We start from the raw sequence: 115,343 nt of genomic DNA, 5'->3' as shown, positions 1-115,343 counted from the left end.
GGTGCAAATCTTGTTCTTACCTTGTTCATTTATATCTTCCTTTCAAAATTAGAGTCTTATTTCATATCCTGCTCATCAAATGCAATTTTTACATATTTCGCAGGATTATTTGCAATATACTGCCTTATTTCTGCGTGTTGCTTTCTGTTTTTGATTATCGTATCATAAAAAGATTTTTGCCATATGGAATAACCTAGTTCTTTTGTGACAGCCTCTTTGAAATGTTTTATGACCCTTGAAAGTGTCGGTGTTTCACTTGTAGGGGCGAACAGTGTTCGCCCGTTTTTCGGCTGTTTTTCAATTTTGATTATAATATGCACATGGTCAGGCATGATACAAGACATCTCTACAAAAACGTCGGGATAGTGCTCAGATATCTCTGTGAGTTTTCTCTTTACAAGTTTTCCTGTAACAGAAAGTTTTGGGTGCAGCATTTCATTTGCAGTCAGCGGGCGAACACTGTTCGCCCCTACATTCTCCCACAGGACTTGGTATTTTTCAGTAACACATATCGTCACAAAATACAAGCCGTTCGCAGAATAATCATAACCCTCAAGACGTATTTTCTTCCGTCTTGGCAAATCTTCACTTGTCATATTTTATTTTCCTCAAAATATCTGACCGCCTGCTCTTTGTTTTTTGCTATCTCCTCACGGAGGCTGTCAAAGCTGTCAAACATTTTTTCGGGGCGGAGAAATTCATGCAGTTCAAGTTTTAGCTTTCTGCCGTAAAGATCCCCATGATAATCCATGATGAAGGTTTCTGCAAGGGGAGCTGTTTCAACATGGACGGTAGGCTTTACGCCTATATTTGTCACGCCTGCATACTTATTTCCGTCTATTTCAACAGCGGAGCAATAAACGCCGAATTTCGGCATTACCCTGCCCTTTGGTATCTGCTGATTTATCGTGGGGAAATCCCACGTTCTGCCACGTTGAAAGCCGTGTTCCACTTGAAGGCAGAATCCAAAATGATAACCCAGCATTTCATTTGCTTTGGCTATCTCGCCCTCACGGACGCATCGTCTTATCTCAGTGGAACTTATGACCTCGCCGCCCATGAGCAACGGACTTACTATTTCCACATCTATATCATATTTTTCACCGAGCCTTTTAAGGTCAACAGCCTTGCCCTGTGCGCCTTTGCCGAATGTAAAATCGTTTCCGCACACTGCGCCGCTGCAATTGAGCCTTTCTTTCAGCACCTTTTTCACAAAATCCTCCGGTGACATTCCTTTGAACTCTGCAAAATCAGGTGAGAAAAGCACCTCGACCCCAAGCTCTGCCATTTTTTTATGCTTTTCCTCGTCGCTCATAAGCATTTCTATCCTGCCGTCATGACCTTTTGAGGTCACTGTGTCGGTCTTGAAACAGAAAACTGCCGAATGTCCGTCAAGGCTCTTAGCCTTTTTCACAGCCGTTGTTATTATGAGCTGATGTCCTCTGTGGACTCCGTCAAAAAGTCCAAGAGCGCAAACTGTCCTTTTTTCGGGGATAAACCCGCTGTTTGTTATATCCGTCAAAATATCCCTCCGAATAAAACAAATTATCAGAAATTTTTGAAGCTTCTGAAGCTGCCCTCATGAAAAGTGCCGATACCGAGAAAGCTGTTATCACTGCCGTAGACACGGTAGAGTTTGTCCTCTGACAGATCTTTTATCCCTGTCTGCTCAGGTCTGAGCTTTACTCCGTTTCTATAAAGCTTTGTTTCCCACTGTCCAAGGGTAGTTTTTTCGTAGCTTACAAAGGCTCTGTCAAGGGGGATAAGCATTTGTGACAGCTTATCCTGCTCACAAATTTCGGCTATCTCCTCTATGGTATAGCAATCTTTTATATCAATGCCCCCTGAATAGGAACGCTCAAGAGAAGTCATCATTCCGCCGCAGCCAAGCTTTTCACCTATATCGCTGATAACGGAGCGTATATAAGTACCTTTTTCGCAATCAACTTTCATTACGCCCCTGCGTGAAGCTTCGTCATATTCTATTATATCAATGCTGTCGATATGGACAGCTCTCGGCTCACGCTCTATTTCTTTGCCTGCTCTTGCAAGCTCATAGAGCTTTTTGCCGTTCACTTTTATTGCAGAATACATAGGCGGCACCTGCATGATATCGCCTACAAAACTGCTTTTTGCACATTCAAGGTCGTTTCTGGCAACTGCCTTGTCGCTTGTTTTTAACGTCTTTCCTGTGCTGTCTAAGGTATCGGTGCTTACCCCAAGCTGAAAGCCTGCGGTATAGACCTTTCGTCTGTCGGGGATAATATCGCAGGCTTTTGTGGCTCTGCCCACGAAAACAGGCAGGACGCCTGTTGCCATAGGGTCAAGGGTCCCTGAATGACCCAATCTTTTTATCCTTAGAACTCCTCTGAGCTTTGCGATAACGTCAAAAGAAGTCCAGCCCTCGGGCTTTTTTACAGGCAAAATGCCGCAGATATTATCCTTGCTGTTATCCAAGCTCATCAGCCCAAGACCTTTTCCGCTTGCTTGAGAAGCTTAGCCTTGACTTCTTCAAGGCTTCCTGTTATCTCACAGCCTGCGGCTCTTATGTGTCCTCCGCCGCCAAACTCACGGCAGAATGCAGAAGCGTCTATCTCATCGTCGCTTCTTACTGATATTTTAAAGACGTTCTCGTGTCTTTGCTTAACTGTTATGCCTATTTTCACGCCCTCAACGGACAATGGTATAGAAGCAAGTCCCTCGAACTCGGCAGCGTCAACGCCGCTTTTCTCCATAAGCTCTTTTGTAAGCACTATCATAGAGCATTTGCCACCGCAGTAATACTCCATATTCGCTGTAACGGACTGCTCCACCATAAGTCTGCCCTTGCTTTTTACATCAAACATTTTTCTGTTGATATAAGCAAAATCTATGCCATATGACATAAGCTCTGCACAGGCGATGTGAGCCTGCGGAGTTGTGTTTTCATACTTGAAGCAGCCTGTATCCGTTGCAATGCCTGTATAAAGGCATCTCGCTATCTGACGTGATATCTTTCTGCCTGAAGCTTTGAATATCTTATACATTATAAGTGCTGCGGCAGAAGCGTCTGCTTCTACATATGACTGCTTTGCAAAATACTTGTTTGAGATGTGGTGGTCGATGCAAAGGTCGATTGCACCCTCCTCGGCATACTTTGAAAGGTTGCTGCCAAGAAGATTTGTGTCTGCGATATCCACTGCGATAACGTACTTCACATCAAATTCCTGAGGGTAATAGCTCTCATAGATAAGATCATATCTTTCGGGAAAGCTGTCTGAATTTACAACGTTAGCCTTTTTCCCCATATCTCTCAGAAAAGCGCACAGGGCAAAGCCTGAACCAAGCGTATCGCCGTCGGGGCTTTTATGAGTTAAAATAAGAAAATTGTCATTTTCCTCAAAAATTTTAAGAATATCCTGAAATGTCATAATATCCTTTCTCCTCTATTGTTCTTCGCCGTCTTTCTCTTCTTTTTCTTCTTCGGGCAGAACTTCTTTAAGAAGCTTGTTTATCTTTGCTGAATGCTCGATAGAATTATCTGCGATAAATTTAAGCTCAGGGCATTTTTTCAGCTTCAGCACGTTTGATATCTCCCTTTTGAGAAATCCTGTTGCCGACTCAAAGCCCTTAACGGCTTCCTTTGCCTTTTCATAGCCCTCAAAGCTTGAAACATACACTTTACAGAATGAGCCGTCGCCTGCCACGTCGCAGCGGACGATAGTGAGCATATCTCCTCCGTGTATCCTTGGGTCTTTAAGGTCTCTCATTTTGCCCGATATTATTCTTCTTATATCTTCGGACATACGTCCTGCTCTGTAACCTGCCATAATATCTTTATCTCCTGCTTAAATATGCTCTTACGGGGCGGCTGTCCGTCCCGTAAGCATCATTATCAATCTCTGTATTCTTCCATATAGAACGCCTCGAAAATGTCGCCCTCCTTGATATCGGTGAACTTTTCAAGAGTGATACCGCACTCAAAGCCTGCGGCAACTTCCTTGGCGTCGTCCTTAAATCTCTTAAGGCTTGACATCTTATCCTCGGCGATAACGATACCGTCTCTTACGACTCTTATCTCGTTATTTCTGCCCACCTTACCGTCAAGAACGTAGGAACCTGCTACAGTACCAACATTGGATATCTTGTATACCTGTCTTACCTCGATACGAGCTGTTTCCACCTCTCTGTACTTAGGAGCGAGCATACCCTTCATAGCGTCTGTTATTTCTTCTATTGCATCATAGATTATTCTGTAAAGTCTGATATCAACGCCGCTCTGCTCTGCATTCTGCTTTGCAACTGGGTCAGGACGAACGTTAAATCCAACGATGATAGCGTTTGAAGCGTTTGCGAGCATAACGTCGCTTTCAGATACAGCGCCTACGCCGCCGTGGATGACCTTAACTCTGACCTCGTCATTTGAAAGCTTTTCAAGTGACTGCTTAACGGCTTCAACTGAGCCTTGAACGTCAGCCTTGACGATGATAGGAAGCTCTTTCATTTCTCCCTCAGCTATCTGGCTGAACAGGTTGTCGAGAGTTACCTTCTGATGCTGCTGGAACAGTTCTTCCTTAGCTTCATGCTTTCTCTGCTCAACAAGCTCTCTTGCAAGCTTTTCGTCTGCAACTGCGTTGAAAACGTCGCCTGCACTTGGAACTTCGCCCAGACCTGTTATCTCAACAGGTGTTGACGGGCCGGCTTCCTTAATGCTTCTGCCCTTATCGTTTGTCATCGTTCTTATACGTCCGACAGAAGTGCCTGCGATTATAACGTCGCCTGACTTCAAAGTACCATTCTGCACAAGAAGTGTAGCAACAGGACCTTTACCCTTATCAAGTCTGGCCTCGACAACAGTACCTCTTGCAAGTCTGTCAGGGTTAGCTTTAAGCTCCTTGACCTCTGCAACGAGGAGAATGTTTTCAAGAAGCTCGTCGATACCCATACCGGTCTTTGCAGAAACAGGAACTGCGATAACATCGCCGCCCCATTCCTCGACGACGAGGGACTGCTCTGTGAGCTGCTGCTTAACTCTGTCAGGGTCTGCGCCTTCTTTATCCATTTTATTGATAGCAACGATTATTGAAACGCCCGCTGCCTTTGCGTGGTTGATAGATTCGATAGTCTGCGGCATGATACCGTCATCAGCGGCAACAACGAGGATAGCGATATCTGTAACGTTCGCACCTCTTGCTCTCATGGCTGTGAAAGCTTCATGACCAGGAGTATCCAGGAACGTTATCTTCTTGCCCTGATACTCCACCTGATAAGCACCGATATGCTGTGTGATACCGCCTGCCTCAGTGTCAGTAACGTGAGCGTTTCTTATTCTGTCGAGGATAGATGTCTTACCATGGTCAACGTGACCCATAACGACAACGACAGGGCATCTTTCCTGCAGGCTCTCCTCTGGATCTTCGTCAGTTTCGATAAGTCTTTCTTCTATTGTAACGTGTACTTCCTTTTCAACCTTTGCGCCAAGCTCTTCTGCAACAAGTGCGGCGGTATCAAAGTCGACCACCTCATTGATAGAAGCCATTACGCCAAGACCCATAAGCTTTTTGATGACCTCGGTAGCTGTTACTTTAAGTCTGCTTGCAAGCTCTGAAACAACGATCTCGTCAGGTATCATGACCTTGAGCTGCTGCTTTCTTGCTCTTTCAAGCTCCAGTCTGCGGAGCTTTTCGCTCTCAGTTTCCTTCTTATGTGAGAACTGCTGTTTCTTTCTCTGCTGAGATTTCTGGGTGAGCTTCTGCTTCTTTGTGAAGTTATCCTTGCTCTTGTTCTGCTTTGAGTTTGCAAGGTTATCATACTTCTCGTTATACTTATCAAGCTCTATATAGCTTCCTCTTGTGTCGATAGTTCTCTGTGTGCCGAACGAATCGTTATCCTCAGAGATAGTATATCCGCCTGAAGCTTCTTTCTTATCAGAAAAACCGCCAAGCTGCTGACGAACGCCATGCTCTTTCTTCTTTGCAGGCTTCTGTGGAGCTGGCTGCTTTTTCTTCTGTTCAGGTGCAGGCTGTTTTGTTTCGACTTTGACCTCCGGCTTCTTTTCCACCTTTGGCTCTGCCTTAGGCTCAGGCTTTGCTTCCGCCTTTGGAGCCGGCTTAGGCTCAGGCTTCTTTTCAGCCTTTTTCTCCTTTTTCTCAGCCTTTACAGGCTTCTTATCTGCCTTCTTTTCTTCCTTGACAGGCTTTACGTTATTTGCATAGAAAGCATCAAAGCTGTCCACCTGATTGTTCTGTGTATAATACTCCAGAACATAAGAGATTTCCTCAGGGGTAAGCACTGACTGTGTTTTCTTTGGCTCTCCGCCGAGCTTGCCAAGACACTCGATAAGGTCGTTATTTGTAACTTTCAGATCCTTAGCCATATCGCTAAGCTTATATTTAGTTGTTTTCATACTCATAGGCTGTAAAATACCTCCTCAATAAATGCTAAATGCTATAAAACTCATTTTCGTCAATAGGGATCTCCTCAAGCCCTTTGGCGCAAGCCTTTGCGAAGCCTCCCTCGCAAATAGCGATAACGCCTGTTCTTTTGCCAAGGCCAAAATGGATATCGTCCATTGTCATGCCAAGACTGTAAAGCTTTATCCCGTTTTTGTAGCAGTTGAACTTTATCTCTTTAAGAGATTTAGGTGAAAAATCCGTTGCCGCAAACACTGCGCAGGCTTTGCCTGTATTGCAGGCGTCCTTCACCATATCCATACCCATTACAAGCTTTCCTGCTTTTCTGCACATTGTAACAAGCCCTATTTTATTATTCATTTTCCCTAAGCTCGCCCTCCATGCTGTTATATATATCCTCGCTTATCATGCAGGAAAAGCTTCTTTCAAACTTCCTTGCTTTTCTTGCTTTTTCAAAGCACTCGACGCTTTTGCATATATAAGCGCCTCTGCCTGATTTTTTGCCTGTGAGGTCAAGGGAGATATCCCCCTCTTTTGACTTCACCACTCTGATAAGCTCTCTCTTGGGTTTCATTTCACCGCACCCAAGACACATTCTCATTGGTATCTTCTTAGTTTTCATCATCAGCAGCCTCAGCCTTTGCAGAGCTTTCGGATACGATATCTATTTTATAGCCTGTCAGACCTGCGGCAAGCTTTGCGTTCTGACCCTTATTACCGATAGCAAGTGAGAGCTGGTTGTCAGGAACAGTAACACGGCACTCTCTTACGCCCTCCTCTTCGCTGAGAACAACGTTTATTACCTCAGCCGGAGCAAGAGCCTTTGCGATAAACTGTGCAGGGTCTTCGCACCAATTGATGACGTCTATCTTCTCGCCCTTGAGCTCGTTCACTACAGAAGTAATTCTTGACTTTCTTGGACCTATGCAAGCGCCTACAGCGTCAACGTTAGGGTCTTTTGAATAAACGGCTATCTTGCTTCTTGCGCCTGCAACTCTTGAGATAGCCTTTACTTCAACAGTGCCGTCTGCTATCTCAGGAACTTCAAGCTCGAAAAGTCTTTTAACAAGCTCTCTGTGAGTTCTTGATATCTTGATAGAAGGCTTTCTGTCAGGGTTTGCGATACCTACAACATAGACCTTGATGATATCGCCAGCCTTAAGAGTTTCGCCAGGTATCTGCTCGTTTCTTACAAGATAAACCTCGTTCTTGTCGATAGTAAGTATAGCGTTCTGAGTAGCAGGCTCTACCTTCTGAACTGTGGCAGAAACGCACTCATGCTCCTTATCGTGATACTGCTCGATAAGTCTTGCTCTTTCAAAATCCTTGATATCGTGCTTGATAGACTGCTTTGCATTCTGAGCGGCAACTCTACCGAACTTTGCAGGGTCAAGAGGTATCTCTACCATATCGCCCACCTTGATGTTAGGGTCATATACTCTTGCTTCGTCAAGGAATATCTCGTTGTCAGGGTCGTCAACATACATAACGTCCATAACTTCCTTGAGTATCCTCATATCCAGCTTTCCTGTAACAGGGTCGATATCAACTCTGATATTCTCGCAGTAAGGATAATCCTTCTTGATAGCCTTTTCGATACCTGATTTTATTTTCTCGATAAGTATATCACTGCCGATATTATTTTCCTTTTCCAAATCCGTCAGAGCTTTAAAAAAATTGCTAGTCATTTCCTTATTCATTTTCTGATCAATCCTTTCATACTTGATTCGGGCTTTGCCCATGTTTATTAAATTTCTTCATTCAGAACAGGTCTGCGTCATCATTGAGCTTTACATATGCACAGTCTGCAAGCTTAAATTCCACATTCTCAACGCCGTTCATATCCTCGTCAAGCTTCTGACAAAGTATCTTATCCTTGTCATATCCCACAAGACCCACAACGAACTCTTTCTCGCCGTTTTCGTCAGGTCTTATGAGCCTTACTCTTACAACGTCGCCAATGCAGACTTCAAAATGCTCGGGTCTTCTAAGCTCTCTGCCAAGTCCGGGGCTTCCGCACTCAAGCACATAGCTTTGAGAGATAGGGTCTGCCTCGTCAAGAGCCTTGTTCATAGGTCTTGTGAAAGCCTCGCAATCGTCCATATCTATGCCGCCGTCCTTGTCGATAAGCACCCTGAGGTACCACGTTGCTCCCTCCTTTTCAAACCTTACGTCCCAAAGGAAAAAGCCAAGCTCGTCTGCGATAGGCTGTGCAAGCTCTCTTACCTTTTCTACCGTAGTTTTCTTTACTTCCATACAGCACCTCCGTTAATGCTTCTCAAAGCAATGCCTATTAGCTTTGCCCTGAAAAAAGCCCCATACAAAACCAAAAGACCGGAAGTCAAGTTCCAGTCTTTCATTAAAAGCCTATTGTAATTATTATACCACACAAAACATTTTTTTGCAAGGACATTCAAAAGTTTTTAATGAAAAGAATTAAATATTATGTTAATAGTCTGTAAACATTCCGTCAACTGACGTTCTTTTCATTTTCCTCAGGAGTATCCTTTGGTTTTGCTTTTGTTTTATCAATGTGTTTCTTCACTGTTCCCTCAACAAAATCAAGGGGGACAGTGAACATTATGCCCGTATTTGGCTGAGATAAGTCGCCCACTGTGTTATATACTATTTTTCGTGCGGTATCGAGCTGATTGTTTTTTATTACCGACAGGATAGTTCTGTTATCCTCGTCGCCGCTGAAAAGACCTCTGATAGAGGCGCTGAGAAAGCTACTGTCAAGTCTTGAAAGGGTCATTGCCATACCTGATGACTCGATTATAGTCGCACCCTTTATGCCTGCTGCTGAAAGTCCCTCCAGCAGATAGTCAAGGACATCTGTTTTATTAAGGATTATGACCAGAAGTTTCACCTTTTTCGCCCCCTGTTAAAATTTCAGCCTTTGTTTTTTTACTTCTCCGCTGCTGACGGCGCAGTGTCTTTGAGCATTGTCTGAACGCTCTCCTTGAACTTATCAGACACCTTGAAGTGAGAATCGTCCGTCCACTCGCCCTCAGGGATAAGCGCTTCGGCAGGAGTAAGGTTCTGATCCAGCATATCCTTTAGATATGTTTTTTCTTCCTTATACTGCGCACTTGTCCAATCGGTATCGCTGTTTGCGGTAAAGATATTATAGAAGTTATCAAGGTTATCCTTGGTGATATTCGTCTGCTGGAAAGCGTTGTTCATAAGCATTGTAACTGCTGTTCCAAGGAACTTCATGTTGCCGTTCCTGCCCTCTTTGAAAACAGGATACTGACAGATAAGTCTTATCTGATGACCGCTGAGGTTAGTCAGATCGCCGCTTGGGATAGCGATATCGTTCTCGTCATTATCCTGAGAGAGATAGTAAAGCTCCTCATCAGGAGTATATGTAATTCCGCCCACAATATCCGCCGCATTCTCGAATGCGTCATTTGTGAGAGAAACGTAATTGTCTATAGTGATACCGAAAGTGTCTGCAACGGCTGCTTCCAGCTTCACCATGCCGCCCTCTTCGTGTATCTCACGCATTGTCTGGCTTCCGCTCACTGTGAACGCTGAAACAGGCATTATGATTATCTTCTTTGCGTCCGGTGCAACTCTTATGACTGTTGCGTCTGCAAGAACGCCCTTGCTGTTCACTCTTGCAAAAAGGGTATTATAAACCGGGCTTTTTATGCCTGCGTCGCTGTCGCTGTCATCATTGCCGATAACACCAAACTCTCTGAGGGCATACAGTGCAAGCATGCCGATAACAAAGAGGAATATTATCATCGTTATGAAGTAGACCAGAGCGATAGGAGCCTGAGATCTTCTTTTTTTCTTGTGAGCTTTCGTCTGAGCCATGTTATTGATCTCCTTACTTTCAAATATATACAGGCAGGCATACTGTCCGCCATATTTTCATATATAAACTTTTTCGGAAAAATTCTCGAAAACTATTGAACAATTTGCAATTTAGGTGTAAACTAAATAGGACGGCTGTCTGAGTCTGAGTCGATATAAAAAACAGGATTATCGTCAAGGCATATGATGTTCAGCGTAAGACCTGCACGCTTTGCCATGTTTATGGTCTGCAAAGTGCCTGAGCCTTTGGCTTTCTCTTTTATGACCCCGATCAGTCGAGAGGAATGTTCCACCATAAAGCTGTTTCGCTTTTTATAACAGCCGTTTTCATACTTGGGGCTTGTTATCACGACCGCACTGCAAGAGTTCAGAATAAGCGAATATGTATAGCTGTCCAAGGGTGTTTTCATCTCTGTACGCTGGCCTGCATAGGGCAGAACGCACACGAGCTTCATATCCTTATATTCGGGCTGAGCCGAAAGGCTGTGGACTATCTCAGCACAGCGCAGGTCGATACCTTTTGACATACCTGATATAAAAGTACGGCAGCCTTCGCTATATGCTTCCTTTATCATAAGGACGAGCATACTCAGGAGATTTTTCATACCCTGCTTATGGACATCGCCGCCGAAAGGCAGATCCCTGTCCCTATGACCTGTAAAGCAGCAAGAGGTATCTCGATTGCAGAAAAATTGTTCTGCGGGGACGATATTACTCACATCAAAGCCTCCTGAAAGATTTGGCGACACAATGCCCATGATAAGAACATTATAACACATTGATTTATCTTTTTCAATAGAAAATGACAAATATTTTGTGCAAAGGCACAATTATAAAACCGAAAGGGAAGAAAAATAAAATGGATTTTTTGAAGAGAGCATGGGCTGAGGTAGATCTTGACAGCATTGAATACAATCTGAAAGAATACCGCAGGCTCATAGGGGAAAAAACAGAGATAATGTGCGTTGTAAAGGCGAGCTGCTACGGACATTTTGACAACGGGGTAGTTCCGTTTCTTGAAAACGAGATGGACATTCGCTGGTTTGCAGTATCGAACATACACGAAGCCCACAGGCTCAGGGATATGGGCATAAAGGGCGAGATACTCATTTTGGGCTACACACCTCCTGAGAATGCGAAGTGGCTCACAAGGCTTGACATCATTCAGGCTTGCACAGAGCTTTCATATGCTAAAGCACTTTCAGAAAACGCTGACGGCAAGGTACGCATACACGCCGCTATCGACACGGGCATGACGAGGATAGGTCTTCACGGGGAAACCGACAAGATATACGGTGAGCTTAAAGAGATATCGAAGCTTGAAAACATTTCGCTGGAGGGCATTTTCACCCACTATGCGGTGGCTGACAGCCTGAGAGAACAGGATGAGAAATACACAAAGGCGCAGACGGAGAAGATACTTGCCGTTGCTGACAAGTGCGAAGCAGAGGGGCTTCACCTTGAAAAAGTGCATTTTCTCAACTCAGCCGGCGGAGTATACTATTATAATGAGAGAAGCTCTCTTGCAAGGCTTGGAATAATACTTTACGGACTTTATCCTGACCCTGCAAAGGCTCTGCCTTTTGAGCCAAAGCCTGCTATGGAATTTAAGGCGGCTGTTGCGCAGGTAAAATACATAGACAATGGCACTGACGTAAGCTACGGCAGGACTTACACTGCAAATGGCAAAGTAAAGCTCGCAACTGTTACGGCAGGCTATGCAGACGGCTATCCAAGGGCGCTTTCAAACAAGGGATATGTGCTTATCAACGGAAAGAAATGTCCTATCACAGGCAGGATATGTATGGATCAGTTCATGTGTGATGTAACTGAGGTAGAGAACGTAAAGGCAGGGGACGAGGCTGTCCTCATAGGCGCACAGGGGGACGAGAGGATAACTGCTGACGATATCGGCAAAATGACAGGAACGATAGGCTACGAGATAGTTTGCGGAATATCTGCAAGAGTGCCGAGAGTTATCTCACGCCACGGAGAGCAGACGGCTGTTCTTGAAATAGAGTAAGGGAGGATAAAGAGCCATGATAAGATTTTTCGGTGGCAGGGTAATGACCCTTGCCAACGGCATAGAAACGCAGGATATAGAGGTCTGGACGGAAGGCTCAAAGATAGTTTTCGTTGGCAAGCCTAAGGCTGAGGAGCTTGACGGAAAGGTTTTTGAACGTGAATATGACCTCAAGGGAAATCTCCTTATGCCGTCATTCAAAAATGCGCACACTCACTCGGCAATGACTTTTCTGCGATCATATGCTGACGATATGCCTTTGCAGGACTGGCTTTTTAAGCAGATCTTTCCAATGGAAGCAAAGCTTGACGGAGAGAAAGTTTACTGGCTCACGAAGCTTGCTATACTTGAATATCTCACAACAGGCTGTACGGCGGCATTTGATATGTACTTTGAGCTTGACGATTATGTAAAAGCCTGCATAGAAAGCGGTTTCCGCTCTGTACTTTGCGGTGCGGTAAGCGGTGACAAGTCTAATCTTGAAAGGCTTGAAAACAACTATCTGAAATACAACAATGTTGACCCTCTTATAAGCTTTATGCTTGGCTTCCATGCAGAATACACCTGCGAAAAGGAGCTTATGGAGGGCGTTGGCAAGCTTGCGGCAAAATACAAAGCGCCTGTTGCAATGCACAACTCGGAAACTGCAAAAGAAGTTAGAGAGTGCATAGAGAAATACGGCATGACGCCAACTGAGCTTTTTGACAGCTTCGGAATTTTCGACTTTGGCGGTGCAGGCTTCCACTGCGTTCACATGAGCGACAAGGATCTTGAGATATTCAAAAACAAGGGCGTATGGGCTGTTCACTGTGCAGGCTCTAACGTAAAGCTTGCGAGCGGCATTGCGCCTATCGTAAAAATGCAGGATATGGGCATAAACATTGCTATAGGTACTGACGGTCCTGCAAGCAACAACTGTCTTGATATGTTCAGAGAAATGTTCCTTATGACAGGCTTGCAGAAGATAGCTTGCGATGATGCTTCCGCCTGCCCTGCTGACTCGGTGCTGAAAGCGGCAACTGTAGGCTCTGCAAGGGCAATGGGGCTTTCTGACTGCGACATTATTGCAGAGGGCAAGCAGGCTGACCTTATCGTTATCGACCTTTTTCAGCCTAATATGCAGCCTCTTAACAACATAGGCAAAAACCTTGTTTACAGCGGCTCAAAGCAGAATGTCAAGCTCACGATGTGTGCCGGCAAGGTGCTTTACGAGGACGGGGAGTTCAGGATAGGCGAAGAACCTGCGGTCATTTACAAGAAAGCTAACGAGATAATCGAGAGCATGAAAGATTAAATGTAGGGGCGGTCTTGTGCCGCCTTTATCTTTTACGCAGTACAGTATTGACACACAAAAAAGGGACGCTTTGAAACGTCCCTTTTTACATTATATTCTATTCTTCAAAGAAAAATGCTTCGTTTGCAGGATAGTCAGTTTCGTCCGTGAGAGTTATCACTGCACAGTCATTTGAGCTTTCGTCCTTTTTGCCGAATATCTGATCTCTGAAAAGCCAGAAAACGTCAACGCAGATAACAGCAAGTATAAGAATGATAAGTATTATCGGCACAAGTGCGCCTGCACCCTTTCCAGGTGTAACGCCGTTCATTTGATTCATCTGATTTGGCTGGATAGGCTGTCCACCCTGATTCATCTGTGGCATTGCATTGTTCACAGGCTGAGCAGGCTGCTGATAGCCCTCTGGTGTAAGAACTCTTTCAGGCTGCTGAGGCTGTGGGGCAACGTTCGGTGTTTCCGCAACTGTTGGCGTCTGAGGTATTTCCACAGTTCTTGAAGCCATTGCAACTTCCTCGGCTGTCGGCTGTGCAGGCTGAACAGGCTTTGCAGGCTCTTGTCCAGGCAGATAAACGCTGTCCATAGTCGGCATATCAGGAGTCGTTGGCGGAATAGTCTGATTTTGCACAGGAGTGTCGTCAAAATGCAGCTCAGGCACTTCGATAGACTCCATTTCAGGATTTCTCTCGTCCACTACAGGCTCGTCGGCAGGCGTTTCGTCCTGCGGCACAGCTGTTCCGCAGACGTTACAGAACTTAGCCCCTGCGTTAAGTGTGTTTCCGCACACTGAGCAGATCTTGCTCTTTATAAGCTTCTGCGGCATTCTTGTTCCGCAGGCAGCACAGAACTTTGCGCCGTCGGCAACAGGCAGACCGCATTTTGGACAATTTTCCATATTAATACCCTCTTTTCATATTATTATTGATCCCCTCAGCCCTTTTGGCTGAGATCAAATTTTTCGATAACTTTCCCGAAAATATACCAGTTGTTTTCTATTTTGACCACTGTTATCTCACGGATGGCAGACAGCTCGCCGCTGTCTGTGGTCTCTGTGAGCTTTGCTGTCATTGTAACAGCTTTTTTGATAGTCACATTTTTGTGATAGCTTTCCTTATAGCTTTTTTCAAGGTCTTTCAAGCCGTCGCTGTCAAGCTCTTTTTTATTACTGAGCTTATAAGAAAGCTCCGTTTTTTCCTCGCCCCTTGTGAGAAGCGTTTCCGCAAGGGCTTCGTTATAGCTGTCGCTGTTTTTATACTCCGCCTCCGCTTCTGGGGTAAAGCAGGAAAGATATGACTGCGTATCGCTATACTGCGCCGCTGTGACAAGTGTCGCCACGGGCTGTTCATATCCCAGGACCGCTCTTTCTTCCTTTCCGCAGGAGCAAAAGAGCATTGCCACACACAAAAGCATACACAGCACTGATAATTTTTTCATTGTGCAAACACCGCATTTTCAAAAACGGGCGGAAATTTCTCCGCCCGTTACTGATCGTTTATATATCTTAGAAACCTGTGCTTATTGGAAGGTCGCCCTCGTCGAGAAGTACCCATGTGCCGTCCATCTTGCCAACAATAACAGTTGTCTTGTCGGTCTTATCAGCGTCTTCGCCTTCGATAGTATACTTGATCTTTACCTTATAAGCCTTTGTAAGCTTATACTTCTTAGCCTTTTTAACACTAAGTACAGAGGCAAGATCTGACATATCGTTGTAGCTGTCGATATCGTCTGAGTCTACCTTAGTCTTTTTAACGACCTCATAGCTTATCTCAGCGTCATCGCCGTATTTCTTTGTAAGTCTATCTCTCTGCTTTTCAGCCTCTTCATCAAAATCCTCGTCGCTTATCTCAATGATACCGTCCAGAGCGTCTGCCATATCTTTATAATAAGGAGGCATAAGCTCTTCATAAGCCTTACCGTCACCGTCATTGAGAACGTCCATAACGTTATTGATAGGAGTTTTCCAGCTTCCACCGCCGAATATCATGCAAAGGATAACAACTACCAGAATAACAAGCACGAGCAGAACTGCCAGAACTGCGATAGTGAGCTTATTAGGCTTGTTTTTCAGATTTTTGATGTTTTCAACAGAAACAGCGTCCTTTATAGCATTCATGTCGATATTCTTGGCTGCCTGCTGAAGATTTGCCATTGGTGAAGCGGTCTGCTGTGCAGGCTGCTGAGGTGCTATTGTTGCACCGCACTGAGTGCAGAAAGTCGCATTGTCGTTAAGCTGAGCTCCGCACTGTCCACAAAATTTTGCCATATAATTCTCTCTCCATATTCATTATAAATTTTTTTGAAGACATTTACTTCATAATAATATATTAAACTAAAGCGTTTGATTTGTCAATAGTTTTTCACAAAGTTTAGCAAAAAAGTACACATCATCAGCCCTTTTCGCACATTTGTTACATATTATTTTGAAAAAGCTGTTACAAAACCTTAAAGCTGTTTACCTATTCTTATGATGCTTTCAGTGATAAGCTTTTTGAAAAGGGGAGCAGCCTTGTCTGCACATTCCTGAACTTCAGCATGAGTGAGAGGATTATCCGTCATGCCTGCTGCAAGGTTTGCAACGCAGGATATTCCGCAGACTTTCATGCCTGCATGATTTGCGGCGATAGCCTCGCAGGCTGTTGACATTCCCACTGCGTCAGCACCGATAGTTCTTGACATTCTTATTTCCGCAGGGGACTCGAAAGACGGTCCGGTGAGCTGGAGATAAACGCCATGGCGGAGGGTTATATTAAGATCCTCCGCTGCACCTGAGATGATATCCCTGAGCTTTTTGTTATATATCTCGCTCATATCAGGAAATCTTGTTCCAAGCTCGTCGATATTCTTGCCAATAAGAGGATTAGGAACAAAGCTTGAGATATGGTCAGTTATAAGCATGAAGTCGCCTGCCTTGAAGCCTGCGTTCACTCCGCCCGATGCGTTTGTAAGGAAAAGCACCTTTGCGCCCAACATTCTCATAAGTCTTGCAGGCAGCACAACGTCCTCCATTGCATATCCCTCATAATAATGCACTCTGCCCTGCATTATAACAACAGGCACTTCGCCAACATATCCGAAAACGAACTGACCCTTATGACCCTCTACGGTAGAGGTCGGGAAACCCTCTATATCCTTATAGCTGAGGGTGTATTTCACGTCTATGGAATTTGCATAATCGCCAAGACCTGAGCCAAGCACAAGGGCTACCTTTGGCTCAAAGTCTATTTTGCTTTTTACGCACTCATAACATTTTGTAAGCTTTTCATAAGCTGTCATAAAATTTCCTCCTATCAATCCTCACCAAGCTTCAGCGCCTGACTTATCTTTATCTTCTTTATAAGTCTGCCAAGCACCACAAAGGCTGTGAGCAGCATTACTCCTATAACTGCATAAAGCTTCAGATAGTCGCTGCGTTCAGGTATCACTGCAAACGGCGGCACTGACTGGCTTGCGTCGAATATGCTCTGGAACAGCGGTACGAAAAGGTCGCTCGTTACGCCGCCGATAAAGATAGCGGCAAATATTGCAACGCCTGACACCAAAAGCTGTTCATAGACTATCATCATTATTATCTCTCTGAACTTCATTCCCATTGCTCTTAGGATACCAAACTGCAAAGTCCTGCTCTTTATGGAGAGTATCCAATAGATAAGGAAACCTATTATGCACATCACCATGATGATGATAAAGCCGAGAGTGAGAGCGCCGTTCATGCCCTGGAGCATAGGGTCGTTTTTCTTTTCTATGGTCTGCTGGCTTGCAGATTCAAGGGTGAGGGGTTTAATGCCTGCTTTGTCTATTGAGTCATAAAACTCCTGAACGGAAGCTCCGTCTTTGAGCTTGAACCATACCTCATAAGGCTCCATACTGGTCTGAACGTTCACATAATCGTAGTTCATAACGGCAAAGTCCATATAACCGCCGTTTTTCGCCTCTTTATAAGGGCTTAGTCCCGGCCAGTAGTCAACAAAGGCAAGGACGGTCACTTCAAAGGACTCGTTTCCGCCCCACTTACACTCTACAGTATCACCAAGCTCCAGACCGTAGCTCTTGAAGCTTGAAGAGAGGATAACTCCCGGGGTGTACTCTGCGAGGGCATTCAGGTAGTTATTTAACTGAACCGGCAGAAGTCTGTCCTCAAATTTGCAGACCTTTGAGAAATCGCTAGGCACTATGGTCATAAGCTGGACATTGCTTGTTGAGCTTTTGCCTGAGCTTGTGTCAGCGCTTTGGTCAAGGAAATCGTCACGGGTCTTTTCCTCATCGTCAGACTTTGTCTGCTGTCTTGGAACGTTCATTTTGTTTGAAGATATGGTCACGCCGTCTTTTCTGAAAACCTTTGTGACATTTTCCACTCCTGCGAGCTTTTCAAATCGCTCAAAAACAGGCTCTACATACTGTATGGTAGTTTCTGTATCTTCTTCGTCGCTTTCCTCGGAAGTCTGCTTTGTGCCTGATTGAGCTGCCTGAGATGCGCTTTGAGGAGTGGTCTGCTGTGCAGATTCTATTTTACTGCTATACCACTGCTCTGTAAGAACAGCGTCGCAGCCAACCCCATAGGCAACGCTTTCCTCGGCATTTCTGTTCAAGGCTCTTGCGGTATTTGCAAAGAACACGCCCAATGATACAGTAAGAACAAGGAACAGCATCAAAAATCTTTCCCTGCCCGTTGAGGAGCGACCGATATTAGTCAGTGAAACATACTGTGCAGGCGACCACACTCTTCTGCCTATTCTTGCGAGAAGCCTTATTATATAAGGATATATCCTTATAAGAAACAGGCCAAGGCCTAGTATAAAGGCAGTGGAAGCCACGAACATTATAGGGTTTACTGTTGCGGTGGTGTCTGTTACACCCTCTGCAACAAGCTTTTCCTGAGTTTTGTTGTAATAATAAAGCCAGCCAACTGAACCGCCCACAAGGATAAAATCAAGGCAGACCTTTTCCCACAGAGCGTGCTTTTTCTTTTTGGCTTTTGACTGCTTATGCTCAACGATAGTTGTTTTTGTGGCAGGAAAGATCGGTATCATAGTTGTGACAAAGAACACTGCCACGGCTATTGCCGCATAGACGACAGCTTCTATTGTCATATGAACAGGGAGCGAACGCCTGTTGACAAACTCCAAGAATCCGTTTGACGCACCAAGTACCTTGCAAAGTCCAAGACCTGCGAATGGTCCTATTATAACAGTCAGAACGCCCAGTACGAGAGATTCCAGAGCATAAATGCCCATTATCTGCAAGCGGCTTGCTCCACGGCTTTTGAACACCGCTATCTCGTTACGTTCCTGCTCAACGTTGAGCTGCGACACCATAAAGAGATAGAATATTATCATAAGTATGACAGGTATCTGCAAAAGCCACAAAACAAGCTGGAGCTGTGATGAACGGCTCTCATAGTCCTTGAGGATATCTGCGGCAGGCATCGAAAAGCCTATGGAATTTTCACCAAAATAGGTCTTTTGCTTTGCTATCATTTCGTTTGTGCTTGCAAGGTCAGTCATATCCATGGAAGCATAATCCACCGCATAGTTATGGACAGCCTTTGTGATATTCACAACGCCAGTATCAACGCAATCCCCGAGCATTGTGTCATAATCTGTAAAGACAACGGCTGTATACTGAGAATCAAGACCCTCTGCCCAATATGCGTCATTTTCGTCCTTAACGTCAAAAACGCCCACGATCTCTATTTTTATTGACTTGTTATCATCAAACACGTCGGCTATCTCATATACTGTGTTTATAGCAAGCTCTGTGCTTTTCATGGCTTTTTCTGTGGCAACGCACTCGTAAACGCCGTCTGAACGCTTGCCTGCAGTGAACATTCTGCCCTGCTTTATGCTGATATGGTCGGAAATATCCGTCATACCGCCGAGAGTGAATCTTGCCTGCGAATTGCCATCTGAAACGGCAAGTGAACGCACATAGAGATACTCGTCACTTATATACTTCTTATCAAGCTTTTCAGGCAGACCAAGCTCCTTGAACTTAACCTCCACTTTGTTATTATAATTCTCAACAGCTTTCTGCTGCTCGCTGCCTGAGATATCCATTTTCAATCCATAGCTGGTATTATACGCACCTGGATAGATCTCATATTCTGTCTGGAACGACTCAAGATCCTTTACAAGCATTCTTTGCAGAGAAGCGTTCATATAAATAGGGATAGTGCTCATCATGGCAGACGCCATAACAAAGCCTACCAGCAGGCAAAGCACCATCCATTTGGTGTTTCGCATTTTACGGAACAATAAGGTGAACATAAGCTTATCCTTTCAAACCTATCTGATAACAATTTCGTCGCCCTCTTTAAGACCCGATCTTATCTCGGTCTGAGAGCCTGTAGAAAGTCCTGTTTCCACTTCAACGGCAGTTTTTTCACCGTTTTTCAGCACATAAACTACCTTTGTGCCGTCAACCTTTTTTATCAGATTATTTGAGATAACGATAGCGTCCTTTACGCTGTCAAGGACAAGTATCGTATCTGCAAGCTGACCCACTGTTTCCGCAGGGGCGGTATCCTTGAAACGAACATAGATAGTATCCGCCTGATAATCTATACCTGTATCGTCAACATTATTGTGATCCTCATTCTGCTCAGCCTGATAATCAGCAAGCTTTTTAGGAGTCATAAAAACAACACCGTCATAATAATCCTCGCCTATCCTTATCTGCACTTCTGTGTCGATATCATACTGGGTGAGGTCGTCAGGCTGTATTGCGATATAAAGAGCCGAAGTATCTATAACAGTTGCGATAGTCTGACCCGGATTTACGTTGTCGCCTGCTCTTACGTCAGAGAGTGACGAAACAACGCCGTCTATAGGTGATTTCAGGCTTGAATCCTCCTTCTGAGCCTGCAATTTTTCAAGCTCTTTTTCAAGGAGCTGCACGTCAACATAAGCAGAGTCTATCTCTGCCTGAGTGCCGCCGCCCTCATAAATTATATCAACTTTAAGCTTTGCTTTTTCGAGGTAAAGCTGTTTTTCTTCTATCTGATAGTCAAGGTCATATGTATCAAGGTCACAGATAACATCACCCTTTTTGACCTTATCGCCTGCTTTTACATAAAATTTTGACACTGTGCCGCTCTGCTTTTCATAAGAAAGAGTATACTGATTTTCCGCTGTGACAGTGCCCGTTGCGACTATCTTCTTTTCAAGGTCTTTTTTCTTTGCCGTAACTGTGGAATATGTAACATCGCTTGCCTTCACGGTCGGCGCATCGAGGACTTCCTCCTCGTCAGGAAGCAGATAGCAACCCCCTGCGGAGAGGCACATTATCGCTGATATTGCGGCAGCAAAAAGCTTTTTTAAATCAACTTTTATATTCATGTTCAGACTCCTAACTGAATATTTTTATAAACAACTTACCATGGGCAATAATACCCAAAGTAATTATATCAAAAAAAAGATGTTTTTTCTATACACGATTGTACTAAATTAACCTGACATTTCAAAGCAATATGCACAATTGCGTTGCTTTATATATGTACAAATTTAATAAGTCTTAAATATATGAACATAAAAAGGCTTCACGCAAAAAAAGTCCCGCACCGAAGTGCAGGACTTTTGATAAGCATATTTGCAAATTAGTTTGCAAGACCTGATCTTTCAACACCCTCGATAAAGTATCTCTGAAGGAATACATACATGATAAGGATAGGTGTGATAGAAAGCAGACAACCTGCTTCAAGCCATACGATTATCTGTCTTACAGATACCGCCTGACCGTCGAAGAGCTGCTGAGTCAGGTTTGTATTCAGGTTCTTCAGCATAAGAGCAACAGTGTCGTTCTGTGTGAAGAATGATGATGATACATAGTAGTCGTTCCAATACCAAACGATAGAGAACAGGAATACTGTCAGGAACGATGACTTTGCGTTAGGACACATGATAACAAGGAATGTTTTCAGTGGGCTGCAGCCGTCGAGGTATGCAGCGTCTTCAAGCTCCTTAGGAAGTCCTCTGAAGAACTGACGGAAGATGAAGATAAACAGACCTGCACGGAGTCCGTTTGCAAACAATGCAGGAAGATACATTGTCCAACCGCTGTTGATAAGCGATGTTGATTTGCCAAGTGTGAATACCTTAGCGAGCCACTCTGGCTTGAAGTAAGCATACTGGAGGTAAAGTGGGATAGTTGTGATCTGTGGAGGTACGATGATCATAAGAACAACGATACCGAACAGGATTCCCTTACCTTTAAACTTAAATCTAGCGAAGCCGTAGCCTGTGATAGAGCAGGTGATAACCTGAAGGACAGAGGCCACGAGGTTAAGGATAACTGTGTTTACAACAGTATCTTCAAACTTCATTACTCCCCAAACGTCCTTGATGTTATCAAGTGTGAAGCTCTTAGGGATCCAAACTACTGATGGGTCGTTCATCTGCTCATTTGGTCTGAACGCAGTTGAAAGCATGAATATCAGTGGATAGAGGATTACGAAGCACAGACCAAACAGGATAAGGAATCTGAAGAACGGCCAAACCATTCCGATAGCTCTTCTTCTTCTGTTATAGCTGATCTGCTCAGGGGTGAGATATTTCTCAAGACCCTCCTCTTTCATCTTCTTATAACGGGCTTTAATAGCAGCCTTTCGTTCTTTTTCGAACTCTTTTTCTTCTTTTTTAGTTGCCACTTAAATCCCCCCTTATTCTACTTCATAGTAAACGAACTTATTAACAAGTGCTACGACAAGTGCAAGGAATACTGCTACGATAAGGAAGTATGCCCAAGCCATTGCCGCTGAGTAGCCATGCTCCCAGTTGCTTGCCTTGTTAAGAACGATCGTCATAACTTCGTTCTGTGGATCAACGAATGAGTCAACGATTGTATAAACCACGCTTGAAAGTATCATTGGGCTGATATAAGGAATTGTGACTTTCCAGAAGAACTCCCATGAAGTTGCACCCTCGATCTGGGCTGCTTCCTTAGCTGAGAGCGGGATACCCTGAAGTGCTGAAAGCACCAGAAGTATCTGGATACCTGAATTCCATACAAGGTTCAGGATGTCGGTGGTCAGCGAGTTTATCATCATAGTGAGCTTATCACTGATGTTGTAGATACCGAGGAAGTTCAGCAACTGGTCAACGAGGTCAGCCTCGAACATTGAGCTGAACTGCTCAGATCCGCCTGCGTATCCGCCTGTGCTCATGTTACCGTTGATGATGTCGATAACAGGACCTGTAGCGATGATAACAGGGAGGAAGAATACTGATCTTGCGAATGTTCTTCCCTTGAATTTCTGATTAAGGATAACTGCGATAAAGATAGAGAATATGAGGATAAGAGGAGTTCTCAAAACCGTATTCTCGATCATTGCTACCAGAGCCTTGGAATAATCCTGATCCTTACGGAAAGCATTTACATAGTTTTTCCAACCGATAAAGGACATTTTCATTCCGCCCTGAGTTACCTCAGTTTTGTTGAATGAGTAAATGAGAGATTCTATAAGAGGCAGGATAAAGAAGTAGATAGTACCCAGCGCCCAGATCGCTATAAATCCGTAGCCGTAAAGTCCTTTTCTTTTTTCATAAGAAAGTCTGTGCTTCTTTTCCTTCATCACAGGTGCAGGAGCGACTGCCTCAGCGGCAGGCTCTTCTGCGATTATCTCCTCTGTTGAAATTTCTTCTATAACAGCCTCAGCGTCATTTTCCTTTTCGACTGTATCTTCAAGATCCTCAGCCTTAACAGCCTCGATCTCTTCAGGAGTGTTTTTGATCTCTTCGCTCATTATTCTGTCAAACCTCCTTCTATACAATCTGCAAGGTCATAGACCTCTGTGCCTACGGTAGCTGTTGCGTTCTTCTTATCAACACTGATAACAACGTCTGAAGCTCCGTCCTTTGAATAAGTTGTGGTAAGAACGTTCTTGTCATCGCTCAGCTCATACTTTGTGATCGTATAATCTGAAACGCCTGAAAGTATGCTGCTTACCTTTTTGTACTGATTAGCCGCAAGATCTGTCCAGCCTGCATAGTTTGAATAATACAGGTCGTCATATTCTGTATCCTGAAGCGTATCAGCGTCAGCGTATGTCATATCATAGTGTATCTGCGAGCCTGAAGCCAGTGAAAGCAGGAATGTTTCATCTGAATTTGAGCTCTTATTGATAGGTGTTGAAGCGTAATCAACATATCCGTGAATGACCATCTGATAGAACGGGATATCGAAATCTGTTACGTTGAATCCACTGGAGTAAACAGGAACGTTTGAAACGTTTGTTACATATGGGAGAACGTAAGAGTTCGCACCGTCTGCGAATACTGTACTGATCTTCTCGCTCGCACTCTTATAGCCGTCAACGATAGTATTCATGGTCTTGCTTCTGCTTGAAGGCTCCTTCTTTGAATAGTCAGAAACAAGCTTTGTTGAATAATCACCGAAGCCGATAGAAGTGAGCTTTTCATCAGTATAGCTCTCGAGCATTTCTGTGAACACATTCGAGTACTTGTTTGGTGTGAGCAGAGCAGGTGAAACTCCCTTTTCTGCAACACCGAAGGCTGGGCTGTATGATGACTGTCTTGAATAAGCATTTGAAACTCTGATAGCTGTGCTTGTAAGAGTCATATATCCCCATGAACCGCTGTCCATCTGGAAGTTGTTCATTGAAGGAACGATCTTCATATTATCGTCCTTTGAGATAAGCTTATCAAATGCGCTTGAACCACCAAGCTTGCCGGACGGAGATACCTCTGTGGATATCTTGTTCTTGATAGAGTCATTTGTCCAATCGTTATAGTTGACAGTTATGTTGTCAACTCCGCCGTCCTTGAGGATATCAAGTATGTCGGAAGCCTGATCGAAGCCAGTGATCTCTGTTTTAAGATTGAATGGGATACCGAGAATAGAAGTATCCTTCATAACGCCGCCATAAAGGTCAACGTAAAGATCGCTCTTATTTGCCTGAGCCTTAGCTGTAAGACCCTTATTATTGATAAGGTAGTTTCTGTAGACCTCAGCGCAGTCGGCGTAGTTAAGATCCTCGCCGTTGTCTGAATCAACAGGATAATAACGAACTCCAAATCTCTCAGTCTTTATTCCGTTCTTCTCGAACACTGTGATCTTGTTTGAGTTATCACCGCTCATGAAGAATGAGTCAGAGCTTCTTGTTTCAAACTCGAAGTAACAAGTGTTGTAAGCCTGCTTTTCCTGTCCGCATACCTGAGCGTGAGCATAAACGTTTGACTCACCGTCAGAAGCAACGCAAACAAGTCCGGATGAACCGCTTACTGTTGCAAGGACCGGCATATAAGCCTGCTGAGTGGTTCTTGGAGCTGTTATTGGAACGGCTGTATAATCTCTGCCGAATACCTGCTGATTATAGTCAGCGTACTCGGTCTTGCCGTTGTTATAGTTTATTACAGCACCGCTTCCGTCAGGAACTATCATATAGCCTGTCGCAGTTGAATCAGCAGCGCCGAAGTTAGGGCAGAACTCGATCTTTGTAAGCACCTTTCCGTCTACCTGAGAAGTGTTTTTCTCCTCGATCTCATCTGAATCGCAGTAAACATAAAGGTTATCGTCCTCAAGAACATAGTGTATCTTGAGCTTCACACCATCAGAAACGTAGTTATATGTAGCAACAACGCCGTCTGAATTTTTCTCCCATTTTACTTTTGCCTTGTTGGAGTAAACCGGAGCAGGGGACTCTGTTCTCTTTTCCTGTCTGAGGTCACCGACTCTGATAGCGGCACTTGCAGCGATCTGCTTTCTCTGGGCATTTTTCATTGCTGTGCCCTTAACTGTGTCGATAATTGTCTGGTCAGCCTGAACATTTATAGGCGAAGTCCACCAATACTTACCTGAAGCCTTTACATAAAGACAAAGTCTTTCGTTTTCTTCGTCAAGATAAAGAGCTATCTTGTCGTTCTCTGTTATCTTTTCGCACATTGCAAGAGCTTCTTCGTCAGTTATAGGCTGAACCTCGTCGTCCTTGCTTGCTGTAGTAGTTGTTTTCTCATCGGCTGCTGAGTCTTCAGCAGCTTCATCGCTGCTTTCATCGGCAGTAGCTGCTGCGTCGGAAGCGTCAGCTGAGCTTGTATCATCAGCCGCTGAATCGACACTGCTGTCAGTATCCTTTACTGCGGCGCTTGAATCAGCCTGGCTTGAACTCTCGTCAGTGGAAGAAACCACCATTGACCCCAGAGGCATCAGCATTGTAAGGCAGATAGCAAAGACAACTGCTTTCTTGTAACTTTTGTTATGCATTTATTATTTACACCACCGTTTCTGTTTTAGCCTCTGATCCTGTACATGATCTCAGTATAAACTGAGTAACCGAATACATATACCTGCTGGAACAATGAAAGGAGAAGTATCGCAAGGAACAATATAAGAAGCATTGCGACGATCGTACCAATAATTGAAGCAAGTGTTTTTCCGAATGAATACTGGTGAACGGCTCTCATTGCCTGCACCATAAGGATAACAGACCAGCCGATGCCAAGATACTGGATTGCTGTGATCCAGATCGACTCGTCCTGTACCAGAACGTTTGAGAAGATCACTGCGATAAATGTGCAAACGATGTAAGGAACAAGAGAATATGCAGAATAGATGCAGATCTTTTTAAGTGTACCTTCACCGTCGAGAAGTGTGCATATTGCCCAGTTGCCGAGTACCCATGTGAAGAAGTAAACTACAGACTGAACGATAAGCGGAACAACATTGAATACTTTAACGTAGCTGTCATTGAACTGGAAGCCTGTGAGCTGTCTGTCAACGACCATTGCAATAAAGAGGAAGAGAACTATTATCATAGAGATCTTTATAGAACCCTGCTTTTTCCACCTAAGGTCTTCAAAGCCCTCAACAGGGTGGAAAACGCAATGCTTGAGCCAACCTACTGGAGTAAATTCATACATATCAGTTTCCCTCCTTCTTTTTGCGCTTGATGAGCTTTATGCCCTTTTTCTTAAGAACTGCTTTTACGATGAGCAGAGCGATCAAAACGATAATAACTATCATTATCACTGTGAAGTTATCTCTGAGCCATTCTTCTCTTGCATATTTGAATGCCTTATCGTAGTCGTCCTGATCGTAAGCTGTTTTGAAGTAATCCAGAGCCTTCATATACTCGCCGTCGTTAAGGCAAGCCTTACCAAGTCCGACATAAGCCATTGCATAGCCGCCGTCTCTCTTTATAACTTCTTCCCAGTCAGCTCTTGCGTCTGAGTATCTACCCTCGTCATAGAGGAGAACTGCTCTGTGAACGACATTACCGAAAGTTGTTTCGGTATAAACTGTGATATCGTTCTTTGTTCCGTCAAGGATATAGACCTCGTTGCCTCTTGCCTCGATAGCGTTTGGTCCAAGGAAGCTTCCTGCCTGATCGGAGGTGGAGTTCTTTGTACCAAAGATGCAAAGGAGGTTGCAAAGCTTGTCATACTGGAACACTCTGCCGTTTTCATAGTCAAGAACATTTATTGTTCCGTTGTCAGAAACGCAGATATCTGTAAGTCTGCACTTATAAGTTTTGTTTGTTGTTGAATCGTACTCAGATGAAACGTCACCGAATGAATACTTGTCGCCGACTGCGTTATCCCAGATGTTATAACCTGCTGGGTTAAGCTTTTTAACAGCGTCGGTCGTAGTATTTGCAGCCTCAGTTACAGTATAGATAAATCCGTCTGCGTCGATATCGAAGTTTGCATACTCGACCGGAACGTTTCTTGTCATTGCTGAGATCTGCTCGTTTGAAGCGATCTTTCTCCACAGCTTCTGAGCAATGACAGCGGCGGTTACTTCAACACGGTTAGCACCGTAGAAGCCCTGAAATTCGCCGTCCTTATTGAACTGAACAGAACCTGTGTTTACTGACTTACAAACAACGTAGATGTTCTCTGCCTTATCTGCAAGTATCTTTGAAGGGTTGAATGTTTCGGAATCATAAAGCTTTGTGTCAGGCTTTGTGTATTCCTGCACCAGAGTCATTTCTGTGCCTGACTCAACAGTGCATTTAACAGCCCTTGAATTGTCTGTATCTGCGATGTAAACATAAAGCTTATCATCAAAGATGCTCTTTTTGACATATATGCCGTTAGGATTAAGGAAGGTCGATCTTCCGTCCTCGCCTACAGATATTTCTGTAGAGCCTGTGAATCCGGTATAACAGCCTGTTACCTTAAGATCAGTATCAAGACGGAGTATTCTGTTGTTGCCTGAATCGCACACCCAGAAAGTATCGTTGTCCTGATCGTAAAAGAGGTCTTTTGCATCTGAGAGCTTTGCAGGAGCGTCATCGCTTATATAAAGCGGGTCGCTCGGATTTGAAAGCCTGTCAAGACCCATATCTGCACCTGTTACAGTCTTTTCTACACGGTAGGCACTCTGCGATGGGATCGCATCGTCCCAATAGTCGTAGTTATAGGCTGTATAAGGCTCATCTGCGAAAGCAGTCACGGTCATGGTCAGCGCCAGACCTGCTGCAAGTGCCGCAGAGATCATTCGTTTTAGAGAGATTTTATTTCTCGACACTACTTATCACCTTTTTTCCTTTTCTATAATCTAAGTTCAAATTAATCCTTCATACCTGAGTTAGCCATTGTTTCCATGACGTTGCCCTGAGCTACAAGGAATACGATCAGTGGTGGTATCAGAAGTACAACTGCTGCGGCAAATGTAACGCCCTGACGAGCAAGACCTGCTGCTGTGATCTGCTGTACAACTGTAGGTAGTGTTTTGAGCTGCTCGGAGTAGATAAGTGCTCCGCCCTGAATGTTCCATGCTCCCTGGAAAGCGAAGATGATAAGTGTCATCAAGGCTGGCTTTGAGTTTGGAACGACGATCTGCCAACAGATCCTGAACAGACCTGCGCCGTCCACCTTAGCCGCTTCCACCATGGAGTCGTGGATGGTTGTCATGCTCTGACGCATGAGGTAAAGACCCATTGATGTTGAAATGCTTGGGAGGATCAATGCCCAGTATGTATCGATCATATGGAGCTTAGCCATTACGAGGAACTGCATGATCCATGTTGCATTTGAGGAGAACAGGAGGGCAATAACGATGATCTGGTTAATGACCTTGTTTCCTGGGAATTTACACTTTGCAAGAACGAATGCTGCGCAGCAGCAAACGAAAAGGTTGCAGATACAAATTACTATTGTAATAAAGAAGCTGTTGAAGATATATCTTGACAGCGGTACCTGCCATGAGCTTGCGGCTACCTTGAACATATCTGAGAAGTTGTTGGTAGTCGGATTCAGTACATAAAGCTTTGGAGGGAACACGAACAGCTCCTCAACAGGCTTCATAGACTGGATAACTGAGTAATACAGCGGGAACACCATGAATGCACCAAGGAGACAGAGGAATACGAAAATAACTATATCTCCGCCAAGAGAACCATTGACTCTCGCCTTTTTCTCTTTGACCTTCAGCTTTTCAATAGACTGCTGCTTTTTTCTTTTTCTAGCCATTTTATATACTCCCCTCCTTTAGTCAAGATACTTGCCTAAGAGCCAGTTGATACCCTTATTGGCAAGGAGCATTGCAGCGAACAATACGAAACATATTGCTGACGCATAACCCATTTCGTAACGGATGTTACCATAGTCTGTTGCGTGGTTCATGATCGTGTGAGCTGCATAGTCTGTTGAAGGCAGACCTACGAGGTTCTGACCAACAACGCCGACTGTGAACGATGCTGAGATCTGAATAACGGCAGCGAACAGAAGCTGTGGTCCCATTGAAGGGATAGTGATGTAGAAAAGCTCCTGCCATCTGTTCTTGATACCCTCGATAGCACCTGCTTCGTACATTGACTTATCAATGTTCTGGAAGCCTGCACGGATAGCAAGGAAGCCTGCACCCATTGACATCCAAAGCTGAACGATGATAACAACTGTAAGGATATAGTTTGTATCTGTGAGCCACTGTGCAGGTTCGTTCAGGATACCCAGATCGATAAGCACAGCGTTCAGGTAACCGTAGGAGTCACCTGACAGGATAAGCTGCCAGGTAACATATACGGAAGTTGTCATAGAAGGTGCATAGAACACGAATGTGAAGAATGTTTTGAGGAATGCGTTCATCTCGTTTATCAGCCAAGCGATGATAAAGCTGAGGATATAAGAGAACGGTCCTGTGAATATCGCAAAGATAAGAGTGTTTCTTACTGCGATAAGGAATACGTCGTCGTTAAGGAACAGCGTATAGAAATTTGAAAGTCCTACGAACTTAGGAGTTTCGATCATGTTAAAGTTTGTAAAGCCCATTGGCAGCGACATTACGACAGGCACTACCGTGAAGATAATGAACAAAGACATGAAAGGCAGGAGCATTGCATAGCAAGCCTTGTTGGTTTTCATCATGTGCCATGTGTACTTCCACTTGCCCTGTTTTATCATAGGCGCTTCAGGATTGGTTTTGGCCATTAGTTACTCCCCTTTCATTAATTGTCGTACAGACCAAGATCTTCAAGCTTACGAGTGATCTCGTCGTTGATATCCTTATTGTACCAGAACAGTGTATCACGAGCGTTGTCGTAGTCATTAACTACAGCTCTGAATGCGTTCATAACGTTTCTTGTTACACCGTAAGATGCAGGAATGATCGGGATCTCTACCTGTGAATTAAGCTGGTCAAGAAGAAGATTTACTTCTGAAGTTGTCCAAGACAACTGCTGAAGAGCTTCTTCGTTAGCTGTTGCATATCTACCCATTGTACCAAGGATAGACTCGATGTTGTTACCGTACTTGACCTGAGCGTCAGTTGAGGTGAACCACTTGATGAAGTCCCAAGCGCCCTCCTGATCTGCTGCCTTTGTGAAGATAATAGCACCTGAACCATTGGAGTTTGCTGCGTGGTTGATAGTTCCGTCTTCCTGAACAGTACCAGGAACCGGCTGGAATCCCCAGCAGCCCTTGATCTCAGGAGCGGCTACAGAAAGCTGGTTGTAGAATGTGTAGTTCTGGATAACTACCGGCATATCACCTGTTCTGAAACGTGTGAATGCGTCATAAGTCTGCTGGAAGCTGTATGTTGTATAGAACTTTGTCCAAGTATCGAAAGCGTTTACAGCCTCCTGAGTATCAAATGTTGTCTTTGTCTGCTCTTCGTTATAGTAGTTAAGTCCCTGCTGGAGAAGGAGCATAGCGAATGTGTTACCAGGCTCTGTGATAGCAGATACCTGAGTTGTTCCGCCTGTACTTGTCATTACAGGGAGGATAAGACCAACTTCAAGGTAGTTTCTCTGAAGTGTTGGCAGACAGTTAAGAAGTCCGTCCCAAGTATTAAGATCTGTTGCTGGGTCGATATCGTACTCGCTGAGGATATCAGAACGATAGAACAGCATCGGGAAGGACTGGTCACATGGAAGACCGTATGTACCTCCGTTGTACTGATAAAGAACAGTAGCGTCGTCTGCAAAACGTGTCTTTACCTCGTCAAAGTCGCTGAATGTGGTGAGATCTGTAAGAACGCCACGGGCTGCAAGCTGGATAGGGAAGTCGCCGCCCATGAAGAGAGCGAGGTCAGGACCCTTGCCTGCGAATGTAGCCTCAACGATACCACCCTGAACGAGCTTAAGATTGATCTTTGTTTTAGCTGTTGGATTGTATTCACTTGAAATGAGCTGCTGAAGAGCCTCGGCGTTATCACGACCGAGCATTACCCAGCACTCCATAGCACTTTCGTCTTCTTCAGACAATGCGTTATAATCCTCGAAGAAAGAACCGATAAAACCCTTGAAGCCGAAGCCAAGTGATCCAAAGAATGACTTGTCACATGAAGTGAAATCCTGATCGGAAGTAACTACCTCGATCATATCAACTTCAAGAGGCTGCTCACGATACTGGTTTACGAAAGAAGAAACCGATGTGATGTTATCCTTGATCTGTGACATCATCTCAGGGATAAGGTCAGGCTTCTTTATACACTTATCAAGAACGATAGCCATTTTCTCAAGAGTTTCAGCCTCAGTTCCGCCTGAACCTGAAAGCTTCTCGATCTCAGCCTTCTTATCTCTCAATGTCTGAGCATATTCCTTGAAATCAGGAACGATAGAAGGGATAGCTGTGTCGATCATGTAGTTGTTGTATTCATCAGGATCAGGACCTGTGATCTGTCTGATCTGTCTGTAGTAGCTGTTTATGTTATAAACAAGCTCGTCCAGATTGCCCATGATCTCACCGATCTCACCAGGAACTGCTTCCAGAGAAATAGTGTTTGTGCCTGCCTGGAGGTAGAAATAAAGATCGTCGCCATTTTCAGACTTTGGCGTTGTGATGCTCCAGTCTGTATCGTAGTAGAACTTTATCTGATTAGCTTCAAGGCAAGGTACTTCGCCATTGACATAAAGACGTCTGTTGGAGTACATACCTCTCATCTGATCCTGTCTGCCTCTTATACCTATCTTATAGTAGCCAGCCTTGTCAACATTGAACTCCCATGTTACTGTCTGAGTTGACTGCGACCAGCTTCCTGAACCAATAGTATTATATCTTGTTTTAGTAGGGCTTGAGCCGTTTGCGCTAGATGTGAGATAAGAGCTCTTATCTGATGTAGGATAAAGAGTTCTTGATGACTTGTAGGCAGCAGTTTCACCCTCAAGAGTGATCTTCTGTCCCTGAGCCTGTGTCAGATCGCTGTCTGATGGTGCTGTGTAGGCAGCAGGTGCTTCATACTGATAGAAAGTAAAGCTCTTGACAGCAAACTCAGCCTTTTCAGATTCAAATGTTATCGTATGTTCGCCCGCCTCCATATAGAACTCCAACGGCTCGTTAAAAAGTCCGTCGATGTCCTCCAGAGGAGTTTCCTGCCAGCATGGAGTCGATATCTGTCCAGGACGGATATCGTTCTGTCTTGAATCCTGTTTGATCTCAGATTCGTTGATCCATCTCTTGCTCAGCGTGATTCTTGACGCTGTTGCATATGGGCTTTCGCCGTCGATAAGCAGCGAAAACTCAACGTCGTTTGTGTTGCTTTCAAGTGCCTCATATATCATCTTGATATTGTAGACGCCTGTTTCAGGAATGTTCACCGTCCAGGAAACTGAACCCTCCTGATTTGCCCACTGCATAACGTCGTTCTCTCCATCTACTGTAGTTACAGTGATCTGAGCGTCTGTTACTGAAGCAGGATCGTAATCCTTTCCCAAGACCTCGACTGTCTGGTCAGGTCTTGCAGCGTCGGCATACTTCTTTACATAGTTAGTATAAGAAGTCTGACGGATCGAATCGGTACCCGTCGTGGCAGCGGAGCTTCCGTCGCCTGTTGCAGAATCATCAGCAGTTGCCTGCGTGCCTAGAGTGCTGTCGTCCGCCGCTTCACTGTCTGCAAATGCTGGAACTGATGCGCTTGCACACAGAGCAAGTGCCAATGCGGAAGCAATAACACGCCTAAACATTGTGTCTTTCACTATGAATCCACCTTTCTAAATAAATTGCTTTTGGTTTTGCGAGAATCAAGCCTACTTAATTACATTCTAATATAAATAGTATAGAACCTCTTCATTATGTGATCCCCCACGGGAAATAAAGAAAATAAAGCTTACGTCCCCCCCGATCTGAACAGCACAAGCTTTTCGCCGTTCTCATCAAGTTCGACCTTGACCTTATCGCCGCCTTTTATCTCAAGAGCGTCCATAAAGTCCTTCGGGAGCTGCAGCCGTCCGGATCTGTCGAGGACGATAAGCTCTTCATGAGCCGTTTCCTCGCTGTTCTCAACCAGCACGATATCTCCCATTTCATTAAGCTCCTCCACATAAGAACGCTTTCTTACGATCTCAGAGCTTGTTCTTCCGTCTCTGATAGCCACCACTCTGTCGATATGATTGGCAAGCTTAAGGTCATGGGTAACGATCACTATAGTGATCTTCTCATCTTTATTAAGCTCCTTGAATATATCAAGTATCATATTGGAAGTCTTTGTATCCACCGAGCCTGTAGGTTCATCAGCCAACAGTAATCTCGGATCGTTTGCCAATGCAATAGCTATTGCAACTCTTTGCTGTTCGCCTCCCGACATCTGGTCGAGCCTGCTGTTTTTTCTTTTCAGCAGTCCCACTCTGTCAAGCAGCTCCAGTGCTTTCTGCCGTCTTTTATGCTCGCCGTTAAGCAGCATAGGAAGCTCGACATTCTGCACAGCCGTAAGATACGGCACAAGATTTCTTGCATTATTCTGCCACACAAAGCCTACGGTGTTCCTTTTATACTCCATATAATCCTTATCAGTAAACTTCAGAAGGTCCTTACCGTCCACATAAAGGTTTCCCGCCGAAGGCTTATCAAGTCCTCCAAGCATATTGAGCAGCGTCGATTTACCACTTCCTGAGTTTCCGACGATTGCCATGAGTTCTCCACGCTCCACATCCAGGTCAAGTCCTTGGAGCGCCACCACCTCAACATCAGAAGTTTTGTAGATCTTCACCAGATTTTCACACCGTATCATATATTTATCATTGTCGGCAGCTACAATAGTATCAAGTTCATCACTCAACTATCTCACCGTCCTCTAATGTATATACCTTATCGGCTATATCTATCATGCTGGGGTCGTGAGTGGTCATTATAATTGTCATCTCATCTCTCGCCACCAGCTCTTTAAAAAGCTTTACAACGTGGAGCGCAGTTGCCGTATCAAGCTCGGCAGTAGGCTCGTCCGCAAAAATTATGTCAGGCTTATGTGCGATAGCTCTTGCTATAGCAACTCGCTGCTGTTCACCACCGGACATTTCCCCAGGTCGGTGGAACATTCGCTTTTCAAGTCCCACGCTTCGCAGACATTCCCTTGTGCGCTTATCCCTTTCTTCATATGGATATTTCGCAAGTCTTAGACCAAAGTCAACGTTTTCATAAGCGGTCATTCCCGACATGAGTGCCACAGATTGGAACACGAACGCCATTTTATACCGCCGTATATCATCTCTGGCTCTTTCAGAAAGCCTTGTAATATCCCGTCCGCCAAACATGACCTTGCCCTTTGTTGGCTTGTCAAGCGCTCCAAGAATATTGATAAGAGTAGTCTTTCCGCTTCCTGAACGTCCTCTAAGGATCGTCAGCTTGCCCTTTTCTATTTCAATGTTGATATTTTTCAGCGCATTCACAACGCTTCCGTCGCCGATCTTAAAGTCACGGCACAGATCTTCAGTTGAAAGTATAGTGTCCATACCGCATGGCTCCTTTATCACATCAAACAGGATCATCGCCCTCATCTCATCCACTGTATTGGTCATTTTGACCTATGTAATATACTCAAACAAAGGTTAAAATATTTGTGCATTATTCACATATCGTGTCAGAAGCACACAACGACCACAACATATTGTATTTCTTGTACAATATGTTCAAATTTCGGGCAATAAATTATGCAAATCAGCCCACAATTTTATGTAAAATGCCAAAATGGGCTTATTTAGCTAATCTTAATTATATCAATTTCTCTGTATTTTGTCAAGGATATTAAACGTTTAAGATAACATAAAAACGAGGCTTGCGGAGGATTTAGTCACCTTAAACAAACTATAAAATCATTTTTTGTGCATTTCGCAATAAATCTTGTCAAAAAAGGTTGAAAACTCTGTAACCGTCAAGATTTCAGTTTTCAATTAATAATAATTTTACATTTTAAAGAATAAAATCCGAAAATTTTCTACCGATATGCACAAAAAACATTTGATATATTTATTTAAAATATGCAAAAGCAAAACTGTTCTTAACATTATGTAAAAGGAGGCAAAAAAAACTATACAAAAAGGCATTTGTGCAATTTGAACCTATAAAAAAAGCCAAATGTGAAAGAAATAAGCCTGCAATATGACGCAATATTCCCGTAAAAAACATTAAACATTGTCCTATTTATCATACAGTTTTCACATAAACAAGTATAATATTAGATAACGAAACAAGAAAGCCCCACAAGGGGCGGTTAAAATTGATTACCACGGCTCACGCCGCTGACATACCAGGAGGTTTTCATCATGAATGAATACAGAAACAACAACTTCAATGATAACAATAATAGCAATTTTGAGAATAGCTATACACAGCAAAGCGGATATAATCAATATCAAGCTCAGGCAGGCAGCGTGAATGAGTTCACATACAATCCTAATAAGAAAAAGTCAAAGGGCAAGAAGGTGCTTTCAGGCATTATTGCAGTGCTTTGCGTTGCAGCTATCGGAACTACTTCCATTGTAGGCTACAATCTTGTTACAGGAAAGAACGCTGTAGGTTCTTCAAACAACGGCACCGTTGTTTCAAAGGACGACAGCTCATCAAACAGTGCAAAAAGCACTGTTGACCGTTCAAATCTGCCAACTATCCAGCAGCTCTCAACTCCGTCCGACGCACTGACTATCCCTGAGATAGTAAAGAAGGTGTCACCTTCTGTTGTAGGCATCTCCTGTATCCTTTCAAACGGCACTGCAACAGGTTCAGGTATCGTAATGAGCGAGGACGGCTACATCGTAACCAACGCACACGTTGTTGACGGTGCACAGTCTATTTCAGTTGTGCTTCCTGACAGCTACAACGATACTTCAAGCAAATCAGATGACAGCAAATCAAGCTCTGACAGCAGCTCTGATGACGATGAGGACAACCTCACATACACAGCTACCCTTGTAGGCAAAGACACTCAGACTGATATTGCAGTTTTGAAGATAGACGCAAAGGGACTTACAGCCGCTGAATTCGGCACATCTGCAGATCTTCAGGTAGGTGAAGCTTCTATCGTAATAGGCAACCCACTTGGCTTCTCACTTGCAAACTCTGTAACAGCAGGTATAATCTCCGCAACAGACAGAACGCTCACTGTTGAGGACAGGACAATGAATCTTATCCAGACAGACGCTTCTATCAACAGCGGTAACTCAGGCGGACCGCTCATCAACGCATATGGTCAGGTAATAGGCATCACCTCTGCAAAGGTATCATCATCTGTGGGCGAAGGACTTGGTTTCGCTATCCCTATCGACGAGGCGCTCCCTATTGTTGAGGATCTTATGAAGAACGGTTACGTTACAGGCAGACCTAGCCTTGGAATTTCAGGCACAGACATCACAAGCGCATATTCATCATACTACGGTATCCCACAGGGCTTCCTTGTAAAGAGCGTTACTGAGGGAAGCGGCTCTGAAAAGGCTGGTATTCAGGAAAATGATATCGTTATAGGCATAAATGGAACTGTTATATCAAACATCAGCGAGCTGAATGAGATAAAGAACAAGTGCAAAGTCGGTGACACTGTTCAGCTTACTATATACAGAAACAAGAAAATGATAAATGTTGACGTTGTTCTCGGCGAGTCCACAGAGGACACTTCTGAGTCAAATGACAATGACCAGAACAACAATAACAATAACAACGACGGCTACAACGGCTACTATGGAAACGGTCTTGGCGGATACGACTACGGCTATGGTTTCTAAATAACAAAGCTTTCTTCATATTTTTCATATTCTTTTACTTCAGGGAAAGAGCTGTTCCGAGAGATCGGGACAGCTTTTTTCTTGACTTTCTTCTTGACAGAGGGTCAAAGCAGTGTTATTATAATAAGGTATACTATTAAGGCAACACCGCACAAGGCCTGCCTGACGGTATTGCCTTAAACGAGTACACTTCTTTATTTTGCAAAGGTCGGTGATTTTATGACAAAAGAAGAATATCTTGACTTTTGCGGCTCTATTGCAGGTGCGACATATGACCAGCCTTTCAACGAGGACTTTCAGACCACTGCACTGCGCCACTGGGACACGAAAAAGTGGTTCGGGCTTTTGATGCTCCACAATGACAGGTGGATAGTAAACTTAAAGCTAAAACCCGAAGAAGTGCTGTTTTACAGGGATATCTACAAGGGCGTGACGGAAGCTTATCACATGAACAAGGTCCACTGGATAACATTGTATCTCGACAGCGACGTGCCAACAGAGGAGATAGAAGATCTTACCCTCAGAAGCTTTGAGCTTACAAAGAGTAAAGATAAAAAGAAAACCAAAAAGCGAAAGGAAGCTTTATAAAATGAGAACTTTTTCAAAATCAAGCAAGCTTGATAACGTGTGTTATGATATAAGAGGTCCTGTTATGGACGAAGCAAATGAAATGATAGCAAAGGGAGAGAAGATATTCAAGCTCAATATCGGAAACCCTGCTCCGTTTGCATTCAATGCCCCTGATGAGATAATACAGGCAATGACAGACAATCTGAGAAACGCTCAGGGCTATTCCGACTCAAAGGGCATAACAGAAGCAAGACAGGCTATTTATGATTATGCACACTTTAAGGGCATACCTGTTGAAAGTCTTAACGATATCTACACCGGAAACGGTGTTTCCGAGCTTATCACAATGGTAATGCAGGGTCTTCTCAACAACGGCGACGAGGTCCTTGTTCCTGCCCCTGACTATCCGCTGTGGACAGCTTCCGTTACTCTTGCAGGCGGTACTGCCGTTCACTATATTTGTGATGAAAGCTCCGAATGGTATCCTGACCTTGAGGACATGGAAAAGAAGATAACAGACAAGACAAAGGCTATCGTTATCATCAACCCTAACAACCCGACAGGTGCGGTATATCCAAAAGAGATACTTGAAAAGATAGCAGACATGGCAAGACGTCATGAGCTTATCATATTCTCAGACGAGATATATGACAGACTTCTTATGGACGGCATTGAGCATACTTCTATCGCTTCACTTTGCCCTGACGTTTTCTGCATCACTCTTAACGGACTTTCAAAGTCACATCGTATTGCAGGCTTCCGTGTAGGCTGGATGACCCTTAGCGGTGATAAGAGCAGAGTAAAAGGCTACATAGAGGGTCTTAATATGCTTTCAAGCATGAGGCTTTGTTCAAATGTACCGAGCCAGTATATAATCAAATATGCTCTTGGTGATTACACAAAAACTGACGATCTGCTCCTGCCGGGAGGACGTATCTACGATCAGAGAGAGTATATCTACAACGCACTTAACAGCATTGACGGTCTGTCGGCTGTAAAGCCTAAGGCGGCATTCTATATCTTCCCAAAGATAGACGCAAAGCGTTTCAACATCACAAATGACGAGCAGTTCGTGCTTGATTTTCTCCGTGAGAAGAAGATACTCCTTGTTCATGGCGGTGGCTTCCACTGGGAACAGCCTGACCATTTCAGGATAGTTTATCTTCCTAAGCTTGAGGATCTTGAATACTCCATGAATGAAATGAGAGATTTCCTCAAAGACTACAAGCAGAAGTAAAACTGTAGAGCGGACAGTGTTCGTCCAATATGCTTTTATGCTCATACCATACATCTACAAACACAGACACGAGGTACAAAAATGTCAAAACTTTGCAAATCATGTGGAAACTATTATGAGGGAGATCACTGCGACAAGTGCGGCTATGGCGACCCAAACTTAAAGACCCACGCCGCTGACAAATACAAAAAGCCCACAAAGCCTGAACGTTTCAGGACGGAGGAGGAAAAAGAGCTTTACGCCGAGTGGGAAAAGGAGAAAAAAGAAGACACTGAGATAAAGCGTCATTATGATCCCAACGCAGGCAAAAAGACCCTTGCCATTGTGGCGGTAGTTGTTATAGGCGTTATTGTGGCTGTGCTTTACAAAAGCGGAGTTATTTTCAGCTCCACAAAGACAGAGGTAATAGAAAAATACTTCAAGTCCATACAGACAAGCGATTTCGACTCCTTCGTGGAGTGCTTTCCGAAAGAGATGAAGAACGAATACGAACAGCAGCGAACCGAAGGCGGATATGGCAAAGAGCAGGTCATGAAAGAAGTCCTTTACGGTGATTTCATTGAAAGCTATGGTTCTGATTACACTATCGACGTATCTTTTGGCAGAGAAACAAAGCTTAAAGAGTCTGAATATGACCTGAGCGAATACAAAAGCTTTTACGGCTCTGCACCGAATGTTTCAGAGGCTTATGAGATAGTAACGAACGTGACTTTCAAAGGCTCAAAGGGCAGTGAGGACGCAAAGCTTTACATCTACGTTGGAAAATGCAGCGGAAAGTGGTGCATTTTCAATATCACGCAGGATAACGGCATTGTTGACGAGGACACGGGGCTTAAAACTTCAAAAAATTAAATAGCACAAAGCAAAACCGCCACGGAGAAAAATCCGCAGCGGTTTTTTGTTTTGCGATAAAACCTATATGGTGGGACGTCGTATTTCTGTTAAACAGAAATTGAGTCGCTCACCTACATATAAGTGACGTAATTATACGCTTTTATGTGATATTATTTCTTCATAAAAGCAAATGACTTTCTTGTTCTCTGCTTTCCGCCTATTGACATTGTGAATATCTTGTCGCTCATGAAGATTTTCAGTGCGACAGTCATGCACACTACAAGAAGCACTATCTGATAGATAAGTCCCCCTGCATAAAGGCTGTAGTTGCCAAACATTACGTTCTCGCTTGCCATAAAGGTATGGGTGAACGGTATAGCATAGACGATATACTTTATAACAGGTGAAAGCGTTCTGATATCAACTACCATTGCAAGAATATATGGTATCATTGCGGAGAAGGTTATAGGCAGAAGCATTGTCTGGGCTGATTTTGCGTCTTTTGCAAGTGCTCCTAATACCATTGAGAGTGACAATGAGATAAGGATAGACACAAACATCTGTATTCCCACAAGAGCATACTGTCCGACGCTCATAGTAAGACCAAGGTTTTCCATTGCAGATTCATATGCTGAGGTATCTCCCATGCCCTCAGTAAGACCGCCTGTCATTTTGCTCATGCCGAACATATAGACCACAGCCTGCAAAGCCGCAACAACACCTGCGGCAAGCATTTTTGACGCAAGGACTGAAAGTCTTGAAACAGGTGCGGAAAGAAGCGTTTCAAGGGTCTTGTCTATTTTCTCGGTAGAGATCGCGCTAAGTATCATCTGAGCCGAGAACATTATAAGAACGAACATTATTATAGGCACTACCATGCTCTGTGCCGAGCAAAGGGACATCACTACAGAACTGCTCACTTTATCTGCCTTGTCGCCAACAACCGTTGTTTCAGAAAGCAGTACAGGGTCTTCAAGCTGATTCATTTCGTCCTCTGTCATTGCGCCGCTTGAAAGCTTATCCTGATAGATAGTTGATTTTACTGCCTGCTGTATAACTGCAAGGGCAGTGTCTGAGCCTGTGTTTATATTTGACATGGTTGCAAGAGAGGTCATTCTCTGAACATATCCAACGTCTGCCTTTTTATGCTGTTTTACCTGCTCTGTAAAGCCTTTTGGTATTATCACAACGCTGTCCTGATCGAGCCTTTTAAGCTCTGCGGCATAGTCGTCAGACTTTATATCCACAACTGTTATCTTGCCGTCACCAGCCTTTGCGGTAGCTTTCAGAGAGTTTAAAACGTTTTCTGTGAACTCTGTTTTGTCAAGGTCGCAGATAGTAAGGTCGGAGGCTTTTTCGGCACTGTCGCTTATTGCCCCTGACATTGCCTGACCTGCCATAACAAGCACCACTACTGTGACTATCATTGTTATAATAGTTTGCAGGCTGAGCATTTCCTTTAATTCCTTGCGGAAAAGACTATAAAACTTCACGGTCAAGCACCACCCTTTCAAAGACTTCTTCAAGGTTCTGAGCGCCATATTTTTCAATAAGCTCCGCAGGCTTGCCTACTTCCAGCAACTCGCCCTTTGCAATTATACCCACTCTGTCTGAAACATACTCTATTTCAAGCATATTGTGGGAAGAAAGCAGAAAGCTCATGCCCTCAGAAGCAAGCTTTCTTATCATTCTTCTTATTTCAAGGGCGTTTATAATATCAAGTCCCGAAGTCGGCTCGTCAAGGATAGCCAGCGCAGGGAGCGGCATTATCGCCCTTGCAAGAAGAAGCTTTCTTGCCATACCACGGGAATAATTTGATATCTTATCGTTAAGCCTGTCACCAAGCTCACATATCTCACAGCCACGCTTAACAAACTCGTAAGCCTGTTCTCCGTTGTCGGCATAGATAGAAGCCATGAACTCCAGATATTCTCTGCCTGTCATGGTCTTATACGCACCAGCCTCGTCAGGGAGGTATGTAATGCTTTTTCTTACCATATCAGGTTCAGTGAGAATACTATGACCTGCCACGATAGCGTCGCCCTCTGTTGCCTGCAAAAGTGTTGATATCATTCTTATGGTCGTGGTCTTTCCTGCACCGTTTGGACCTATCAGCGCAAATATCTCGCCCTTTCCAACATCAAAAGTGACGTTATGGGAGGCGTAAATGCCTTTTTTGTACTGCTTTGAAAGCCCTTTGACCTGTAAAACGGTTTCCATCGTTTTCCCATTCCTTTCTTTGTCTGTATCATTGTATTTTTTGTGAATAAATCAAGTATAGCACACCACGTTCCAACTGTCAATTGACATTTGTCATGCACCGCTATGTAAATATGATTTACTAATAGTATACACTGTCTATGGCACGATGTCAATAGCGGTTTTCACCAAAACAGTCATGATTTTTATTATTTATGCGTTAGAATGTAAAAGTCACTTACTTTGTGAGATAAAGTAAACCACGTTACACAATGATTACAAATCAAATAATATTCTGTACATTTTCAACTCTTTCAAGTACGTTTTTTTGGATATCACAATGTAATGATTTGATTACATTTTGGTTACAGACAAGGGTAAAAAAACGGACGATTGTTGAAAACTTTATAATTTTCAACACCAAATTGCTGTTATAGCATGAGTTTTAAACATTTTCAACATAGTTTTCAACATTTTCAAAAGTTTTCAACTGTAGTTTTCAACTGTCCAAAAAAGCTCTTGTTACCGTTTTTTAATCATTTGTAATTTATTCATTTTTCGTACTTCTATAGTAAATAGAGAGGATTTATTACATTTTCACCAATGAACGAATTTAAAATTTGTGAAGTATTTGAGCTTTAAAATTGGCTTTTGTGGTTTACAAAAGAACGAAAATATGTTAAACTTATAATAAGTATGAATGAATCGTTACAATGTTCATTATAGGAGGAAAAATTATGGGAAACTTAACCAGTCTGAAGAAAGCCGCCGCTGTGCTGCTGACTTCGGTAACGCTCATGTCGGCTGCGGCGGCACTGCCTGCTGTGGACGAAACGCCGTTTCTTTCGCAGACGGCGATAACTGTTGAGGCGGCAAGCGTCGGAAAAGTCACAGGGCTTACTTCAAAAACACTTAGCAACAGCGAGATAAAGCTTAGCTGGAAAAAGGTCAGCGGAGCTTCGGGATACTCGGTTTGTATGAGAAAAAACGGTAAATATCCGCAGATCGCAGACGTAAAAAGCGGCTCGACCCTCACATATACTGTGAAAAATCTGCCAAATGCTACCCGTGAAAACTTCAAGGTAAGAGCCTACAAGACCGTGAAAGGAAAAAAGGTATACGGCGCATATTCAAACAACTGGAACACCGCCACGAACCCACAGCCTGCAAAGGGTCTTAAAGTATCAAGCGTTTCTTATGACAGCGTAAAGCTTTCATGGACAAAGATAGGATGCACAAATTACAGAGTATTTCAGCTTAAAAATGGTCAGTGGAAAGAGATCGCAAAGACCACAGGCACAAGCTACACTGTAAAAAATCTCAGCCAGAAGACCACATACAAGTTCAAGATAAGAGCCTGCAAGACAGACGACAAGAAAGCCAACCACTATGGAAAATATTCTGCAGAGGTATCGGCTACCACATCTAGAGCTCCTGCTGTTGTGACACCAGTTTCACAGCATGGTCAGCTTTCTGTAAAGGGTGCGAATATTGTTGACAAGAACGGCAAGGTATTCAAGATAAAGGGTATGTCAACTCACGGCATCATGTGGGAAGATTTTTCCGATATCCTTACAAAGGACTCTCTTAAAGTGCTGAGAGATGACTGGAAGGTCAACACTATAAGAATTGCAATGTACACAGAAGAATGGGGTGGCTACTGCACCGAGAACGGCAAGTATCAGGCACAGGCAAAGCAGAAAGTCAAGACAGGCGTTGAGAACGCAAAGTCTCTTGGAATGTATGCTATAATCGACTGGCACGTTCTCAATGACAAAAACCCTAACAACCACAAAAATGACGCTGTCAAGTTCTTCACAGAAATGGCTAAGACCTACAAGGACTACAATAACGTTATTTATGAGATCTGCAACGAGCCTAACGGCGGTGTAACATGGACAGGCGGCATAAAAAGTTACTGCCAGAGCGTTGTAAGCGCTATCAGAAAATACGACAGTGACGCTATCATAATTTGCGGTACAGGCACATGGAGTCAGGACATAGATCAGGTGCTTGGCAACAAGCTTTCAGACAAAAACTGCGTTTATGCTCTTCACTTCTATGCAAACACTCACAGAGATTGGCTGAGAAACAGACTTCAGAACTGCTACAACAAGGGACTTCCTGTTCTTGTATCTGAGTTCGGAACTTGCGACGCAAGCGGAAACGGCGGATATAACTCAACAGAAAGCACAAAATGGCTCAAGCTTCTCGACTCACTAAAAGTAGGCTACATAAACTGGTCAGCCTGCGGAAAGAGCGAAACGGCTTCCGCATTTAAGAGCGGCACGAACCTCAAAGCTATAAAGAGCGGCACTTCACAGCTCACAGCAAGCGGCAAGTTCATTCGTGATTGGTACAGAAACCACTGATAACACAAAAGACCTCTCTTGGCGGGAGGTCTTTTTTTTGCACAGAAACTAAAGATAAGCGGGCGGCCCAAGGTCGCCTCTACACTATAAAAACATAGCTGAGGGGCATTTACCTCTCGGCTATTGTTATTTTATATCATATCACAAAGAACAGTGCTGTTCTTATAACTGCTGTAAAAAGCATAGCATAGAACGATGTGCCAAGCAAAAGCTGATTTGCCCAGAATATATCGTTAGGCTCGCATGGCTTTAGATTTCTGCCTATAACAGGCTTTCTTACAAGCTGTCCGCCGTAATACTCATCACTGCCAAGCTGGATACCCAATGCACCTGCACACACCGACTGAGTTTGCGCTGAATTAGGACTAGGGGATTTTCTTCTGTCTTTTTTGTATACCTGAGAAGCGTTCTTGCTGTCAAGGTGAAGATAAGAAACGTTCATTTTCATAAGCAGGGCGGCTATTCTTGCAGGTATAAAGCTGAGAACGTCGTCCAGCTTTGCAGGGAATTTGCCGAAGTTTATGTATGTGTCTGTTTTATAGCCCACTGTGTTGTCGATAATATTCACTGTTCTGTAGAGTATTCCGCCCAGACCGCCGAATATCGCAGACCAAAAAATAGGTGCGACCGCCCAATCTGTGGTGTTCTCTGCAACCGACTCCACCGTACTTTTTATAACAGAATCAATGTTCATATCGTCAGTGTCACGGAAGGTCACTTTTTTTACCTTGCGCTGTGCAGAAGAAAGATTGCCTGCCCTTGCAGCACGCATCACTCCCCCTGCCGCAGTTTTAAGGGACTTTACAGAAAGTGCTGACCAGCACATTATGCCCTCGAGGAAGATGCCAAGTGCGGCATTTAGCTTATAGCCCACGAATAGAAGAAGCAATGCCACAGCGGCAACTATAAGAAGCACTATCACAGTCATCATAAGACCTGCCATGCGCTGTGCTTCAGGAGTATTTTTATAGCTGTTTCTGAAAGACTTATCAAGCTTTGCCACAAGTTTTTTTATAAAATACTGAGGATAGACCACTACTTCAGGGTCGCCAAGGAGCATATCCAGCGCAAAGCCAAGCGCAAGCGCCGCCAGTGAATTTATCAACATATATACATATCCTTTCTTCAGGCAATAATTACTTATGATAATTATATCACAACATTTTCTGATTTTCAATACCTTTATGCTCTGATTTTAAGGGATAAGGCACAAAAAAGGGCGGTCAGAGCCGCCCAAATAAAAGTCTTTCAAAAAAATCAGAAACTAAGGTGCGAACACTGTTTGCCCCTACACTGAATAGATATATCCATAAGCTTTTGTAATAACTATATTATTTGCATATCTCCGAAAGCTTTTCAAGCATAAGATCCATTTCCTCGTCTGTGCCGATAGTGATTCTCAGGAAGTTATCTATTCTCGGCTTGTTGAAATATCTCACGAAGATACCATTTTCACGGAGGTATGTGAAGATCTCCTTTGCAGAGAGCTTTTCATGCTGTGCAAAGAGAAAATTCGTTTCGCTGTCAAGGACGTTGAAGCCCATTTCACGCATTTTTTCCGCTGTTCTATCCCTTGTTGCCTTGACCTTTTCAACTGTCGCCTTGAAATAATCCTCGTCAGAAAGGCTTGCAACGGCAGTTTCTATGGCTATCTGGTCGAGAGGATAGGAATTGTATGAGTCTTTCACAGCCTGCATATAGCTGATAAGCTCGGCACTGGCAAAAGCCATGCCAACTCTCATGCCTGCAAGGGAACGTGACTTTGAAAAGGTCTGCGTGACAACGAGATTATCATACTCTTTCACAAGCTCCACGCAGGAATACCTGCCGAAATCCACATATGCCTCGTCGATTATAACAATGCTGTCCTGATTGTTTTCAAGAAGTTCTCTTATAAATTTCTCACCTACACCAAGGCTTGTCGGAGCATTAGGGTTAGGAATAACAACGCCGCCGTTAGGCTCTTTGAAATCCTCGATATTTATTACAAAATCATCGTCAACGCTCTTAGTCTTGTATGGTATTTTCAAAAGCTCACACCACACAGGATAGAAAGAGTAAGTTATATCAGGATAAAGTATAGGCTTATCAGAGTTGAAAAACGCTCTGAAAGCTGTGGCAAGCACATCGTCTGAGCCGTTTCCACAGAAAACATTCTCGCTTTTCAGTCCCACACGCTCTGCAAGTGCCGCTCTAAGTACAGAAGCGTCAGCACTAGGGTATTTTCTAAGCTCTGCAATAGTTTTCCCCTCCAATATCGCCTTTACCTTTGATGACGGCGGATAAGGGTTTTCATTTGCATTGAGCTTTATTATCTTATCGTTTTTAGGCTGTTCCCCTGCAACGTATGGCTCTATATTTATAAGGTTTTTTCTCCAAAGCTTTTCGCTCATTTTACATTATCCCTTTCTATATTTTATCATAGTAAAGCATTAATATAAAATATTATAGCACATACAAGAGCCAATGTCAAATCAAGAACGAAAAAACTCTCCCTTTCGGGAGAGCCTTTTTCTTAGATGTTATCAAAATCTGCGGTAACTATCTTTTTAATTTGCTTTTTCTATATCCACGCCTATGCTGTCAAGTTTGCCCCACCTAAATTCCACAGTAACTTTGTAATTTACATCACCCTTTGGAATAGTCCAGTACATATGCTGTATTGGGTCTTTGTTTATGATATCATGACCTGAAACAACTCTAGGTGTTCCCATTATCGCAGCTATTTCCTGCGGAGTTGAACTCATCGAGATACCAAACAACGAATAGTCATTCTGAGTTTCAAAAGAAAGTCTGACCTTTGTAAGCTTGATATCAGAGTTTTCACTCTTTGAGAAATCAACATCAAGTATATGCTCATAAAGCGGGAATGTTTCGCCATAACCAAGAGAGCCTAACTCATTTTCGACAGGTTCTTCGGAAATAGCGGCGGCAACTTCGCTTTGTGTCGTATCCTTTGTAAGAGAGAGGGTAGAACCGCCATATGTGAGTATCATATCCTCCGGAGGGGTCGCATCAGAAGTAAGGTCGAGTTTTTCAAGGTCGTAAGTTTCTTCCTCCTCTGTATTCTGTGTGCTGGAATCTGTTATGCCTGTAAATTCCGTTGTGAAAATAGCCTCGCCGTCTGTTTCGTGTATCTTGTCCTGCGGATATCCCTTTGCAAAGTAATCAAAATCAGATGTGTGATAATAATATGTCACATCACCGTCGCCAAGGTCAAGCTTGTTTTCAATTATACCCGTTGACAAAGTATATTCAGGGTTTTCCCAATACATATTTGTAACTCTCATATCGCCTGTGTTATCATATAGATTATTATAATAAATACTTGTCGGCATTCCGAGAACGTCAAATATCTGGTTTATATCATCTTTATTTGTCCACACTTGATAACTGCTATGTTCCCAATTTTCCGTGTCAACAATACCACTGAACGTTATTACAGTTTTCCACATTCCTGCAGTCATAAGCTGACCTATGCTTGCCTGTCGGTTATAGAAATTTTCTATATGGAAAGACCTAGTGCTGCCATTAGGGTTTTCAATTTTGATGTCCTGAGAAAAGCCCTCATTTATCATTTCACTGCAACTGAAAATATCCTGTGCAAGACAAAGTTCTTTTTTGCCTGCACCAATTACCTTTCCGTCTACGCAGGTTTTTGAATAATCCATAGGCAAAGTCCAGCCTATGCTGCTAAGGGTATCTTCTGCAAGAAGTGAGGTAGGTGCTGTGGGTTCAAAGTTATCTATCCAGAAAATATCGTCTTTTTGCTTTTCTGTATTGCCTGATGTACTTGAGTCCGCCTCACTCTGTTTAGTGCTTTCTGATTTGCTGACTGATGAGGCTGAAAATACAGTATCAGTTTCAATATCATCACTATTTCTGTTTGCCATTACTACCGCTGTAATACCTCCGCCCACAACTGCTGCGGCACAAACGCCTGCTATAACCTTTGCTTTTACTGTTGAAAACATTCCTTTTCCTCCCGATATAGTTTTTGTTGATGTTACGCTATCGGGAACTGCATTAACGGCTGAGCCTGTGAAAACGGTAAGTTTCGGAAGAACGGTGTTTGAAGCCTCTTTATTAAGAAGCTTTGAAAGAATAAATACAGGCACGACAGCATGAAGTCTGTCGTTGTTGTTTTCCTCGTATATAAGCACCGCCTCCTTTATCTTTTTTCTTGCGGCACTAAGGCGGGAAGTTACTGTACCTGTGGTGCAGTTCATTACCTCTGCTATCTCAGGCACTGTGAGCATATCGAAATAATACAGTATCACCGAACGCCTTTGCTCTTCTGTGAGAACAGTGTCGATAATATCCATTATTATCTTTCTTTTAGCGTCATTGCTCACATATTCCTCTGGGATAAACCCCTCATCAGGTATATCCTCTATTATCTCCTCTGAATTGTCCTCAGGGGCGGCATTGTTTCTAAAGTGCATTTTGCAGAGATTTATCCCTATCCTGTTTACCCATGCCGGAAAATTCTCAGGCTGTGCAAGAGTGTCAAGCTTTTGAAGGGCTGTAAGATAAGTTTCCTGAGTGATATCCTCTGCAAGCTGTGGATCGCCAAGAAGCTTCAGACAGCTAAAATACACTGTTCTGCCCGTTTCTTCATAAAGCGCACCGAACGCCGCCTTGTTTCCCTGTGCCGCCTGCAATACAAGCTTTTTGATATCTTCTTTTTCCATGTTTTTTTGACCTGCTCTTTCTTTCCGAATTGCCGTTTTCTCGTCCGCTGTTTTATCAGTCCCGACATTAGTTAGATGCAAAACGCAGACGATTTGTTGAGTAAATTCAGAATTTTCATATATAATTTACATATAATTAATATTTATTATTATAATAGTGCGAAAATAATTATATCACATAGCAAAATGCCTGTCAACGAGCAAAAAAAATATCCCCCACAGATGTGAGGGATAGGTTTTTCAGAACATACCTGCAAAATACATTCTGCTTTCATAAAGCGTTTTTGAGTTTGTGTCAAAAGTGAAATGATATCTGTAGAGAGGTGTAAGCCCTGCGGCATTTTTCTCACCTGCAACATATGCAACGAAAACATCAGGGTCAGTGTCGCTGTTCACACAGTATGTTCCGCTCATTGACATATCGCCCTGTGAGTAAACATAGGAAAGATAGTTGCCTGAAATGCTGTTCTCGCCCTTTGAGATGCCCTGAGAAGCAAGCATATCCTGCACTGATTGTGCTGAATAATCGTCTATGTTGTCATATATCTCATCGAGCTTTTTGGTACTCAACACATCACTGCTCAATCTTGCAGGCATACCGGTCGGTATCCACGCAGGGGTGTAGATATGCTTTGACATAGGCTTTTCCTCAGCCCATACCACATAGCTGTCTGCCAGAGATACCTGACCGTCTGGGGCTGTTAGATTTGTCACATAGACAGTTATCTGGTCGCCCTTCGGCTCATTTTTTGGGATAAGAGTAAGGGAATATATATCCCACCACTCGCCAGTTAAAAGACCATCTTTGCCCACAAAATAATTAAGCATCTCGTCCTTTTTCTCTTTGTATGTGCCGTCGCTGTACATAATGTCATATTCATCGGCATATTTTGCACAGAAGTCAGAGGTCTTTTCATATCCGCCAACCTGCATGATGTCACCGTTGAGCTGAACAAGACCCGACGAAAGATCAGCATTTTTTATCTCATCAGAAACAGTGTAAACAGCCATTTCAAGCTCTCCGTCAGAATCTACACCGCTTGCATCATCGTCAGTAACATTATCCTCATTATCAGCATTTTCATCAAGTTCGTTTAGCTTATTCTCTATCTCCTGCTCATTCACGTCACCTTGTGCGTCTGTCTGAACGGCTGTGTTTGGCTTATCAGTATCTGCCGTCCTATCTCTGTTTGCAAGCACTGCCGCTGTGATACCTCCACCAACTACTGCCAATACAACTACTCCTGCTATCACTTTTACTTTTACTGTTGAAAACATACCTTTTCCTCCCGATTTACTTATTGTAGTATTTTTATCGGGAACAACTTCCGTGGCTGACGCCTTGCTGAAAACGGATAATTCAGGCAGCTTCAAATGCTGACATTCCTGCATAAATATCTTTGACAGAACAGGTATAGGCATAACAGCATGAAGCCTGTCATTGTTTTTCTTTTCGTAAATAAGCACCGCCTCCCTTATCTTCTTTCTTGCAGCGCTAAGACGGGAAGTGACAGTGCCAACAGAACAATCCATTATCTCTGCTATCTCAGCCACGCTCATCATATCAAAATAGAAAAGTATTATTGTCTGACGCTGTTCGTCAGTGAGAGCGGTGTCGATAATGTTCATTATTATCCTGCGTTTTTCTTCGCTGTCGGCATAATCGTCAGGGATAAGCTCTCTGTCAGGCGTATCATCGATTATCTTTTCCGACTCCTCCTCCGCAGTGCGGGGATTTTTCCTGAAATACATTTTGCAGTTGTTTATGGCAATGCGGTTTACCCATGCTGAGAAATTCTCAGGCTCTTTAAGGCTGTCAAGCTTTTCAAGAGCTTTCATGAAAGTGTCCTGAGTTATATCCTCTGCCTGCTGAGCATTTCCAAGAAGCTTCAGGCAGTTGAAATATACGCTCCTGCCCGTTTCTTCATAAAGCTCACCGAAAGCTGCTCTGTCACCCTGTACTGCCTGCAAAACAAGACGTCTTATCTTTTCCTTTTCCATTTTTTCTACCCAGCTTTCTTTTTATTATCGAACAAAAATATTCCGTTTTCAGCACTCGGTTATTGTTCCGACATCACTTAGATGTTTGCTGAAAACGGAATATTGAGCAAATATAAAACTTAATATATTGTTTACAAAATATTAATCAACATATTCTCTGACTCTGAGATGTATACCCACGCTGTCAGCAACCGCCTGAGATTTTTTTATCTCCTCTTCGCCGATTATATCAACCACAGTGAGCATTACCTCCGGCACGAACTCTTTCACTCTTTTTGCAAAAGAGAGCATTTCTTCAAAGCAGTTCACGCCCTTGAATGACGGTCTTGTTACCTCGTCATAAGCCTTTGCGTCAGAAGCGTTAAGGCTTATTGAGATTATATCAACAAGTCCCTTGAACTCAGCAGGAGTTTCACGCTTGTTGATAAGATCGCTAAGACCATTTGTGTTGAGCCTTACAGGTGTCTTTGTAACAGACTTTATATATTTTGCAGTTTCTTTGAGTATTTCAAGCTCACAGGTAGGCTCGCCATAGCCACAGAAAATAATTTCCTTGTAGCTGTCAAGGTCACGCTTTTTGATGTTGTCTATTACCTCTTCGGCAGTAGGCTGATGTTCAAGCCACAGTGGGTCAGAGCCATAAGCACCGTCACCGTTGTGACGAATACAGAAAGTGCAGTTGCATGGGCACTTGTTTGTGATGTTGAGATAAAGCTTATCGCCTATCTCATAAGAAATATTCATAGCTTTTATCATTATAATTACCTCTTTTTTTGTAATATATCAAAGTATCAGAGCAGACAGGCGACCAAAGGTCGCCCATACAGAGAAATCATCGCCGCAGGCGATACCTTCATTCCTCATTCCTCACTCCTCATTCCTCACTAATATCTATTCTCTTATCTGTCCGTTGCCTGAGATAAGATACTTTGTGGTGGTCATTTCTCTAAGACCCATAGGACCTCTTGCATGAAGCTTCTGAGTGGAAATTCCTATCTCAGCACCAAGACCGAACATTCCGCCGTCTGTAAATCTTGTTGAGCAGTTTACATATACTGCCGCAGAATCTACTCTCTTCTGAAATTCCTGTGCGGCAAAAAGGCTTTCCGTAACGATACACTCAGAATGTCCTGTAGAAAATCTGTCGATATGTTCAAGGGCTTCCGCCATGTCGTCAACGACCTTGATAGAGATTATATAGTCAAGAAACTCTGTTGCATAATCGTCATCATCAGCAGGAGTAACGTTCTCAGGACCAAGTATCTGCCTTGTAAGCTCACAGCCTCTTATCTCAACGTGGTGCTTGTCAAGTCTTTCTTTAAGCTTCGGGAGAAAATCCTCCGCAATATCCCTGTGAACAAGACAGCTTTCAACTGCATTGCATACAGACGGACGTGAGGTCTTGCCGTTATCAACAATGTTCACAGCCATTTTTATATCCGCACTTGCGTCAACATAAACGTGACAGTTTCCTGTGCCGGTCTCGATAACAGGCACAGTGGCAGACTGTACAACAGCCTTTATAAGCTGTGCGCCTCCCCTTGGGATAAGGACATCAATATAATCATTGGCTTTCATCATATCAAGAGCGATGCCTCTGTCAGTATCCTCCACAAGCTGAATGATATCAGGGCTGAAGCCTGCCCTTTCGACAGCCTTTCTCATTAGGTCAGCAAGCATTTTGTTCGAGTTTATTGCTTCTTTTCCGCCCCTGAGTATAACAGCGTTTCCGCTTTTTAGACAAAGTATAGCGCCGTCTACAGTAACGTTAGGTCTGGCTTCAAAAATAATGCCTATAACGCCCATTGGCACTCTTACCTTTTCGATCTTCATGCCGTTAGGTCTTGTTGAGCCTGAAACTACCTCGCCAACAGGGTCGTCAAGCTGTGCAAGCTCCTCGCAAGCCTTTGCCATGCCCTCTATACGGCTGTCATTAAGTGCAAGTCTGTCAAGCATTGCTTCCGACATTTTTCTCATTCTGCCGTTTTCAAGGTCCACCTTGTTTGCTTCGATAATATCGTCCTTGCAAACTCTCAGGATATGTGCGATCTCAAGAAGTGCGTCATTTTTCTGTGTTGTTGAAGCGAAGGCGATATCCTTTTTGCAAGCTTTTGCTTTCTGTCCCAAAATATCGATATAACTCATTTTTACTATACCTCCCCGTTAGCTGTAAAAAGTGTTCCTATAGGTTTATTTTCAAATACCTTATACAAATGTCTTGGATCTCTGCCATTCATTATTATAAGATCTATTCCGCCATTTTTGCATATCTCAGCGGCTTTTATCTTTGTCGCCATTCCGCCTGTGCCAAGTGAAGAACCTGCACCACCTGCAATAGCCTTTATCTCCTCCGTTATCTCAGGCACAACAGGGATAAGCTCAGCGTCATCATACTTATGAGGGTCTTTGTCAAAAAGTCCCTCGATATCAGACATTATTATAAGAAGGTCTGCATTAGCAAGCACCGCAACATTTGCCGCAAGAGAATCGTTCTCGCCCATTTCAAGCTCCAGCTCATCAATAGACACCGTATCGTTCTCGTTCACAATAGGGATAGAACCAAGCTCTATGATGCGGTTAAGGGCGTTCTGTACATTTATGCGTCTGTCCTCAAGAAGAATATACTTTGTAAGCAGAAGCTGAGCCACATTAAGACTGTATTCAGAGAAAAGATTATCGTAAAGATACATAAGCTCACACTGACCCACCGCCGCACAAGCCTGTCTTGTGGGAGTGTCCTTGGGTCTTTCCTTTATGCCAAGCTTTGCTCTGCCAAGACCCACCGCACCGCTTGATACAAGGATTATCTCATGTCCTGCATTTTGCAGATCGGCAAGAGTTTTAACGAGCTGTTCCACACGGCGTATATTAAGAAGCCCCGTGCTGTGAGTAAGAGTAGAAGTTCCTACCTTTACCACAACTCTTTTCTTTTTTGTCATATCTATCATTTTTATCATGTCCTTATTGTTATTTTCCGTTGACAATATTCTGTGGCGTACCCTCTATCCACATTTTCAAGTTCTGCGCAACAGTTTCAAGAAGCCTTTCTCTCGTCTGCTTTGGCGCCCACGCTATATGTGGGGTAACAGTGCAGTTCTTTGCGTTTCTGAGAGGGCAGTTCTCACTCATTGGCTCGTTTGTGAGAACGTCAATTCCTGCCCCTGCAATGACTTCATTTTCAAGAGCCTGTGCAAGAGCCTTTTCGTCTACAAGACCGCCCCTTGCAGTGTTGACGAAAAATGCTGATCTTTTCATCATGCCAAGGCTTTCGGCATTTATCATTTTCTCATTATCCTTTGTAAGAGGACAATGGAGCGTCACTATATCAGAGGTCTTTAGAAGTTCTTCAAGGCTTACCGCAGGCGTGCCGTCAATAATTTTCTGGGGTGAGCGTGTAAAGGTGATGACCTTCATGCCGAACGCTCTTGCTATCTCAGCAACTTTCTTTCCTATGTCGCCATAGCCTACTATACCAATGGTTTTTCCTGCAAGCTCATAGGTAGGAATACCAAAATATGAAAACAGCTTATAATTCACCCAGCCGCCCTCGTCAACTTTCTCGGCATATTCTCTTATCTTGCTGAAATAGTTGAGGATAAGTGCAAAAGTATGCTGTGCCACCGCATTTGTTGAATAGGAAGGCACATTGCAGACCACCGCACCATGCCTGTCTGCGGCGGAGAGGTCAACATTATTATATCCCGTTGCAAAAAGACCGACGTATTTCAGGTTTTTGCACTTTGAGAATACCTCCTCTGTTATAAGGCACTTGTTACATATAACAGCGTCAGCGTCGCCTATCTTTTCTGCGACCTGTTCATTTGGTGTAAAACCATAAACAATGCTTTCACCAAGGACTGTTACACCCTCCAGCGACACATCGTTTCTTGAAACTGTTTCAGAGTCAAGTATAACTATTTTCATTCTTCATCTTCCTTTTGAGCAGTTTCCGACTTTTCCTCGGCATTCTCCAAAGCTTTCTGCTTTTTAGCAAACCTATGGGAAATAAAAGCTGTTGCCGCAAGAAGCGCTGCCTCTGCGCCGAAAAGCACACCGATAACAAAGCTTTTTGTGGTAAACTGAGTAACTATAGTAAGGTCGATAGCTATCATTAATGTAAGATAATGATAAGAGCCTTTCCTTATGAACTGAGTTATATATAAAAGCGTAGCGATAACGCAGAATATCATATGCACCTTGAAAGGCAAGGGGGCATAAACGTTCTGCAAGGTCGCAGTTTCCGCCGCCAGTGTTTCTATCACACTATCATCTCCTAAAGCATTATTTTATCATACTAAAATATTATACCACAGTTTTACGTCATTTGCAATAGATTTGAGCCTTTATAACGGCTTTATAAAACAAAAAGACAGAAGTATTTTTTCAAATACCTCCGCCTTTTTCGGGAAAAATTCGTCGTAATCTTTAATTTATACTATTTTAAGATAAATTACTTGTTAGCGAAATATCTGTCAAGCAGACCCTTGAAGCCGCAGCCATGTCTTGCTTCGTCCTTAGCCATTTCATGAACAGTGTCATGGATAGCGTCATAGCCAAGCTCCTTTGCTCTCTTAGCAAGCTTCATCTTGCCCTCACAAGCACCATTCTCAGCCATATATCTCATCTCGAGATTTTTCTTTGTAGAAGGTGTTACTACCTCGCCCAGAAGCTCTGCGAACTTAGCAGCGTGCTCAGCCTCTTCATAAGCAGCCTTCTCATAGTACATACCTACCTCAGGATAGCCTTCTCTGTAAGCAACTCTTGCCATTGCAAGATACATACCTACCTCAGAGCACTCGCCGTTGAAGTTCTCTCTAAGACCTGCAACAACTTCCTCATCAAGACCCTCTGCAACGCCTACCTTATGCTCGTCAGCCCATGTGATAGCTGTTTCTTCTACTTTATTGAACTTTTCTGCTGGTGCGTGGCAGATAGGACACTCCTTTGGAGCAGCCTCGCCCTCATAAACGTAACCGCATACTGAACATACAAACTTTGACATAATCTTTGTCCTCCTTATTTAGATATCATTTTTTTACTTTTCCACAGACCAGCGTTTTCGCTTTATCTGCGTTATTCTTTGCAGCTTTTCCCTTGCTGTGATTAAAGTATACCACATTAGTGTACATTTGTCAATAGGTTAGGCTTGTCTAACAATATAAAAATATTGCAAAATTTTATGGCAAAATTTTATGCAATTTGACGTAGACAATACTAACCAATAATACGTCTTGAAAAAAACTTAAAGCTGTGCTATAATGAAAATCAATATATGACAAAAAAGGAGTTTTTTTAAATGAATAAGGAAAAAGCAGCGGCAGCAAAGGCTCTTTTCATGGAGGGCTACAACTGTTCACAGGCGGTAGTAGGCGCATGGGCTGAGGATATCGGCCTTGACAGTGAAACTGCATACAAGATAGCCTCGGGCTTTGGCGGCGGAATAGGCAGAATGAGAGAGGTCTGCGGAGCATTTACAGGTGCAGTCATGGTGCTTGGATTGAAATTTGGCAACACCATAGGCAGTGACAGGGCGGCAAAGGGCAAGGATTATGAGCGTGTTCAGCTTTTTGCAAAGCGTTTCAAGGAAGAGCTTGGCTCTGACACTATCATCTGCCGTGAGCTTCTCGGTCTGAGCGGACCTAGTGACCCTGACCCTGCAAAGCGCACAAAAGAATACTATCAGAAGCGTCCATGTCCTGAAACTGTAGCAATTGCAAGTGGTCTTTTGGGAGAATTTATGGAGTAGTTTTTTTCAGAAAAAACTTTGAAACTGTGGGTGAACGCTGTTCTCCCCTACAAAATAATGCAAAAAAAGCAGAGAAACGAGATCTCTGCTCTTTTTTTTGTATATAAATTCTATTAGATACCTGCGGAATAGTTTGGAGCTTCCTTTGTGATATAAATATCGTGTGGGTGTGACTCCTTAAGACCTGCGCCTGTTATCCTGATGAACTTAGCCTTTTCACCAAGCTCTGCAATAGTATGACAACCGCAATAGCCCATACCTGAACGGATACCGCCAACGAGCTGGAAGATAGTATCTGAAACCGGACCCTTATAAGCCACACGACCCTCAACGCCCTCTGGAACGAGCTTCTTTGAGTTTGTCTGGAAATATCTGTCCTTTGAGCCTTTATTCATAGCGGCAAGAGAACCCATGCCTCTGTATACCTTGAACTGTCTGCCCTGATAGATCTCAGTTTCGCCTGGAGCTTCGTCACAGCCTGCGAGGAGTGAACCAAGCATTACAACGTTCGCACCGGCAGCAAGAGCCTTAACGATATCGCCTGAATACTTGATACCACCGTCAGCAATAACAGGAATGCCATACTCAGCAGCAGCGCAAGCAGCGTCATAAACTGCAGTGACCTGAGGAACACCTATACCAGCGACTACACGGGTAGTACAGATAGAACCAGGGCCGATACCGACCTTTATAGCGTCAGCACCTGCTTCGCAGAGCGCTCTGGCAGCTTCGGCAGTAGCGATATTACCTGCAATAACCGGTGTATCAGGGAAAGCAGCCTTAACTTTTTTAAGACAATTTATAACGTTCATAGAATGACCGTGAGCAGAGTCAAGAACGAGGACGTCTACCTGAGCTTCAACGAGAGCGGCAACTCTTTCAAGAATATCGTTAGTCATGCCGATAGTAGCACCGCAAAGAAGTCTGCCCTTTTTATCTCTTGCGGAATTTGGATACTGAACAGCCTTTTCAATATCCTTGATAGTGATAAGGCCCTTAAGAACGCCGTTTGCATCAACAAGAGGAAGCTTCTCGATCTTATGCTTCATAAGTATCTTCTGAGCGCCTTCAAGATCCGTATCAACAGGAGCAGTAACGAGGTTTTCCTTAGTCATAACGTCACCGATCTTGATATTTTCAAAATCAGTGATAAATCTAAGATCTCTGTTAGTGAGGATACCCTCGAGCTTGCCATCCTCATCGACTATAGGCACGCCGGAGATCTTATACTTGCCCATGAGCTTATCAGCTTCAGCAACAGTTTTATCGGCTGTAAGAGAGAAAGGATTAACGATAACGCCGTTTTCAGAACGCTTTACCTTATCCACCTCTTCTGCCTGCTGAGCGATAGTCATATTCTTATGGATAATACCGATACCGCCCTCTCTTGCGATAGCGATAGCCATTTTTGACTCTGTGACTGTATCCATAGCAGATGTCATTATAGGTGTATTGAGGACTATATCCTTAGTAAGGTGTGTATGGATATCCACCATATCAGGTGTACAATCCGACTCGCCTGGGATAAGGAGAACGTCATCAAAGGTAAGACCCTCTTTACCAAACTTATTGTTTACATTAGTATCCAGCATAAATTAACCTCCCGCAAACATTTTGAATTCTTAATTTATTATTCTTATAATCATACAACATTTAATTAAACTTGTCAACATCATTATTGAGAACTTTTTTTTAATTTAGTCTTTGCTAATCGGAGTTACGTTGTTTTATCCAAGGTTTACGCCATGGTTTGTTATGCCGCAAAATCGCTGTGCTCTTTGCGGATTTTACTTTGTATTGGTGCTTAGCTCAGTTTGGCTTTGCCATTCCTCATTCCTCACTCCTCATTCCTCATTCAATTCGTTTTTCATCACTTTCACTCTCGCAAACACCACTGACAGCACTGTTGACACAAGCCAACCTATCGGCCATGACAGCCATATTCCCGTTGACCCATATGGTCTTGCCAACACGAATGCAAGCACTACTCTGAGTATCAAGTCCGTAAAAGTTGATATCATAAAATACTGCATTGCACCTTTACCACGGAGTGCTCCGTCTGACATTATTTTTATGCCCACAAACACATAGAAAGGCGATATTATTCTCAAAAATGTTGTACCTATCTCAACGGCTTTTGTTCCGCCGTCGTCAAGAAACAGATTTATCATAGTTTTTGGCATACAGAAAAAGCAGAGTATAAAAGGCACTGCCACGATAGCCGAGATAACAAGTCCTGCTTTATATCCGCTTTTTATCCTATCGTTCCTGCCTGCACCGTAATTCTGTGCAACAAAGCTTGAAAGCCCGTTAGAAAGCGTTGTAAAGCTTGTTATAGCAAAGGTATTTAGCTTTATTGCAGAAGAATATCCTGCGATACAAGACGAGCCAAAGCTGTTTACAAGATACTGCACAAAGATATTTCCCACTGAGATAAAACTCTGCTGTAAAATACTAGGTATAGAATAAAGGGTTATCTTTTTAAGTATTTTTCCTGAAAACAGCGGTGGTTTATCCTCTGTTTTAATTTCTGCGGTTTTCTTCACCAAAATAAGCAGTGAGAACACGCAAGCCACTCCCTGAGCGATAAAAGTAGCCCATGCAACGCCTGCCACACCCCATTTAAAGAACTTCACGAACACATAGTCGAGAACAACGTTTCCAACTGATGAGCCGATAAGGAGATACAATGGTGTTTTTGAGTCGCCCATTGCGTTATAAATACCTGTACCCACGTTATAAAGAAACAGAAAGATAAGACCTGCGATATAGATCTTCAGATAAAGCTCACCGTCACGGAAGATGTTATCGGGCGTGTTTATCATTCTCATAAGAGGAGTAGAGAACGCAAGTCCAAAAACTGTCAGCACTGTTGCAAGTATCGTACATGAAATTATGGTAGTAGTTGACGCAGTTTTTACCTTTGAGAACTCTTTTCCACCAAAGAATTGAGATATGACCACACAACAGCCAACATTGCTTCCCACTGCAAACGCCATAAATATCATTGTTATAGGATAAGACGCACCAACTGCCGCAAGAGCGTCCTCGCCTGCAAATTTTCCTGCTATGATACTGTCGAAAATGGAATACATCTGCTGAAATATCACGCTCACGAACATAGGCAGGGAAAATTTCCACAGCACTGTCCACGGTTTTCCCACCGTCAGGTCTGTCATAAAAACATCTCCATAATATAATAGTTACCATTTCATTATATCATAAAAAAACAACCTTTTTCAACGTCATTTCGCACAGACACTTTTGATATTTCTGAAGGTTTTTTTAGCATTTTACGCTATTTGTGATCTATTAATAAAATTTTCTAAATATTATTAGCTTACCCTCTTGCTGAAATTATCTGTAAAGAATAAAGTCACAATGGTTTTTTATTGACAAAAAAGTGCGGATATTTTATACTTGTATAAGAGGTGATAAAATGAGCAGTCAAGCAGACCACGGCGGTCACAGAGAGAGAATGAGGAAGCGTTTCAAAGAATCGGGAAATTTCAAGGGCTTTTCCGAGCATGAGATACTTGAAATGCTTTTATTTTACATTGTGCCGAGAAAGAACACCAATGATATTGCGCACGAGCTTATAAAAAAGTTCGGAAGCTTAAACAGCGTTCTTAATGCTTCTGTGGAGGAGCTTTCTTCGGTAAAGGACATGGGCGAAAGCTCTGCAAACTCACTTTTATTTTTCAGAGAGCTTATAAACTACTGCTCCACTGTCACAGACAGCAGGATAGACATTAGAAACATATCTGCGGCGCTGAGTTTTGTAAATAATTGTTTCAGAAACGAAAAGCAGGAGAAATTCAAGGTAATTTGTATCGACTCTGGCTTTCACATAAAGAGCGTAACAGACATATCCTCAGGCGGTGCGAGATTTACCCCTGTTGATTTTCGTGAGCTTACAAAAGCCGTTCTCAACAGCGGCACTGATATTGTTATCCTTGCCCACAATCATCCTGACTCACCCAACACCCCCTCTCAGGAGGACGTTACTCTCACCCGTGAGGTCATGAGATATATGAGATGTTTAGGCGTGACAGTTCTTGACCATTATATAACAGGCAATAACGGAACTATCTCCATGCGAAACTGCGGACTTATCCATGATATGGAGTGTTAAAAATAGAATATCACATAAAAAAATGGACGATATGTTTAACATACCGTCCATAAAATTTTATCTTCTTGAAGCCTTTTTCTTTGCGCTGCCTGTTTTTGAACCTGAATGTGACTTCTTTGCCTGATGTTTTTTCCAATGTACCCACAGTGTAGGTGCGATACAGTTAGAAGAATAAACACCTGATATCATACCGATGATAAGTGGGAAAGCAAAGCTCAGAATAGATGTTACACCGCAGATTATGCAGACGATACAAACTGTAGCCATAGCAAGAACTGTTGTAACAGTTGTATGGATAGAACGTCCCATTGTCTGTGTAATAGAGAGGTTTACAAGGTCCTCAAGCTCCATTTTGTTGCCAAGAAGATTTTCATTCTCTCTGATTCTATCGTAAATGATGATAGTAGCGTTGATAGAATATCCAAGGATAGTCAGCAAAACTGCCATGAAGTTTGCGTTGATGTCAAATCTGCATATTACAAAGCAGCCATAAACCATGCACATATCGTGTGCAAGGGCAACTACTGAGAACACACCAGCTGAGATACCGCCTATCTTTTTAAATCTGAAGCCGATATAGATGATAGTGATGACCATTGCAAGGGCACAAGCAGCAAGGCACTTGAAGAAGAAGTTCATACCGCTTGAAGCTGCAACGTCGTTTGACTCGTAAACTTCTATGTTATTATCAGGAAAGTCCTTTTCAAGAGCTGTTTTCAGGGTATTTTGCTTATCATCGCTTATACCCTTTGTTGATGAGAATTTTATCTCTACTGTCTTTCCTGCGTTTCCTGTGTTTTCGCCAAGAGTTACTGTACATTTATCTCCGATACTGTCAGAAACGGTATTTGAAACGTCAGAAGTCTTTATATCGCCCTCATATGTATAAGTCAAAACTGTACCGCCCTTGAACTCGATAGCCACGTTAAGACCTATAACGAATGTAAGAATGATAAAAATTGCGATAAGTGCGCATGATATGGAATAAAATATTTTGCTGTGACCCACAACATTCAGGGTCTTTCTTTCTTTACTCATTTATTTCAGCACCTCCGTAAAGCTTGCGTTTCTTAAAGCACTTGAACTTTGAGAGGGACGAAAGCATAAGTCTTGAACAGAAAATACCGAATACAAAGTTCAGGAGGATACCTACAAGGAGAGTATATCCAAGTGAATAGATAGTACCTGCTGTGCTTGCGCCGAATACTGAGAATACAGGGCTGAGAAGTGTTCCGAAAACGCTGTCTGTAGGTCCGAATGCACCCATAAGGATTATTGCAACGAATACTACTGTGATGTTTCCGTCGAATACTGCGCTCCATGCTCTCTTATAGCCAAGCTCGATAGCTCCGTTAAGGGTCTTGCCGTTGTTAAGCTCTTCCTTTATTCTCTCGGCTGTGATAACGTTAGCGTCAACGCCCATACCGATAGAAAGGATAATACCTGCGATACCAGGGATAGTCAATGTAAAGCTGTCAATATTTCCGAAGAAACCTGTGATGCAGGCGATAGAACCTATTACCTGACCTATAAGTGCGATAGAAGCAACAAAGCCCGGCAGCTTATAGATAACGATGATATATGCAGCGATAACGATAAATGCGATAAGTCCTGCAAGCACCATTGCATTTTTTGCACCCTCGCCAAGTGTAGGTGAGATGATGTTCGTGCTTGTTGTTTTAAGGTCGAATGGGATAGAACCTGCATTTATCTTATCTGAAAGAGCTTTTGCAGAATCATATGTGAAGTTGCCCTCGATAACGCACTCGCCGTCAGTGATAGCTGAATTTACGCTTGGGGCAGAAATGCACTTATCGTCCATCCAGATAGAGATAGAGCCTTTTCCGGCAAGCTCAGTTGTAGCGTCAGCAAAAGCTTTTTTACCGCTGTTATTGAGTGTCAGGCTTACTACATACTTGATATTTCCTGTAGTTTCGTCCTGAGTTTGTCTTACCTCAGCCTTTTTAACGTCATTTCCTGTAAGCACCTGCTCGCCTTTTTCTTCTTTGCCCTTTCTGAATACAAGCTTTGCAGTTTCGCCAAGCTCAGAAACGGCAGCCTCAGGGTCAAAGCTTTCTTCGTTAGCCTGCCATGGGAATGAAACCATTACCTTATTTTTCTTATAGTCTACATAGACCTCGCTGTCTGTGATATTAAGGCTTACAAGTCTTTGCTCGATAACAGCCTTTGCAGCGTCCATTTCTTCCTTTGTAGCGTCGTAATTATCGGCAGGTTCAAACGTAGCATTTACGCCGCCCTGAATATCGATACCCCAGCGGATATCTTCAACGCCCTTGATATAGCTTGTTTTTATATCTCCGTACTGAGTATGTATTCCTGCATAAGTGAGATATCCAAATGCAATTATACACAAAAGCACGATAAAAAACACGGGTTTTTTAACTTTTCGCACCTTTAATCCTCCTGATAAATTTATTAAGCCCAGAGGCTTTTTTGCCGTCAGGGCACAATACACCCATAACGAACACATTCACCTTATAATTATAAAACGTTTGATACAAAATGTCAATAGTTTTTATGAAATTCGCACTGTTACTTATATCATGATAGTATTTTATCTATGAAATAATTTCTCTCAAAACCTGTTTCAAAAGCCTGTTTTAAAGGGGCTTTGTCTTGACAAAATCTCCTTTTAGTGATATTATTAAAAGGATAAATATTGCGACGTAAGGAAATTTTTTTGCGTCAGCTAAAAGGAGTATGTAAAATGATAGATATTAAGCTTATCCGTACAAATCCTGAGCTTGTCAAGGAAAACATCAAAAAGAAGTTTCAGGACGAAAAGCTCGTTCTTGTTGACGAGGTAGCTCAGTTTGACGAGGAATACAGAGCAGCCAAAACAAAGGCTGACGAGCTTAGAAATAAAAGAAAGGTAATGAGCAAGCAGATAGGCGGTCTTATGGCTAAGGGTCAGAAGGACGAAGCTGAGAAGGTAAAGGCCGAGGTTTCCGCTATCGGTGCTGAACTTGACGCTATGGCTGAAAAGGAAAAGGAGCTTGAAGCTAAGATACGTGAGAGAATGCTCGTTATCCCTAACATAATCGACCCAAGCGTTCCTATAGGCAAGGACGACAGCGAGAACGTAGAAATCGAAAAATTCGGAGAGCCTGTTGTTCCTGATTATGAGATACCATATCACGTTGACATTATGGAAAGCTTTAACGGCATCGATCTTGACAGTGCAAGAAGAACATCAGGAAACGGCTTCTATTATCTTATGGGCGACATTGCAAGACTTCATTCTGCAATTCTTTCATATGCCAGAGATTTCATGATAGACAGAGGTTTCACATATTTCATTCCTCCTTACATGATACGTTCAGACGTTGTTACAGGTGTTATGAGCTTTTCTGAAATGGAAGGCATGATGTACAAGATAGAGGGTGAAGACCTTTATCTCATCGGTACTTCTGAGCATTCAATGATAGGCAGATTTATTGACACTATCATTCCAGAGGGTGAGCTTCCAAAGACTCTCACAAGCTATTCACCATGCTTCAGAAAAGAAGTTGGCGCACACGGTATCGAAGAGAGAGGCGTTTACAGAATACACCAGTTTGAAAAGCAGGAAATGATAGTTGTCTGCAAGCCTGAAGATAGCATGGCATGGTATGACAAGCTGTGGCAGAATTCTGTTGATTTCTTCCGTTCACTTGATATCCCTGTAAGAACACTTGAGTGCTGCTCAGGCGACCTTGCAGACCTCAAGGTAAAGAGCTGTGACGTTGAGGCATGGAGCCCAAGACAGAAGAAGTATTTTGAAGTTGGTTCATGCTCAAATCTTGGCGACGCACAGGCAAGACGTCTTGGCATAAGAATAAAGGCAGAGGACGGCACAAAGTATTTTGCTCATACTCTTAACAACACAGTTGTTGCACCTCCAAGAATGCTTATCGCATTCCTCGAGAACAATCTCAATGCTGACGGAACAGTTAATATCCCTGAGCCACTGAGAATGTACATGGGCGGCAAGGACAAGATAACAAAGTAATTTTGATATGCAAAAAGGTGAACGGTCATGTGCCGCTCACTTTTTTTTTGTTGCCTTAAATACAAAAACGGACGGTTTTTAGCCGTCCGTTAATTTTTTTAGTCAATGTAGGTGCGAACAGTGTTCGCCCGTTTATATTGTCTTTACTTGATTTTTATATTATTCTTCCGTGTTCTCAGAATCCTCATTCTCAACGCTTTCAGTATTCTCCTCGATAATCTCAGCATTTTCCTCAGCCTGAGCCTCTGCTATCTCCTCGGCAGTAGCCTTTTCCACCTCTGCCGTTTCAGCTTCGTCGTCATGCTCAGTTCTTGTGAATGAAACCACTCTGCCGTCCTCGCCGACTCTCATAAGTCTTACGCCACGGGAGTATCTGCTCATCATGCTGATATCGCAGGCTCTTATTCTGATAACAATGCCGTCTGTGGATATCATGATGATATCATCTTCATCATCAACGACCTTTATTCCGCATACTCCGCCGCTCTTATAGTTCATAAGACCGTAGCCGCCTCTGTTCTGTACCTTATAAGACTCCAGCGGAACACGTCTGCCAAGACCATTTTCAGCAACAGTGAGAACGCTTGCACCCTCTCTTACTCTTGCCATTGATACAACATAGTCGCTGCCCCTGAGTTTAATAGCCTTTACGCCGTGTGCAACTCTTGACATCTCTCTTATATCTGTTTCTCTTATCCTGATAGCATAACCATTATGCGTTGCAACGATGACCTCATTGTCACCAAAGGTCATTCTTACTCCTGCAATCTCGTCGCCCTCATCAAGACCGATTGCAATAAGACCATTCTTTCTTACATTTCTGTAGGAAGTCAGCGGAGTTCTCTTTATCTTGCCGTTCTTTGTTACCATGACTATATACTTGCCCTCGTCAAAATCGGCAGTTTTTATCATTGCGGCTATCTTCTCGCCCTCTCCCAGTTCAAGAAGATTTACTATATTTGTGCCTCTTGAAGCCTTTGAACCTTCCGGAAGCTCATAGCATTTTAGCTTATACATTATGCCCTTATTGGAGATAAAGAGTATATTGTCATGTGAAGAACAGGTCTGAAGCTCGTCGATATAATCATCCTCACGCTGTTTCATACCCGTTACGCCACGTCCGCCACGCTTCTGAGCCTTATACTCTGAAACAGGCATTCTCTTTATATATCCTGCATTTGTATAAGTAACAACGCTTTCCTCAACAGGGATAAGGTCTTCGATATCAACTTCACCGCTGACATTTTCTATCTGAGTTCTTCTCTCGTCACCGAACTTATCCTGAATAGCCTCGACCTCTTCAATGATTATATCAAGTATTCTCTGATGATTTGCAAGGATATCTTCAAGGTCAGCTATCTTGACTTCGATCTCAGCCAACTCGTCGATTATCTTCTGTCTTTCCATACCGGTCAGACGTCCGAGAGTCATATTTGCGATATGGTCAGCCTGAATATCTGTAAGACCAAAACGCTGATTAAGTCTTTGCTTAGCCTCAGGGATATTCTTAGAAGTTTTCATTATCTCGATAACTTCGTCGATATTGTCAAGTGCGATAACAAGACCCTTTAAGATATGCTCTCTTTCCTTAGCCTTGTTAAGGTCGAACTTAGTTCTTCTTGTGATAACATCCACCTGAAAGTCTATATACTGCTCAAGCATTTCCTTGAGGGTCAGCACCTTAGGTATACCGTTCACAAGAGCAAGCATTATAACGCCCACAGTATCCTGAAGCTGTGTATAGCTGAACAGCTTGTTGAGAACTACCTGCGGATTAGCGTCCTTTTTCAGTTCGATAACGATCCTCATTCCGTCCTTGCCGGATTCATCGTTGATATAATGTATTCCGTCGATACGCTTTTCCTTAACAAGGTCAGCGATAGACTCAACAAGTCTTGCCTTGTTTACCATGTAAGGTATCTCAGTGACAATAATGCAGTTTCTGCCCTTTATCTCCTCGATAGAGGTCTTTGAACGCAGTGTTATCTTGCCTCGGCCAGTGCCGTAAGCCGCTCTGATACCGGACCTGCCCATGATGATACCGCCTGTAGGGAAGTCAGGACCCTTTATGCTCTGCATAAGCTCATCAAGTGTGCAGTCAGGGTTTTTCATGACAGTTTTCATGCCCTCGATAACTTCATGGAGGTTATGAGGAGGGATATTCGTTGCCATGCCCACAGCGATACCTACTGAGCCGTTACAGAGAAGATTTGGAAATCTTGACGGCAGCACAACAGGCTCTTTAAGTCTGTCATCATAGTTTGACTGAAAATCAACAGTTGTTTTGTTTATATCTGTCAGCATATTTACTGACATCTTAGCCATTTTAGCCTCAGTATAACGGTAGGCAGCCGGAGGGTCGCCGTCAACGGAACCAAAGTTTCCGTGACCGTCAACAAGAGGATATCTCATTGAGAACTTCTGAGCAAGTCTTACAAGTGCGTCATAAACTGATGCGTCACCGTGTGGGTGATATTTACCAAGCACAGATCCGACCGTATCTGCACATTTTCTGTAAGCTTGATCAGGTGTAAGACCATTTTCATACATGGTATATAAAATTCTTCTGTGAACAGGTTTAAGTCCGTCCCTTACATCAGGTAAGGCTCTGGATACAATTACCGCCATTGAATATTGAATGAAAGATTCTTTCATTATCGCTTCAACATCAGTGTCAATAACGTTATAATCGCTCACTTTATCCACTCCTTTTTAACCTTTCGGTTTACTTTGAAAAGAACATATCCTGTTCTTATTTATTATCTATCATTTCATAATCGCTATCAAGCAGCTCTGAAAAAGTTTTTCTCAGTGTTTCCTGCTGCTGCTCGTTCATAACTCTTTTTGCAAGCACATAAATAGTTTCTTTTTTGAGTATTATAATAAACATCTCGTCATTTTCCAAAACGTTCAGTGAGATATCCTCAAAACCAACTATCCTCGGCGGAACAGGAGTAAAGTCCTCCTCCTGCTTTTCCTCCTCTGTCGGCAGCGTTTCTATTTTGAAGCTGTCATCATAGAGGGTGAAAACATACTTGTCGTCCTCAAGAGGTTTAAGTGCCTGCATAAGATATTTTCTTATTCTTCTGGTGTTATACCATGTGAGAACGATTATTGCAAGGCATATGAACGCCAGCACCCAGTTAAGATATCCCGAAGGGTTTCTCACTATGGACACTATAAAAAGCGCTGCAACAACGCCGAAAGCCGCTGTTATCTTCCAGTTATGGGCATAAACGAATTTTCTCTGAAAGGCTAAAAAAGCTCTTTCCTCTTCCTCGTTTTTCACATCATACTCAAAGCTCAAAACAGGCTCTTTCTCTATCTGTGCTTCTTCCACCTCATCAGCATTATCCACAGCCTTCTCAGCCGTTTCAACAGCTTCCTCTGTTTTTACCTCTTCAAGCTCTGTTTCCTGATTTTTATTTTCGTTGTTATCCAAAGCAGTATCCTTTCTTTAAACGTCAAGATCCTTTACATACTCTGCATTTTTCTCTATAAATTCTTTTCTCGGTGCGACCTTATCGCCCATAAGAATAGTGAATATCTCGTCCGCCTTAACAGCGTCTTCCATTGTCACCTTTATCATAGTTCTTCTTTCAGGGTCCATGGTTGTTTCCCAAAGCTGTTCAGGGTCCATCTCACCAAGACCTTTATATCTCTGAACGTTTACTTTCAGATTGTTCTCGCCTGAAAGCTCAGAAATATACTGATCTCTCTCTGCGTCTGAGAAAGCATATCTGACCTGCTTGCCCCTTGCGACTTTGAAAAGCGGCGGCTGAGCAAGATAGATATGACCCTCCTCGATAAGAGGACGCATAAATCTAAAGAAGAATGTGAGCAGAAGCGTTCTGATATGAGAACCGTCCACATCGGCATCGGCCATGATGATAACTTTGCCGTAACGGAGCTTTGAAAGGTCAAAGTCCTCGCCTATTGATGTTCCCAGTGCGGTAACAACAGGCATAAGCTTTTCATTGCCGTATACCTTATCTATCCTGGCTTTTTCAACGTTGAGCATTTTTCCCCACAAAGGAAGTATAGCCTGATATTTTCTATCTCTGCCTTCCTTTGCAGAGCCACCCGCAGAATCTCCCTCGACGATATAAATTTCGGTGAGTGAAGCATCTCTCTCTGAGCAATCTGCAAGCTTGCCAGGCAATGAAGAGGATTCAAGAGCAGATTTTCTTCTTGTAAGCTCTCTTGCTTTCTTTGCGGCTTCTCTTGCCTTTTGTGCCTGAACAGACTTATCAAATATAGCCTTTGCTACAGTAGGGTTTTCCTCAAAGTAGTTCATAAGCTTTTCGGTAACTATCTTGTCAACGAAAGGTCTTACCTCAGGATTGCCAAGTCTGCCCTTTGTCTGTCCCTCAAACTCACAGTTTGTGAGCTTAACGGATACTATAGCCGTCAGACCCTCTCTTACATCGTCGCCAAGAAGCTTATCGTCGTCTTTAAGATAGCCGAACTTCTTACCGTAGTTATTTATTACCTTTGTAAGAGCATTCTTGAAACCTGTTTCATGAGTACCGCCGTCAGGAGTATGGATATTATTAGCAAATGACAATATAAGGTCATTATAAGTATCGTTATACTGCAAAGCTATCTCGGCAAAGGTATCGCCCTCCATGCCGTTGACATAGATAACTTCCTCAGAAAGAGGTGTAACGCCCCTTGTCTTGTGGATATGCTCCACAAACTGTCTTATACCGCCTTCATAATGGAGAGTTTCGCCCACAGGCTCGCTTTCATTTCTCTTATCAGTGAATATTATCTTTATACCGGCATTAAGAAATGCCTGTTCTCTAAGTCTTTTCAGCAGTGTTTCATAATCGAAAACTGTTGTTTCCTGAAATATCTCAGGGTCAGGCTTAAAGAGAACGGAAGTACCTGTTTTATCAGTATCGCCGATTATTTTCAGCGGCTCTGAATAATTACCTCTGTCAAACCTCTGAAAATGAATATGTTTTCCGTCATAAACTGTAAGCTCAAGATATTCCGAGAGGGCGTTTACTACAGACGCACCAACGCCGTGAAGTCCGCCTGCTACCTTATATCCGCCGCCGCCGAACTTTCCGCCTGCGTGGAGAATGGTATAAACTACCGTTGCAGCAGATATTTTCTCCTTTGGGTGTATACCTGTAGGGATACCACGTCCGTTATCGGTAACTCTGATAATGTCCCCGGGAAGTATCTCTACTTCTATCTCAGTGCAATATCCTGCCAATGCCTCATCGATAGCGTTATCAACTATCTCGTAGACAAGGTGGTGAAGTCCCTTTGGACCTGTTGATCCGATATACATACCAGGTCTTTTTCTTACCGCTTCAAGACCCTCCAGCACCTGTATCTGATTTTCATTATAATCATTTTGCTTATCCACCATGGATATTTCCTCGGTGTTCTGGATCTCGATCTCGTTGTTATTTTCCAAAAAATAACCCCCTCATCACTTGGTTTTTTATCTTATAATCTTATATCTTTGATTAATCATTCAGGCATTCTTTTGCTTCTTTTCAAAAGTGTGGCGCAGCTCATCTGACTTATATACACAGTTTCCGTAAAGTCTTTATCAAGGCACACCACAAAGCTTTTAGGCATTTCATATGTGCAGTTCACGACACGTCTGTTTTTTGCCGCAAAATTTAGAAATTCCTTTGTGTTGGCAGAAACAGAGGTGTTCTCTATATCGAAGATCCCTATTATATCTTTAGTATTGACTAAATAGTTATTTCCTAAATGCAGAAACATCACTTATTCTCCTGAACTATCATTCCGTTTTCTATATTGAATATCTTTCCATGGCTTTTTTCGTCAAAGGGGATATTCCTGTCACAGCAGGTTATAAAGACCTGCATATCGTGTATTTTCGAGATAACGAACTTCTGCCTTGATAGGTCAAGCTCGCTCAAAACATCATCGAGAAGTATACACGGGCTGTCGTCTATCTCCTCGGCAAGTATATAAGCCTGTGAAAGCTTCAAAATAAGAGCAAGAGAGCGGTGCTGTCCCTGAGAAGCGAACTGTCTAACTGCCAGTCCGTTTATTTTTCCCGCAAGATCGTCTCTGTGAACGCCTTTCTGTGTAAATCCTGCTCTTATATCGTCATCAAGATTATTTTTCAGACAGCTTAGATACTCTTCAGCCATTTCTCCTGCATAATCTTTTCTGCCCGCCAGATTTGAATACACAGTGGAATAATATTCAAGCTCCAGCCTTTCTCTGCCCTCTGATATATCCTCATAAAGCTTTTTTGCGAACATATCGAGCTTTTTGGTATAATTATATCTTAAAAGCGAGATATAAGCCCCAAGCTGAGCAAGCTGGATATCCCACACTTCAAGCTCTTCTCTTTTTGATCTGCCGTAACAGATATTTTTTAACAATATATTTCTCTGCTCTATAAGATCATCATATTTTGAGATAACAGAGCTGTAGGAATTTTTTATCTGTGACACTGAAAGGTCAAGAAACTGCCGTCTGTTTTCGGGAGAGCCTTTTGAAAGCTCCAGATCCTCAGGAGTAAAGATAACACAATCAAGGCTTCCGAAAAGCTTTGAGGGAGTTTTCAGTTTTACGCCGTTCAAGGTGACGTTTTTTTCTCTCACATTAGGTCTTGCCATTGCAAAATGTATATCCTGACTGCGAAAGCTGTTTTTAAATGAAATGTCGATATTCATGAACTGTCCGTTTATATCTATCATTTCTCTGTCTTTTGTGTTGCGAAAAGACCTCACTCCGCTGCAAAGCCATATAGCTTCTATAAGATTTGTTTTGCCCTGAGCATTCTTTCCGCAGAAAATATTCATTTTCTCATGAGGATATATCTCGACTTTTTTGAGATTTTTAAATCCGTCTGCGGAAATTTTGGTTATCACCATTTTATTTTACCACTATCTCTGTAGCTATCTCGTCTATCTGCACCTTATCCCCGGGGCGGATCTTCTTTCCCCTCATTGTGCAGACCTCACCGTTTACTTTAATTCTCTCCTCGAGGATTATCTCCTTGCCAATGCCGCCTGTTTCCACAACGCCTGCATATTTAAGCAGAGAATCGAGCTTTATAAACTCTGATTTTATATTTACATCTATCTGTTGATATTTCATATTCTTATTCCTTTGCTAGTCTTACAGGGAGAACGAGGTAAGTATAAGCGTCGCCCTCACACGGAACTATCTTCATAGGCAGCAGACTTCCGCTCATCTGCAATTTGACCTTATCTTCCTTTATGACCTTCAGAGGGTCAAGAAGATATTTGCACTTGAAGCCTATCTCGATAACAGGACCTGCTATATCAGCCTTTATCTCGTCTGTTATCTTTCCAACGCTTGTTGAGCAGTTTATTTTTATAGAATTATTTTCAAAATAGCATCTTGCAGGTGACGGTGTTCTGTCACTTATAAGTATCAAACTTCTTTCAAGAGCGGCAATAAGCTCTTTCCTGTCAACAATGACCTCAGTTGTGCAAGTAGTTGGTATAGCTGACTTATAAGGGTGGAACTCGCCCTCGATAAGTCTTGAATAAACAAGATAGCCGTTTAATTCAAACACAACATGATTTTTTGAGAGATAAACGGAGGCTGTTTCTTCGTCATTATCTCCCAGAAGTGCTGCTATCTCAGAGAGAGTTTTTGCAGGCACGACGAATTTAAGACTTCCGTCATACTTTATAGGCTCATATCTCACAGCAAGTCTATATCCGTCAAGGGCAACAAGAGTAAGAGTACCATTTTCGATCTCAAAAAGCTCACCCTTAAGAACAGGCTTAAGGTCTGTAACAGCCACGGCAAACTTTGTCTGATTTATCATATCCTTAAGAACAGGCTGAGAGATAGTTATCTTGTTTTCTTCCTCTTTCTTAGGCAGTGCAGGATATTCCTCTGCTGACGTTGCAGGGATATTGAATGTGGTAACTCCTCCTGAGATCGTTACCTGAAAATTTTCAGAAACCTCTATCAGGATCTCTTCAGAAGGCATTTTCCTTATCATTTCAGCAAAAAGTCTTGCATTAAGTATAAATTCTCCCGAATCGTCGCTCTTTACCGGAATAACAGTTTTTATACCTATCTCAAGATCATAGCCGGTAAGCTCCAGCACTGAGTTTTCAAGCTTGAATTTTATTCCCTCAAGAGATTTAAGTGCAGCACGTTCTGACACTGCTTTTGAAACATTTGTTACTGCTCCGCAAAGTGAAGCATTATTACACAGAATTTTCATAGCAATTTCCTTTCTAAAAAATTACATTTATCTGACTTTTGTTTTTTCAACATATGAATTTCTCAAATTTATATTTTTTGCTCTGATAATATATAAATAAATCAATATTAAATTAGTATTAGTAGTAGAGTGTGTTGAAATGGTTGAAAAGTCATTCAAAGCCTTTTGCAGACTTGTTTTGCTTTTCAAGTTTATTTTAACATCACTTCAACTGTGTTTTCAAAAACTTTTTTTGTGTTTGAAAAGTTGAAAAAATGTTTGTTGAATGTTTATTATTATCGCAAAAAATGTTGAAACCTGAAAATCGGTGTTTGATTTTATAACACCATGGTTTAAACTTCATTGTGCAAAGTTTTGAAAAACATTCCGCAAAGCTTTATATATCCAAGTCCGGATATTCAACAAAATTGTTGAAAACTATGTTGAAAATGTTGAAATAGTCCGTTTAATTGTCCTTGAGGTTTTTGATTATGTCGTCAACGGTATCTTTTAGCTGTTTGTTCTCTTTAAGATTTTTAACAACGTCCTGATAGTGTATGGTCATAGTTGAATGGTTTTTGTTAAGCACATTTCCTATCTGTATAAAGGTCATGCCCTTTACGTCCTTGAAGATATAGATCGCTATTTTTCTTGCAAGGGATACGTTTGCACGTCTGTTTGTTGATTTTATGTCGTCAGCAGTAACGTCAAATGCCGCCGCTACCTCCTGAAGTATCCTGTCAACCGTTATCTCAGCAGGGTGATTTTCAATGATTATTTCTTTGATTATCCTCTGAGCCATAGATATGGACGGGCTTTCATTCGTATAAATGGTAAGAGCCTTTATTTTGTTTACAGTTCCCTCAAGCTGACGTATGTTCGTCTTTATCTTCTCTGCTATTATCCTTACGACATTGTCAGAAAGCTGTAAGTCCAGCATATCAGCCTTTTTCTTTACGATAGCCATTCTTGTTTCAAAATCAGGCGGTGTAACGTCTACCTGAACGCCCAGTGAAAATCTGGTAAGTATCCTGTTTTGAAGCTTCGATATCTTTGACGGTGCAATATCCGATGTGAGAACTATCTGCTTGCCTGCATTGTAAAGATCGTTGAAGGTATGGAAAAATTCCTCCTGCATACGCTCCTTGCCTGCAATGGTCTGTATATCGTCTACCATAAGATAGTCGGCATTCCTGTATTTATCATGAAATTTATTAGTTTCCTTTGACTCGATAGCTTTAACGAGCTGGTTTATAAAGGATTCACCTGTGGTGTAAATAATTTTCAGCTCAGGGTGATTTTTCTTTACCTCATGCTCGATAGCTTTCATAAGGTGAGTTTTTCCAAGTCCCGAATCACCGTATATGATGAGAGGGTTGAATATAGTATTTGTGTTAGACGGCGTTTTCTGATCTTCGTCATACTTATGTGCGACAGCCGTGCTGAAAGCATAGGCAAGATCATTCGATTTACCTTTGATAAAGTTATCAAAGGTAAGATTGTTGTTTTCTTCATCAGAAAAGTCAGCCACCTTGACTTCTATATCCTTTTCCTCAGTTTCATTAACTTCTTCTTTGTCTTTAACAAGTATTTTTATATCTACCTCAAAGCCCAAAGTGTTGAGAAAAGCTTCTTTTAAAAGATTCTCATAGGCGTTCATAGTGATATCTCTTGAAAAATCAGAATCAGTGAGCAAATAAGCCACATTGTTTTCAAGCTTCATCGGTTCAAGTATCTTTATCCATTTGTTATATCCCGGCTCGCTGATACTTTTGCAGTTTCGGCAATATTTCAGGACCTCCTGAAATACGTCATTAAAGGAATCCATTGTTTCTCCATAACCTCCTAGAAAATAGCTCTGCCTGTGCGGTGTTTCCGCTGTCCGCCGTGACCCCTGTCAAACAGACGGCAGGTCAGAGTTTTAAAAAAAATATAAACAGGCATAATTAATCAATTCTATACTATTATAGCACACTTGACTTAAAATTTCAAGTCCTATATATTATATATAAGGAAAGAAATAAGGATAAAAAGTATGTTTTTCAAAGATAAGAAAAAACACTTAATACAGATAAAATTTATATTTGGCACACAATATATTGTATGCTCATAAAAAATGAGGACGTAAGCGGCAGGTTTTTCGGACAGTAAGCCCCTCAAAGCAAAGAAAAATAATATCAAAAAAAATATAAAAATATTATGAACAGGCTTGACAAATGGTGTGTGAATGAGCTATAATATTAAATTACAAGGGCTTTTTTCATAGCGATATTGTAATTTGCTGTGACCCTATAAGTTTAAACATCTCCGAGGACGTTTTTTTGTATAAAATGACGGAGTGTTGAAAGCGGAAGGAGGAGAATTCGATGAAAAGAACATATCAGCCTAAAAAGCTTCAGAGAAAGAAAGTTCACGGCTTCATGAAGAGAATGTCTACTGCTAACGGCAGAAAGGTACTCGCAAGAAGAAGAGCAAAGGGCAGAGCTAGACTCAGCTACTAAGAGATACAGGCAGTTTCTGATGATAAGTCTGACAGGCATTATTCAGGCGGTTGGTTACGCCTGAATCGATGTCCCTAGGCAGTTGTATTTAAGCGTCGTTGGACGCTGCCTCAGATGACCTATATACCATTCATTGATTTGCATGGTATTGGGTCTTTATCTTTTTTTGGCAAAATTGCCGTGAAAAGGCGAAAAGAGTAAAAACAGTACACAATGGGGAAATGAAGATGCTGTTCACAACGGTTTTAAAGGATAACAAGGCATTTTTAAGGTGCTATAAAAAGGGAAGATTTTGTGCAGACAGTTTTGTAGCAGCATATTTTTATCCCAACGGCAGCCCATACAACAGGCTTGGAATAACGGCGGGCAAAAAGCAGGGCTGCGCAGTAACAAGAAACAGAATTAAGAGAATAGTAAGAGCCGCCTACAGACTTAACGAGGCGGAATTTCCGCTGGGCTATGATATAGTTTTTGTGGGAAGAAACGATATAGGGGAAAAGAAAACTCAGGATATTGAAAGATTTATAAAAAAAAGACTCATAAAAGAGATGAATAAGCCTGTTCCAAAGAATAACAGGTCAGGCAGGGCAAAGAGAAAGTAAAATGAGTAAACTGGCTCAGCTGCTGATAAGGTTTTATCAGCGATTTATAAGTCCTCTTTTCGGACCAAGGTGCAAGTATTATCCAAGCTGTTCGGCATATGCGCTGGAGGCTTACAGAAAACACGGCTTTTTTAAAGGCACGCTGCTCACTGTATGGAGACTGCTTAGGTGCAACCCGTGGAGTCTGGGAGGGGTTGACTATGTTCCTGACAAGCTTACCACTGAGTATTTTAAAATCAGAAAAAAATAAGCCTGAGAGCTTAATCAGATATATAGGTTATCAATATGACAAATAATTGATCTGGAGGATATTAAATGGGTATTATTGCGACCCCTTTGGGCTGGATAATGAAGGGCTGCTATTTTGTATGCAAGAACTACGGAATAGCACTGCTGCTTTTCACTATCCTTACAAGACTTATAGTATTTCCGCTTAACGTCAAGCAGCAGAAGAGCACGGCAAGAATGACCATGCTTCAGCCTGAACTTGAAAAGATAAAGAAGAAATACGCTAAAAACCAGCAGAAGATGCAGGAAGAGCAGATGAACCTTTACGCCAAGGCGGGCGTAAATCCTATGGCAAGCTGTTTGCCAATGGTCATCACAATGGTCATTCTGTTTGCTCTTATCCCTGTTATTTACGGACCTCTTACCTACGTTTCAAACGCAGATAAAGAGGAGCTTACAGACTCAAACAACATGATATCGAATCTTTATGTTGTCAGTGCTGAGGTAAAAAGCAAGGATACTACTATAGAAAAGCTTATTGAAAAGTTTGAAAAAGACGGTGCTACTGAGGACGAAGCTTATGATAAGCTTGAAAAGCTTTTTACAGACAAGGACAAGTATCCAAAGTCTGCAAAGGCACTTTCTAATGACAACAAGATATCTAACGTTATGGATGCTATTAAGGCTCATAATGATATAGATACTTTTATTCTTAACGAGAATTACTTCTCCACAAACCTTATTCAGTCAAGACCTGAGCTTATGACTTTTGTTTTCACTGAAAAAGAGGGCGGACAGTATGCAGATGTGCTTCCAACAAGCGTAAAGGCTGCGGCTGAAGATTTCAACTACAGCATTTTCGGACTTTTCCTTGGAAAGATACCAACAATGAAGGATCTTTCATGCATTATCCCTATTGTATCAGCACTTTTGCAGCTTATAGTGACATTCGTTTCACAGCATTTTGCAAAGAAGAACAATCCTGACGCCGCTAATATGGGTGGAATGGGAATGAAGATAATGCTTTATGGTATGCCTATCTTCTCACTGTGGATCGGTTTCAGCTATCCGGCAGGTCTTGGTCTTTACTGGTGCTATTCTTCACTGTTTGCACTTGGACAGACTATCGTACTCAATAAGATCTATACACCTGAACACGTTGCAGAGCTTGTTCAGAAGGATATAGCAAAGCAGAAAAAGAAGGGCAAGCCTACTCTTATGGAGAAAATGGCTGAGGCTCAGATGATACAGGCTGGTAAGGATCCTGCTGAGATCAGAAAGTCACTTTCTGACGATGAGGATTATGATGAGCCTAAGAAGAAAACAAAGACGGAGCTTAAAGACGAGCAGAGAAGACGTCTTAACGAAGCCAGAAAGAGAATGGCTGAGAAATATGGCGACGAATATGACGATTCACAGGATTGACCTGTTGTTGACTAAACTTTTTTAGCGAGAGGAGCAGAAAAAATGAAACAGATCTTTACAGCCGCAACTGTAGACGAAGCAAAGAACAAGGCGGCAGTTGAATTTGGAACAGAAGTAGAAAAGATCACTTTCACAGTTCTTGAAGAGCCTAAAAAGGGCTTTTTCGGAAAAATCAAGGGTGAGGCAAAGGTAGAAGCTGAATATGAGCCTGAAACAAAGGTAGAAACTGTAACTGAAGAAACAGAGGCTGTTGAAGAAAAGGCAGAAGTTCAGGAAGAAGTCAAGGCAGAGGCAGAGTGGAGCGACACTTTGCAGAAAAAGGCTGACTGTGCAAAGGAATATATACTCAATGTTATAAAGGCAATGGGCATAGAAGACACAGAGATCGAGGTAACAAAGCTTGAAAACGGCGCACTTTTTGAGATAAAGAGCGAAGAGTTCGAGAAACTTATCGGCAAGAAGGGCGATATCCTCGATTCACTTCAGTATCTTGCATCACTGGTATGCAACAGGATAGACAGAGAATATTTCAGAATATCCACAGATTGCAATGGTTTCAGGGCAAGAAGAAAGACCCAGCTTGAAGAGCTTGCAAGAAAGATAGCAAACAACGTAAAGAGAAGCGGTCGTTCATCAGCTCTCGAGCCAATGAATCCATATGAGAGAAGAATCATTCACGCTGCTGTATCAGAGATCGAGGGTGTAACATCTCAGTCAAAGGGTGAAGAGCCATGGAGAAAGGTAATAATCAGTTCTACAACACCTAGAAAGTATGATAACAGAGGCGGCTACAAGAAGAACGGTGGCAGAAGAAGAAACAACAATCGCCGCTCAAAGGGTTTTGACATCACAACAAGCTTTGAAAAGGACTACAAGAAGCCAAAGCCTGAGGACACAATGAAGGATTCAGGTCTTTACTCAAAGATAGAGTTCTAAAATTTGTTATAAGAAAACACGCTGGACAGTTTGTTTGGCGTGTTTTTTTTCTATTTTGCTTGTTTTTTGCACAAACCATTTGTAGGAGAGCGGCGCAATTTCTGCTTTGCAGAAATGCGACGTCCCGCTTATCGACGTTTCGATTACAATATCATTTGTATTTTTTCACACAATGTTCGTCGCAAAAATTTATAACATTGTCTGCTTCTTTTCATTCGTGACCAATCCAAGTCTAGCCGCTTCGATGTCGGGCTGTCGAGGGCGCCAGCCCCTACACATTTGTGTCTACAGTTTGTCCGCCGCAAAATCGCTGTCGCTCTTTGCGGATTTTACTTTGTATAAGAAACTACAAAAGCGGTGCAGAGATTTGTTCTCCGACACCGCTTTGTTTTGGGTTACAACTTTGTACTTCTTCTTTTATTATTCTGCACCGCTTAGTAGACTTGCGCCTATTGAGGCTCTGCCTCAAGCTCCGACAGGGCTTTGCCCATTTCTTGTGAGCGAAGTCGAACAAGAAATTTACTCACAAGTGGTTTCACCCCTTGACCCTGACCAGGGGCGTGCCCCTGGACCTTTTGCTCGCTTCGCTCGGTGCTTCTTTTACTTTATATTTATAATTTTTTCTTTTTCATTTGACCTTTGTTGCGTGGATATTTCTCAGGTGTTTCAGATACTTTTCTTATGAGGATAAGCGTTCTGCCGTCGCCTGTTGGAAGCTCATAGTCAAAGACCTCTTCGACCTTTCCTCCCAGTATCTTAATAGCATTCTTAGCCTCTTTCAGCTCGTCATTTCCTCCTGAGCCTTTCAATGCAACGAAATATCCTCCGACTTTTACAAAAGGCAGGCAATACTCGCATAGGTCGCTGAGGTTTGCCACTGCTCTTGCTGTGGCAATGTCAAATTGTTCACGGCACTCCATGCTTCTGCCAAGCTCCTCTGCTCTGCCGTGTATGCAGGTCGCACCAAGGTCAAGACTGTCTGAAAGCTGAGCAAGAAAATTTATCCTCTTATTAAGGCTATCCAAAAGTGTAAGCTTTATATCGTCACGGACGATTTTCAGCGGACAGGACGGAAATCCTGCTCCTGTGCCGACATCTATTACCGTTGCATTTTCTTTTACCTCGAAAAGTGTGAAAGGATAAACGCTGTCAAAAAAATGCTTTATTGAAATTCCCTCAGGGTCAGTGATAGCAGTAAGATTTATTTTCTCGTTCCATTCACAAAGCAGATCTGCATAAGCTTCAAAGCGTGAATAATCGCTGTCAGATATTGTTATATCATAATTATCGAAAAGCTTTATAAAATCGTCCTTAGAAATAAGCTTTGACATACTATTCCTCCCTATGGTCATTCTTTGATGAGAGCCATACCAAAAGCACACCCACGTCCGCAGGGTTTACTCCGCTGATTCGGCTTGCCTGACCAACTGATACAGGCTTTATCTTATTGAGCTTTTCAATTGCTTCAAGTCTAAGACTTTTTATATCATTATAGTCAATATCCGCAGGCAAAGCCTTTTTCTCTAGCTTTCGCATAGCCTCCACCTGTTCAAGCTGTATCTTTATATAGCCGTCATATTTTATCTGCAATTCTACCTGCTCTTTTACTTCTGCTGAAAGCTCAGGTCGTTCCTTATCGAAAGGAGCAAGACCGTCATATGACACCTGTGGTCTGCGGATAAGCTGAGCAAGTTTTATGCCGTTGTTGAGAGGGTCAGTGCCTACAGATTCAAGATAGGCATTTATCTCAGGATATGGCGCAATATTTATTTTTGAAACACGCTTTATCTCAGCGGCTATCTGTTCATTTTTGTCAAGCAAATGCTGATATCTTTCATCTGATATAAGCCCTATCTCATGTCCTATAGGCGTGAGCCTTATGTCAGCATTATCTTGTCTTAGCAAAAGTCTGTATTCGCTTCTTGACGTGAGCATTCTGTAAGGGTCTGAACAACCCTTTGTTACAAGGTCGTCAATAAGAGTGCCTATGTATGATGAAGCTCTGTCAAGAATAAGCTGTTTTCTGCCGAGAATTTTCAGTGCGGCATTTATGCCTGCAATAAGACCTTGTGCGGCGGCTTCTTCATATCCCGAAGTGCCGTTGAACTGACCTGCGCCGTAAAGACCGTCGAAAGCTTTGAATTCCAGCGTAGCAGAAAGCTCTGTAGGGTCGCAGCAATCATATTCTATGGCATAGGCGTTTCTCATTATCTCAACGTGTTCAAGTCCTTTTATAGTGTGCAAAAATTGAAGCTGAACGAACTCAGGCAGTGATGACGACATACCTTGCAGATAATATTCGTCAGTGTCAAGACCCATTGGCTCAATAAAAAGCTGATGCCTTGGCTTATCCGAAAATCTCATTATTTTGTCCTCGATAGACGGACAGTATCTTGGGCCAATAGCGTGTATCCTACCCGAATATATAGGTGAAAGATGTATGTTATCTCTTATTACCTTGTGTGTTTCTTCATTTGTATAAGCCACATAGCATTTGACTTTATTTTCAAGCTTTTCATGATTATCAAAAGAAAATGGTGTTATATCATCGTCACCGCACTGAACTTCAAGCTTGTCAAAATCTATGGAACGCTTGTGTACACGGGCAGGAGTGCCTGTTTTGAAACGTCTTATTGTCATGCCTGCCTTTTTAAGACACTCTGTCAGACTAAGTGCAGGCAAAGTTGCGTCAGGGCCGCTTGAATATGATACTGCACCCACATGGACAGTGCCGCCAAGGTAAGTTCCCGTTGAGATAACAACAGCCTTGCAGTCATACTCAGTGCCAAGCTTTGTACGCACACCACGGACAGTTTTACCGTCCTCCTCAAATAGAATATCAGTTATCTCAGCCTGCTTCAAATAAAGCCCGTCAGTATCTTCGATAGTCTTTTTCATAAGCTTATGATATTCAACACGGTCTATCTGCGCCCTCAGACTATGAACGGCAGGACCTTTTCCACGGTTGAGTATCCTGCTTTGCAGAAAAGTTTTATCCGCCGCCTTGCCCATTTCTCCGCCCAAAGCGTCTATCTCACGAACAAGATGTCCCTTTGCAGTTCCGCCTATAGAGGGGTTGCATGGCATATTGGCAACACCGTCAAGTGTTATGGTAAAAAGTGCCGTCTTTAATCCAAGGCGTGCCGCCGCCAAAGCCGCTTCACAGCCTGCGTGACCTGCACCTACCACAATAATATCAAAATATTCCTTTTGCATAATAAAACCACCTGTCTGAAAATAAGACCATATAAATTACTTTCCTACGCAGAATTTTGAAAATACCTCGTCTACCACCGCTTCTGTAGTTTTTTCTCCTGTCAGCTCCAAAAGTGCATTTGCGCCATTGTCTATCATCACAGTAACAGCGTCCAAAGTCTCTCCCATATCAAGGCTTTCAAGAGCCATGGCAAGATATTTCCTTGCACGTTCTGCACAGGCTATTTGACGCTCGTTTGCAAAAATTGTGCTGTCAGCGTCATATCCGCCAATGCCCAAAAGCTTCTCTGCGGCTTTTTGCAGCTCTTCTCTGCCCTCGTCAAGCTTCGCAGAAATCTCTATCACATAGTCTGAATATTTTTCAAGCTGAGACCTTTCAACAACATTTTCAAGGTCAGACTTGTTGAGAACTATGATAACTTTCTTTCCAAGCTTTTTCACATATTCAAGAAGCTCCAAGTCCTCCTCGTCAAGCTCTCTTGAAATGTCGAAAACTTCTATCACAAGCATAGCGTTTTTAAGCTTTTTCTTTGCAATATCAACGCCTATTTTTTCAACTTCATCATCAGTTTCATGTATACCTGCAGTGTCGGAAAGCTTCAAAATAAGCTCGCCAAGCTTTGCACTTTCTTCGATAACATCTCGTGTAGTGCCTGCCACATTTGTGACTATGGAGCGATCATATCCCAACAGCATATTCATGAGTGTCGATTTTCCAACGTTCGGCTTTCCTGCGATAACAGTGTCAACACCGTTTTTCAGTATCATACCGCTGTCATGATCTGCTATTATTTTATCAAGCCCTGCCAAAGCGTTTTTAAGGCTCTCTCTGAGATTATCCTCAGATATCTCAGGCAAGTCTTCCTCCGGATAATCCACCCATGCTGCAAGCTCGCCAAGTATTGTGACAAACTTTCTTGACATATCGGAAATAAGCCTGAAAAGCCTGCCCTCTTTTGTAAGATTTGCAGAATTAAGCGCATATTCTCCCTGAGCGGAGATAGTTTCCATTACGCCCTCAGCCTGAGTAAGTGAAAGCTTTCCGTTGAGAAAAGCCCTCTTTGTGAACTCGCCCCTCTGAGCAAGCTCTGCACCCTGTTCAATGCAAAGTCTGAGAACTTTTTTTGTAACATATATTCCGCCATGGCATGATATCTCGCAGACGTTTTCACCGGTGTATGATTTAGGCGCACGGAAAACCGTCAGGACGCCGTCATCAACTTCTCTGCCGTTTTTGTCAACTATTTTTCCGTATGCACACGAATAGCCCTCCATGTTTTCAACACTTTTGCATGACAGTGGTTTAAAAACTTTTGCACCTATGCTCATGGCATTTTCACCGCTTATTCTTATGACTGATATACCGCCCTCAGCGAGTGGTGTCGAAACTGCACATATATCTTTCATTTTTACCTCTTTTTACTCCGACAGAGCTTTTCCCTGCCATGAATTTCTTCTTCCCATTTCCTTGTCTATCTCGTTCATAACGCAGAATTTTTTCAAACTCCACAAAGGTGCAACAAGGTCGTCCTTTGCACCGTCACCTGTCACACGCTGTATTACTATCTCAGCTGGCAGAAGCTCCAACTGGTCGCAGACGATATTGACATACTCGTCCATTTCAAGCGCTCTGAACTCCCCACGCTCATACATCTGCGCAAGCACAGTGCCTTTTAAAACGTGCAGAAGATGTATCTTTATGCTTTGTATATCAAGCTGACCGAGAGTTTTAGCCGTTTCAAGCATCATATCCCTATCCTCACCGGGAAGCCCGTCGATGATATGCACGCACACATTCACATTGCGTTTTCTCAGCATTTCATAGCCTTTGAAAAAATCCGCAAAAGTATGACAGCGGTTCATTTTCAGAGCCGTTTCGTCATGTATAGTCTGCAAGCCAAGCTCTACAGTAAGAAAAGTCTTTTCCGCAAGCTCACCGAGCAGGTCGGCTTTTTCTTCGTTGATGCAATCTGCCCTTGTTGCGATAGAAAGCCCTGCCGTATTTTCAAATGACAGGGCTGTATAAAACATTTTTCTCAGCGTTTCAACGTCAGCATAGGTGTTTGAGCCTGCCTGAAAATACGGTATGCACAGACCCTTGCTCCACTTTTTGCTCATTTTTTCCCTTATCTCTCTGTACTGAGTAAGGATATCCTCATGAGGGTCGCCTGCAAAATCTCCGCTCATTTTTGCCGAGCAGAACACACAGCCTCCCACACCTTTTGTGCCGTCTCTGTTCGGACAGCCAAGGTCAATATTAAGCGGTATCTTGAAAACCTTAGTGCCGAACTTGTGCCTTAGATAATAATTGTAGGTATGATATCTTTTATTGTCATCAGAATAGGGAAAAGGGTTATCAAATCTGCTATTCATCTGACGGTCCCTCAGTTTGCTCAGTGGTAGGTTCTGTAGTTTCAGTCGGCCGAGTTGTGGTCTCAGTTGCCTTTGTTGTGGTCGTGGTAGTAGTAGGACCAGGCTGTACTATAGGCTCAGTTTCGGTGACAGTATAGTAAGGCTTGTCATTATTTGTGGTAGTGGAAGCCGTTGAAGTCGTTGTGGTGCTTTTAGTTTCCTCTGGTCTGTCAATAGCAGTGGTAGTTGTTGTTTTTTTCTTGTCCTCTTTTTTCTTTGTGGTAGTTACTTCACCGTCCTGCGGTTTTGCAGTGGTGGTGATAACATTTTCGTCAGGATCATCACTGTCATTATTAGTCGGATGATCGAAGCTGTTGTGATTAGAATCAGTATTGTCAGGAGTTTCCTTTATAGGGTCAGTGACCTTATTGCCGATACCATAAATAAGAGAGATACGCTCCTCAACAGCTTTCATGGCGTCAGGAAAAGGTATACTATTATTATAAGAGTCCTCCAATGCCTGAGTGTAATCCCCTGAAAAGAAAGTCTTGAATGTTAAAGACAGATTGTTGTCCTCCACAATGTCGCTTCCTGAAACTGAAATAAAGAATATGCAGGCAAATAGCATTATGACCGCTATGGAAAGGAGATTTATAAAGCTGTAATGCTCCTCCAAATTCGTTTTGGCAAGCTCTTCAGCCGCTTCCTCCGCAGCCTCGCATTCCTCCGGTATCTCATATTCATCGTCACCGTGAACTATGTTGAATCGTGTAGTTTTCTTATCCATTAGTATTTTCCTCTTTTTATGCCGCATATTCAGCCGCAAGTGTTATAACGCTCACTGCAAAAACAAGCACTGTCATAATGGTCTTTGTTATCATAACTCTGCCATAAGCCGCCTGAGACTTCTGTGAAAGCTTTTTAAAAATCTTACAGAAAGCCCTTTTTGCAGGTGGGCAGACAATAAAGAACGATATTACTATAAGGGTGATATTTTTCAGCACTGCACTTTTTACAGACACGCTCAAGGTGTATTTCACATTTACTCCTGCAAGTGCAAAGAGCCATTTTTTGTAGCCATAGAAGCTGTCAAAATAAAGTCCGCCAAAAATAACGAGAGCTGTCAGCAAAAGATAAATATACTTCACAAGGTCAGGCAGCTTTGAAAGCGGTCTTTCAAGAAACAGCTTTTCAAGGATACAAAGCACAGCCGCACAAAGTCCGACGATAATGAAATTCACCTTTGCCTGATACCATATAGAAAGAGCCAGACCGCAAAGTATATAGCACACAAAAGTAAATACCTTGTTCATGTTTTTTTTGCAGCAGAAAACCTCGCTGAAAAAGTCAACAACAGTTGTATTGAAGCTTTTTATCATACCAGTGAAAAGTCCGTCAGCCTCAATGTTTGTGTAGTTGTCAGGATAAACAAAGCCGTTTGTCAGACCAAGACCCTTTGCCATATCCGAAAGTCCTGTGAAAAGAAAATAATACTGAGCCAAAAATGACAGCATACCAAGCCAACAGCCAAGGGTAGTTATCTCTTTGCCGTTAAGTCCTGCAAGCTTTATCTGTTCAAAAACGCCTGCAAGAAGCACCACCTTGCCAAAACCAAAAACTATCTTATTAAGTCCCTGATTGAGCTTTGCTCCTGTGATCTCACGATGCCTTATCTGTGGCTCAATATCACCGTATCTCACAAGAGGTCCCACAAGCATGAAATGCAGTGACACCATATAAGTCAAAAGGCAGAAAATGTTTTTTTCTGCTTTGCAGTTGCCCTTGAAAACGTCATAGACATAAGAAATTCCTCTGAGCATATAATAACCCATACCAAGTGGAAGTATGGCGGCGTCAAAACTGAGCTTTTTTACCTTATTATAAAGGATATTCTGACCGAATATTAGCATAAGAGATACATTCATTATAATATCCAGCGCCAAAAATATCCCGCAAAGGGCTTTGTTCTCACGATTTTTTGAAATAATAAGACCAAATATCCAATCAAGGATAACTGACAGGAAAATAAGACAGAACACAAAAGGTCTGCCCCAACTGAAAAACAGCAGGGAACAAACTATCAGAATGAGGTTTTTATATTCTGCACTTCTGTCGAAAAGCGAAATAATGGTCATTATCGGGAACATTCCCAGTATAAATATAAGATCGGAATAAACCAAAATAAATTGCTCCTTAATATTTCTATATGTTAAAATGTTTTTATATTTTTTTGTTTATGATTTATACCTATAATTTTATCACAATTCACTAAATATAGCAAGCAAAATTATAAAGAAAATCTAAATTTTTCAGTTTTCTTCAAAAAGTATTTGCAATTAATAAAAACTGTGGTATAATTATAGTAAATAAATGTGCAATTCTACTTGGGGAAGGAGTGGCAGAGTTGGCTTCAATTTTAGTTACAGGAGCAAGCGGAATGATAGGCTTGTACCTTACATCCAGCTTACTGCACAAAAAGCATCGTGTATTCGGTATAGATACACGCAAAAATGAGTTTATTGGAACTGATCCAAACTATACTTTTATCCAGTGTGATATTACAGATAAGGACGCTATTACAAATGTAATCGATAGCAACAAGATCGACGTTGTCGTGCATCTGGCAAATTCTGTAGATAACGATATAGATCCATATGTAACAGACGCTGAGATGAAAAAGAGCAAGATATGTGATAAGTTCATATATGCGGCTGCAAACAAGGCTGAGGTAAGGAGCTTTATCCTGCTCAGCACAACAGCAATATATGGTGTACAGAAAGGCAGAGAACCAATAAGGGAAACTGCTCCTGAAAAGGGAAATTCAAACTATGCAGATCTTAAGATGACATCTGAGAAGATAATGCAGAAGGAATTTAAAAAGTCTGAAACTATACCTGTTATTGCCAGAGTAGCTCCTATTTATGACGCTGAGTATACACAAAATCTGAGAGACAGAGTATTTGACGCAAAGGAAAATGTTGCATACATATTCAATGATGGAGAATACGGTTTTTCATTCTGCTGTGTATTCAATCTTATCGACTTTATAAATGGTATCATCAATGTGCCGACAGGAAGATATGAGGGAATCTACAATCTTGCTGATTCAAGGCTGATAACGGCAAAAGAGATAATTGATTATGAAAAGGAACATCACCGCATAGGTGCAGTTATCCAGAAATCACCTGGAATGGGAATAAGCATCAACAAAGGTAAGATGAAAACTGATTATCGCTATTTTGACCCATCTATCACATTCAACAACTGGAACATAGACAACACAAGGGCAAAGAGAATAGCACCTTTCAGATGGACACTTTCAAACACAAAATAAACTCACAAAGGCAGTCCCAGGGCTGCCTTTTTTGTATTGTTCCATGTGGAACATTTGATATAACAGGAGAGCTAAGATATCATGGGAAGCAATAGGTTAGTTAAAATATTATGTGTTGTCTGTGCGGCAGGCTGTTGTCTTTCCTCTTGCGGAAGCACAGGGGAAGAAAAGCCCAAAAAGCTTTCAAGCGTCAGCACAGGAGTCACCACAACTGTGACCACAAATAAAAAGTCTGCCGAAACTATCACGGGTTCAGTGACTACTATACAAACAGCAGCGACTTGTACAAAGATAGTTTTTGATGGCGGCTATACCCTTTTTGCAAATGTGCAGGGGGGATATACTCTTATAAACAGTTCAAATGAGATAGTGAACTCTTTTGAGATAACTGATGATAACGGTGATAAGCTTGTACTGACTTGTGACGAAAATACTGTCACTGTCACTAAGAACGGAAAAAAGGTCAACTCGTTCAGCTATAAAGGCACAAGGATAATAATATCAGCCAACGAGGTCTACTATGCAAACACAAAGGTGACATATGTTGATGAAAGCTTCAGCAGCTTTAACGTAACTGACAAGGTGACTATAAGGTGTATCGCAGAGAACAAGTTTGAAATTGTAAAAGACGGCAAGACAGTAAAGAAAGCTACTGTAAAAGATGTGAACGGCTCAAAGTATGTGCTTGAAGCCATGGATAAGGGCATGGAGATAACAAACACTGATAATGAGCTTATGGAATCCATAGTGGTAGGCAATAACTACATAAGCGTGTCAGGGGATAAGGTTATCATAAACGGAAAGACCATGCGGCCACCTCACAGTGCAGATATAAAAGCTGTGACTACAACTGTTACTACAACAACGACAACGGCTACTACTACCACAACGACTTCAAAGAAAACTGAAAAGAAAACAGAAACGCAAACTGAAACTGTTACCGAGCCTGTGCAGGAAGAACAGCCCTCTGCTCCTCAGCCTGCCGAACCTACTGAACCTGATTCAAGCACGAATATGTCAAATAGAAATCTTTCTGCTGAAACATCTGAAATGCTTGGCTATGTAAATGAGGTCAGAAAACAGTATGGTTTAAGAGAACTTGAGGGACTTGAACTTCTCGACTCTGCGGCAGATGTGCGAGCGAACGAACTTCTGGAAAATTATTCTCATGACAGACCCGACGGCAACTCATACATCACAGCTATAGAAGAAACTGACCTTCCTGAATGGCGTGCGGTGGCTGAAAATATCGCATATGGTATGAACAGCATGACCACAGTAAAAGAAGCCTTTGACGCATGGATGAACTCGCCCCCTCATAGAGATAATATCCTCAACCCTGATGTGCGTTACATGGCGTGTGCAAAAGCCACAACGACCCAGGACGGTAACGATTATACATACTGGGAACAGCTTTTTTACAGCGATATATAAAAAATTTGGACAGACTTTCAGAGCCTGTCCAATTTTTTTGTTCCATGTGGAACATTTTATTCTGCCTGCTTTTCCGATGGTATTTTTATAATATATTCGATATAATCCTCGTGGTCGATACGTTTTGCGTCAGCGTTCACTCCTGCCAATCTCATAACATCTATTGCCTTATTGACACTGTTGAAAAATAATCTAACATCTTTTAACATAGCCGCTCTTTTGTGATAGCTTGCACGCTTTTCATCATCTTTCAGAAGCTTGGCAATATATTTTTCCAATGTGTCAACTGTCCAACCACTTTCAGCCGCTTTGGTCAACACAGCAAGCCTGCGGTCATTATCTGTGATCTTTAGCAAAGCCCTTGCGTGACGTTCTGACATATTGTTATCGAGAATTATTTTGCGTTCCTCAGCGTTAAGTTTCAGAATACGAAGCTTGTTTGCAACTGTGGATTGAGCAAGTCCCAGACGAATAGCCGCAGATTCCTGAGTCATGCCATATTTTGTGATGAGCTGAGAGATCGCTTCGGCTTCTTCAAAAAAGTTCAGGTCACAACGTTGGATATTCTCTATAAGTGCAATGACCTGCGAACGTTCCTCTGTGGCATTGATAAGTATACACGGCACTGACCTTAATCCTGCAAGCTTTGCCGCACGCAAACGCCGTTCGCCTGACACAAGCTCAAAAGTGCCTTTTACACGCCTCACTGTGAGAGGTTGTATGATCCCGTCCTGAGAAATGCTTTTTGCAAGGCTTGTTAGTTCGGCAGATGAGAAATATCGCCTTGGCTGAACAGGGTTCGGCCTTATCTCTCCTATGGAAATGTCGATTATTTTGCCTAACGTCTGATAGGGTGAAGCCCTTTGTGATTCGTCAGTTTCTTCGCTGAAAGCTTTTGTTAATGTTTTTGGGAAAATGCTCATATTTTATACCTCCGTTTCGTTTTAAAATAATCATAACACTTCACGATCCTCAATTCTATATTTTATTCAGAAAACTTTTCTGCTCTTTATGACCTTGATTTTGATATTGGTACTTTATTCTTTGTATTATTTTCTAAATTGTCATGGGCTTTGTCGGATAAAGTAAAAATCTGATTTGTTCCATGTGGAACATTTTCAAGAAAATTTGTAAAAGGGTCTTTTCAAAAGTGAAAAATTGTAGTATAATAAATATGATATAATTCTACTAAGAAAAGAGGTCAAGAATATGGGGAAAATAATTGCCGTTTCAAATCAGAAAGGCGGCGTTGGAAAATCTACTACTGTTGTAAATCTTGCAGCGGTTTTTGGACTAAAGGGCAAAAAAGTCCTGATCGTTGACTTTGACCCACAGGGCAATACTACCACAAGCTTTGGTATAAAGAAAAAAAGTATCAGAAATACAGTGTTTGATGTAATATTTGAAGAATGTTCGATATTTGAAGCTGTCGTGCCAACTGCCTGCCGTGGAGTTTCAGTTGTGCCGACAACTCAGGACCTTTCAGGTGCATCTGTGTCACTTGTGAATGAAAAGGACAGAGCAATGAAGCTTCGCAACGCTCTCATGCCTGCAAAAGAATTTTATGACTACATATTTATAGATTGTCCCCCAACTCTCGATATGCTCACAATAAATGCACTTGCGGCGGCTGATTCTGTACTTATCCCTCTCCAATGCGAGTTTCTTTCTTTGGAGGGTCTTGTTGAGCTTCACAACACTATCAACAGGGTAAAAGCTTCTTTCAATCCTGACCTTGATATAGAGGGCATTTTGTTTACAATGTGCGTTGAAAGATACAAGATAACAGGTCAGATAATAAGCGAGGTCAAAAAGCATTTTGCAAAAGAAGTTTTTGAAACTACCATACCGAGAAACGTTGCTTTGTCGGAAGCCCCAAGCTTTGGTGAGCCGGCTATTTATTATGATAAGAAGGCAAAAGGCTCAAAGGCATATGAAAATCTTGCAAAAGAAATAGCTAAAAGAGAAAAGAAAAAAGCATCAAAGAATAAAGAAAAATAAAGAAAAAATAATGTTCCACATGGAACATTGTATGTTATAATGTGAAAGGAAAATACAATGGCTAAAAAAAGCAAAATGGACAGAGGCTTGGATAGCCTGTTCTTTGATAATTCTATAGATGAGGTCACACGATCTGATAGTGAATCAGTAAAAAATGATGATGGCGAAAATGGCATTTCCACAGTAAGGATATCTCTTATTGAGCCTGACAAAAATCAGCCGCGTTCTGAGTTTGATGAGGACGCTCTTAATGAGCTTGCGGAAAATATCAGACAGCATGGTGTTTTGCAGCCTATACTTGTAAGACCTCTTGACAATGGTGGATATAAGATAGTTGCAGGCGAGCGCAGGTGGCGTGCGGCACGTCTGGCTGGACTTGATGAGATACCTGTTTATATAAAGGAGCTTACCGATCTTGAGGCCGCTGAGATATCCCTTATTGAAAATATCCAGCGTAAAGACCTTACACCTCTTGAGGAGGCGGCAGCTTATCAGACTCTTATGGAAACCTATGGTCTTACTCAGCAACAGGTGGCAGAAGCTGTTGGACGTTCACGTTCCGCTGTGGCAAACTCTATCAGACTTCTTTCCCTTAGCGAAAATGTGCAGAAAATGCTCCGTGACAAAAAGCTCACCGAGGGTCACGCAAAGGTGCTTGCAGGCGTTGTGGATAAGGATACTCAGGAGAAGCTTGCCACAGAGTGTATAGAAAAGGGCTGGACGGTAAGAGAGCTTGAAAAAGCTATCGCCACTTTGGAAACAAAGAAAAAAGCTGAGAAGAAAATAAAGCGTACTATCACAAATCCTATGTACACTGAGTTTGAGATAAGAGTAAATCAAGCTACCGATAAGCTCCGTGTAAGTTTAAGCGAGGATAAAAAAGGCGGCTCAAAGCTTGATGTAAAATTCAGCTCTGATGTCGATGTGGATAAGATACTCAATGCCCTCGCCGAGCTTCTTATGAACTGCTAGTTTTATACTTTATATATATGAAAAATGTCTGTTTCGGCAGGCATTTTTTTATCTCCGTAATACAGCACGTCTGAAATATGAGGAAGTCATAACTAACCGAAAATAGGGGGTTTACAGCGTATAAATCAAGAAAAAATGTGGTAAAAGGTCTTTACAAATTGAAAAATAAGTGGTATACTATAAGAGTTAAAACAGATGTATCCTGAGAAAGTTTGTTACAGCTTACTTTTGAAGAAAATATCTGCTGTCCTTAAACAGACGTGCTTGAAAAGTACGCTAAAAAGGAAATTTGAGTTTTGAGCTTTTGCTTGAAATATCGAGAAAGGAATGATTCTAAAATGGCAAGAAAAATGAAAACCATGGACGGAAACAACGCTGCTGCTTGGGCGTCATACCCATTTACAGAAGTTGCTGCTATCTATCCAATCACACCATCATCTGTTATGGCAGAAGTAACAGACCAGTGGGCTGCCAAGGGTAAAGAAAACCTGTTTGGCACTCCTGTAAAGCTTGCAGAAATGCAGTCTGAGGCAGGTGCTTCAGGTACAGTACACGGCTCACTTGCAGCCGGTGCGCTCACAACAACATATACAGCATCACAGGGACTTCTTCTTATGATCCCTAACCTGTATAAGATCGCAGGTGAGCTTCTCCCTTGCGTTATCCATGTATCTGCAAGATGTGTAGCTTCACACGCACTTAATATTTTCGGCGACCATTCTGACATCTATGCTTGCCGTCAGACAGGTTTTGCTATGCTTTGTTCTTCAAATGTACAGGAGGTAATGGATCTGGGTACAGTTGCTCACCTCTCAACTATCGAGGGCAGAGTACCATTCATCCACTTCTTTGACGGATTCAGAACATCTCACGAGATCCAGAAGATCGAGACATGGGATATGGAAGACGTAAGAGATATGGTAAACTTTGAGAAGGTGGAGGAGTTCAGAAAGAGAGCTCTTAACCCTGAGCATCCTGTACTTAGAGGTACAGCTCAGAACCCTGATATCTTCTTCCAGGCAAGAGAAGCTTGTAACCCATACTATGACGCTATCCCTGGCATCGTAGAGGATTACATGAACAAGGTAAACGAAAAGATCGGCACAAACTATAAGCTGTTCAACTACTACGGCGCACCAGACGCTACACACGTTATCGTAGCTATGGGTTCTGTTTGTGACACTATCGAAGAAACAATTGATTACCTCAACGAGAAGGAAGGCACAAAGCTCGGTCTTGTTAAGGTTAGACTTTACAGACCTTTCCGTGCTGACAAGCTCGTTGAAGCTATCCCTTCAACTTGTGAACAGATCTCGGTTCTTGACAGAACTAAGGAGCCAGGTTCTGAGGGCGAGCCACTTTATCTTGACGTTGTTGCTGCTCTTAAGGGTACACAGTTCCATGATGTAGCTATCGCTTCAGGCAGATATGGTCTTGGTTCTAAGGATACAACTCCTGCACAGATCAAGGCTGTTTACTGGAATGCAAGCTGGAAGGATACATATAAGCCAAGATTTACTATCGGTATCGAAGACGATGTTACAAACCTCTCTCTCGAAACTGAGGGCAAGCTTGATTCTGCTCCAGCAGGCACAACTGCTTGTAAGTTCTGGGGTCTTGGCGCTGACGGTACTGTTGGTGCAAACAAGAACTCTATCAAGATCATTGGTGACCATACAGATCTGTATGCTCAGGCATACTTTGCATATGACTCTAAGAAGTCAGGCGGTGTAACAGTTTCTCACCTGAGATTCGGTAAGACACCTATCAAGTCAACATACCTTATCAATCAGGCTGACTTTGTTGCTTGCCATAACGAGTCTTATATCACTAAGTACAACATGGTACAGGATATCAAGCCTGGCGGAACATTCCTTCTGAACTGCCAGTGGGAGCATGAAGAGCTGGATAAGCACCTCCCAGGTCAGGTAAAGAGATATATCGCTGAGAACAACATCAAGTTCTATACTATCAACGGCGTTAAGATCGGTAAGGAGATCGGTCTGGGCAACAGAATAAACACTGTTCTTCAGTCTGCATTCTTCAAGCTTGCTAACATCATTCCTATCGACGACGCTATCAAGTACATGAAGGACGCTGCTACAGCTTCTTATTCTAAGAAGGGCGACGCTATCGTTAAGATGAACCATGACGCTATCGACGCTGGCTGTCAGCAGGTACACGAAGTTAAGGTTCCTGCATCTTGGAAGAAGTGCAAGGATACTCCAATGGGTATGCCTGCCGCTAAGTGCGCAGATAAGACTCTTCAGGACTTCGTAAACAACATTCAGATCCCTTGCAACGCTCAGGAGGGCGACAAGCTTCCTGTTTCAACATTCACAAATATGGCAGACGGCACATTCCCACAGGGTTCTGCTGCATTTGAGAAGAGAGGTATCGCTGTTGACGTTCCTGCATGGAATGGTGACAACTGTATCCAGTGTAACTTCTGTTCATATGTATGTCCACACGCAGTTATCAGACCTGTTGTAATGACAGACGCTGAGCTGAAGAAGGCTCCTAAGCTTGCTCAGGAGAAGGCAGTAGCTATGACAGGTATGCCTGGTTACAACTTCGTAATGACAATGTCTGCTCTGGACTGCACAGGCTGCGGTTCTTGCGTAAATGTTTGTCCTGGTAAGAAGGGCAACAAGGCTCTCAGCATGATGCCACTTGAAACTCAGCTCGCTGAGCAGGAAGTATTCAACTATGGTCTTACACTTGCTGAAAAGCCAGAAGTATTCGAGAAGTTTAAGGCAACAACAGTTAAGGGCTCACAGTTCAAGCAGCCACTGCTTGAATTCTCAGGCGCTTGCGCAGGCTGCGGTGAAACACCTTATGCTAAGCTCATCACACAGCTCTTTGGTGATAGAATGTACATTGCTAACGCAACAGGCTGTTCATCAATCTGGGGTGGTTCTGCTCCTTCAACTCCATACACAGTAAACAAGGACGGCAAGGGTCCAGCTTGGGCTAACTCACTGTTCGAGGATAACGCTGAGTATGGTTACGGTATGTTCCTTGCACAGTCAACTATCAGAAACAGAACTATCGCTAAGGTTCTTGAGCTGTCTAAGACAACTAAGGCTGCAGCTCTCAAGAAGGCTTGCGAAGAGTATCTTGAAACAGTAGATGACGGTGAGAAGAACTCAGCAGCTACAGATAACCTTATCGCTGCTCTTAAGAAGACAAAGAATAAGGCTACTGAGGAGATCCTTAAGGACGCTGACTATCTGAGAAAGAAGTCAATGTGGATCTTCGGCGGTGACGGCTGGGCTTACGATATCGGATTCTCAGGCGTTGACCACGTTATCGCTCAGGGCGAGGACGTAAACATCTTCGTATTCGATACTGAGGTTTACTCAAATACAGGCGGACAGTCCTCTAAGTCAACTCCAACAGGTGCTATCGCTCAGTTCGCAGCAGCTGGTAAGGAAGTTAAGAAGAAGGATCTCGCAGGTATCGCAATGTCTTACGGCTATGTATATGTAGCTCACGTTGCAATGGGTGCTGATTACAATCAGTGCATCAAGGCTATCCACGAGGCTGAGTCTTATCACGGTCCTTCAATCATCATCGGTTATGCTCCATGTATCAACCATGGTATCAAGGGTGGTATGTCAATTGCTCAGACAGAGGAGAAGAAGGCTGTTCAGGCTGGTTACTGGCATCTGTACAGATTCGACCCACGTCTTAAGGCAGAGGGCAAGAATCCATTTATCCTTGATTCTAAGGCTCCAACAGCTGACTATAAGGACTTCATCATGGGAGAGGTACGTTATAACGCTCTTGCTAGACAGAATCCTGAGAGAGCTGAGAAGCTCTTTGGTAAGGCTGTTCAGAACGCTAAGGACAGATATGATTATCTGCTCAGATACGCTAAGCTTTACAATACTGAGGAAAAGTAATCTAAGTTACTATAAAAAAGACGCTCATGCACTTCGGTGCGTGGGCGCTCTTTTTTTTCACCACAAAAAAAAGGGTACTGCCACGTTGACAGTACCCTTTATATATGCAGTGGCGAACAGCGTTCGACCGTTTATTTTATCGCATGGGTAAAATATTATGGACTACATATCCTTTTTGATAAGATAAGTTTTCAGTATAGCCGCAGTTGTCTTTGCGTCAGGGAGCTTGTTTTCCATGACCATTTTGTAAGCTTCTTCAAGAGGCATTTTTGTTACGTCAAGGAACTCGCCCTCGTCAAGGTGCTGCTCACCGAAATCAAGTCCCTCTGCCATATACATATGGATTATCTCGGTATCATAAGCCACTGTTGGATAAATGCAGCCAAGATAAGTCATTTTCTCTGCAGTTGCACCTATCTCCTCTTTAAGCTCACGCTTTCCGCACTCCAAATGATCTTCACCGTATTCAAGCTTTCCTGCAGGTATCTCCATAAGTGCGGTCTTGAAAGGATAGCGGAACTGCTTCACAAAATAAACATTCTCGTCCTCGTCAAGAGCAACGATGCAAACTCCGCCAGGGTGATGAATGACCTCTCTAAGCGTCTTGTAGCCGTTTTCAAGCTCCACTTCATCACAAGTCAGGTGAACGACCCTGCCCTTGTATATCTCTTTTTCACTGATAGTTTTTTCGTTCTGATACATTTTATATCCTCCCTTTCAGGTTTATGCGTTCTTTTCAACAGGCTGAGCTTCTTCTTTTTTCTTTCTGCCTGTAAATCTCACTGCGCCAAGGTAAACGATAAGCGAGCCGAAACCAACGGCTGTTATTACCTTGCCCCAGAAAAGTCCCTTTGTTTCGTAGGTGAACTGGATGTCGTTTGATCCCGCAGGACAAAGAACAGCCATAAAGCCGTAATCCACCTTTTCTATTTCCACGTCCTGACCATTCACCTTTGCACTCCAGCCGTCATCATATGGAACTGAGAAAAACACAAGGTTATCCTTGTCAAGGTCGATCTTGGCGTTGAAGCCGTAAGAATCATAACTGAATGATGAACAACTGTTTGCACGTCTGTCAAGGCAGTTCTGATAATACTGATCTGTTGAGTAGTCAGTACCCTTAAAGCTGTAGTAGCTGAGAATATTATTGTATTTCGCAGCCTGCTCAGGGGTAAGCACAAGGGCTTTCATGAGCATTGATGTCTTGTCTACCTCTGAAGCCTTCTGAATGTCGCTGTCAAGGCAGTAGTAATCATATGTGAAGCCCATTGGTACATAATATTTGTTTTCGTAAATGTTGAAACCGTTCTGAGTATCAACATATTCAAAGCCGTAGAGATTTGCAAGAGTTTCAGGCTTCGATACCTCTGTGATACCTTTTCTCTCACTTTCAGTAAGTTCATTGAAATAGTATTTTACAGAAAACAGGCTTCTTAGCGGATAGACCTTAGTTTCCATTCTTGATGCAACATCTCTCGTTTGTCCGATAGAGCTGTAGAAATCCATGATAGATGTTGAAACAACGCTGTGGAAGCATCTCATTGATGAAAGCTTCCAGAACATACACCAGTTGTCAACATTTTCTGAGGTATCTATTCTGTAGAAATTGTTGTCAGCATTGAAGTTCTCTGATCCAGACTCCAGCTTATCCATGTTGATGCTGTCGCCACCGTTTATTGCTCTGTTGATATAGTCGGTGTTGTCAGTACCCTGGGTTACGCCGTATACGATAGAAGAAGTCATGCAGATGACCACCGCAACCGCCGTCATTGCAGAAGCGATCTTCATGTAGTCGAGCTTCTTCTCTGCGACCACATAAATAAGCACGCCCAACATTATTATCATTACTATGGTAACTATAGCCTGAATGTAGTAAAGCTCGATATATTCAGGGACTTTGCCATAGGATACAACGCCGTTTTCGTTTGTCGGAAGCAGACCGATGCCAATAAATATCGCACATACTACACAAACAGGCACAAATCCTTTTTTCAGATCGTCCTTGTTTTCTGCGATGACCTTTGCTGTCATAAGGCACATAAGCAGTATAGGCATATAATACCATCTTGCATAATATGACGCATTGAAAAGGACGAAAGAGGAGTTCAATATAGGCACGCAAGCCATTATGCCGAACACGATAATAGCCTTTGTAAGCCAACTGTCTTTGCCTTTCTTTCTCGTTCTCATAAACGCTATAACGCCTGCCATTGAGAACATAGGCAGATAGCCTGCCATTGAAGCCCATCTTGCCTTGTCTGAGTTAAGGATATTTATTCTTGCAGGCATATCGGAAAGCATAAAGAACGATTGGATAATTCTTGGTATTCTTACATTTTCACCGTATATAACAAGGTCAAGTCCATAAAGTCTTTCGTTTACACGGTAGTTGCCCATTACGCTCAGCGCTGACGGCAGGAAGATAACAGCGGATATCATCACACCGATAACAGCCTCAAGAATAAGCAGACCGAACTTCTTCATGTCAATTTCAAAGTCCTTGTCAAGGCACCTCAGGAAGAAGTAGATAACAATGAATACGACTTCGCAGGCAAAGAAGAAATAGCTTATGGTCGCACATATAGCTACCGCTACCGCAAACGGACCCTTCTTGTTCTTTTGAACCAACAGTTCAAATCCTAAAAGCATGAGAGGGAAGAACGCAGTTGCGTCGTGGAAGTGGTTGAAGAAAACGTTGTAGGTCTGGAAGCCTGAGAAAGCGTAAAGCAGACCGCCTATAAAGCAAGCGCTTGTGTTGTCAACAAAAAATCTGATATAAGCGTAGGCTGTTATTGCGGCGATAGCCGTTTTCAGCGCAAGGAGCCATGGTATCAGATAAGGCACTGCACCTGACGGGAAAAGTGTAGTGAGCCAGAAAAATGGCGAGCCAAGGAGATAGAAAGCATATGAGCCAACAAAGCTCGAGCCTAAGTCCGTTCCCCAGTCCCAGCCCATGTTTCCGCTGCGAACAGCGTCATGACAGTGCTGATAGAACATCATCTGCTGTGAGTTGAAGTCGCCATAGTAGAGAAAGATGCCCTTGTTCACTATCATTGACGGTATGAACGAGATCATCATGCCGATAAAAGCCACCGCAAACAGCAGCAGATACTTTTCTTTTGGCTTGCTGTCAGGGCTTTTTAGAAGTCCGTTTTTCTTAAACATTGTCTTGTCCTCTTTTTCTTTACTGATAATATATTGGTAAAAAACCATACACAATTCATTATAACACAGCTACATATAAAAATCAACATTTTAAACAGTCTTTAGAACGATTTTGAATAAAAAAGCTCATATGCAATAAGCACATGAGCCAGTCTGTTGCAAAAATGTCAAATCAACGGACGAACACTGTTCGCCCCTATATACAAACAACGTGAATACGCAAAAGCATATGAGCATAGTTACAATATTATTTATTCCCTTTTCTCTGAACAATAAAGATACCCGAGCATACAAGGATAAGTGCGGCTATCCCCTGAACGCCAAAAATGCCTTTTTCATCAAGCAGGATAGTTGAAAGCAGCACTCCGCACACAGGGTTCATAAAGCCGAAAATCGCCACCTTTGAAACAGGGTTGTGCTTCAAAAGCACTGCCCACAGCGAATATGCCGCCGCTGATACAAAGGCAAGATACAAAAGCATCAAAAAAGCCTTTGCACTCATGTGACCAAGCCTGCCACCCATTAAAAAGCCTATGACAGTGAGAACTGCTCCACCGAAAACGAACTGCCAGCCGCTAAGCATAACAGGGTCTTCTGTTTCGGAATAGCGCTTCATATACACCGATGAAAAAGCATATGCACAGGTGCAAAGAAAAATAAATCCGTCCCCGAGAAAATTGAAGCTCACCCCCGAAAGTCCCCCGAGATTTATAACAATGATACCCGAAAATCCAAGTATACAGCCTGCTATTTTCACAGCGGTGAGCTTTTCAAGCTTGTATAAAAGCGATGACACAAGTATCGCAATAAAAACGTTCGCCCCAACTATTATCGCTGCCTTTACCCCCGTTGTGTGGGCAAGACCTATGTAGTAGAAAAAATACTGCAAAATTGTCTGAAAAAGGCTTATTATCATGATCTTTGGTATGGAAGTCTTTGTTGGCAGGAGAATTTTTCTCTCCGCTCCGCTTCCCATGGCAAGAGCCATTAGCCCTGCCACAAAAAATCTTATGCCCCCAAACACAAGCTGCGAACCGCTGTCATTGGTGGTTATGTTCATAAGGCTGTAGCCTATTTTCACACAGGAAAATGCACTTCCCCACAGCATACAGCATATGGACGCAAGAACAGCCACTACCCATGTTTTTGTTAGAATATCTTTTTTCTCGTTCATATATTATCCTATCTATCGTATTTTCACAGAAAGACCGCAGCGGCGTAAAATGCCGTTGCGGTCGGGGTATCACTTCTTGTCCTTTTTTGCTTTCTTTTCTTTTTTACGTTTCTTCTTGTTTTCCTTTATTATCTTGAGAGGGTCGCCGAAACGCTCCTTATCGTCCTTAACAGGCTCGATAGTTTCACTCTTTGTCATAATATCGGTCATCTGCTGCAAAAGCATGGATTCTTCAAACATATCCACAGCCTCTTCACAGGTGTCAGCCTTGCCGTCAACAAGAAACTGTTTTATCTGCTGAACGTTTTTCATATAGTCAAGTGACATGAAAGGCACTCTCTTTTCAAGAGCCTTGTAGTAATCATCTCTCTGACGTTCTACCTGCTTTATTCTGTCATCAAGCATTATTATCTGTTCGTTTATGCCCTCGTTCACTTCAACCTGCTTCTGTTCAGCAGCAGTAAGTCTGTATTTGTTGAGAGCGATACCGAAAACGCCTGCACCGATAAAAATAAGTGCACCTGCAATAATGCCCACTATAATAAGCTTTGTGCCAAGGAGCAGCCACAGCAGCAGAAAAGCCACCAATCCAATGCCGATGCTTATGCCTAAAGACTTAATTATTTTATTTTTTATATTGAAGTTTTTAACAACATAATCGTTGTCATGGATATAAGTTTTGAGGTATTCTTTATTTTCCTTGCTGACCGTTACAGCGTCCTCAAACTCAAAATATCTTTCAAAGTATTCGGCAGCACGGTCAATTTTTTCAAGTTCGGTTTCGTTAGCCATATATACTCCCTCAGATCACGAAAAAATTTCTAAAAGAAGAACCTTTTAGTCTTTTGCGTGGTGCGTGATAGTGAACACTGCACAAATAACACGCTATATTTCCCACCATATTACTACAATTATAACACACAGTACGTCTTTTGTCAACCATATTCAACTTGAATTTTGTAAAATGAAATCCCATGTATCTTACGCTGTTTTACTCTGTAAAATGCCAATATGGGAACAAAAAAAGAGGACGAACACAGTCCGTCCTCCGATATGCTTAAGTATCTTACTCTGCTGTTTCGTTGTTTGTAACAGCAATGTCAGGAGCTTCGCCATTTTCAGCAGCTTCTCTAGCTGCCTTTCTCTCCTTTGCTACCTTTATGAGAGTTTGCTTGATAGATTCCAGCATTTCCTGAGTGAAAGGAAGGTTCTCGCCAAATGGGTTTACAACAAAGCCCTGTACCTTTGGCGTCTGCTCAGTGAGAGCAGCTATATCCTGAAATCTCATTGCAAAGCTCTGGAATGGCTTGTCATACTGGAGCTTCTGAGCTTCCTCTGGGGAAGTGAAAACAGGGAAAAATGTGCCGTTTGTTTTGTTGTTGTTGAGAAGAATGAACTTAGCCTTGCTCTTGTCCTCAAAATTAACATGATTTTCAGCGTCTGCAACAAGCTCTGTTGTCTTTTCTACCATTGCAGGCACGAGAAATGTGCAGGCAAGCGCTGTGTTTATTACCTTGTTTTGAGTTTCGGCACAGAAATTCTTTCTCATTTCTGCGATAGCTTCTATAAGCTTAGGGTTGTTGTCGAAATTTGGTTTCTGATTGTTAGCCTTGAGTTCTGCCATTTTTAATTACTCCTTGTCTGTTTCTTCAAGATTTGTTTCGATTATAAATTTAGGTCTAGCCTTTGTTTCCAAATAGATCTTGCCTATATACTCTCCGATAATGCCTATAGCCAAAAGCTGAAGTCCGCCTATCGCCCATATAGACGTGATAGTTGAAGCCCAGCCCTGAACAGTGTGTCCCACTGCCCATGTTATAAGGAAATATATAAGCATTATAAGTGATACTAAAAATACTATTATACCGATAGTGGTGATAAATCTTATAGGCTTTACAGAAAGTGAGGTTATTCCCTCAACTGCAAAGGAAAGCATTTTTTTCAGCGGATATTTAGATTCGCCCGCCACACGCTCGTTTCTTACATACTTAACGATGTCGCTCTTGAAGCCAACCATAGGCACAAGACCTCTCAGAAACAGATTTACTTCCTTAAACTCTGCCAGAGCGTCTATAGCCCTTTTGCTCATAAGTCTGTAATCAGCGTGATTATATGTTATCTCAACGCCCATATGCTCCAAAAGCTTGTAATATGCCTGAGCAGTTCCACGCTTGAAAGCGGTATCCTTTTCTCTCGATGAACGAACGCCGTAAACAATATCACAGCCCTCTGCCCTCTTATCGAGGAAGCCGTCAATAGCGTTTATATCGTCCTGCAAGTCAGCGTCCATGGAAACAACGATATCAGCATAGTTTCTCGCCGTCATAAGACCAGCCAGCAGTGCGTTCTGATGACCTTTGTTTCTTGAGAGCTTAAGACCCGTGAAAACAGGGCTTGCTTCGTGGAACTTCTGTATTATCTCCCACGTTTTGTCCTTTGAGCCGTCGTCAACGAACATGACCTTGCTGTTCTGTGCGATACGACCTTCTGCCTTCAGCTCGTCGAGCTTTTTTATAAGCGCTTTCGCTGTGATAGGCAACATTTGTTCCTCATTGTAGCATGGTATCACTACATACATAGTTTCTGTCATTTTGTTCTCTTATCCTTTCTCATATTCGATCCCGAACAGGTGGCAGGCGTTTCTATTTGTAATGTCAAGCACTTCCTGCGGATCGAGTCTTTTTATCTCAGCCACGACCTTTGCCACTTCTTCTATCATAGGGCTTTCGCACCTCTGTCCTCTGTAAGGAGGGGGTGCCATGTAAGGGCAGTCCGTTTCAAGAAGAAGTCTGTCCATTGGGACAACTTCAAGAGCACGTCTGGCTTTTTTAGCATTTTTAAAAGCAAGCGCACCTGTAAACCCGATGTACATACCAAGCCCAAGCACTATCTCTGCGGTCTCCGCCGAGCCTGAAAAGCAGTGAACTACACCTGACGGCGCATATTTGTTCAGCACGTCAAGGCAGTCCTGAGTGGCTTCACGGCAGTGAACTATAACAGGCAGACTTTTCTTCACAGCATATTCCACCTGCTTGTCAAAAAGCTTTATCTGTCTTTCTTTGTCATATCCCTCATAATGATAGTCAAGCCCTATCTCACCAACAGCAACAAGCTTGTGAGTAGAGCAGGCTTTCAAATAAAGCTCGTCAAGCACCTGCATATAATTTTCAGGAAGAGTATCCATACACTCAGGGTGAAAGCCCACAGAGGTATAGAAATTCTCATATTTTTTTGCAGTTTCGATGCCGAACAAAGATGATCTTTCGTCCGTTGCGGCGTGGCAGACCTTGTCTACAGGAGAGTCAGGGTCGCAAAGAAGCCTGTCAAGGACTTCGTATCTGTCCTCATCGAAAGCGTGATCGTCATAGTGACAATGTGAGTCAAATATATTTTTTATGGCAAGGACGTCCTTTCGTAAAAATATACAAACATATTATATCACAACTCGCCAATTTTGTAAAGCTTTTTATTGTAAAAACGGGCATAAAAAACGGGCGAACAAACCGTTCGCCCGCAAAGATCTTTATTTTACTAGAAAGCTATCTTCTTTTCGATATAAGCTACCAGCTCGTCGATCTTGATACGCTCCTGCTCCATTGTATCTCTGTCTCTAACTGTTACACAGCCGTCCTCAACAGAATCAAAGTCATATGTGATGCAGAATGGTGTACCGATCTCGTCCTGACGGCGATATCTCTTACCGATAGAGCCAGCCTCGTCATAGTCAACAAGGAAGTGCTTTGAAAGCTCTGCATAAAGCTCGCCTGCCTGCTCGCTGAGCTTCTTGGAAAGCGGAAGAACGCAAGCCTTGAAAGGAGCAAGTGCAGGGTGGAAACGCATAACTGTTCTAACGTCAGGCTTCTCTTCTGTGCCGATGTTTTCCTCGTCGTATGCTTCGCAAACAACTGTCAGGAACAATCTCTCAACGCCAAGGGAAGGCTCGATAACGTATGGAACATATCTCTCGTTTGTTTCAGGGTCAAAGTAATCAAGGCTCTTGCCGCTTGTCTTGATGTGCTGATTAAGGTCATAATCAGTTCTGTCGGCAACGCCCCAAAGCTCGCCCCAGCCAAATGGGAAGAGATATTCAAAGTCAGTTGTAGCCTTTGAATAGAAGCAAAGCTCCTCAGGTGAATGATCTCTCAGGCGGAGGTTCTCTTCCTTGATGTTAAGGCTAAGGAGCCAATCCTTGCAGAAGCCTCTCCAGTAGTTGAACCACTCAAGGTCTGTGCCAGGCTTGCAGAAGAACTCAAGCTCCATCTGCTCAAACTCACGAACACGGAAAATAAAGTTACCCGGAGTGATCTCGTTTCTGAATGACTTACCTACCTGTGCAACACCGAAAGGTACTTTCTTTCTTGTTGTTCTCTGGATATTTGCAAAGTTTACAAAGATGCCCTGTGCAGTTTCAGGACGCAGATAAAGCTCAGACTTTGAGTCCTCAGTTACACCCTGAAATGTCTTGAACATAAGGTTGAACTGACGGATATCAGTGAAGTTGTGGCTTCCGCAATCCGGGCATGGGATCTGCTTTTCCTTGATGTAGTCCATCATCTGCTCGTTTGTCCAGCCTGCAACGTTAGTGCCGTCGAAATCTTCGATAAGGTTGTCCGCTCTGTGACGTGTCTTACAGTCCTTGCAGTCCATAAGAGGGTCAGAGAAACCGCCGATGTGACCTGAAGCCACCCAAGTCTGCGGATTCATAAGGATAGCGGAGTCAAGACCAACGTTGTACTTGTTCTCCTGAATGAACTTCTTTCTCCAAGCGTTCTTGATGTTTGTTTTCAGCTCAACGCCAAGCGGACCGTAGTCCCAAGTGTTTGCAAGACCACCGTAGATCTCGCTTCCAGGGTATACAAAGCCTCTGTTTTTACAGAGAGCCACGATCTTATCCATGGTTTTTTCAGAATTATTCATGAAACATTCTCCTTATACAAAATATAATACTACCATTATATTTTATAGCAAAATTCCGCAAATGTCAAGGCGTTTCAGCGATTTATTACTTTGTGTAGTTATATGCCTTTTTATCGTTGCAAAAAATCACGCATTGTGCTATAATAAAATAGTATCGCTATGATTATTTATGTATTGGAACATATTAGGAGAATTTTACTTGATGAACAGCTTTTTTATCGGAAACGTTGAAATAGAAAAGACCGCCGCATTAGCACCCATGGCGTCGGTGGCAGATAAATCATATCGCCTTATGTGCAAAGAGTATGGGGCTTCATATCTTGTGAGCGAAATGATATCCTCGAAGGGTCTGTGCTTTGGCGACAAAAAGACTGCACGTCTTTGCGAGATTGAGAAAGAGGAACGCCCCTATGCCTTGCAGCTTTTTGGGGAAGACCCTTATTATATGGGAAAAGCGGCTTATAAGCTCAACGAATATTCCCCTGATATCATTGATATAAACATGGGCTGTCCTGTGCCTAAGATAGTAGGCAATGGCAGCGGCTCTGCACTTATGAAGCTTCCTGACACTGCGGCAGAGATATGCAGAGAGGTGGTAAAAAACGCAAACTGCCCTGTTACAGTGAAATTTCGTGCAGGCTGGGACGAAAACAGCATAAATGCAGTGGAGTTCGCAAAGCTCATGGAGCAGGCAGGGGCAAGCGCCGTCACCTGTCACGGCAGAACAAGAACGCAGTTTTATTCAGGCAAAGCCGATTGGGATATAATAAAGCAGGTAAAAGGGGCTGTGAAGATACCCGTTATAGGCAACGGTGACGTTGTTGACGGAGAAAGCGCAAAGGCAATGTATGAGCAGACTGGCTGTGACCTTGTGATGATAGGCAGAGGAAGCTACGGCAGACCATGGGTTTTCCGTGACGTGAAGCATTATCTTGAAACAGGGGAAAAGCTTCCTGAGGTGAGCATAGAAGAAAAAATGGCAGTGATGAAAAAGCACTGCGAGCTTATATGCAAATACAAGGGCGAACGTCAGGGCATGAAAGAAGCCAGAAAAAACTGCGCATGGTATGTTAAAGGGCTGAAAGGCTCTGCAAGGCTAAGAGCGCAGTGCGGTGGGCTTAATACCATTTCTGACCTTTATGAGATGATAGACCACATACTTGCAAACGAGTTAGGAGAATAAACAATGGGAATTTTATCCGTAGTAGGAACGCCTATAGGCAACCTTGGAGATATGACATACCGTGCAGTTGAGACCCTAGAAAAGGCTGATTTTATCTGTGCAGAGGACACAAGAGTTACCGCAAAGCTTCTCAATTATTTTGACATAAAAACGCCACTTGTGAGCTATCACGAACACAATGCAAAGCAGGTGGGCGAGAGCATTTTGAACAGGATAATGGCAGGCGAGAACGCCGCTATCGTCACAGACGCCGGTATGCCCTGCATTTCAGACCCTGGTGAGCTGCTTGTAAAGCTGTGCGCTGAAAACGGTGTGAAAGTGGAGGTAGTGCCAGGTCCGTCAGCGGTGGTATCAGCACTTGCCATAAGCGGACTTGACACTGCAAGATTTCAGTTCGAGGGCTTTTTGTCAACCACCAAGAAGCAAAGATTAAATCATCTTGCCTCGGTGAAAAACTGCACCAATACCCTCATTTTCTATGAAGCGCCCCACAAGCTCATCTACACCTTGAAAGATATGCTGGAATATTTCGGCGACAGAAAAATATCTCTTTGCAGGGAGCTTACAAAGATACACGAAGAAGTTTTCCGCACCACCCTTTCGCAGGCTGTGGAGTATTATGAAGCCAACAAGCCAAAGGGCGAGTTTGTGCTTGTTATCGAGGGCGCAAAAGAGGACGAGCTTTGCCCTGCGGAGAATATAGAGGAAGCGCTTGAACAAGTAAAAGCCCTTGTGGAAAAGGGTATGCGTGGAGCAGACGCCTGCCGTGAGATAGCAAAGGCAACTGGATTTTCTAAGGGGGAGCTTTACGGACGCCTGTTTAAATGAGGAGTGAGGAGTGAGGAATTAAGGTATCGCCTGCGGCGATGTTTATTTCCTGTTTTTTCTCATTTGTATTATATATCAATTTAGATTTTTTTGAGGTGATTTTATGAGCATAAAAGAATACATAGGCGGACAGTGTGCTGACCCAGAGGGATTGGGCGGTATAGCCTGTGCAAAATTCATGAATTTTTTCAATGCAGAGCACTACAGAGCGGTGAAAAAATTTGTCTGCAAGCTTGACGGTGCAAGGATATTGGATATAGGCTTTGGAAACGGCGTGACTATCAAAAAGCTTAGCAAGAATATAAACGCTAAGTTCTATGGCGTTGACATTTCTGCGGATATGGTGGAAAAAGCCAAGCGAAAAAACCGTGACGGAGTGAATACCAACAAGGTGATCTTACAGCAGGGAAAAGCTGAGGAGCTTCCTTATAATGATGATTTTTTTGACACTGTTTACACTGTGAACACCATTTATTTCTGGGAGGACACCGCAAAAGTTCTTGACGAGGTAAGGCGAGTTCTCAAAGACGGCGGCAATTTTATCTGCACATTCTATACAAAGGGCTACCTTGATAAGCTCCCGTACTGCGACACAGGTTTTGGCAAGTTCACTCCTCAGCAGGTGCGTTCAATGGCTAGAGAGCGTGGCTTCCATGATGTAAAAGTCAAAATTCTGAGCGACTGCAAAGCGTATTGCCTTGTTGGCACGAAAATAGAGGGCGAATAAGGTGGCAGATGTGACCATTGTGCCTCTTTCAGAGGAAAACGTACAGCTTTTTTCACAAACTGCGGCGAAAATTCTGCCCGAAGCTTGGAGTTTTGAAACCTACAAAAAACAGCTTTCAAACCCTGACGATATATCGTTTCTTGCCATTTGTAATGGCGAAGCCGCAGGCTTTATAAGTGTGTGGTGCGTCTGCGGAGAAGCTGAGATAAACAATATAGGCGTGTTGGAAAAGTTTCGCAGAATGGGCATTGCAAAAGCCCTTTTTGACAGCGCATACAATGCCGCAAAGGCTGAAAAATGGTATCTTGAAGTGCGGGAATCAAACCTTGTGGCTATAAGCTTTTACGAAAAATTGGGCTTTGAGAGGGTAGGCATGAGAAAAAATTTCTACACCGCCCCCACGGAAAATGCTGTTTTAATGGCACTTCAACCCACTGAAAATGGAGAAATAAATGACATATAACGATTTTACATTTGAGTCCTTGGGCGAGGGCATTGAGATATGTATATCTGACGAACACCGTTTTGGTACTGATGCTTTTCTGCTTGCGGATTTTTCAGCAGGACGGCACAAGGATATCTGCGCAGACCTTTGCACAGGAAGCGGCATAATAGCGCTTCTTTTGCACAAATTTTACAAGCCACAGAAGATATATGCTGTTGAGATACAGGAAAAGGCTCACGAACAGCTTAAAGTATCTCTTGAGAGGTCGAAAATAGACACTATCCAGCCTGTTTTGGGCGACTTGAATGATTGGCGAAGCGAAAAAGAGCTTGACCTTATAACCTGCAATCCGCCCTACAAGATAAACAACACAGGTGCGAAGAATGACAGCGAAGCGGTTTCTATCGCACGGCATGAAATGCTCTGCACTATTGATGACGTGTGCAGATGTGCAAAGAAAAATCTGAAATTCGGTGGCAGGCTTTGCATATGCAACCGCCCCGAGCGCCTATGCGATATAATGACGGCAATGAGAGCCAGCGGCATCGAGCCGAAGCGTTTGCGGACAGTTCACAAAAACCCGGAGTGTCCCCCATGGCTTATTCTCGTTGAGGGCAAAAAGGGCGGAAAGCCTTTTGTACAGATAGAAAAGCCTCTGTATGTGCGTTCCGCAGACGGGGGAAACTCGGCTGAAATGAAGAGGATATACGGACTTCCTTGAATAGTGAGGAATGAGGAGTGAGGAATGAGGAATTAAGGTATCGCCTGCGGCGATGATTATTTTTTCGTAGGGGCGAACACTGTTCGCCCGCTTGCTCCAATTTGTCTGCTTATTAAATGTATATGATATGCTTATATTTACGAAATAAAAAGAGGGTAATAAAATGAAGATTTTAGGAATAGAAAGCTCCTGCGATGAAACAGCCTGCTCTGTTGTTGAAGACGGAAAAACGGTGCTTTCAAATATAGTTGCAAGTCAGATAGACGAACACAGGCTTTATGGTGGAGTTGTGCCTGAGATAGCCTCACGCCGCCATGCGGAGAACATAACATGGGTAACAAAAGCCGCTCTTGAAGAAGCAAACTGCACAATGGACGATATCAACGCTGTTGCAGTGACCTATGCCCCCGGTCTTATCGGCGCACTTCTCGTGGGAGTGAGCTTTGCAAAAGGTCTTGCCATGAGTGCAGGCAAGCCTCTTGTGCCTGTTCACCATATCGCAGGACACATTGCCGCAAATTATATCTCCCACCCTGAGCTTAAACCGCCTTATCTTTGCTTGGTCGTGTCAGGAGGACATTCACATATTGTAGAGGTGCTTGATTATTCAAGATATCATGTTATAGGCAGAACAAGAGATGATGCCGCAGGCGAGTGCTTTGACAAGGTAGCGAGAACATTGGGCTTTGAGTATCCTGGTGGAAAGTTTATCGACAATGCCGCAAAGTCAGGTGATCCTAATGCCTATAAGCTCCCTCACCCAAAGGTGCAGGGCAGTGAATATGACTTCTCTTTCAGCGGACTAAAAACTGCCGTTATAAACCTTGTGCATAATGCCGCACAAAAGGGCGAAACTGTCAATGTGAACGATATGGCGGCATCGTTCCAGAATACCATATCCGATATTCTTGTAGACAAAGCGATGCTTGCCGCAAAAGATCTTGGGTATACTACCATAGGGCTTGCAGGCGGCGTTTCGGCAAACTCAGGGGTAAGAGAGAAGCTGCAGAAAGCCTGTGACAAGCGTGGCTATAAGCTTTATATGCCTGAGTTCAAATACTGCGGCGATAACGGTGCAATGATAGCCTGTCAGGGATATTTTGATTATCTGGCAGGCAGGCGTGCAGACGAAAGTCTTAACGGCATTGCAACGCTGTCGCTGGATAAGATTTCGGAATAATCTTATGGATAAACCCGTAAGGAAAATCATAAGACTTGACAATTATGATTATTCAAAAAATGGACTATACTTCATCACCATATGTACTATTGATAAAAACGAGTTGTTGTGGGCAACAGATGTAGGGGACGGCGCCCCCGACGTCCCGTTATGTTGCGCACACGCTGTCGGAAAGGTCTATCTTTCAAGCTTTGGTAAAATTATCAGAGATAATATCCACAGAGCAAACAGCGTCTATGATGACAAAAAGATATTGCAATATGTCATAATGCCAAACCATATCCATTTTATACTGAAAATCGGTGTGGGAGTCAGCGGGACGTCGAGGGCGCCGTCCCCTACAAACGAGATAGTTCCGCAGTATGTGTCAATGTTGAAAAGATTTATAAATAAGGATATTGGATTTAATATTTTTCAGCGTTCATATTATGACCGCATCATCAGAAATGAAAAAGAATATATAGCAATTTCAAAATACATACACAATAACCCTATCAAGTGGGACGTTGACGAGTATAATCCAAGAAATGAGAACAATAAAGCGGAGGTGCTTGGACTAGAATGAAACTACTAGCCATAGACGGAAACAGCATAATGAACAGAGCTTTTTACGGAATAAAGCTGCTGTCAAATTCAAAGGGACAGTTCACGAATGCCCTTACGGGGTTTATGAATATTTACCTCAAGGAGATAGGCGAGGTAAAGCCTGACTGCGTGGCAGTGGCTTTCGACCTTAAAGCTCCTACTTTCAGACACAAGGCAAATGCCGCATACAAAGCCAACCGAAAGGGTATGCCTGAGGAGCTTGCTCAGCAGATGCCTGTGATAAAAGAGCTTTTGGGCGACCTTGGTATAAAAATAGTACAGTGCGAGGGCTATGAAGCAGACGATATTCTCGGTACGCTCTCAAAAGCCGCCGCAGATTCAGGCAACGAGTGCTATATCCTCACCGGTGACAGGGACAGCTTTCAGCTCGTTTCCGATCGTGTGACAGTACGTCTTGCCACCACAAAGGAAACAAAGATATATACCCCTGACAGGATAATGGAAGAATACGGTGTTACCCCTCGCCAGATGATCGAGGTAAAGGCTCTTATGGGCGATACCTCAGACAATATCTCAGGTGTAAAAGGCATTGGCGAAAAGACCGCACTTTCCCTTATCAAGCAGGAGGGCGATGTCAAGACCCTTTATGAACACCTCACAGATATCAAGCTTACCCCGTCTGTGCGCACAAAGCTTGAAAATGGTCATCAGGACGCTATAGACAGCCGCTTCCTTGCGGAAATATGTCTTGAAGCCCCTGTTGAGAAAGCTACAGAGTTTTATAAGCTGGGCGAGGTCGATACCGAGAAAACAAAGGCTCTCCTTGCCGACCTTGAAATGATGCGCCTTATAGACAGATTGGGTCTTAGCGGAAAAGCTGTGGAAAGCGCTGACAGCGCAGTGCAGGAAAGCAAGCTAAAGCTTTCCGACCTGCCTAAGTTTGAGGTCAAGCCACTTGATGAGAGCGTTATATCTGTTCTCGGCAAGGACAAAACAGCATATTTTATCTTTGCCGACAATAAGCTTTCTATCCTCTGTAACGATGTTATCTACACCACCGAGGACAATGCACTTATCACAGCTTTCATGGGAACAGCCTGTGAAAAAATAACCTTTGAGGGCAAAACTGCCCATAAGTTTGCGTTCTCAAATGGCACTCACCTTGAAAACCTAACTTTCTGCTGTGACCTTGCAGGATATCTTCTCAATTCACAGTCAAGCGAGTATACAGCGGAAAATCTTTGTCTTTCATATAAGTGCCTTTACCGCTCTGATATGGGGGAATATGCAGACCTTTCAAGTCTGCCTGCTCTTAGTGGAAATCTGAAAAAACAGCTTGAAATGACAGAAATGACAAAGCTTTTTGACGATATCGAAATGCCACTTTGCGAAGTGCTTGCTTCAATGGAGTTTTACGGTGTAAAGGCTGACGCAGAGGGCATAAAGGCTTTCGGTGAGGACTTGAAAATAAAGATAGACGAGCTTACCTCGCAGATATATATGTATGCAGGCAAGGAGTTCAATATAGCTTCCACAAAACAGCTTGGGGAGGTGCTTTTCGAGGACTTAGGTCTGCCTGCAAAGAAGAAAACAAAGTCGGGCTATTCTACTAATGCGGACGTTCTTGAAAGCCTTATGGACAAGCACCCTATCGTGCCTCTTATCGTTGAATACCGCACACTCACAAAGCTTAATTCCACTTATGTTGACGGACTTTTGAAGCTTATCCACCCTGACGGCAGAGTTCATTCTGTTTTCAAGCAGACCGAAACAAGAACAGGAAGGATATCCTCCACCGAGCCTAATATGCAGAATATCCCTGTAAGAAAAGAGATAGGCAGGAATATGCGTAAATTCTTTGTTGCCGAGGACGGCTATACTCTTCTTGACGCTGACTACAGCCAGATCGAGCTTAGAGTGCTTGCTTCCGTGTGCGGTGACAAAAATATGCAGGAAGCTTTCTCAGAGGGCAGAGATATCCATACCTCAACGGCGGCACAGGTCTTTGATATCCCCGAGGATTTCCTCACCCCTGAAATGAGAAGTGCGGCAAAGGCTGTAAACTTTGGTATAATCTATGGCATAGGAGCATTTTCTCTGTCGAAAGATATCGGAGTAACGGTAGCAGAGGCGAAAAGATATATAAAGAACTATCTTGACAACTTCCCGAAAGTATCAGAATTTATGGACAAGACAGTTGATGACGGCATAAAAAACGGCTATGTCACCACCCTTTTCGGCAGAAGAAGATATATCCCTGAGCTTTCTGCTTCAAACAAGGTCTTGCAGGCTTTTGGAAAGAGGGCGGCAATGAACGCACCTATCCAGGGTGCGGCGGCTGATATTATCAAGATAGCAATGGTAAGAGTATACAAAAAGCTCAGAGAAGAAGATCTTGACGCAAGGCTTATTTTGCAGGTGCATGACGAGCTTATTATAGAAGCGGCTGAAAAAGACAAGGATAGAGCTGAAAAGATACTCAAAGACGAAATGGAGAACGCTGTAAAGCTTGCTGTGCCAATGACAGTGGACGTAAACAGCGGCAGAAGCTGGTACGAAGCGAAAGACTGATTTTTTTAGTGAGGAATGAGGAGTGAGGAGTGAGGAATTAAGGTATCGCTTGCGGCGATGATCTTGATTTCTATATGTAGGGGCGAACAGCGATCACCCGTTTATCCATATTGCTTATTTTATATGTTTTGCTCTTATTATCTTTGTCACCTTCGTGGTTTGGCTGACAATTTGTTTATGATTGTTGACGACTTTTTGACGGTTGTCGCAATAATACTTGACTTTTGTGAAATTTGTGGTATAATTCTCTATGTAAAAAGTGTGTAAGAAAGATAGATAAAAAGTAGAATAATAGGAATTTGAAAAACGAAAAGGGGCTGGGAAAATGAAAAAATTGCTTTTTGTGTTCAACCCCCATGCTGGCAAGGGACAGATAAAAGATAACCTTTGCGACATTGTGGATATTTTTACAAAGGGCGGCTATGAGGTAGTCACATACCCTACGCAGGCTAAGCTTGACGGCTATAACAAGCTTTGCAAGTGCGGTCAGGATTATGACATGATAGTCACATCAGGCGGTGACGGAACATTGTCTGAGGCTGTCAAGGCAATGATGACATTTGATAAGAAAATACCGCTTGGATATATTCCTGCCGGTTCAACAAATGATTGTGCTCAGTCTTTGAGCATACCGAAAAAAATGCTTGATGCCGCAAGGGAGATAGTTGACGGCGTGTATTTTGATTATGACGTTGGTAAGTTCAACGGTCAGTATTTTGTGTATGTAGCAGGCTTTGGCGCCTTCACTGACGTTTCTTATGAAACCTCACAAACGATGAAAAACAAGTTTGGTCATGCCGCATATGTGGCAGAGGGGATAAAAAGACTGTCAAAGATAACAGGTCAGCAGATGAGAGTGGAGCATGACGGCGAGGTAATAGAAGGAAGCTTTATACTGGGTCTTATCTCAAACACTATCTCAGTGGGCGGAATGAAAAAGCTTATCGCATCAGGCGTATGCTTTGATGACGGACTGTTTGAAGTGGTCTTGGTAAAGACCCCTAAGAACGCTATCGAGCTGAGCAACACCATAAATGAAGCAGTGCTTAATAAGCTCAACGATAAGCATTTTGTGACGTTCAAGACCTCAAGGGTCACATTCACAAGCGTGAATGAAGTTCCTTGGACGCTGGACGGAGAGTCGGGCGGAAAGCATACATATGTTGAGATAGAAAACTGCAAGCAGGCGATAAGATTCAAACTCAAACCCAATGATATAACCGCAGAGCAAACGGCTGTTCAGTGCAGTGCAGGGGATATGATAATGACCGAGGACGGCCACCCTGTTGTCATTGAAGATCAATATGAGATAGAAGATTAAGCTGTTTTGTAGGGGCGGACTTTGTTCGCCCGCCTTTCAATAGATATTTGACAAAATAAAAGGGGGCGGTGATTTTAAACCGCATTGAACACCCGTCTTTCCCTGACACGCTTTCGGGGGTAATTTACCAAAACGGCGCTTTTACGGCGGTGGTGGACGGGCAGTTCAACGAGCCTGTTGCCGCTTCCGCTTACAATGCTGCCCGTGACGCTTTGAACGGCTGGGACCCCACAAATGGCTGTGTTTACTACTACAATCCTGCTAAGACTTCAAACGCTTATATGCACGCTAAGCCTACGGTGACGGTTATTGGAAGCCATAGGTTTTGTATGTGAAAAAAAGACCGCCCTGCAAAAAGGACGGTACTCATATAGAAGTTTTCCAAGAACTATTATGAAAGACCTATACAGCGGGCTATGAAACAGGGGGCTGTAAAAAAAGTTCCCAAGAAAAAAGGCTGCGATCTTGCCAAAAAGCAAGACAGCAGTCTTTTTTTGTGGTATAATTAAAGTATCATGAATAACCAACCACAAGAATATTATACACCATATCAATTAAAATTTCCAGTAGAAATTGAAAAAATAATTGAAACAACTGACCCAGTATATACATTTTGTGAAGTGATGAATCATATTGACCTGAGTAAATACCTGACGACTGAGGACCGCAGGACAGGCCGTCCAAGATATGAAGAAGAAACTTTGCTGAAAGTAATACTGTTTGCATTTATGGAAAACGGATACGAATCATT

Annotated in this window: 98 protein-coding genes and 2 pseudogenes (1 of these 100 running past the window's edge); 31 read left to right on the top strand and 69 right to left on the bottom strand. The window is 42.8% G+C overall.

Features of this window, described 5'->3' with window-relative positions; genetic code table 11:
- The 14 genes from gltX to KQH97_RS05525 all read right to left on the bottom strand — a co-directional run.
- Positions 1-29: the 5' portion of a glutamate--tRNA ligase gene (gene gltX, locus KQH97_RS05590; protein WP_022287263.1), read on the bottom strand. 1,420 nt of this gene lie to the left of the window's left edge; 29 of the gene's 1,449 nt are visible here — the first part of the coding sequence; it begins with the start codon at positions 27-29; its stop codon lies off the left edge, out of view.
- A 27-nt stretch (positions 30-56) separates the two neighbouring features.
- A complete protein-coding gene (locus KQH97_RS05585) occupies positions 57-596 on the bottom strand; it encodes a transposase (protein WP_216553277.1) in 540 nt (179 codons plus the stop codon).
- Positions 593-1,522, bottom strand: a complete 930-nt coding sequence (ribF, locus tag KQH97_RS05580; RefSeq protein ID WP_216553274.1) for a riboflavin biosynthesis protein RibF — start codon at positions 1,520-1,522, stop codon at positions 593-595. Before ribF ends, KQH97_RS05585 begins: the two co-directional genes overlap by 4 nt.
- A gap of 26 nt (positions 1,523-1,548) precedes the next feature.
- The gene (gene truB / locus KQH97_RS05575) at positions 1,549-2,463 is read right to left on the bottom strand and encodes a tRNA pseudouridine(55) synthase TruB (RefSeq protein WP_216553271.1); all 915 of its coding nucleotides are present in this window, start codon (positions 2,461-2,463) and stop codon (positions 1,549-1,551) included.
- Entirely contained in the window at positions 2,463-3,410 is a 948-nt protein-coding gene (locus tag KQH97_RS05570; RefSeq protein WP_038670212.1) for a bifunctional oligoribonuclease/PAP phosphatase NrnA, read from the bottom strand. Before KQH97_RS05570 ends, truB begins: the two co-directional genes overlap by 1 nt.
- A 15-nt stretch (positions 3,411-3,425) precedes the next feature.
- Positions 3,426-3,809: a 30S ribosome-binding factor RbfA gene (gene rbfA / locus KQH97_RS05565; RefSeq protein WP_117856888.1), complete on the bottom strand. Its 384-nt coding sequence runs from the start codon at positions 3,807-3,809 to the stop codon at positions 3,426-3,428.
- Between the two features lie 65 nt (positions 3,810-3,874).
- Positions 3,875-6,391, bottom strand: a complete 2,517-nt coding sequence (gene infB / locus KQH97_RS05560; protein ID WP_253286379.1) for a translation initiation factor IF-2 — start codon at positions 6,389-6,391, stop codon at positions 3,875-3,877.
- A 28-nt stretch (positions 6,392-6,419) separates the two neighbouring features.
- Positions 6,420-6,752, bottom strand: coding sequence for a 50S ribosomal protein L7 (locus KQH97_RS05555; RefSeq protein ID WP_038670206.1), 333 nt, complete (start codon positions 6,750-6,752; stop codon positions 6,420-6,422).
- Positions 6,745-7,014, bottom strand: a complete 270-nt coding sequence (locus tag KQH97_RS05550; RefSeq protein WP_038672821.1) for a YlxR family protein — start codon at positions 7,012-7,014, stop codon at positions 6,745-6,747. Before KQH97_RS05550 ends, KQH97_RS05555 begins: the two co-directional genes overlap by 8 nt.
- Entirely contained in the window at positions 7,004-8,092 is a 1,089-nt protein-coding gene (gene nusA / locus KQH97_RS05545; protein ID WP_253286378.1) for a transcription termination factor NusA, read from the bottom strand. Before nusA ends, KQH97_RS05550 begins: the two co-directional genes overlap by 11 nt.
- A 61-nt stretch (positions 8,093-8,153) precedes the next feature.
- Entirely contained in the window at positions 8,154-8,648 is a 495-nt protein-coding gene (rimP, locus tag KQH97_RS05540) for a ribosome maturation factor RimP (RefSeq protein ID WP_216553268.1), read from the bottom strand.
- A 214-nt stretch (positions 8,649-8,862) separates the two neighbouring features.
- Positions 8,863-9,261: a hypothetical protein gene (locus tag KQH97_RS05535; protein ID WP_367614659.1), complete on the bottom strand. Its 399-nt coding sequence runs from the start codon at positions 9,259-9,261 to the stop codon at positions 8,863-8,865.
- A 38-nt stretch (positions 9,262-9,299) separates the two neighbouring features.
- Positions 9,300-10,217, bottom strand: coding sequence for an LCP family protein (locus tag KQH97_RS05530; protein WP_216553266.1), 918 nt, complete (start codon positions 10,215-10,217; stop codon positions 9,300-9,302).
- 122 nt (positions 10,218-10,339) lie between these two features.
- Positions 10,340-10,996 (bottom strand): SLOG family protein, encoded by a 657-nt coding sequence (locus KQH97_RS05525; protein WP_253286377.1) that lies wholly within the window; start codon positions 10,994-10,996, stop codon positions 10,340-10,342.
- Positions 10,997-11,076: 80 nt separating this feature from the next.
- On the opposite strand from KQH97_RS05525, the gene alr reads away from it, so the two are divergent.
- Positions 11,077-12,240, top strand: a complete 1,164-nt coding sequence (gene alr, locus KQH97_RS05520) for an alanine racemase (protein ID WP_216553264.1) — start codon at positions 11,077-11,079, stop codon at positions 12,238-12,240.
- Between the two features lie 16 nt (positions 12,241-12,256).
- Entirely contained in the window at positions 12,257-13,534 is a 1,278-nt protein-coding gene (locus tag KQH97_RS05515) for an amidohydrolase (protein ID WP_118053465.1), read from the top strand.
- 97 nt (positions 13,535-13,631) lie between these two features.
- On the opposite strand, the gene KQH97_RS05510 is transcribed toward KQH97_RS05515, so the two are convergent.
- From KQH97_RS05510 to KQH97_RS05435, 16 genes are all read right to left on the bottom strand, one after another.
- The gene (locus tag KQH97_RS05510) at positions 13,632-14,426 is read right to left on the bottom strand and encodes a zinc ribbon domain-containing protein (protein ID WP_216553261.1); all 795 of its coding nucleotides are present in this window, start codon (positions 14,424-14,426) and stop codon (positions 13,632-13,634) included.
- Between the two features lie 35 nt (positions 14,427-14,461).
- The gene (locus tag KQH97_RS05505) at positions 14,462-14,965 is read right to left on the bottom strand and encodes a hypothetical protein (RefSeq protein ID WP_216553258.1); all 504 of its coding nucleotides are present in this window, start codon (positions 14,963-14,965) and stop codon (positions 14,462-14,464) included.
- Positions 14,966-15,032: 67 nt separating this feature from the next.
- Complete coding sequence (locus KQH97_RS05500; protein WP_216553255.1) at positions 15,033-15,794, bottom strand: zinc ribbon domain-containing protein; 762 nt, start codon at positions 15,792-15,794, stop codon at positions 15,033-15,035.
- Positions 15,795-15,973: 179 nt separating this feature from the next.
- Positions 15,974-16,804 (bottom strand): purine-nucleoside phosphorylase, encoded by an 831-nt coding sequence (locus KQH97_RS05495; RefSeq protein WP_216553252.1) that lies wholly within the window; start codon positions 16,802-16,804, stop codon positions 15,974-15,976.
- A gap of 14 nt (positions 16,805-16,818) precedes the next feature.
- Entirely contained in the window at positions 16,819-19,794 is a 2,976-nt protein-coding gene (locus KQH97_RS05490; protein WP_216553249.1) for an ABC transporter permease, read from the bottom strand.
- A gap of 18 nt (positions 19,795-19,812) precedes the next feature.
- A complete protein-coding gene (locus tag KQH97_RS05485; RefSeq protein ID WP_216553246.1) occupies positions 19,813-20,865 on the bottom strand; it encodes an efflux RND transporter periplasmic adaptor subunit in 1,053 nt (350 codons plus the stop codon).
- A 257-nt stretch (positions 20,866-21,122) separates the two neighbouring features.
- Positions 21,123-22,172 (bottom strand): carbohydrate ABC transporter permease, encoded by a 1,050-nt coding sequence (locus tag KQH97_RS05480; RefSeq protein ID WP_117856911.1) that lies wholly within the window; start codon positions 22,170-22,172, stop codon positions 21,123-21,125.
- A gap of 12 nt (positions 22,173-22,184) precedes the next feature.
- The gene (locus KQH97_RS05475) at positions 22,185-23,267 is read right to left on the bottom strand and encodes a carbohydrate ABC transporter permease (protein WP_242988937.1); all 1,083 of its coding nucleotides are present in this window, start codon (positions 23,265-23,267) and stop codon (positions 22,185-22,187) included.
- Positions 23,267-25,744: a DUF5696 domain-containing protein gene (locus KQH97_RS05470; RefSeq protein ID WP_216553244.1), complete on the bottom strand. Its 2,478-nt coding sequence runs from the start codon at positions 25,742-25,744 to the stop codon at positions 23,267-23,269. Before KQH97_RS05470 ends, KQH97_RS05475 begins: the two co-directional genes overlap by 1 nt.
- A 26-nt stretch (positions 25,745-25,770) precedes the next feature.
- Positions 25,771-26,400 (bottom strand): Yip1 family protein, encoded by a 630-nt coding sequence (locus KQH97_RS05465; protein ID WP_117927915.1) that lies wholly within the window; start codon positions 26,398-26,400, stop codon positions 25,771-25,773.
- A 1-nt stretch (position 26,401) separates the two neighbouring features.
- Entirely contained in the window at positions 26,402-28,012 is a 1,611-nt protein-coding gene (locus KQH97_RS08875; RefSeq protein ID WP_216553241.1) for a tetratricopeptide repeat protein, read from the bottom strand.
- Positions 28,013-28,053: 41 nt separating this feature from the next.
- The gene (locus KQH97_RS05455) at positions 28,054-28,956 is read right to left on the bottom strand and encodes a carbohydrate ABC transporter permease (protein WP_022287236.1); all 903 of its coding nucleotides are present in this window, start codon (positions 28,954-28,956) and stop codon (positions 28,054-28,056) included.
- Between the two features lie 18 nt (positions 28,957-28,974).
- Positions 28,975-29,913: a carbohydrate ABC transporter permease gene (locus tag KQH97_RS05450; RefSeq protein WP_022287235.1), complete on the bottom strand. Its 939-nt coding sequence runs from the start codon at positions 29,911-29,913 to the stop codon at positions 28,975-28,977.
- 17 nt (positions 29,914-29,930) lie between these two features.
- Entirely contained in the window at positions 29,931-32,897 is a 2,967-nt protein-coding gene (locus KQH97_RS05445) for an extracellular solute-binding protein (protein WP_367614657.1), read from the bottom strand.
- Between the two features lie 131 nt (positions 32,898-33,028).
- The gene (locus KQH97_RS05440; RefSeq protein WP_243128088.1) at positions 33,029-33,976 is read right to left on the bottom strand and encodes an ATP-binding cassette domain-containing protein; all 948 of its coding nucleotides are present in this window, start codon (positions 33,974-33,976) and stop codon (positions 33,029-33,031) included.
- The gene (locus KQH97_RS05435) at positions 33,969-34,646 is read right to left on the bottom strand and encodes an ABC transporter ATP-binding protein (protein ID WP_117896617.1); all 678 of its coding nucleotides are present in this window, start codon (positions 34,644-34,646) and stop codon (positions 33,969-33,971) included. The genes KQH97_RS05440 and KQH97_RS05435 overlap by 8 nt, the downstream gene beginning before the upstream one ends.
- A gap of 810 nt (positions 34,647-35,456) precedes the next feature.
- Here KQH97_RS05435 and KQH97_RS05430 point away from each other — a divergent pair.
- From KQH97_RS05430 to KQH97_RS05415, 4 genes are all read left to right on the top strand, one after another.
- On the top strand, positions 35,457-36,908 hold the full coding sequence (locus KQH97_RS05430; RefSeq protein ID WP_216553238.1) for a S1C family serine protease: 1,452 nt from the start codon (positions 35,457-35,459) through the stop codon (positions 36,906-36,908).
- A gap of 219 nt (positions 36,909-37,127) precedes the next feature.
- Entirely contained in the window at positions 37,128-37,496 is a 369-nt protein-coding gene (locus KQH97_RS05425) for an MmcQ/YjbR family DNA-binding protein (RefSeq protein WP_117877532.1), read from the top strand.
- Position 37,497: 1 nt separating this feature from the next.
- Positions 37,498-38,715 (top strand): pyridoxal phosphate-dependent aminotransferase, encoded by a 1,218-nt coding sequence (locus KQH97_RS05420; protein WP_117927911.1) that lies wholly within the window; start codon positions 37,498-37,500, stop codon positions 38,713-38,715.
- Positions 38,716-38,796: 81 nt separating this feature from the next.
- Positions 38,797-39,567: a hypothetical protein gene (locus tag KQH97_RS05415; RefSeq protein WP_216553235.1), complete on the top strand. Its 771-nt coding sequence runs from the start codon at positions 38,797-38,799 to the stop codon at positions 39,565-39,567.
- 152 nt (positions 39,568-39,719) lie between these two features.
- Here the strand turns inward: KQH97_RS05415 and KQH97_RS05410 are convergent, their stop codons facing one another.
- Positions 39,720-41,042, bottom strand: coding sequence for an ABC transporter permease (locus KQH97_RS05410; RefSeq protein ID WP_216553232.1), 1,323 nt, complete (start codon positions 41,040-41,042; stop codon positions 39,720-39,722).
- Positions 41,029-41,769 (bottom strand): ABC transporter ATP-binding protein, encoded by a 741-nt coding sequence (locus KQH97_RS05405; RefSeq protein ID WP_022287226.1) that lies wholly within the window; start codon positions 41,767-41,769, stop codon positions 41,029-41,031. The genes KQH97_RS05410 and KQH97_RS05405 overlap by 14 nt, the downstream gene beginning before the upstream one ends.
- Before the next feature lie 716 nt (positions 41,770-42,485).
- Between KQH97_RS05405 and KQH97_RS05400 the strand changes: the two genes are divergently transcribed.
- The gene (locus KQH97_RS05400; protein ID WP_216553229.1) at positions 42,486-44,120 is read left to right on the top strand and encodes a cellulase family glycosylhydrolase; all 1,635 of its coding nucleotides are present in this window, start codon (positions 42,486-42,488) and stop codon (positions 44,118-44,120) included.
- Between the two features lie 136 nt (positions 44,121-44,256).
- Here KQH97_RS05400 and cbiB read toward each other — a convergent pair whose 3' ends face one another.
- The 10 genes from cbiB to KQH97_RS05350 all read right to left on the bottom strand — a co-directional run bounded on the left by cbiB (position 44,257) and on the right by KQH97_RS05350 (position 55,817).
- Positions 44,257-45,228 carry an adenosylcobinamide-phosphate synthase CbiB gene (gene cbiB / locus KQH97_RS05395; RefSeq protein WP_216553226.1) on the bottom strand — a complete coding sequence of 324 codons (972 nt, stop codon included), beginning with the start codon at positions 45,226-45,228 and terminating at the stop codon, positions 44,257-44,259.
- A gap of 223 nt (positions 45,229-45,451) precedes the next feature.
- A complete protein-coding gene (gene hisC, locus KQH97_RS05390; protein WP_216553223.1) occupies positions 45,452-46,513 on the bottom strand; it encodes a histidinol-phosphate transaminase in 1,062 nt (353 codons plus the stop codon).
- A 156-nt stretch (positions 46,514-46,669) separates the two neighbouring features.
- Positions 46,670-48,814 carry an RNA polymerase sigma factor gene (locus KQH97_RS05385; protein WP_216553220.1) on the bottom strand — a complete coding sequence of 715 codons (2,145 nt, stop codon included), beginning with the start codon at positions 48,812-48,814 and terminating at the stop codon, positions 46,670-46,672.
- A 240-nt stretch (positions 48,815-49,054) separates the two neighbouring features.
- On the bottom strand, positions 49,055-50,815 hold the full coding sequence (locus KQH97_RS05380) for an RNA polymerase sigma factor (protein ID WP_216553217.1): 1,761 nt from the start codon (positions 50,813-50,815) through the stop codon (positions 49,055-49,057).
- A gap of 141 nt (positions 50,816-50,956) precedes the next feature.
- Positions 50,957-51,571 (bottom strand): TIGR04100 family radical SAM protein, encoded by a 615-nt coding sequence (locus tag KQH97_RS05375; protein ID WP_242843644.1) that lies wholly within the window; start codon positions 51,569-51,571, stop codon positions 50,957-50,959.
- 135 nt (positions 51,572-51,706) lie between these two features.
- Complete coding sequence (locus KQH97_RS05370) at positions 51,707-52,960, bottom strand: glutamate-5-semialdehyde dehydrogenase (protein WP_022287219.1); 1,254 nt, start codon at positions 52,958-52,960, stop codon at positions 51,707-51,709.
- A gap of 5 nt (positions 52,961-52,965) precedes the next feature.
- Entirely contained in the window at positions 52,966-53,763 is a 798-nt protein-coding gene (gene proB / locus KQH97_RS05365) for a glutamate 5-kinase (RefSeq protein ID WP_022287218.1), read from the bottom strand.
- Between the two features lie 19 nt (positions 53,764-53,782).
- Positions 53,783-54,739, bottom strand: a complete 957-nt coding sequence (locus KQH97_RS05360) for a D-2-hydroxyacid dehydrogenase (protein ID WP_216553214.1) — start codon at positions 54,737-54,739, stop codon at positions 53,783-53,785.
- Entirely contained in the window at positions 54,736-55,077 is a 342-nt protein-coding gene (locus KQH97_RS05355) for a hypothetical protein (protein ID WP_117856974.1), read from the bottom strand. The genes KQH97_RS05360 and KQH97_RS05355 overlap by 4 nt, the downstream gene beginning before the upstream one ends.
- 188 nt (positions 55,078-55,265) lie before the next feature.
- Positions 55,266-55,817: an NADH peroxidase gene (locus KQH97_RS05350; RefSeq protein ID WP_022287215.1), complete on the bottom strand. Its 552-nt coding sequence runs from the start codon at positions 55,815-55,817 to the stop codon at positions 55,266-55,268.
- Between the two features lie 294 nt (positions 55,818-56,111).
- Here KQH97_RS05350 and KQH97_RS05345 point away from each other — a divergent pair, with 294 nt between their 5' ends.
- Positions 56,112-56,561, top strand: a complete 450-nt coding sequence (locus KQH97_RS05345) for a C-GCAxxG-C-C family protein (RefSeq protein ID WP_022287214.1) — start codon at positions 56,112-56,114, stop codon at positions 56,559-56,561.
- A 113-nt stretch (positions 56,562-56,674) separates the two neighbouring features.
- Here the strand turns inward: KQH97_RS05345 and guaB are convergent, their stop codons facing one another.
- Positions 56,675-58,153: an IMP dehydrogenase gene (gene guaB / locus KQH97_RS05340; protein WP_181979856.1), complete on the bottom strand. Its 1,479-nt coding sequence runs from the start codon at positions 58,151-58,153 to the stop codon at positions 56,675-56,677.
- A 252-nt stretch (positions 58,154-58,405) separates the two neighbouring features.
- Positions 58,406-59,740: an MATE family efflux transporter gene (locus tag KQH97_RS05335; protein ID WP_117856977.1), complete on the bottom strand. Its 1,335-nt coding sequence runs from the start codon at positions 59,738-59,740 to the stop codon at positions 58,406-58,408.
- A 260-nt stretch (positions 59,741-60,000) separates the two neighbouring features.
- On the opposite strand from KQH97_RS05335, the gene KQH97_RS05330 reads away from it, so the two are divergent.
- The gene (locus KQH97_RS05330) at positions 60,001-60,696 is read left to right on the top strand and encodes a RadC family protein (protein ID WP_216553211.1); all 696 of its coding nucleotides are present in this window, start codon (positions 60,001-60,003) and stop codon (positions 60,694-60,696) included.
- A 57-nt stretch (positions 60,697-60,753) separates the two neighbouring features.
- Here the strand turns inward: KQH97_RS05330 and secF are convergent, their stop codons facing one another.
- Both secF and secD read right to left on the bottom strand, forming a co-directional pair.
- Positions 60,754-61,734, bottom strand: coding sequence for a protein translocase subunit SecF (gene secF / locus KQH97_RS05325; protein WP_216553209.1), 981 nt, complete (start codon positions 61,732-61,734; stop codon positions 60,754-60,756).
- Positions 61,727-63,109, bottom strand: a complete 1,383-nt coding sequence (gene secD / locus KQH97_RS05320; protein WP_117938280.1) for a preprotein translocase subunit SecD — start codon at positions 63,107-63,109, stop codon at positions 61,727-61,729. Before secD ends, secF begins: the two co-directional genes overlap by 8 nt.
- Before the next feature lie 315 nt (positions 63,110-63,424).
- Between secD and serS the strand changes: the two genes are divergently transcribed.
- Complete coding sequence (serS, locus tag KQH97_RS05315; RefSeq protein WP_117905308.1) at positions 63,425-64,708, top strand: serine--tRNA ligase; 1,284 nt, start codon at positions 63,425-63,427, stop codon at positions 64,706-64,708.
- Between the two features lie 159 nt (positions 64,709-64,867).
- Here serS and gyrA read toward each other — a convergent pair whose 3' ends face one another.
- From gyrA to dnaA, 8 genes are all read right to left on the bottom strand, one after another.
- On the bottom strand, positions 64,868-67,414 hold the full coding sequence (gyrA, locus tag KQH97_RS05310) for a DNA gyrase subunit A (RefSeq protein WP_216553207.1): 2,547 nt from the start codon (positions 67,412-67,414) through the stop codon (positions 64,868-64,870).
- Positions 67,415-67,460: 46 nt separating this feature from the next.
- Positions 67,461-68,150, bottom strand: a complete 690-nt coding sequence (locus KQH97_RS05305) for a YcxB family protein (protein WP_216553203.1) — start codon at positions 68,148-68,150, stop codon at positions 67,461-67,463.
- 15 nt (positions 68,151-68,165) lie between these two features.
- A complete protein-coding gene (gene gyrB / locus KQH97_RS05300) occupies positions 68,166-70,094 on the bottom strand; it encodes a DNA topoisomerase (ATP-hydrolyzing) subunit B (protein WP_117905316.1) in 1,929 nt (642 codons plus the stop codon).
- Positions 70,095-70,198: 104 nt separating this feature from the next.
- The gene (remB, locus tag KQH97_RS05295) at positions 70,199-70,459 is read right to left on the bottom strand and encodes an extracellular matrix regulator RemB (protein WP_022287192.1); all 261 of its coding nucleotides are present in this window, start codon (positions 70,457-70,459) and stop codon (positions 70,199-70,201) included.
- Positions 70,459-71,589 (bottom strand): DNA replication/repair protein RecF, encoded by a 1,131-nt coding sequence (recF, locus tag KQH97_RS05290; RefSeq protein ID WP_216553200.1) that lies wholly within the window; start codon positions 71,587-71,589, stop codon positions 70,459-70,461. The genes remB and recF overlap by 1 nt, the downstream gene beginning before the upstream one ends.
- 1 nt (position 71,590) lies before the next feature.
- Positions 71,591-71,815, bottom strand: coding sequence for an RNA-binding S4 domain-containing protein (locus KQH97_RS05285; protein ID WP_022287190.1), 225 nt, complete (start codon positions 71,813-71,815; stop codon positions 71,591-71,593).
- A 4-nt stretch (positions 71,816-71,819) separates the two neighbouring features.
- The gene (gene dnaN / locus KQH97_RS05280; protein WP_117863646.1) at positions 71,820-72,926 is read right to left on the bottom strand and encodes a DNA polymerase III subunit beta; all 1,107 of its coding nucleotides are present in this window, start codon (positions 72,924-72,926) and stop codon (positions 71,820-71,822) included.
- Positions 72,927-73,371: 445 nt separating this feature from the next.
- On the bottom strand, positions 73,372-74,733 hold the full coding sequence (gene dnaA / locus KQH97_RS05275) for a chromosomal replication initiator protein DnaA (RefSeq protein WP_117877494.1): 1,362 nt from the start codon (positions 74,731-74,733) through the stop codon (positions 73,372-73,374).
- A 538-nt stretch (positions 74,734-75,271) separates the two neighbouring features.
- On the opposite strand from dnaA, the gene rpmH reads away from it, so the two are divergent.
- The 5 genes from rpmH to jag all read left to right on the top strand — a co-directional run bounded on the left by rpmH (position 75,272) and on the right by jag (position 78,597).
- Positions 75,272-75,406 (top strand): 50S ribosomal protein L34, encoded by a 135-nt coding sequence (gene rpmH / locus KQH97_RS05270; protein WP_022287187.1) that lies wholly within the window; start codon positions 75,272-75,274, stop codon positions 75,404-75,406.
- A gap of 227 nt (positions 75,407-75,633) precedes the next feature.
- Positions 75,634-76,008, top strand: coding sequence for a ribonuclease P protein component (rnpA, locus tag KQH97_RS05265; RefSeq protein ID WP_038672794.1), 375 nt, complete (start codon positions 75,634-75,636; stop codon positions 76,006-76,008).
- A gap of 1 nt (position 76,009) precedes the next feature.
- Positions 76,010-76,258, top strand: coding sequence for a membrane protein insertion efficiency factor YidD (yidD, locus tag KQH97_RS05260; protein ID WP_022287185.1), 249 nt, complete (start codon positions 76,010-76,012; stop codon positions 76,256-76,258).
- A gap of 65 nt (positions 76,259-76,323) precedes the next feature.
- A complete protein-coding gene (locus KQH97_RS05255; RefSeq protein WP_046439590.1) occupies positions 76,324-77,661 on the top strand; it encodes a YidC/Oxa1 family membrane protein insertase in 1,338 nt (445 codons plus the stop codon).
- 42 nt (positions 77,662-77,703) lie between these two features.
- The gene (gene jag, locus KQH97_RS05250; protein ID WP_216553197.1) at positions 77,704-78,597 is read left to right on the top strand and encodes an RNA-binding cell elongation regulator Jag/EloR; all 894 of its coding nucleotides are present in this window, start codon (positions 77,704-77,706) and stop codon (positions 78,595-78,597) included.
- A gap of 611 nt (positions 78,598-79,208) precedes the next feature.
- On the opposite strand, the gene rsmG is transcribed toward jag, so the two are convergent.
- The 6 genes from rsmG to KQH97_RS05220 are packed head-to-tail and all read right to left on the bottom strand — an operon-like array spanning position 79,209 to position 86,345.
- Complete coding sequence (gene rsmG / locus KQH97_RS05245; protein WP_117857002.1) at positions 79,209-79,928, bottom strand: 16S rRNA (guanine(527)-N(7))-methyltransferase RsmG; 720 nt, start codon at positions 79,926-79,928, stop codon at positions 79,209-79,211.
- Position 79,929: 1 nt separating this feature from the next.
- Positions 79,930-81,813, bottom strand: a complete 1,884-nt coding sequence (gene mnmG / locus KQH97_RS05240; RefSeq protein WP_216553193.1) for a tRNA uridine-5-carboxymethylaminomethyl(34) synthesis enzyme MnmG — start codon at positions 81,811-81,813, stop codon at positions 79,930-79,932.
- 36 nt (positions 81,814-81,849) lie between these two features.
- Complete coding sequence (mnmE, locus tag KQH97_RS05235; protein ID WP_216553191.1) at positions 81,850-83,220, bottom strand: tRNA uridine-5-carboxymethylaminomethyl(34) synthesis GTPase MnmE; 1,371 nt, start codon at positions 83,218-83,220, stop codon at positions 81,850-81,852.
- A gap of 12 nt (positions 83,221-83,232) precedes the next feature.
- Positions 83,233-84,186, bottom strand: coding sequence for a TIGR01212 family radical SAM protein (locus tag KQH97_RS05230; RefSeq protein ID WP_216553188.1), 954 nt, complete (start codon positions 84,184-84,186; stop codon positions 83,233-83,235).
- The gene (locus KQH97_RS05225; RefSeq protein WP_216553185.1) at positions 84,179-84,952 is read right to left on the bottom strand and encodes a hypothetical protein; all 774 of its coding nucleotides are present in this window, start codon (positions 84,950-84,952) and stop codon (positions 84,179-84,181) included. The genes KQH97_RS05230 and KQH97_RS05225 overlap by 8 nt, the downstream gene beginning before the upstream one ends.
- A gap of 16 nt (positions 84,953-84,968) precedes the next feature.
- Entirely contained in the window at positions 84,969-86,345 is a 1,377-nt protein-coding gene (locus tag KQH97_RS05220; protein ID WP_216553183.1) for an acyltransferase, read from the bottom strand.
- Positions 86,346-86,569: 224 nt separating this feature from the next.
- Between KQH97_RS05220 and KQH97_RS05215 the strand changes: the two genes are divergently transcribed.
- A complete protein-coding gene (locus KQH97_RS05215) occupies positions 86,570-87,499 on the top strand; it encodes an NAD(P)-dependent oxidoreductase (protein ID WP_118163735.1) in 930 nt (309 codons plus the stop codon).
- An 81-nt stretch (positions 87,500-87,580) separates the two neighbouring features.
- Positions 87,581-88,933: a CAP domain-containing protein gene (locus KQH97_RS05210; protein ID WP_216553180.1), complete on the top strand. Its 1,353-nt coding sequence runs from the start codon at positions 87,581-87,583 to the stop codon at positions 88,931-88,933.
- Between the two features lie 56 nt (positions 88,934-88,989).
- Here the strand turns inward: KQH97_RS05210 and KQH97_RS05205 are convergent, their stop codons facing one another.
- Positions 88,990-89,856 carry a ParB/RepB/Spo0J family partition protein gene (locus KQH97_RS05205; protein WP_117905294.1) on the bottom strand — a complete coding sequence of 289 codons (867 nt, stop codon included), beginning with the start codon at positions 89,854-89,856 and terminating at the stop codon, positions 88,990-88,992.
- A gap of 286 nt (positions 89,857-90,142) precedes the next feature.
- Here KQH97_RS05205 and KQH97_RS05200 point away from each other — a divergent pair, with 286 nt between their 5' ends.
- The 3 genes from KQH97_RS05200 to nifJ all read left to right on the top strand — a co-directional run bounded on the left by KQH97_RS05200 (position 90,143) and on the right by nifJ (position 95,814).
- Positions 90,143-90,934: a ParA family protein gene (locus tag KQH97_RS05200; RefSeq protein ID WP_216553177.1), complete on the top strand. Its 792-nt coding sequence runs from the start codon at positions 90,143-90,145 to the stop codon at positions 90,932-90,934.
- A gap of 57 nt (positions 90,935-90,991) precedes the next feature.
- Entirely contained in the window at positions 90,992-91,906 is a 915-nt protein-coding gene (locus tag KQH97_RS05195) for a ParB/RepB/Spo0J family partition protein (protein ID WP_216553174.1), read from the top strand.
- Between the two features lie 338 nt (positions 91,907-92,244).
- Positions 92,245-95,814: a pyruvate:ferredoxin (flavodoxin) oxidoreductase gene (gene nifJ / locus KQH97_RS05190; protein WP_216553171.1), complete on the top strand. Its 3,570-nt coding sequence runs from the start codon at positions 92,245-92,247 to the stop codon at positions 95,812-95,814.
- A 162-nt stretch (positions 95,815-95,976) separates the two neighbouring features.
- Here the strand turns inward: nifJ and KQH97_RS05185 are convergent, their stop codons facing one another.
- From KQH97_RS05185 to KQH97_RS05150, 8 genes are all read right to left on the bottom strand, one after another.
- A complete protein-coding gene (locus KQH97_RS05185; protein ID WP_038672772.1) occupies positions 95,977-96,516 on the bottom strand; it encodes an NUDIX domain-containing protein in 540 nt (179 codons plus the stop codon).
- A gap of 21 nt (positions 96,517-96,537) precedes the next feature.
- Positions 96,538-98,979 carry a YfhO family protein gene (locus KQH97_RS05180; RefSeq protein WP_216553168.1) on the bottom strand — a complete coding sequence of 814 codons (2,442 nt, stop codon included), beginning with the start codon at positions 98,977-98,979 and terminating at the stop codon, positions 96,538-96,540.
- A gap of 247 nt (positions 98,980-99,226) precedes the next feature.
- Entirely contained in the window at positions 99,227-100,153 is a 927-nt protein-coding gene (locus tag KQH97_RS05175; protein ID WP_117892097.1) for a DMT family transporter, read from the bottom strand.
- Between the two features lie 69 nt (positions 100,154-100,222).
- Positions 100,223-100,945, bottom strand: a complete 723-nt coding sequence (locus tag KQH97_RS05170) for a hypothetical protein (protein ID WP_117863662.1) — start codon at positions 100,943-100,945, stop codon at positions 100,223-100,225.
- Positions 100,946-101,219: 274 nt separating this feature from the next.
- The gene (locus KQH97_RS05165) at positions 101,220-101,777 is read right to left on the bottom strand and encodes an SseB family protein (RefSeq protein ID WP_118123783.1); all 558 of its coding nucleotides are present in this window, start codon (positions 101,775-101,777) and stop codon (positions 101,220-101,222) included.
- A 6-nt stretch (positions 101,778-101,783) separates the two neighbouring features.
- Positions 101,784-102,743: a glycosyltransferase family 2 protein gene (locus KQH97_RS05160; RefSeq protein WP_216553165.1), complete on the bottom strand. Its 960-nt coding sequence runs from the start codon at positions 102,741-102,743 to the stop codon at positions 101,784-101,786.
- A 9-nt stretch (positions 102,744-102,752) separates the two neighbouring features.
- Positions 102,753-103,541 (bottom strand): TatD family hydrolase, encoded by a 789-nt coding sequence (locus tag KQH97_RS05155; protein WP_367614660.1) that lies wholly within the window; start codon positions 103,539-103,541, stop codon positions 102,753-102,755.
- A gap of 143 nt (positions 103,542-103,684) precedes the next feature.
- Entirely contained in the window at positions 103,685-105,070 is a 1,386-nt protein-coding gene (locus tag KQH97_RS05150) for a glycine--tRNA ligase (RefSeq protein ID WP_046439559.1), read from the bottom strand.
- Positions 105,071-105,272: 202 nt separating this feature from the next.
- Between KQH97_RS05150 and dusB the strand changes: the two genes are divergently transcribed.
- From dusB to KQH97_RS05095, 11 genes and pseudogenes are all read left to right on the top strand, one after another.
- Complete coding sequence (gene dusB, locus KQH97_RS05145; protein ID WP_216553162.1) at positions 105,273-106,253, top strand: tRNA dihydrouridine synthase DusB; 981 nt, start codon at positions 105,273-105,275, stop codon at positions 106,251-106,253.
- A 3-nt stretch (positions 106,254-106,256) separates the two neighbouring features.
- Positions 106,257-107,081, top strand: coding sequence for a 16S rRNA (cytidine(1402)-2'-O)-methyltransferase (gene rsmI / locus KQH97_RS05140; RefSeq protein ID WP_216553159.1), 825 nt, complete (start codon positions 106,257-106,259; stop codon positions 107,079-107,081).
- A 103-nt stretch (positions 107,082-107,184) separates the two neighbouring features.
- Positions 107,185-107,808, top strand: a complete 624-nt coding sequence (locus tag KQH97_RS05135; RefSeq protein ID WP_117897134.1) for a class I SAM-dependent methyltransferase — start codon at positions 107,185-107,187, stop codon at positions 107,806-107,808.
- 1 nt (position 107,809) lies between these two features.
- On the top strand, positions 107,810-108,271 hold the full coding sequence (rimI, locus tag KQH97_RS05130; RefSeq protein WP_367614656.1) for a ribosomal protein S18-alanine N-acetyltransferase: 462 nt from the start codon (positions 107,810-107,812) through the stop codon (positions 108,269-108,271).
- Positions 108,261-108,974, top strand: coding sequence for a tRNA1(Val) (adenine(37)-N6)-methyltransferase (locus KQH97_RS05125; protein ID WP_117927319.1), 714 nt, complete (start codon positions 108,261-108,263; stop codon positions 108,972-108,974). The genes rimI and KQH97_RS05125 overlap by 11 nt, the downstream gene beginning before the upstream one ends.
- 163 nt (positions 108,975-109,137) lie before the next feature.
- Positions 109,138-110,154, top strand: coding sequence for a tRNA (adenosine(37)-N6)-threonylcarbamoyltransferase complex transferase subunit TsaD (gene tsaD / locus KQH97_RS05120; RefSeq protein WP_216553156.1), 1,017 nt, complete (start codon positions 109,138-109,140; stop codon positions 110,152-110,154).
- 4 nt (positions 110,155-110,158) lie between these two features.
- Complete coding sequence (locus KQH97_RS05115) at positions 110,159-110,719, top strand: transposase (protein WP_216553154.1); 561 nt, start codon at positions 110,159-110,161, stop codon at positions 110,717-110,719.
- Positions 110,716-113,271 (top strand): DNA polymerase I, encoded by a 2,556-nt coding sequence (gene polA / locus KQH97_RS05110; RefSeq protein ID WP_216553151.1) that lies wholly within the window; start codon positions 110,716-110,718, stop codon positions 113,269-113,271. The genes KQH97_RS05115 and polA overlap by 4 nt, the downstream gene beginning before the upstream one ends.
- A gap of 325 nt (positions 113,272-113,596) precedes the next feature.
- Positions 113,597-114,592 (top strand): diacylglycerol kinase family protein, encoded by a 996-nt coding sequence (locus KQH97_RS05105; protein ID WP_216553148.1) that lies wholly within the window; start codon positions 113,597-113,599, stop codon positions 114,590-114,592.
- Positions 114,593-114,654: 62 nt separating this feature from the next.
- Positions 114,655-114,927: pseudogene (locus KQH97_RS05100) on the top strand (cell wall hydrolase); the annotation flags it as partial.
- Between the two features lie 180 nt (positions 114,928-115,107).
- A pseudogene (locus tag KQH97_RS05095) lies at positions 115,108-115,343 on the top strand (IS1182 family transposase); the annotation flags it as partial.

This window comes from Ruminococcus sp. MSJ-25 (assembly GCF_018917825.1).
Classification (GTDB): domain Bacteria; phylum Bacillota; class Clostridia; order Oscillospirales; family Ruminococcaceae; genus Hominimerdicola; species Hominimerdicola aceti.
The sequence above is the reverse complement of the archived record's forward strand: the minus strand, read 5'-3'. Positions and strand labels throughout refer to the sequence as shown.

What these genes read in the sequence shown, in the direction of transcription:
- KQH97_RS05585 (WP_216553277.1), bottom strand. Translation starts at nt 596, where the DNA reads ATGACAAGTGAAGATTTGCCAAGACGGAAGAAAATACGTCTTGAGGGT.
- truB (WP_216553271.1), bottom strand. Translation starts at nt 2,463, where the DNA reads ATGAGCTTGGATAACAGCAAGGATAATATCTGCGGCATTTTGCCTGTA.
- KQH97_RS05570 (WP_038670212.1), bottom strand. Translation starts at nt 3,410, where the DNA reads ATGACATTTCAGGATATTCTTAAAATTTTTGAGGAAAATGACAATTTT.
- rbfA (WP_117856888.1), bottom strand. Translation starts at nt 3,809, where the DNA reads ATGGCAGGTTACAGAGCAGGACGTATGTCCGAAGATATAAGAAGAATA.
- infB (WP_253286379.1), bottom strand. Translation starts at nt 6,391, where the DNA reads ATGAGTATGAAAACAACTAAATATAAGCTTAGCGATATGGCTAAGGAT.
- KQH97_RS05555 (WP_038670206.1), bottom strand. Translation starts at nt 6,752, where the DNA reads ATGAATAATAAAATAGGGCTTGTTACAATGTGCAGAAAAGCAGGAAAG.
- KQH97_RS05550 (WP_038672821.1), bottom strand. Translation starts at nt 7,014, where the DNA reads ATGAAAACTAAGAAGATACCAATGAGAATGTGTCTTGGGTGCGGTGAA.
- nusA (WP_253286378.1), bottom strand. Translation starts at nt 8,092, where the DNA reads ATGAATAAGGAAATGACTAGCAATTTTTTTAAAGCTCTGACGGATTTG.
- rimP (WP_216553268.1), bottom strand. Translation starts at nt 8,648, where the DNA reads ATGGAAGTAAAGAAAACTACGGTAGAAAAGGTAAGAGAGCTTGCACAG.
- KQH97_RS05530 (WP_216553266.1), bottom strand. Translation starts at nt 10,217, where the DNA reads ATGGCTCAGACGAAAGCTCACAAGAAAAAAAGAAGATCTCAGGCTCCT.
- KQH97_RS05525 (WP_253286377.1), bottom strand. Translation starts at nt 10,996, where the DNA reads ATGTGTTATAATGTTCTTATCATGGGCATTGTGTCGCCAAATCTTTCA.
- alr (WP_216553264.1), top strand. Translation starts at nt 11,077, where the DNA reads ATGGATTTTTTGAAGAGAGCATGGGCTGAGGTAGATCTTGACAGCATT.
- KQH97_RS05515 (WP_118053465.1), top strand. Translation starts at nt 12,257, where the DNA reads ATGATAAGATTTTTCGGTGGCAGGGTAATGACCCTTGCCAACGGCATA.
- KQH97_RS05510 (WP_216553261.1), bottom strand. Translation starts at nt 14,426, where the DNA reads ATGGAAAATTGTCCAAAATGCGGTCTGCCTGTTGCCGACGGCGCAAAG.
- KQH97_RS05505 (WP_216553258.1), bottom strand. Translation starts at nt 14,965, where the DNA reads ATGAAAAAATTATCAGTGCTGTGTATGCTTTTGTGTGTGGCAATGCTC.
- KQH97_RS05500 (WP_216553255.1), bottom strand. Translation starts at nt 15,794, where the DNA reads ATGGCAAAATTTTGTGGACAGTGCGGAGCTCAGCTTAACGACAATGCG.
- KQH97_RS05495 (WP_216553252.1), bottom strand. Translation starts at nt 16,804, where the DNA reads ATGACAGCTTATGAAAAGCTTACAAAATGTTATGAGTGCGTAAAAAGC.
- KQH97_RS05490 (WP_216553249.1), bottom strand. Translation starts at nt 19,794, where the DNA reads ATGTTCACCTTATTGTTCCGTAAAATGCGAAACACCAAATGGATGGTG.
- KQH97_RS05485 (WP_216553246.1), bottom strand. Translation starts at nt 20,865, where the DNA reads ATGAATATAAAAGTTGATTTAAAAAAGCTTTTTGCTGCCGCAATATCA.
- KQH97_RS05475 (WP_242988937.1), bottom strand. Translation starts at nt 23,267, where the DNA reads ATGAGCGAAGAGATCAAAAACACTCCTGAAGAGATCGAGGCTGTTAAG.
- KQH97_RS05470 (WP_216553244.1), bottom strand. Translation starts at nt 25,744, where the DNA reads ATGCATAACAAAAGTTACAAGAAAGCAGTTGTCTTTGCTATCTGCCTT.
- KQH97_RS05465 (WP_117927915.1), bottom strand. Translation starts at nt 26,400, where the DNA reads ATGTATGAATTTACTCCAGTAGGTTGGCTCAAGCATTGCGTTTTCCAC.
- KQH97_RS05455 (WP_022287236.1), bottom strand. Translation starts at nt 28,956, where the DNA reads ATGGCTAGAAAAAGAAAAAAGCAGCAGTCTATTGAAAAGCTGAAGGTC.
- KQH97_RS05450 (WP_022287235.1), bottom strand. Translation starts at nt 29,913, where the DNA reads ATGGCCAAAACCAATCCTGAAGCGCCTATGATAAAACAGGGCAAGTGG.
- KQH97_RS05435 (WP_117896617.1), bottom strand. Translation starts at nt 34,646, where the DNA reads ATGGACACTATACTTTCAACTGAAGATCTGTGCCGTGACTTTAAGATC.
- KQH97_RS05430 (WP_216553238.1), top strand. Translation starts at nt 35,457, where the DNA reads ATGAATGAATACAGAAACAACAACTTCAATGATAACAATAATAGCAAT.
- KQH97_RS05425 (WP_117877532.1), top strand. Translation starts at nt 37,128, where the DNA reads ATGACAAAAGAAGAATATCTTGACTTTTGCGGCTCTATTGCAGGTGCG.
- KQH97_RS05420 (WP_117927911.1), top strand. Translation starts at nt 37,498, where the DNA reads ATGAGAACTTTTTCAAAATCAAGCAAGCTTGATAACGTGTGTTATGAT.
- KQH97_RS05415 (WP_216553235.1), top strand. Translation starts at nt 38,797, where the DNA reads ATGTCAAAACTTTGCAAATCATGTGGAAACTATTATGAGGGAGATCAC.
- KQH97_RS05405 (WP_022287226.1), bottom strand. Translation starts at nt 41,769, where the DNA reads ATGGAAACCGTTTTACAGGTCAAAGGGCTTTCAAAGCAGTACAAAAAA.
- KQH97_RS05400 (WP_216553229.1), top strand. Translation starts at nt 42,486, where the DNA reads ATGGGAAACTTAACCAGTCTGAAGAAAGCCGCCGCTGTGCTGCTGACT.
- cbiB (WP_216553226.1), bottom strand. Translation starts at nt 45,228, where the DNA reads ATGTTGATAAATTCACTGGCGGCGCTTGCGCTTGGCTTTGCGCTGGAT.
- hisC (WP_216553223.1), bottom strand. Translation starts at nt 46,513, where the DNA reads ATGAGCGAAAAGCTTTGGAGAAAAAACCTTATAAATATAGAGCCATAC.
- KQH97_RS05385 (WP_216553220.1), bottom strand. Translation starts at nt 48,814, where the DNA reads ATGGAAAAAGAAGATATCAAAAAGCTTGTATTGCAGGCGGCACAGGGA.
- KQH97_RS05380 (WP_216553217.1), bottom strand. Translation starts at nt 50,815, where the DNA reads ATGGAAAAGGAAAAGATAAGACGTCTTGTTTTGCAGGCAGTACAGGGT.
- KQH97_RS05375 (WP_242843644.1), bottom strand. Translation starts at nt 51,571, where the DNA reads ATGATAAAAGCTATGAATATTTCTTATGAGATAGGCGATAAGCTTTAT.
- KQH97_RS05370 (WP_022287219.1), bottom strand. Translation starts at nt 52,960, where the DNA reads ATGAGTTATATCGATATTTTGGGACAGAAAGCAAAAGCTTGCAAAAAG.
- proB (WP_022287218.1), bottom strand. Translation starts at nt 53,763, where the DNA reads ATGATAGATATGACAAAAAAGAAAAGAGTTGTGGTAAAGGTAGGAACT.
- KQH97_RS05360 (WP_216553214.1), bottom strand. Translation starts at nt 54,739, where the DNA reads ATGAAAATAGTTATACTTGACTCTGAAACAGTTTCAAGAAACGATGTG.
- KQH97_RS05350 (WP_022287215.1), bottom strand. Translation starts at nt 55,817, where the DNA reads ATGTCAAAGTTTGTATGTTCAGTATGCGGTTACGTTTATGAGGGCGAG.
- KQH97_RS05345 (WP_022287214.1), top strand. Translation starts at nt 56,112, where the DNA reads ATGAATAAGGAAAAAGCAGCGGCAGCAAAGGCTCTTTTCATGGAGGGC.
- guaB (WP_181979856.1), bottom strand. Translation starts at nt 58,153, where the DNA reads ATGCTGGATACTAATGTAAACAATAAGTTTGGTAAAGAGGGTCTTACC.
- KQH97_RS05335 (WP_117856977.1), bottom strand. Translation starts at nt 59,740, where the DNA reads ATGACAGACCTGACGGTGGGAAAACCGTGGACAGTGCTGTGGAAATTT.
- KQH97_RS05330 (WP_216553211.1), top strand. Translation starts at nt 60,001, where the DNA reads ATGAGCAGTCAAGCAGACCACGGCGGTCACAGAGAGAGAATGAGGAAG.
- secF (WP_216553209.1), bottom strand. Translation starts at nt 61,734, where the DNA reads ATGAGTAAAGAAAGAAAGACCCTGAATGTTGTGGGTCACAGCAAAATA.
- serS (WP_117905308.1), top strand. Translation starts at nt 63,425, where the DNA reads ATGATAGATATTAAGCTTATCCGTACAAATCCTGAGCTTGTCAAGGAA.
- gyrB (WP_117905316.1), bottom strand. Translation starts at nt 70,094, where the DNA reads ATGGTGGATAAGCAAAATGATTATAATGAAAATCAGATACAGGTGCTG.
- remB (WP_022287192.1), bottom strand. Translation starts at nt 70,459, where the DNA reads ATGTTTCTGCATTTAGGAAATAACTATTTAGTCAATACTAAAGATATA.
- recF (WP_216553200.1), bottom strand. Translation starts at nt 71,589, where the DNA reads ATGGTGATAACCAAAATTTCCGCAGACGGATTTAAAAATCTCAAAAAA.
- KQH97_RS05285 (WP_022287190.1), bottom strand. Translation starts at nt 71,815, where the DNA reads ATGAAATATCAACAGATAGATGTAAATATAAAATCAGAGTTTATAAAG.
- dnaN (WP_117863646.1), bottom strand. Translation starts at nt 72,926, where the DNA reads ATGAAAATTCTGTGTAATAATGCTTCACTTTGCGGAGCAGTAACAAAT.
- dnaA (WP_117877494.1), bottom strand. Translation starts at nt 74,733, where the DNA reads ATGGATTCCTTTAATGACGTATTTCAGGAGGTCCTGAAATATTGCCGA.
- rpmH (WP_022287187.1), top strand. Translation starts at nt 75,272, where the DNA reads ATGAAAAGAACATATCAGCCTAAAAAGCTTCAGAGAAAGAAAGTTCAC.
- rnpA (WP_038672794.1), top strand. Translation starts at nt 75,634, where the DNA reads ATGCTGTTCACAACGGTTTTAAAGGATAACAAGGCATTTTTAAGGTGC.
- yidD (WP_022287185.1), top strand. Translation starts at nt 76,010, where the DNA reads ATGAGTAAACTGGCTCAGCTGCTGATAAGGTTTTATCAGCGATTTATA.
- KQH97_RS05255 (WP_046439590.1), top strand. Translation starts at nt 76,324, where the DNA reads ATGGGTATTATTGCGACCCCTTTGGGCTGGATAATGAAGGGCTGCTAT.
- jag (WP_216553197.1), top strand. Translation starts at nt 77,704, where the DNA reads ATGAAACAGATCTTTACAGCCGCAACTGTAGACGAAGCAAAGAACAAG.
- rsmG (WP_117857002.1), bottom strand. Translation starts at nt 79,928, where the DNA reads ATGTCAAAGCTTATTTCTAAGGACGATTTTATAAAGCTTTTCGATAAT.
- mnmG (WP_216553193.1), bottom strand. Translation starts at nt 81,813, where the DNA reads ATGCAAAAGGAATATTTTGATATTATTGTGGTAGGTGCAGGTCACGCA.
- mnmE (WP_216553191.1), bottom strand. Translation starts at nt 83,220, where the DNA reads ATGAAAGATATATGTGCAGTTTCGACACCACTCGCTGAGGGCGGTATA.
- KQH97_RS05230 (WP_216553188.1), bottom strand. Translation starts at nt 84,186, where the DNA reads ATGAATAGCAGATTTGATAACCCTTTTCCCTATTCTGATGACAATAAA.
- KQH97_RS05225 (WP_216553185.1), bottom strand. Translation starts at nt 84,952, where the DNA reads ATGGATAAGAAAACTACACGATTCAACATAGTTCACGGTGACGATGAA.
- KQH97_RS05210 (WP_216553180.1), top strand. Translation starts at nt 87,581, where the DNA reads ATGGGAAGCAATAGGTTAGTTAAAATATTATGTGTTGTCTGTGCGGCA.
- KQH97_RS05205 (WP_117905294.1), bottom strand. Translation starts at nt 89,856, where the DNA reads ATGAGCATTTTCCCAAAAACATTAACAAAAGCTTTCAGCGAAGAAACT.
- KQH97_RS05200 (WP_216553177.1), top strand. Translation starts at nt 90,143, where the DNA reads ATGGGGAAAATAATTGCCGTTTCAAATCAGAAAGGCGGCGTTGGAAAA.
- KQH97_RS05195 (WP_216553174.1), top strand. Translation starts at nt 90,992, where the DNA reads ATGGCTAAAAAAAGCAAAATGGACAGAGGCTTGGATAGCCTGTTCTTT.
- nifJ (WP_216553171.1), top strand. Translation starts at nt 92,245, where the DNA reads ATGGCAAGAAAAATGAAAACCATGGACGGAAACAACGCTGCTGCTTGG.
- KQH97_RS05185 (WP_038672772.1), bottom strand. Translation starts at nt 96,516, where the DNA reads ATGTATCAGAACGAAAAAACTATCAGTGAAAAAGAGATATACAAGGGC.
- KQH97_RS05180 (WP_216553168.1), bottom strand. Translation starts at nt 98,979, where the DNA reads ATGTTTAAGAAAAACGGACTTCTAAAAAGCCCTGACAGCAAGCCAAAA.
- KQH97_RS05175 (WP_117892097.1), bottom strand. Translation starts at nt 100,153, where the DNA reads ATGAACGAGAAAAAAGATATTCTAACAAAAACATGGGTAGTGGCTGTT.
- KQH97_RS05170 (WP_117863662.1), bottom strand. Translation starts at nt 100,945, where the DNA reads ATGGCTAACGAAACCGAACTTGAAAAAATTGACCGTGCTGCCGAATAC.
- KQH97_RS05165 (WP_118123783.1), bottom strand. Translation starts at nt 101,777, where the DNA reads ATGGCAGAACTCAAGGCTAACAATCAGAAACCAAATTTCGACAACAAC.
- KQH97_RS05160 (WP_216553165.1), bottom strand. Translation starts at nt 102,743, where the DNA reads ATGACAGAAACTATGTATGTAGTGATACCATGCTACAATGAGGAACAA.
- KQH97_RS05150 (WP_046439559.1), bottom strand. Translation starts at nt 105,070, where the DNA reads ATGAATAATTCTGAAAAAACCATGGATAAGATCGTGGCTCTCTGTAAA.
- dusB (WP_216553162.1), top strand. Translation starts at nt 105,273, where the DNA reads ATGAACAGCTTTTTTATCGGAAACGTTGAAATAGAAAAGACCGCCGCA.
- rsmI (WP_216553159.1), top strand. Translation starts at nt 106,257, where the DNA reads ATGGGAATTTTATCCGTAGTAGGAACGCCTATAGGCAACCTTGGAGAT.
- KQH97_RS05135 (WP_117897134.1), top strand. Translation starts at nt 107,185, where the DNA reads ATGAGCATAAAAGAATACATAGGCGGACAGTGTGCTGACCCAGAGGGA.
- KQH97_RS05125 (WP_117927319.1), top strand. Translation starts at nt 108,261, where the DNA reads ATGACATATAACGATTTTACATTTGAGTCCTTGGGCGAGGGCATTGAG.
- tsaD (WP_216553156.1), top strand. Translation starts at nt 109,138, where the DNA reads ATGAAGATTTTAGGAATAGAAAGCTCCTGCGATGAAACAGCCTGCTCT.
- KQH97_RS05115 (WP_216553154.1), top strand. Translation starts at nt 110,159, where the DNA reads ATGGATAAACCCGTAAGGAAAATCATAAGACTTGACAATTATGATTAT.
- polA (WP_216553151.1), top strand. Translation starts at nt 110,716, where the DNA reads ATGAAACTACTAGCCATAGACGGAAACAGCATAATGAACAGAGCTTTT.
- KQH97_RS05105 (WP_216553148.1), top strand. Translation starts at nt 113,597, where the DNA reads ATGAAAAAATTGCTTTTTGTGTTCAACCCCCATGCTGGCAAGGGACAG.